This is a genomic window from Kitasatospora sp. NBC_01287 (assembly GCF_026340565.1).
GTDB lineage: Bacteria > Actinomycetota > Actinomycetes > Streptomycetales > Streptomycetaceae > Kitasatospora.
Genome location: NZ_JAPEPB010000002.1, coordinates 1 through 113,052 on the forward strand (window position 1 = coordinate 1; position 113,052 = coordinate 113,052).

The window sequence follows — 113,052 nt, forward strand, 5'->3', positions numbered from 1 at the left end:
GCTGACGCGGCGTCAGCCAGGGGGTGACGGCTGCGCCGTCACCGTGCGTGGTGTTGCCCGGCTGCGCCGGGCTGGGCGGTGCGTGGCTGGGGGAATTCGCCGGTGGCGAATTCGTGGGCGCGGCACGCGCCGTCGGGGCGGGCGTCGGGCGTCGCTGCGCTCCGCCATTTCCGTGGCATTGTCCCGGGCCTACGGCCCGTCAACCGGTCGGCTTTCCGGCTTTCTTGGGCTGGCCTTTTCACGGCCCTACGGGCCGGTTTGCTGACCGCGCTTTCCGGGCTGCGCCCGGGGGTGAGCGTTGACGATGTGACGCGGAATTCGGGTAGCGGCCCATCCCCCCGATCGGACGGGGTGCCGGCCCGGGCCTGCGGCCCTCGGTGTTGACGATGTGTCGCGGACTTCGGGTATCAGCCACAACCCCACCCCCCGGGGCCCCTCCCCCGGTCCCGGCCGACGGCCGGTCAGCCGCCTGCTTGCTGGGCTGACGGCCCTGCTTGCTGGGCTGACGGCCCATCCGCCGCCCTCCGAACGGGGCCTGCGGCCCTCGGCGGTCACCTCCGGGCACCGGTCCGGTCCGGTCCTCCCCGGCCTCCGTGGCGGGCCCTCACGGGCGCCCCGCACGGCGGCCCCTGACGGGCCCTCAACCACAGACTCGGGACCGGCATCCGAAGCGTATCCGGCGGCGTTTCCCCGGCTTCCGTACAGCTCTATCCTACCGGTTTCCGGATGGGCCCGAGACGCGAACAGCCAACCTCGCCGCAACCTTCCATCCCGGCTCTATCCGGGCGCGCTTCCAGTGAGAATGTGAATTCCCTTCCGCTCTCTTTCAGGGCAAAATCAGAAAGCCCCACGCGGCGCAGCGACAAGAAATCAAATTCAGGCACGCCGGAAAGGGGCCTACGGCCCTCGCCACCGACACCGCGACCGCCAATCCAGACCACCCGGAAAACAGCGCGCACCGCCAACCGGGCAATTCCCAGAGCAGCACCACCAAACCGAACACCGGGCCAGGACGGACCGGGGACGGCGGCCAGGGCGGGCACGGACACGGCGGGGCGAGACGACCAAGCCGGGCGCACCGGGACCGGCCTGGCGGCCGACCAGGACGCGCGGCCAGGGCGCAGCAGCAGGCGCGGCCAGGCGTCGAGGCCGGCGGCCAGGCGCAGCTGGTGCAACACGGCACCGCAACACGCCCGCCCCGGGCCCTCCCAGCCACATAACGCCTGGTCAGACCCGCAACAGGCCCCGTGTTGCACTCCGGCGCAACACCGTGTTGCACCCCCGCGTTGCACCTCGCACCCGCCGCCCGGCCGCCCGCCACCGGCCGCCGAGCACCACCACCAGGACCAGGCCGTCGAGAAGGCCGGCCTTCCCGACCGCCACCACCGAGCAGCAGCCGCGGCCCCGCCCCCGGCACCCTGTCGCACCCACCTGTCGCGCCCAGCCCACACAGGGGATCAGGGGTATCCGCCCACGTCACACCACACGACACCACCCCATCGCGACAGGCAACGCGACAAGGGGCGCGACAACCCGCCGACCACTCCCGAGCCGCCACCACAGCAGCCTCCACGGCGGCCTGACGGCCACCCAGCCACGGCGCGGCCGAGCCCCGGCGCAGCGGGACGGCGCGGCCGACCAGGACGACGGCCGCGCCCAGCAGCGGACGGGCAGGCAGGCAGGCAGGCGCCGGGGAAGCGGGAAGCCGCCGAGGCCGGCCACCCGACGGCGACCACCGAGCAGAGGGGCGCAGCAGGCCCGGACGACGCCGGGCCCGACCCCCACCAAACCGAACACCAACCCCCGCCACCACCGCACCACCGCAATTCCGACCCGAATTCACACCACCACCCGACGGCCAACCCGCCAAAACAACCACACGGAATTACCAGCGGAATTCACCCCCCAAAACAGCCCACACCACCCCACCCGCCCCCGAGACGGCGACGACGGCACCGGACGACAGCCACCACCACACACAGTCACCAAACCCCACCCCACACCCGACCCCGCCACCACCCCCAACAGGCACAACCAAAGGTCCAGACAACCCGCCCCCCAGGGCCAAAACACGGCCCACCACAACCAACAGGTCACACCCCACGGTGGGGTGAGCTACTTCTCTCCGTGGCTCGCACGCGCGGCTCCGCGCCGGGCATCCGCTGCTTCCGCGCGGGCCTGCTTCGCTGCCCGTTCGGCCAGGCGCACGGGGCAGAACTCCTCCTCCGTGCGGTGGTTCACCGCCTGGCGCAGCTTGCGGCCGGCGGGCCAACGGGAGCCGCGGGCGTGGCGACGTACGGCCCTAGGCCGCACGTCCAGGAGGGCCGCGAGCAGGCGGATCGCCCGGTGGGTGGTCTCGTCCGGGCTGAACTGGTAGTCCATGCCCAGCGGGCCGTCGGCGTACCGCTCCAGCAGCGCCAGGAGCCGTGTCTGGACGGTGCGCAGCTCTGCCACCGGGCAGTTGTCCCAGCCGCTGGCGGCGTGGGCCTGACAGGGCGCTGCGGTCTTCTTCGTCGTCGTCATGGCGCCACCCTGGCCCGGGCCAGCTGTGCACAGTGGGGCGCCGACGAAGCAGCGCAGCCCAGCCGGAGGGTCACACACGAGTGAGGGTGGATCTCCTCGTTCAGGCCCGGAGTCACCGGAACGGCACGTAGCGTGGCGGGGTATTGCTGCACTGGCAGATCGGAGATCGCACGTGTTCGACCAGGCCACCGAACTCCCGCTCCACGTCACGACCGAGGTTCTGCGCGAGGCCGCGTACCTGTCGCTGATCAGCCCGGGAACCACCAGGTTCCGCGAGAGGTGGGCCGACGGAGAGGCCACCCACGAGAGCGCACAGTACGCCGGCCTTCCCGACCCAACGCCATCGACGGCACACGCCCTGCGGTGGCTGCTGATCCGCGATGCGGAGCGCGCCACCCGTACCTACGGCCTGATCGCCCACCAGGCCCGTCACCGGTTCGACATCCCCGTGCCCTTCACAGCTGGCTGGTTGATCTCGGCCATCAAGTGGGGCGGCGGCGCGGCCGGCTCCCTGCCCATCGAGGTGGACGTCGACACCTTCGTCCTGGCCGCCACCACCGAGGCCGCGATGAAGCTGCTCTGACCCCCATCGTGTGGCATGCCGAAGGCGCCGACCATATGGGGGCCGGCGCCTTCGGCATGCCGTCGTCAGCTGGGTGTGGTGCCGCTCAGGCTGTCCTGTGGTGGGAAGTTCCGGTCGAGGATCTCGGTCCAGGTCGGCAGGGTGACGAAACGGCCGGTGTGGTCGGCCTGGGCCTGGACGAGTTCCAGGAGGGCCGTAACGAACGGCGCCGCGACGTTGTCGGCCGGGACAGCGGCTGCTGCTTCCTGAAGCCGCTGGTGGGCTATGGGGAATGCCTCCTTGGCCCTCGCGTCCTGTTCCTTGACCTTCGCGGCGCCGGCCTCCAGGAGGATCCGCTCGATTGTGTATGTGGGGCACTTGTCGGTGTGCCAGATCTCCGTGACGGCCATGTCCTGGCCGACAGAGAGAGTGCGGACGTCGCCGCTGTCCGGCCTGGCCTGGCAGTCCTGACAGTCAATAAGGCGGCGGGTGCTCGGCCGCTCGGCGTGGGAGTCGGTCACAGGGCATCGGTTCCTTCCTGTGCTGCGGGCCGGTGTGGGGCCTGGCCCGGAGCGCCTATCCAACGCCCGCTGAACAGCAAGGTCAACACCTTTCGCCAGGCACGGACCGTCAGGTCGCGCTTCGACCAGCGCCGTCCGCGACTGCGTGGTTCCGCCTGGGCAGAGGCCGAGCCCGCCGCCTGCTCGAGCGGCCGGCTACTCCGCCGAGAGCCACTTCCGATGCGCGGCGGTGGCAACGGCGAGGAGGATCCCGGTCAGCTCGACCGCTCGACGGCCCCTCGTCCTGATTGCATGGCAGTTCGGGCAGAGGGCGGCCATGTTCGAGGGGTGATCGCGGCCACCGCTTCCGATCGGGTCGATGTGGTCCACCTCCAGGATCGGCTCGCCGGCGGCAGTGACGTCATCGGGCTGCCCTGTGCACTCCGGGTTCTCGCACAACCCGCCGCAACGGAGCAGCACCGCCCGTACTGCCGCGTCGATGCGGACCGGACGGTCCGACCCCTTGCGCCGCTGTCCTCGCGTGCCCTCCTCCCGCTGTTCGACCATGGCGACCAGGCGCCGGTACTCGGCGTCGCCCGTCTCCGGCCCTGACTCGGCGACGGGCTCCTCGGGGCGCTTGGCCGAGCGCTCACAGCGCAGATGGCGCAGCCGTCCCGGGGGAAGGCCGCTCTTCTCGCACACCGGGCATACCCCCAGGCGCTGAGCCTCGGCGGGGCTCGGTTCCTCCACCACCTTCTGCGCGGGGATAGACGGTGCCGACCGTAGGGCCTGCGTTTCCTGTGCCGACGACGTGGCCGGCGGAGTCGCCATCGCTCCGGTCAGAATGGCTTCCAGCGGGGCCGTGATCGCCTGTTGGAGGTGGCGGATTCTGCGGACGGTGTCCCTCACCTCGTAGTCACCGAACCACGGGTCGTGCCCCCAGCTCTTGGTGGTTCCGTAGGACCGCACCACGCGCTCATTGCGGATCAGGAACGCGTCGTGCGGACCGAATAGGCCCATCCGCTCCCAGAGTTCTAGGAGGGCGGCCCACGCTGGCTCAGTCGGGGCCGCGAACTCGACGACCTGGTACACACGGCGGTGCCGCCCCACGCTCAACGTGCCGCCGGCGCCGCGCGACACCACGAGCCGCTCCCCCTCGATCTCCCCCGAGACCTGCTCTGCCACCGCGTGCAGAAACGCACTGACCGTTCTGTACACCACTGAGTCCCCCTCCTGGCCCCGGAGCCGACGTCGGCCTGAACCGCGTCCTCGTGCCGTCCCCACGCAACGGCCGCCTTCCGGGCCGCTGCCGCAGTAGTCCTGCCCCGATCCCCTGTATGACTCCCCCGCCGTGGCCGGGCGGTTCCTGGCCGTCGGGGGCCCGTCAGAACTGGCTTCGGCGCACCCTCGGACGGGCGGGCGAGGCCTGCTCTGTGCCGCGCAGGGCGAGGGCCGCGGTGCGGGTGCGCTCCAGCCAGCTCATGACCTGGCGCAGCGTGGCGGGGTCGAGGTTCTGGGTGAGGTTGCGGACGGCCTGGTGGTCGTCGTCGGTCAACGTGTAGAGGCCGGCGCGGTCCAGGGCGGTGTAGAGCGGTTCGGCGACTCGGCCGGCCAAGCGGCGGTGGGCAACATCGGTGGTTTGGCGGGCCTGGTGGGCGGCCTCGCGGGCGCAGGCGGCGACGTCCTGCTGGTGGCGCTCACGGCGCAGCGCGTGCTGGAGGGCGGTGTCGTGGTCGGGGTCGTAGCGCTCGGCCCGGGTTTCGGCGGTGTGGTCGCGCACGCGCTGCCACTCGGCGCAGACGATGGCCGCGGTGGCGAAGGCGGTCTCGTCCCCGGCGTCGGCGTGCCGGTCGGCGGCGCGCTCGTCGTCCCGGGCACGGTGCAGGGCCTGCTGGATGTTCTCCAGGGTCATCCCGGCCGCCCGGCGGCGGACCCGGCTGCGGACGGCGCCGAGCAGCCCGTGCTCCTGGTCGTCGGGCTCGTCCTCGTCCAGGCCGTGGTCGGTGTGGGCCGGGTGCTGGGCGAGGGCGGCGTGCAGCGTCGCGCCGGCCTCCCACGACTCGGCGTGCACCACGGGCTCCGGCACGGCGAGGCCCAGGCGGGCGCTGCGGACGATCCGGCCCTCGACCAGGGCCACCCAGCCGTCCAGGCCGTCCACGTCCTTCTCCACCCAGCCGCGGGCCAGGCTGGCGCCGTGGTGCAGAGTGCGGATGCCGTCATGCCGGGTCCAGCGCAGCCACATCGAGCCGCGCACCGACGGGGAGTCGAGGATCGGGCGGCCCAGGTCCCGGTCGCCGGGCGTGGGCCGGCTGCTGTACAGGGCCAGGTCCAGCCGATCGGGTGCGGCGGCGGGGTCGGGGCGGGTGGTGTCGGTCATCGCGCGGTGCCTCCGGAAGTCGGGAACGAGGTGCGACGGCCGTCCCGGCCTGGGTGGGCCGGGACGGCGGGATCTTGCGGGGAGGGTCAGCCGGTGACGGTCTCGGCGTGCCGGGTGAGCGCGTCCAGGAGCGCGGCCTGGTGGTCGGTCAGCTTGCCCTCGGTGCGGGCCTTGTCCTGCTTGCGCAGCCAGGTGCCGGGCCGGAAGGCCGGGTCGGCCCCGCCGCCGGTGCGGTTGGCCGGGCCGTCGAGGGTGCCGCCGGCGGCGAGGTAAGCGAGCAGGCGGCGGTAGGAGCGGTTCCAGTCGGGCTCCAGGCGCCACAGCTCGTCCAGCGAGTCGAGCTTGGCGACCTGGTCCGTGGTGAGGTTGTCGGCCTTGCGCTGGCGGCGCATCCAGGCGCCCACCGCGTAGTCGTCCAGCTTCGCGGTGGCGGGGATTGCCAGGTGACCGTGCTGGTGGTGGAAGGCTGCGGCGTAGGCGGCCCCACGTTCCCAGGCGTTGGCGTTCTTCGACCAGATCATGCCGAGGGCGTCCAGCTCGCTGATCCGGGCGGCGTCGAGGAGGCGCTGGCCGTGGAGGTGGCGCTGGCGGGTGAGCCAGGAGATCAGCTCGGCGTGCTTGGTCTTGTCGGTGGGGTCGAGGTGGCCGTGCTGGAGGTGGAAGACCGCCGCGACGGCGTGCATGCGCTGCCACTCGACCGCGCGCGGGTTGAACGCCCGCAGCTTGACGGTCTGGAGGATCCGCGCGGCGTGCTGCTTCGCGTTGATCCGCAGCCACTCGATCGGCGACTCCACCGGGGCCGGCTGCTGCTCGCCCTCCCCGGCCCCGGCAGCCTGGCTCTCGGCCGGCGTGGCCGCGGTGGTGTGCGCGGTGCCCTGCGAGCGGCTGGCGCGCAGCTCGGTGATGCGGCCGACCACCCGGGCGTCGTGCGCGGCCAGGGCGCGCAAGACTCGCCAGATCGTACGGAAAGAGGAGGCCTCGATCTCGGCGTCGGCCTCGGCCTTCACGGCCTCGCCCGCGTCGTGGACCTCGGCCGGGTGCGCGGTGGCGGTGTCGTCGCCGATCTCCGGCGTCGGCAGGTAGACCGGGATGATGACCCAGCTAACCTTGCCCTGGCGGTAGGACTGGCGCAGCGCCCGGCCGACGGCCTGGACGATGTCGATGACGCTCGACTTCGGGTCCGCGAAGCAGATGGCGTCCACGGCGGCGACGTCGATGCCCTCCGTCAGGAGCCGGCTGTTGCAGAGGATGCAGCACTCCTCGCCGTCCTCACCGGTGGCGGACTTGAACGTGGTGAAGGCGGCCCGGCGGTCCTTGAGCCGGTCGGTGCCGGCCACGGCGAGGGCGGTCAGTCGCTCCGGGCGCTCCGCGTCGGGCAGCAGTTCCGCGGTCTCCAGCAGGGTGCTCGCGAACTCCCGCGCCGTGGACACCCGGGAATGGAAGGTGATGACCCGGCGCAGGTCGAGGTCGGCGACGGCGCGCAGCACCGCGATCTGCAACGCGAGGCGCAGCAGCTCCTCGTTGCTGCGCTGGGAGCGCAGGTCGGCGACGGCCGGGAGGTTGAGCAGCTCGCGCAGATCCTCGTCCGTCACCACCGGCACGAGCACCCGGTAGTCGGCGAGGTAGCCGTGTTCGATGCCCTGGCCGAGCGTCCAGGTGAAACAGACCTTGCCGTAGATCTCCTCCGAGTCCATGGAGCACAGGACGGGCAGCTTCTCGGCGCCTTCGGTGTCGGCGAGGTCGGCCAGGCCGTCCTTCGCCCGCCGGTCGTCCGCGATCCGCGGGGTGGCGGTGAAGTACAGCCGGCGCTTCGCCGGGACCTGGGCGTCGTCGTGGACGGCCGCCCACGCCTTCCCTTCGGCGCCTGCCGTGCGGTGGGCCTCGTCGATGATCACGAGGTCCCACTGGGCCAAACCCCAGCCCTGGTGGGCCTGGACGATGCGCTCCAGCGAGGCGTAGGTGGCGTACACGGTGACCGGCTGGTTGTCCGGGGCGCCGTTGACCAGGTCGGTGATCCGGACGGCCTGTGTGGTCACCTGGGCGTGGACCCGCCCGCCGGCCTCCGCGCTCTCCAGCGCCTCCTCCCGCGAGCACGCCGCCACCGCCAAACCCCGACGCCCGCCCCGCAGCGACCACGCCTCGGCGGTCTGCTCCAGCAGCTCGATCGTCGGCACCAGCACCAGCACCCGGCCCCGAGCGGCCAGACGCCGGGCGCAGCCGGCCGCGATCAGGGTCTTGCCGGAGCCGGTCGCCGCGACCACCGTCGCCCGGCCGCCGTCCTTCACCTCGCGCACCGCGGCCGCGACGGCGTCCTTCTGGAACCAGTGCAGCGGCAACGGGTTCACGACAGTGCCGGACGGCTGCGCCGGGACCGGCTGAGCGGCTGCGGCGCGGAACGCGGCCGGCACGTCGGCCTCGGTGGCGGTGGTGGTCTCCACGGCAGTGCTTCTCCTTCGGATGCTGAGACGGCTCGGCGAGGCGCTCGGTGCTGTGGGAGGGTCGGGGCGGGCGGCCTCTCCCCGGGGCCAGGTCATGGATGGGGAGAGGCCGACCGGACTGTCTACTGCTGCTCGGGCGGCACCCACCCGCGGACTTCCAGGTAGGCGATGTCGGCTTCCTCGACAGCGCGGCCGGTCTCCACCAGCCAGGCCCGCATCGCCTCGGTGACGTCGCCGTGATGGTCCGCGACGCGCTGGGACCACTCGGCGGCGTCGAACCCGCCCGTGGAGGCGGAGCCGTAGGTGCGCTCCTCGGTGCCGTCCGCGCGCGGGATGAAGCCGCGGCGCAGACCCGGCGAGTCCTTCTCCGACCCGGCCGAGTACGTGTACTGGTTGGCCTTCATCCGAACCGTGAAGGCCAGGCGGCCGCCGGCCTGGCCGGTCTCGTGGACGACCGGCGCGAGGTGGGAGGCGCCGGACTTGATGGCCTGCTTCCCGGCGCGGCCGGCCATCGACCCGCCCGCCTCACCGACGACGTCCTTGCCGCGCACCCGGGCCTTCTGCCCGGTCTTGGTACGGCGGCGGCTGGTGTTCGCCTCCGCGATGCCGGACAGCGCCTCCTCGTCCCGCTCGCCACCGCGCACCGCGCGCACGACCTGGCGCAGCGCGCCGACGAACGCCTTGCCCTTGCCCTTGGTGAAGAACTGGGACACCAAGCTCGCGTCGCGGCCGAGCATCTTGGCAACCTGGCGCTTGGTGTAGCCCTGGTCGAGCAGCTCCTGCGTCAGGCGGGCGGCCTCGTTGGGGTTGTTCGGGTCGGCCGGGCTCACCGGTCAGCTCCCGTCTGCGTGAGTTCGGCGCGGCCCAGGCCGCGCAGCTTGAGGTACTGCTCCTGGCTGGTCGGGTGCTCGACCGGGCCGGTGAGGTGACCCTTGAGGAGGTAGTCGCCCGGCTCCCCTCGGTACGGCCACGGCTGGCGCTCGGTCAGGGCGATGCCGTCCGTGCCGAAGTAGACGACCGTGCCCGGCTTCGCGTGCAGCGCCCCGGCGTAGCCGATGACCTCCTTGCCCTGCCGGTACTTCATGTCCAGCAGCGCCGCCCGGGCCCCCGACCACACGTACGCCGCCCACTCCGGGTGCGCGTAGGGGTCGCGGGAGAAGCCGGCCTGCCGCTGCCAGGTCACCACCTCGCCGTCCTGGCCCAGGATCTCGACCCCGGCCGGGAGCGCCTCGCCCAGCGGGGTGGTGCCGGAGACCAGGCGCGGGCGCTGCGCGAAGCCGCCCAGGCCGAACAGCAGCACCGACCGGACCGCCCGGGAGGCGAGGTAGGCCGCCTGCCGCTGCCGCTCGTCCCCGTGGATGCGGGAGAGGTTGGTCAGGTCCGCCCAGGCGGCCTTCAACCGCTTGCCCCACTCGTCCAGCGGCTTGCCGTCCTCGAACAGCAGGCCACCGAGGATCTCGACCTTCCACGGCATCAGGTGGTTGGACAGCGCCAGGTGGACCTCCGCACCGCCCGCCCACGTGGTGAACGTGGCACCCGGCTCCGAGGGATAGACCCAGGCCCGGTCACCGGTCACCGGCGCGGGCAACAACCCAACGTGGTTCCACCCGGCCGGGACGGTCACCCGCACGTTCCAGTGCGAGCAGGACATCAGCGCCTTGACCTGCTCGGCCTCCGTCATCGCGGCGAACGCGGCGGCGGTGATGCGGCGCGGCACACCGACCGGGCTCTTCCACAGGTGCTTGGCGTAGGCGAAGGTGCGGTCGTACTCGACCAGCGCGGGCAGCTGCTCCGGCACCCGGGGAGGCAGGATCAGCTCGGTACGGCCCTGACCGCCGGTCGCGTGCAGCAGACCCCGCAGCTCCTCCGACAGCACCGGATAGCCACCCGCCCACTTGCCCGTGGTCGGGATGGTCCGCGACCACAGGTCCCGGCCCGTCTGGCTCGGGGAGCCCATCAAGACCGCGTCGTCCCAGTGCCGGCGCAGCGCCTGCCACAGCAGCGTGAACGCCTGGCGGCAGGTGACGACGTCGGCGCTGTCCGGGTCGAACCACTCCCCCATCGAACGGATCTCGGTGCTGCCGCTGTCGGGGGCGGCTGCGGGGGCGTAGCGGCCGACCGGCTGGCGCTGGTGGACGAAGTGCCCGGCGAGCTTGTCCCGGCCGGAGCCGACGGCGGTGGTCCACCGCTCGCTGGGGGTGTTGAGCCAGGCGGCGACGGCGTCCTTGAGAGTGGAGTAGCGTTCGGCGCCGTCGTGCCAGGGGGCGCCGGCGGTGATGTAGATGCGTTCGGTGCCGGGCGCGGTGGCCTGGACGGCGTCCAGGATCTCGCCCGGGGTGCGGGCGCCGAGGTCCAGGCGCACCACGCGGTCGCGCACCGCCAGGTCGCCGGTCGCCGCGTCCAGGAACACCGTGGAGCGGGCCTGCTGGACGAAGTTCGGGCGCTTGGACACCAGCCCGGTGGTCACGGCCTCGAACCGCGCGCCCGCCGGGCCTTCGGGAAGGGTCGGCAGCTCGCGCGGCCCAGCAGCGACCGGAGCGACCGGAGCCGCCGGGACGACCGGCTCAGCGGCGACGGGCGCGGCCGGGGCTGGCTGCTCGACGATGGCCTGGTCCTCGACCACGGTCGGCGCCTCGACGGCCGGGGCGATCGGGGTCGGCTGCTCGACGACGGCGGCAGGGCGAGTCAGCGCCGGGGCCACCGCGGCGGCGGGCTCGGCCTCGGCCACGGGCGCCGGGGCGGGCGCAGCGTCGGCGGCGGCCTGGTCGTCGGTCTTGGCGGTGCGGACGGCGGCCGGGGTCGGGTCCAGCAGCGGCGCGATCCGCACGACGTCGCCGACCGACAGCCCGGAGGCCTTCGCGATGGCCGGCGCCTGGGCGCCCTCGTACCCCGCCAGCCCGGCAACCCGGCGCGCACGCTGGGCGGTGAGCTTGTCCAGCTCCTTCTGCGCGGCAGCGACCTGCTTCTCGGCGGCCGTGATCTCGGTACGCAGCTCGCGCAGACCGGCGAGCTCGGCGGTGTACGTCTTGCGGTCCATCAGGCTTACTCCCCCTCGGCGGTGGTGTCGGTCGTCGGGTTGGTGGTGACGTAGGCGATCGGGCCACCGGACACCGATGCCAGGCGGGTGCCGAGCAGCAGGCCCGCCAGGCGGGCCTCCTCGGGGTCGGTGGGGTCGGCGGCGTTCGCGGGAGCGGTGAGGTCGGTCAGGTAGCCGGCCAGGCGCGCCTTCGGGAAGCGGAAACGGGCCGCGGTGCCGACGGTGCCGTCGGCCTCCCACTCGGCCAGGCCGGTCAGCACCGCGACCACGAACCCGGCCACCGTCACCGGCAGCACCCCGCCGGCCGCGACCCGGGCCGGGTCGCACCGCCACCAGCCCGACAGCGCGGCCAGCAGCTGCACCTGGTCCAGTGCGGTTCCGAAGCCGATCCACTCGCGGTCCGGCTCGTCCACCTTCGCGGGAGCGTCCGAGCGCAGTACCGCGACCTCGGGCGTGCCGAGCACGGTCAGGTCGGCGATGGGCCGAGCCTGGAGTGCCTGGAGGGCGGCCAGCGGGAACACCTGCCGGCCCTGCTCGCGCACACCGGGGACCACTCCGGTGGCCAGCAACTTCTTCACCGTCGGGATCGAACACCCCAACGCCGCACCGGCTTGACCCGTCGTCACGAACACACCCACAACCTCCACGCCTATTCATCTAACTTAAAACGCTAGGACGACCCTACGCCTCCCCGCCGACACTGTCCACGCCTTTTTAGTAAGTCGTAAAAGCATGCGGGGCGCGACGTCAACGCTCGGGCCTCGCTCGCCACCGGCCCTTCGGGAGACCATCCGCGCCGCCCCAACGACCCTGGTGTCCAGCGTGGAGCGGACCAAGCCGCAGGATCCACCGACAACGGCCGCGGCCGGTCGGGCGGCGGCCTGTCACCCTGCGGACATGGTCGAATCACCACACTCCCGGGCCGGGCCCTGCCAGGCGCAGCGCAGCGGCCCCACTGACCGTGAGCGCTGCCCCGAACCGGCGCGGTTCGTGATCCACCGGCACCTCGACTCGGAACAGGTCGTCTGCGTCGGCCATCTGGGCCCCGTCATCCTGCACGCGCCCAACGTCTACTGGCCGCCGCAGATCTCGCTGGTCGATGCGAACGAGCACCCCGAGCTCGCCGTCGTCACCGGCGCCGACAGCGACCAGCGGAAGCAGCGCGCGAAGGACTGGGCCGCCCATCTCCTGGAGGAGGACCTCGCGCCGATCTCCAACCCCGCACTGGACCTGACCTGACGGTCCTGGAGGACGCCAACCACCTCGTGTCGACCGTCCTGGCCGTCAGCCCCAGGCGGCGGTCCAACGAGGTCCTCGGCGCTCTCCTCGGTGCCGTCGAAGCGCAGCTCGCCACCAAGGGCCCGAGCACCGTGCCGGCGGTTCTGCGCGGCTACGCCGCAGCCAACAAGAGGGTCAACGGCGGAAAGGACTGGGCCACCGTCCTGCACCTGCGCCAGGCTCGGACCGCCGCCGAGATCGGCCGCGTCGTCAACTCGGACATCGGCCACACCGCCGAAGGCGCGGCCCGCATCGCCTCCGGGCTGCTGCGCCTGGCCGCCGCCCTCAACGGCCTCCAGGTCAAGGGCTCCGACGGTGCGGTCCCCGTCAAGGTGATGTACCAGCAGACCAAGCAGGTGCTCGCCAAGGTCCGCCAAGCCGTGGACCAGGACGTGCGCGGCGAGCTCGCCCGCGCCGGCCACCGCGTGTAGGGGCATGCGCTTGCCGCCTGGCCAGTGCCCGGCGGCCGCGGAGCCCGGGCACCGCGATGGTGTCCGGGCTCCAGCCCGTCCCCTACACGGAGCTGGTTGTGTGTCAGGCCTCGATGGTGAAGGCCGGCTCGTACCCCTCATCGACTTTGATGTCCTCGTACACCACGGTCTGGCACAGCCGGTTCCACCGGTGGCCGAGGAAGAGGGAGAGTCCCATCGGGCAGGCCAGGAAGAGGTGCATGCGCCGGACCGGGCGGGTCACGCCGCGGAGGTGGTCACGGATTCCGACAGTCAGGGCGTTGGCGGCCGTGCTGTCGGGGACAGAGCCATCCTTCGCTGGCCCGCCGGGCGGGGTGAGGACGATGAGCTTGGAGACGGGGACGTGCTGCTCGCGCAGGTACGTCATGACGTCCTTGATCGGGTCGGTGGCGACGGCGACGGCGACGGCGACGGCGAGCTCGTCGCCCTGGTCGACGGGGTGCTCCTCGGCGCCGGGGGCCAGAGCGGTGTCGAACGGGTCGCTGGTGGACCAGAGTTGCCCGCGCTGCATGACGGCGAGGTCGGCGCCGGTCACCATGCGGAAGGCGGTACCGACGAGGAAGGCCGGGGCCAGGCGGATGCTGCCGGTGACCGAGACGGCGGTGCTGCCAGCGGGAAGGCGGCCCGGGGTGGCCTCGATGTCCCTCTGGAGCTGCTCCCAGGTATTCGGAGGCAGGGGGCGGCGCTTGGTGTAGTCGGAGTCGCCGTCGAATCGGTCGACCCAGTCGAGGGCGTGGTCGGCGTCCGGGGCAAGTAGGGTAGTCCTGTACGGCGCGCAGCAGTCCCACTTGCATGGCTGCCAGGCGCAGTCCATCCAGGTGAGGGGTGGTCTCGGCCGTGGTGAGGATGTCGTGCAGGTCCTCCGCGCTGATCACGGGGACGACGACGCGGTAGTCGGCGAGGATGCCCTGGGCGATGGCTTCGGCCAGTTCGAGGCGGAAGACGACGGGTCCAAACAGTGCGGGGTTGTCCATCGATGCCAGTGGTTGCTTGTACGCGCCGGGTTTTCTGGACTTCGGGTGGCTCCAGCGGCGTGGCGTCGCCGTCATGTAGAGGCGGCGCTGCGCGGGGATCTGGGCATCATCGTGGATGTCACCCCAGCTCTTGTCGAGGCTGCCGGTGGTGTGATGGGCCTCGTCAGCGACGGCGAGGGCCCACTCCGGCAAGCCGTGGCGGCGGTGGGCCTCGACGATCGCGGGCAGGGACTGGTAGGTGGAGAAGACGATGGTCGGGCCGCTGTGGTCGGCGACACGGCGGGCGAGTTCGGCCGGGCTGGTGGTGAAGGGGATGCACAGGGCGCCTCGGCCGGACGGGGGCAAGGCGCAGACCGCGATGTGCTTCTCGTCCGGGCGGCCGCAGTCCCACTCGCGTGCTGTCTGCGCCACCAGTTCCTGGCTGGGGGCGAGCACGAGGATGTTGCCGTGGGGGGTGTAGGTGTCGGCGCTGGCCCGGGCGATGACGGTCTTGCCGGTGCCGCAGGCCGCGACCACGGTCACTCGTGGGTGGCGTTGGAGGCCTGCGGTGATGGCGCTGACGGCGCGTTGTTGGTGCGGGCGCAGTCGGATGGGCTGGTGGGGCACGTGAGGCGTCCTCGGCGACCGGCAACTGGATCGGCGGGGCGGTCGCCGTGCCTGCACGGCTCGTGCCCCGCTCCGGGACACCTATTCGATCGTCGTTCCGGTATCCCCTGTCAAGCAAAGCGTCGGTATTCTCGTCGATTTGACTGCCGGGGTGGCGCCTTCAGGACCGTGAATGTCATTCTGGTTTGTTCGGTTCGCCTTGATGCCGCTGTTCCGCGTGAATCGGCTGAGGTGCAGGCGCCGAGGAGCGCCTCGCCAGGTCACCGAGCCAGCACCCTCAGCCGGGTTTCAGCAGGCAGGACAGGAGTCGCCCCGCCAGGCGGCCGAAGGTGACGTGTCCCGCACCCCGCAGTGCGGTGGCCGACCGCTTCAGCCGCCTTCTGCGGCGGCAGCCCTTCGGACGCGAGGAAACGCTTCTCCCATTCGACCGGCAGAGCGTCTTTTCTCATATCCGGCAGATCGTTGTCAAGAATTGGTGCGCTCTGCCGGATTCTTTTCCCTCTTCCTGCTCCTCGTGCCGCTCGGCGTGGTAGCCATGGCCGCAGAGGTGAGGGAGGGTCATGGATTCGGTGACGGGCTCGGATCGGGTACGGGTGCGTGAGCTGCCGTTGCACGTCCGGTTCATGGCGGGCGAGTCGACCGGCTCCTACGTGACCCGCCTGGCCGGCCGAAACGGGCTCGAGGTCCAGCAGTTGCTGGACGAGGTCGGGCAGGGCAGCACGAGAGCCGTCGCGCCGCAACTGACCGAGCTCTACCTCAACCGTCCTGCCGCCGAGCGCCTGGCCGCCCTGGCCGGCCGTCCGCTGGAGGTGATGCGGCGGGCGCTCGCGAGCCTGGACGCGGCGTACCTGCTCGACGACGGTGACGGCACTCCCGCCTGGTCGTTCCCGTGGGCGGTGCGGGACGGCTATCTCGTGCGGGCCTGCGCGTTGTGCGCGGCCCGCCGCGGCATCGGCGAGCCGGCCTGGATGATGGTGGCGGACCCCTGGCACCTGTGCGCCCGGCACGCACGATGGTCGGACAACTCCCGTGATCCACAGACCCCTTGGATCGACGTGGCTGACTGGCCGCGGATCCTGGCGGCGGAACGCCAGCGGGTGGCCATGGAGCGGCCCCTGGGCCGCACCGCACGCGCGCTGTTCGCCGACGCGCGCACGATGAGCAGAACCGAATCGAGCGCGCCGGACAGACTCCGGTCGATGGCCGACCGGCTCGGGGAGGCGCGGGCCGCCTCCTTGTTGTCCTACCCGCACAGCGTGCGCATCGCCCGCGTCCTGGCGCAGGCCGAGCGTCGCCGGCTCGGCCGGGAACTGACGGCGGACTCCTACGAGGACTGGTTCACCCGCAGTTCACAGGAGTTGGGCCCCAGGTACCGGGAAGTGCTGAGGCGGTGGATGGAGTGCCACAAGCCGGTGCCGGGCCCGGGGTCAAAGCGCGGGGACGGATTGAGGCGGGCTGTGCTGGTCGCACCGCACACACGAATCGCGCCGCTGGATTCGGTGCAGCAGCTCAGCTGCCTGCCCTCCGGCCCGGTGGCCAGCCCGTTCGATCGGCCCTTCCTGTGACGGCCGTAGTCCGCGAGGAGCAGGGGCCGCCCTCGACGGGCGAGGCGCCCCTTTCATCCGCCAAAAGCAGATCAGGGACGAGTGGGATGCGGCACGGGAGAGGTGATCTTGTGCAGGTGCGGGTGCGTTACCGCGACGTGGACGGGCGGGTGCGTGAGGGGGGCCCGGACCAGGTGCGGGCAGTGCCGCTGGAACGGTGCGAGCCGTTGCGTGAACCGCACGCCTACAACGGCCGCACCTCGATCTTGACGCGGTACTGGTCGGCGACCACCGGCGCCATGGTGGTGTGCGGCAGTGAGCGGCTGATGCACGCGGCCATGCTGCTGGACTTCGACGCGGCCATCACCTGCTTCTCGGCCTGCGCGACCGAGATCGCCTGGGAGGACGGCAGCGCCCACGGGACGGCCAGCCCGGCGTTCTTCGCCCGCACCGCCGACGGGCGACGGCTGGCGATCGTGCACCCGGGCCGCGCGGAGCCGGACGGCGCGCGCGAACGCCAGGCGCTGGAGATGGCGGCGCAGGCCGCCGGGTGGACACTGACGAACCTGGACGTCCCCATCGGAGTGCGGCTCGCGTGGCTGAAGGTGGTGGCCAACTTCCGGTTCCCCGAACTGTTCGACGCAGCGACCCGTCCGGCCCTGCTGGACGCCTTCCGCCAGCCCCGCCCGCTAGTCCACGGAGTAGCCGAAGCCGGCCTGCCCGACACCGCCCTCGCCCACGCCTGGCACCTACTGTGGCGCGGCGACCTCCTCTTCGACCAGGAACGGCCCCTGATCCCTGTCTCTGCGGCGTGGACCGCCGACACAGCCCACCGGCAGGAAGCGTCGTGACGCCCGGCACGGCAACCGTGCAGGCACGGGCGACGTCCGTCCACGCGACGTGGGACCGACGTCGCGTGGACCTGACGCTGGGAGTGACAGTGCGCTGGCTGGGCGGCCTGTACGAGGTCGCCGCCCTCCAAGGACCCCGGGTGCACCTGCGTGCCTTGGACGTGAACGGCGAGGACGCCGTCGCGCTGGTATCCGCGGTGACCTGCGCCGCCGACTTCGCGCTGGTGGAGGCGCAGGGGCGGGAGCGGCCCGGCCCGCAGATCACGGACGTGAGCATCGTGGACGTGCTCGACCCCCTGGAGCGCGAGCGAATGCGCACCTGGGAGCGGCACCTGCACGAGGTTGTTCACGGACTGCCGCCTGGCGCGCCCTCGGGTACCCAGCCGCGCCCGCAGTACGACCCGGAAGAGACATCGCGGTGGAGCCGGCTGGACGCCAAGTCCCGCGAGCTCAAGGACCTGGGCTGGGCGAAGGTGTCGGTCGCAACGCTGCGGCGCCGCGCCCAGGACTACGAGGAGCGGGGCGTCGCCGGGCTCGTGAAGGTCGTCGCCGGGGACCTGTACGGCGACACCGACGAGCGGATCGTCCAGCTGCTGGAGGAACTCCGCGCCGGGACGGAGGAGTCCTCGGGGTGGGCCAACCGGCTGCGGGAGCGGGTCGAAGCCCGGCTGCGCGCCGAGTTCCCGAAAGAGGGCCTGAAGCTGTCGCGGACCGGGTTCTACCGGCTGCTGAAGAACCTGGGCGTGCGCGTGGAGACGCTGCGCGGGCCGGTGCGCCGCCGCGAGGAGCGGGCCAGCTCGCCCGAGCCGCCCTGCTCACCGACCCGGGCGACGATGCTGGGCGAGGCGGTGCAGATCGACTCCACCGGGCTGGACATCCTGGCTGTCGGCGACCACGGCTACCCGGTCCAAGTCGAGCTGACCGCAGCGATCGACGTGGCCTCGCGCAGCATCATCGCCGCGATGATCGTGCCCCGTGCTCCAGGCCGCAGCTACAAGGGCAAACGCCTCGGCGGGCGGGCGACCACCTCTTTCGACGCGACGCTGATGCTCGCCCAAGCGCTCGCGCCGATGCCCGGGCGGCCCGGCTGGTCACCGTCCGCAGCGGCCGACAGGGCCCGCCACCTGCCGTACGCGGACCTGGTGGCGTGCGACCCGCGGATGGCCGGCGCCGCCGCGCGTCCGGTGATCCGCCCGAAGATGGTGGTCGTCGACCAGGGCAGCATCTACCAGAGCGAGCACTTCACCGACGTGTGCACCTCGCTGAAGATCTCGGTGCGCTCGGCGCGCGACCGCACCGCCGACGACAAGGCCGTCATCGAGTCGACGTTCAGCGCGATCAAGAAGCTGTTCTGCCAGTACGTCGCCGGGTACACCGCGCGTGACCTGTCCCGGCGCGGGAAGTTCGTGACCGATCGCGTCATGTGGCGCATCAACGAGCTGCAGGACCTTCTGAACGAGTGGATCGCGCTGGGCTGGCAGCAGCACCGCCACGAGGGCCTGCGCGACCCGCACCTGCCCGGGGTCGTGCTGACCCCGAACCAGATGTACGCGGCGCTGGTGGCCTGCGAGGGCTACGTGCCGCTGCCGCTGTCGGAGTCGGAGAACCGCAAGCTGCTGCTGTGCCAGTGGCGGCAGGTCACCGACAAAGGTGTGCGGATCGGCAACCGCACCTACGACAGCCGGGCCCTGCAGGAGTACAACAAGGAGCCGTCCGGGGTACGTGGGAAGGGCATGAAGTGGCCCATCCGCTACGACCCCTACAGCCCGCGCTACGTGTGGCTGTTCGACCAGCGCAAGGAGCAGCGCGGCGAAGACCCGTGGGTGGAAGCGGAGTTCGTCCACCAGGACCTCATCGGGGACGACTGGTCGCTGTTCTTGTGGGAGACCGCCGAACGCCTGCGACTCGAGGCCGGCGGCAGCGAGGAGGACCGGCAGTGGGAGCGCGACATCGCACTGGAGGTGTCCGAGCTGCGCCGGCGCGCCCGGCAGGGCCCCGCCGACGAGCCGGCCACGCCGACGCGACGCGGCCGCGGGCGTACACGCTGGCGCCGCCCCGCGGCCCCGTACACCGGCCCCGGCCTCGCCGTGCGCGCACCTGCCGCTGACCGGTACGCGGGCATCCCCGCGCCCGACCCGGCCCGGGTGCGCCCTGCCAGGTCGCTGAACGTCCCGGCCCACTTGCTGTTCGCCAGCGCTGCCCTGGCCGACCCCGAACCGTCCCCGCCCGCTTCGCCCGCACCGCCGGGCGCGAACAGTGCTGGCACTCCGCCCCCGGGCGCGGACACCGACGCGGCCCTGCCGGGGCCGGCGAAGGTACCCGATCCGCGGCGGTGGCGTTCGCGCATGTTCTCCGGTCGCGCCAGTGACCTGTTCCTGCGCAACCTCGCCCCGCCCCCCGATGACAGCGAAAGCCCGGACCCGTCCAGCGACGAGGAGATCACATGAACAACCGCGTCCGCTCCCACGCCCGCCCGGAGGCCGCAGCCAACGCCGCCACGCACTCCTTGCACCTGGCCGATCCCGGGCCGCTGGCGACCAAGGAGGGCTTCCTCGCCCGGGCTCGACGCACCGTCACCCCGCCGAGCCTTCAAGACAGCGCGCCCCTGGGCACGAAGGTGCGGCTGACCGACCCGCGCCTGGCCTACCACGGCGCTCTGCTGCCTTTGGAGACCGACGACTTCGCCCGAGGAGTGCACCTCGCCCGGACCCTGCTGGTGAAGAACCTGTACGACTCCCCCGGCCGCAGCCCGAACTTCGCCGTCGACCGCCCGCGCCTTGCCGGCAAGTCGCTGCTCGCCGCCAGGATCGGGTTCGCCTTCCAGGGCTTGGTCGACCACCACTTCCCCGCGGACGCGGACCGGCACCCGGTGGTGTACGTCCACGTGCCGCACGACCGCGGCGACGCCCTGCACTGGTCCCTGCCGTTCGCGGAGTACTTCGGTCTGGAGCACTACCGCTCGCCCGAGACGATGAACCACCGCTCTGTCGACATGACCGGGCCCATCACCCGCGTCATGGAACGTGCCGGCACGCGCCTGGTCATCGTCGACGGCATCGAGTACATCAAGGACAACGAGCGGCAGACCGCGTTCGACTACCTGTTCCGACTCCAGGACGCCCTGCCGAGGATCACTTTCCTGTTCTGCGGCATCGGCGCGCAGGAGATCCTGCACCACGCCCTCGGCGACCACCGCAGCAAGGCCCCCGCAGCCGGCGTCGACAAGCCGGCACCGCTGGGTATCCCGACGCTGTGGGTCAGGCCCGTCCCCTACACCGCCGCCGAACCCGACCAGTGGTGCAACGTGCTCGACGACGCCGAAAAGAACCTGCGCCTGTACAAACACCAGCCCGGCACCCTGGTGCAGTTGGCCGCCTACCTGCATGCGCGCACCGACGGCTCCATGCACGCCCTGAACCAACTGCTGTGCCAAGCCGCGCAGACCAGCATCCTCCAGCAGACCGAAGCCATCGACCGCAAACTCCTGGAGACCATCCTCAGTGACTGTTGTCTTTCCGGCCTTGAGGGCGGCGTTTTCGCTGTTCAGGCATAGGGTCGGTGGTCTCGGGGAGTGGTGACATTGTTGAGTCGTCGCTCTGCTGGAGGTCGGGGATGCCGTCGGTCGTGGGGCTGCTGGAACAGCGTGAGCTGACCGCTCGCCGTCGCATGGACGAACTGCGGGAGGAGGCCGACCGAATCCAGGCCGAACTGGCCGTGGTCGAGCGGGAGTGGAACGAGTGGGTCATCGCCCGCTCGCGCGTCGGCGAGGTCCTGGCCCCGGGCGACGACGTTGCCGACCCCGATGCCCGCGAGGATCTGACGGATCGCAGTCAGCCGCCGACAACGCCCGGGTCTTCGGGGTCGGCGAAGCCGAAATCGATGGTTCCGATGTGGCGTGCGGGGCTGGCCTGGTCGGCACTGTCGGTGGACTACCAGCGGATCCTGCAGGCTCTCGCGGACCGGAACCGATTGGGTCAAGGGCCGCTGGCGTGCCAGGAGATGGCCGCCTGCTTCGGCCTGGACCCGGTGCCGGCGAAGATCGAGGCACTGCGCTCGAAGGCAAAGCGGCTGGTGGCGAGGGGTTGGCTGGTCGAGTCGTCGCCGGGCCGGTTCACGCTCGCGAAGGACGTGGCCGGGCAAGCCGGCGGGTCATGAGCGTCGTCATCGACCAGTAGACCATCGCCTCCGCGCTGCTGGCGGACCGTTCGAAGTCGCGCACGAGGCGGCGGCTTCGCATCAGGTGGGCGAAAAACCGCTCCACAATCCAGCGCTTGGGCAGCACGACGAAGCCCCGCATGTCGTCACTGCGCTTGACGATGGCCAGGACCAGCGCGAGGGCGGCGAGGCAGTACTCGACAAGGCTGCCGGTGTAGCCGCCGTCGGCCCAGACCAGGGCCAGCCGGTGATGCGCGGCGGCGACTTGGGCGAGCAGGACCAGGGCTGCCGCACGGTCGCCGACATCGGCGGAGGTGACCATCACCGCGAGCAGCAGGCCGAGCGTGTCGACGACCGCGTGTCGTTTGCGGCCGTTGATCAGCTTGCCGCCGTCGAAACCGCGACTGTCGGAGCCGACGACGGCGTCCGCCTTGACCGACTGGGAGTCGATCACCCCGGCGCTCGGCTCCGGATCCCGGCCCGCCTGCTCGCGGACCCGACGGCGGAGCCGGTCGTGGAACTCCTTGACCAGGCCGTGGTCGCGCCAGCGTCGGAAAAACGCGTAGACCCGGTCCCACGGCGGGAAGTCGACCGGGATGGCCCGCCACTTCGTGCCGTTGTCGACGAGGTAGCGGATCGCGTCCAGTATCGCTCGGTGGCAGTACGCCTCCGGTTGCCCGCCCCGGCCCCGCAGCCAGCCCGGCACCGGCAGCAACGGCCGGACCACTGCCCACTCGGCGTTCGACATGTCCGTCGGATAGCGGCGCTCGCGCACGCCGTGGTCGCCGGCGTTCCCGAACCTGTGGGCCAGGCAGTCACACGCAAGGGTGGCCGAAGTGGACCCCGCCTCGGAGATGCCGTAGAAATGCGACAACAGGGTCTCCTGGGCAGCTCGTTGGCGTAGACACCCACTGAGCTACCAAGAGGCCCTGCTTCCATGCACGGCAGCCGCCACGGTCACCCGATCGAGACTCCGCTTCGACCGCCACGCCTCAAGATTGAACGACAACAGCCACTCAGGTGTCTCAGAGGCGTGTTCAGTTGCGGGCCAAGGGTTCCGGTCCGCCCGCCTTGCAGCCGATGCGCTGTGGAAGACCCAGGCGTGTCGTGCGGGGAGCTCGTCACCTGGGTCTCACGCCGCGATACTCGGCCCAGTCCCGCGAGGCGGCACGCCAGCCAGCCTTTCATCACCACTCAAATACCCGTTCGAGTGAAGCAAGGAGCCGAAGCGACTGGTCCGACTGGGCTTGGTATGCGGCCGGGTGGCCGTCGGCCAGCCGACGGACGCAGGCGGTGGCCGAATTGAAGCAGAAGATGAGCGAAGCAGCGTAAAATCTGTCTTCGCACCGCATCGGTTTAGTCTGTGTCGGCCAGCCACTGGTCGATGAGCGCCTTGCCAATCGAATCGACCCGGTACGGGCCGCCGAGAGCAGCATCCGCCAGCCGCGCGCGCAGTTCCGCGGCCGTGAACCAGCGTGCCTCCACCACTTCCACGTTGTCCACATCGATCGCATCGGAAACGGCCTCGGCGCGAAACCCGATCATCACCCCGGCCGGGAACGGCCACCCCTGGGAACCCTGGTAGGTCACCGCACCTACGGTGACGCCGGCTTCCTCCCGCACCTCGCGGCGCACCGTGTCCTCGAAGCTCTCGCCAATCTCGACGAACCCGGCCAGGGTGCTGAAGCGGTTCGGGCCGGATGCCGCATGGCGGCCGAGCAGGCAGCGCCGGGGCGTGCCCGGAAGCTCGACTAGCACGATCACGGCCGGTTCGATCCGCGGGAACAGCAGCTTCCCACAGTTCTGGCAGGTCCGCAGGTGGCCACCATTGCAGGACCGGGCCGGGCCCCCGCAGGCGCCACAAAACCGCTGATTGCGGTTCCAGTGCAGAATTCCCCGCGCGTACGCCAGCAGACCCGCTTCGTCCGGCGTGATGGTGGGAACCATCGCCCGCACGTCCAGCATCCTGTCCGCGCCGGCCAGCTCGACGGCGCTCTCCCGTTCGAGCCCGGACACATCAGCCGCGAACACCGCCCTCTCGCCTTCGAGGCCGAGCAGCACCCGGTCGCCGGCCGCGACGAGGATGTCCCTCGCCTGGGCCAAGGGCAGCCGCAACGGCGTTTCGTTTCGCACCAGGCACTGGTCCTGCCACAGGGGAATGACCTGGGTACTGGCCCTGGTCAGCAGTGCCTCGATCCAGTCCGAGTCTCCCCGCCGATCAACGACACGGTCGAGCCCCAACCCGCTGTAGTACACCGCTCCTCCTGGATCACAGTGTCCGCCTGTCCTCGACACTAGCGGATACGTCCGCCGACACCCTCCGCAGCCAGAACTTGCCTAAGTGACTGTTGTCTTTCCGGCCTTGAGGGCGGCGTTTTCGCTGTTCAGGCATAGGGTCGGTGGTCTCGGGGAGTGGTGACATTGTTGAGTCGTCGCTCTGCTGGAGGTCGGGGATGCCGTCGGTCGTGGGGCTGCTGGAACAGCGTGAGCTGACCACTCGCCGTCGCATGGACGAACTGCGGGAGGAGGCCGACCGAATCCAGGCCGAACTGGCCGTGGTCGAGCGGGAGTGGAACGAGTGGGAGTGGAACGAGTGGGTCATCGCCCGCTCGCGCGTCGGCGAGGTCCTGGCCCCGGGCGACGACGTTGCCGACCCCGATGCCCGCGAGGATCTGACGGATCGCAGTCAGCCGCCGACAACGCCGCCACGGTCACCCGATCGAGACTCCGGTTCGACCGCCACGCCTCAAGATCGGAACGACAACAGCCACTCACCGGCTACAACGACCCGACATACAACTGCCTCCCCGCCCTGGCCGAACCAGCAACCACCGACCAGGACAACCACCAGCACACCAGCTCGCAGGACCAGGCGAGGCTGGACGACGCGGAACAGTCGGGCTCATAGCACGGCCCTCCAAAGCGCTGGGCGGGCTGGACCTGCCTGCCTTCGGCACGCCAGTTCCCCGCGCCTGGCAGGATCAGCGGGTGGCCTTCTCCTACCTGTCGCTGCAGTCCTTCGTCCGCCCTCCCAGGCTGCTGGTCCTCGCCCCCGAGAGCGAGGACTGGGTGGCGATGTCAGCGGCCGCGCTGGGCGCAGTCGGCAAGGTCTGGGGAGGCTGCGCGAGCGCTGTCGTCCCCGTCAGCGCCGCAAGCCATGCGGCCCTCGCGCCCTTCCTCGCCCGATACCAGCCCGACCACATCCTGGAATACCAGCCCACGTGGACGACGGCTGACCTGATTCATCCAGGCATCCTGGAGCGGGAGTTGAGGGGACTCAACCTGGATGAGCCGAGCTTGTCCTTCAACAAGGAGTTGCTGGCACGCGAGACCTGGCACGGTCACGCCGATGGAGCAGCCCTGCAGGCGGCCGCGGAGCGGCTGCGGGCGACGCACGGCGGCAACAGCTTCGACCGTTCCCAGCCTTGGTTGTCCCAGCTCACTGACGATCCCGACGAGAGCGGCTTCACCGCCCTCAAGGACGTCACCCCGCAGCCGACCGGCGGCGTGTCGATCGGGCAGATCCGCACGCCTGCAGCCCTGTCCGCCGCAGCACGGCTCGGTGTCCTCCTCGCGGCGGCCGGCGACGAGGCGCAGGCTCCCGAGTCCGAGACGGACTGGCTCGCGCAGGTCGCCGGAACCCCGTGGAACCCCGACGACACAGCAAGCCCCTTCGATGCGGCCGCCGCGCTGTGCGCCCGAATCCACCGCGGCTACGACACGGACCGGTCAAGCGATCTCGTCGTGCTCGGCGAGCGGCCCGAGGACTTCGCGCTGGCCCAACTCGCTCGCCAGGTTTACGGAGCCACGCGCTGGCTGCCCGGGGGCGCGCTGGCCTGGCGTCATCTGCCCCTCTCCCAGCGCCCAGAGCCGGTCACCGTGGTCAGCGCATCCCTGTCGGAAGAGGAAATCCGCGCTCATCTGACCGACCGCTGGAACACCCGCGGCATCCGGATGCACGGCGAGGACACCATGCCGGTCACGATCGTCTCCCCCAGCGAGCTCCGGCCGACCGGCCGCGACCAGGTCGCGCTACTCAACGCCTGGGACATGCCGCTGTCCCTCCCGATGGAGGAGACCTCGGACGGATCCCTGGTCTCGGCCGTGCGGATGCCCATCCAGGTACCCGCCCCACTCGACGCGGCCCGGCACCGCTGGCAGGTGGGGATGATCTCCACCAGCCACCCCGTCCCGCCCCTTTCCGACCTACTCGGCCCCAGCTTGGTCGCAGCCGGCGACGAGCGGGAGACTTTCGTGCGAGCCGCGGACGGCGGGATTACCTACGCCTCCAACCGGGTCGACTTCGTCCCGGCCGGTGCGTCGCTGGCTGGCTCCCTCGCCGGACCCAGACTCGTGTGGCCCTCGCTTGAGCGGATTCTGCGCCTCACCGCCGAGCCCGACGAGGTACGCCCCAGCCCCGCCGGGAAACGCGCCCGCGTCGCGAGGCGGCTGCTCGGGTCACGATCTGCCGTCGAAGCCCTGGCCGCACCAGCGCCGTGGGCGCTGCTGTCGCACTGGCTGCCCGGCCACAACCGCTCAGCCCTTCCAGCAGACAGTGCCTGGGAGCTCAAGTCCGGGGTGTTCCTGACGTGGGAAGCCATCGCCGCCGCCTCCGGCGACTGGGCCCAGGCAGAGCTACGGGCGCAGATCGACGCGTGGAGCGCCTGCGGGCTCCTGCGCCGCGGACTCGTACTCGGCTGCCACGACTGCCCACGGGTCGAGTTCTACCCCATCGCCGAAGTGGCACAGCAATACACCTGCCGGCGCTGCGGCAGCAGCAACACGCTGGAGCAACCGCGGTGGAAGCCGGCCCGCAACGAGCCCACCTGGTTCTACGAACTGCACCCGGCGATCACCGAGTTGATCGCCAACGACGGCAACTACGACCTGCTCGGCACCCAGTTCCTCCGTTCCAAGGCATGGGCCAGCGCCTGCCTGGTCACCGAGGAGTTCGAACTGGTCCAAAACGGCAAAGCCGTCGTGGAGTTCGACTTCGCCGCGGCGACCGTCGAGGGACTCTTCCTGGGCGAGTCCAAGAAGAACGACTACCTCGCCGACTCCGCGAAAGCGACCCTCACCGAACTCAACAAGCTCCTGAACGGATGCCGCACACTCGGCGCGACGCACCTGGTCCTGGCCACCCCCAAGAACGCCTGGAAGCAGGCGACCATCGACGCCATCGACAAGCAACTCCAAGGCGACGCAGCACACGGCGCCAGCAGCCCCCAAGTAGTCCTCCTGACAGGTCTGGGCACCGACCCGAAGATCCTGACCCTCGACGGCAAGCCGTTCACCATGGACTGAACCAGCCCTGATGACCACACAGGCCGAGTCGGCCGAACCAACGGCAGCCCGAGGACAAGCACACCAGCAGCCGACATGAGAAGGACTCCAGGTGATCGTCCTGCCGCATCAAGATCAACAGCGTTGAGGCGATACCATCCTCCATCTCTCGGTTTTCCCAACCGAACTGAACAGCAGTCCCAGATTCTGCAAAGCCACAGGCTGCAAGCCTTGAAGAGGCAATCACGGCAGCAAAACCGCAGGCCAGGCAGCCAAGATCTAAAGTCCCAGATCCTGCAAGTCCGATGGTCAACACATGATCAATTGCCAAGAGCTTTCAAAGCAGCCGGGACGGAGCACCCGAAAACGGCGTGGATCAACAACCCCGCCAAGCGCCGCGAGCCCGCACCACAAACCTCATAGCGTCACGACCGTCTCACTGGACTTGAAATCTTCCGGAGCCCCACGAACTGCCAACTCAGACTGGACGGGACACCCGAACCGCTCTGGCAGATCACGCCAGTGCACCCCGGTCCGCACCCGGTGCAAAATCCCGTCGATCACCTGACGATGGTCACGCCACCGCCCACACCGACCATTGCTCACCGGCAGGAACGGCCGCAGCCGTTCCCACTCGGCATCCGACAGCCAACCACGCTGATTCCCACCCATGACAAGAACAACGACCCGAAGAGCAGCCAGTCACATGATCGACCGGACAGCTCCTAGTTGGCGGGTGAGCGCTGTGCTTGGCGGATTGAGCATCGGTGATCGAGGGTGGCTGTGGTCGGGTGGCCGGGTCGCGTTGCCGTGACCCGGCCACGGAAACGGGAACCTCCGCCAATTACGTGGTGCTCGCATCGGGTGGGTCGGCACGCCGAAGACTGCCGTCCCCACTTCACTACGGTGATCAACCGCGTCAATGCCTGCGCCGGGCGCGGCGCCGTCCGCTCGATTGAGGTCCTGGCCACTGCCGACCCGGTGAGCGCCTCCGCGGACCGGGTCGGACCTACCGGCACAGCGGCCGTGGTGTCGGCGGGCGACGGGATCGAACGCCGGTCCTGGCATCCGGGGCAGGTGCTGTGCTGTGCCTGCAATCCTCCGCGCCGTCGAGGGTGGGTCCGGGCGACGGCTCGCAGTCCGTTGCCGTCCTGCCGCGCCAGCCCCTTAGGGTGATCTTCCCGGTTTGGCCGACCATACGGCTTATGTGCCGGTACGGTGTTCGTGCCAGGCAAGATCCTCAACTGCCGGAAGCGGAGAGTCACATGTCCAACTGGACCAACAGCGGTACTTCCTCTGACAGCTTCTCCGTCAGCAGCGTCAACTACACCCCGGACCCGCCGGTCAAGGGTCAAGACTTCACAGTGACACTGACCGGGACGCTCGCCGCCCCCATCACCGGCGGCACGATCACGACCACCCTGAAGTACGGGATCATCACAGTCGCAAAGCAATCGGCCCCTCTGGACGCTGCCGCAGCCGGGCAGTACTCCCCGCAGACGGCGATCAGCCTCACCCAGGACATGCCCAGCGGCAACTACGCGGGGAACGTGTTGCTCGCCGACCAAGACAGTACCGAGATCGCCAGCGTCAACATCACCTTCCGCGTCTGACCCCTGCTGCCCCGCCTCCGCCCAGACCGGCGAGACATCGGCTGTCCGCAGATGCGCTAACCAGTAGGCCGCCCGGTTTGGCATCACCCGACCCGACCGGACCGGGCGGGCCCGGAGGATACCTGTGCCGGGCCACGGGAGTTGGAACTGCGGGGGCCCGGCGACCTGCGCCTCTGCGGGCTGCGGGCCATCGCGGTTGGAACCGACGGGACATTCTTGTTGGCACCTGCGGCGATTTGCCACGCTTGTTGGCCCTGGTCTCGCGTCGCCCACCCGGGTCTGACCTGGCCAGGAAGCAACCGGCTGGGGTCGACCTCGTCGCGTAGCTGACGGTGGTTCCAGTCCTCGTGGCCAGGTTCCAACTACAGCGGCTCGGCTCAAGCGCGACACGCGCGCTTCCCTGTCGGTGACAACAAACCTGTCCAGGTGACAACTAACGTGTCCCGGCACAACGCCGCAGCCGGAAGATTTCAAGTCCAGTGAGACGGTCGTGACGCTATGAGGTTTGTGGTGCGGGCTCGCGGCGCTTGGCGGGGTTGTTGATCCACGCCGTTTTCGGGATCTCGGGTGGTCCGGGGCGGCGGCCGAAGCGTTCGGGGTGCCGCGCGTAGGCTTCGGCGAGGGTGATGGCCCGCTGGTCACGGACCTGGTCGGCGGTGCCGAAGTGGACGCTGGCGGGCGTGTGGTAGCCGATGCCCGAGTGTCTGTGCTCGTGGTTGTAGTACGAGATGAAGGCGTCGAACCATTCCCGGGCGTGGGCCAGGGAGTGGAACCGCTCGGGGTAGTCGGCCATGTACTTGGTGGTCTTGAACTGGGCCTCGCTGTACGGGTTGTCGTTGGAGACCTTGGGGCGCGAGTGACTTCGGGTGACGCCGAGGTCGATCAGCAGCTGGGAGACCTTCTTGGAGGTCATCGAGGTGCCGCGGTCGGCGTGCACGGTCTCGGGGACGATGCCGTTGCGCGCGATGGTCTCGCGGATCAACTCCTCGGCCCGCTACGCGGATTCGGCCGCCTCGACGGTGTGGCCGACGATGTAGCGGCTGAAGATGTCGATGATCACGTAGGCGTGGTACCAGATGCCCTTGCTGGGGCCGGCCGCTTTGGTGATGTCCCAGGTGAAGACCTGGGAGGGGCCGTCGGCGACCAGTTCGGGCACCGTCTTGGCCGGGTGGGTGGCCTGGCGGCGGCGCTCACCGGACTGCCCCCGCTCACGCAGGATCCGGTACATCGTGGAGACCGAGCAGTGGTAGCGGCCGGTGTCCAGCTCGCGGGCCCAGATCTGCGCGGGCGGCAGTTCGGCGTACTCGGGGCTGTTCATCAACTTCATTACCGTGGTGCGCTCTTCGGCTGTCAGGGCCGATGGCTGGACCTGCGGGGAACTGGGCTTGCGTGCGGGCGTCGGCTTCAGGCTGCGGTAGTGGGTGGCCCGGGAGCGGCCGGTCAGCCGGCACGCGGCTGTGACGCCCAACTCGTGTTCGACGGCGGCGAACGCCTCGTCCACGACCGGGTCGGCGGTGTGCCTCGGTCCGCGCTCTCGGAGATCATTTCCAAGAGCGCCGACGCTTTTCCCAGGACCTCCAACGCGGCCTTGTTCCGGGCGAGTTCCTTCTCCAGCCGTTCCACCTGGCGGCGCAGCCTCTCGTTCTCGACCTCGGCGGCGGACTTCTTCGGGCGGGCCGGGCTCGTGCGGTGGTCGACCAGGTTCTCCAGGGCCCCGGCGTCGCGCGCGGCCCGCCATTCGGTGACGTGCGAGTGGTACAGGCGCTCGCGGCGCAGGACCGCACCCTTCTCACCCTCGGGCGCGGCGTCGTACTCGGCCACGATCCGCAGCTTGTACTCGGGACTGAACGTGCGGCGCTTCGGCCGGGGAGCCGGGTCGGCAGTGGACGCATTGGTGCTGGTCATCAGGGGTGGAACTCCTACCCGGGCCCTCTAAGGCTAACCCGACAAAGCGGGACGTCTCACCCAAGGCTGACACAGAGGGTCGCGCCGGCGCGGCGGGCGAGCAGGGAACAGAGTGCCCGGGCGCGCTCCGGAACAGAGGGGTCGGCGAGGAGTCGCTGAAGTTGTTCGGCGGGACGCTCGGCGATGGACACGGGCCTCCAGAGATCGGGCCCGCTATTCGGCCGGCTTCCAGGGGCGGGCGAACTCGTGCAGCGCCGTCACCGCGGCCGGGGCGAGCGCGTGCTCGTTGACCGGCGTGCCGGCCGGGTGCAGGAAGTGGTCCACACCGTCCAGGGTGCGCAGGCCCGGGCCGCTCGTGTGCGCCCGGGCGAGGGCGCCGAGCAGCGGCGGCACGGTCGGGCAGGGCACGTTGGTGTCCGCGGTGCCGCAGGTGACGGTGACCCGGGTGCCGGGCCGGACCTGCCGGGCGAGGTCCGGCGGGTAGACGGCATCGTCGCTGCGGACGAAGCGGGCGTTGTTCGGGCCGAAGAGCGCGTTCAGCAGCTCGGCGATCGGCGGCAGCAAGGTACTGGTGCCGGCGGGGCGGCCGGCCCGGAAGTCCGCGACGGCGGCGGCGACACCCGCCTTGTTCGCCCGGGCCGTCTCCTCGGTGACCTGCCCGGCCGCGACCGCCTGGTCGAGCTGAGCGTCGAGCTGAGCGGCCAGGAGGTCCAGCAGGCGATCGTCCTGTGGGGCCAGCAGCGCCAGGCCGGCGGGCGTGGGCCGGACCGTACGGGCGACGAGCAGGGCCTGCAGCCCGCCCTCGCTGTGGCCGACCACCAGCATCGCGTGCCGGTCGGCCTCCGGTTGGTCGCGAAGAGTGGCGTAGGCCGCGGCGGCCTGGCGGGTGAAGGCCTCCAGGTCGATCCGGCCGGGGTCGCCCTGGAAGGCGCCGGCGCCGGTGCGGCCGGTGAAGTACTTGTCGAAGCGCAGCGTCATCACGCCGTCGTCGCCGAGGGTGTCGGCGATCGCCGCCAGGGTGCCCGGGGTGAGCTGGGGCGGCTCGTCGCCGTTGCGGTCGGTCGGGCCGCTGCCGGGCAGGAGCAGGGCAGCGGCAAGGTGGTGTCCGGCCCGGTGGGCGGGGACGTGCAGGGTGCCGTAGGCGGTGGTGCCGTCCATCGTGAACTGCACCGCACGGTCCGCGGCGGGGACGAGTGCGGTCGGCGTGGCCGCGTTCGCCGCGGTCGTGCCCAGTCCCGTCACGGTGACTGCGGCCAGTGCGGCGGCGGTCGTCAAGGCGCTCCAGCGCATCTGCTTCTCCTGTGAGGTGGGGTGAATGTGAGCTCGGGGAGCTCAGCGGACGATCAGTTGCAGGACGGTGAGGATGACGGCTGGCCCGACGAGCAGCAGCAGGCACCGCGGATTGCCGAAGTTGACGGTCCAGCCGATGCCGAACCGCTTGGCGACGAGGAGGGACGGGTCCTGCCGGTTGACGTAGAACAGCCCGCCGGCGCGCCAGTAGCGGTCATCGTCAGGGGCCACCACCCGCGGGTCCACCGGCTCTTCCGGCGCGCCGTCCGGCACCACTCACCGCCAGGCGGTGCCCGCCCCGCCCGGTGCGCAGCTCGACCGCGACGACCACGAGCAGGCCGGCCGCGACCGGCAGCAGCACGGGGCCGGGGGGAGAACGAAAGGTGACCGTGCCAGGTCTGCCAGGTCTGCCAGGTCTGCCAGGTCTGCCAGGCCGCGGCCAGGATGCCCAGGTTGACGCAGGCGCCCAGCAGCATCACCGAGCCCGTGGTCCGGGCGACGAATCGCCGGTGCCGCGCGGCGCCGGCCGCCGGCCGCGTCGGATCGAGCTGCGGGCGGGAACGGAGGACCAGCCAGGTCACCAGCAGGAGCAGCCCGGTGAGCGCGAGTTGGCTGAACACCGGTGTGAAGGCGGTGCCGATCGACTTGTCCGCCAGCCGGTCGGCCTGCCCGCGGGCGGCGTAGTGCATCGGCAGCCGGTCCGGCATCGACGGGTACTCCACCACCGCGAGTGCTGCGGAGAACACCGGGACGAGCAGCGCGGGCACGGCCCACCGCCAGGGGTAGCGCACCCGGTCGGTCCGCAGCGAGGTGTCCACGGCGACCACCTGACGCAGGCCGCCGTACCGGTCCCCGCGGTGCCCGGCCGCCAGGATCGCACGACGGGCGCGCAGGTACCCGACCACGGACACCACCGCGATCGCCGTCGACGCCGCTGCGAACAGCGGTGTGCTGGGGAACGCGAGGCAGCACACGAGCTCGGCCGCGAGCACCGCCCCGCCGACGCCGCCCACCCACCAGCGGTACGCACGCCGCTGCTCGGCGACCACGGGTGCGTCGGCGTGGGCGGGCGGGGTCCGCACCCCGAAGGGCAGGGTCGGCACCCCGAGGGGCAGGGTCGGCCCGGCGAGGGCGGGCATCAGCCACACCGTCAGCAGGACGACGAAGGGTATGACCAGATTCACCACAGCTGTCCGGACATCATGCCGGCTCTCCTCGGCCTCTCTGTTCCACGTCGAGCTCTCCATCGCGCAACTCGCCGGCCCGCCCGCCGAGTCGGGCTCCGAAGGAGCCGACGACCCGTCCGCACATCGCCGGCACGGCCGCCGCGTCCATCCCCTGCGCGGCCGCTTCGGCGAGCAGCATCCGCAGCTGGGACGACCACTCGTCCGCGAAGCCGGGAGGCGGCGGTCCGGAGAGCGGGTCCCGCCGCACCACGGCGCCGCTCTTGCGGTTCAGGCGCAGTAGTCCCTCCTGGCGCAACAGGTCGTAGGCCTTGTTGACGGTGTGGAAGTTGATGCCGAGGTCTCCGGCCAGTTGCCGGGTCGACGGCAGGGCGCTCCCCTCCACCAACTCGCCCACCGCGATGGCCGCCACAACCTGGTCCCGGACCTGCTGGTAGATCGCGACGGCGCTGCTCGGGTCGATGCTCAGGATCACGCGTGGCCCCCTGGGGTCTATCTGCTCTATTACTTATAGAACAGACCATCAGGTTCTCACAAGAAGTACCCGGTCCCCGGTTTCCGAGCGTCTGGGCTCAAGGCAGTCTCACCCGCGGGAGATGTCCGTGATGCGCCGCCTCAGGGCCGAGGGCTTCGATTCGGCAGGCGCCGAGGCGGTACTGCGCTGTCTGGCCCTGCGCGCATACGGCGGGCAGGGCGTGAGGCTACTGCTCCGGTGCCCGGACGGTCGTCCAGAGACACCAGCGGTGGCCTAGCTGGCGCGGTGGTGCCGTTGACGCGGAACGAGTTGGACGACCGCTTCTGCAGCCTCACGAGCGACCCCATCCAGGACGGGCACACCCGCACCGGGGAAAGCATGCGCCCGTTGCGGCCAGACCAAGCGGCTCAACACCCGATGGCCCATCGGACCGGCCTGTATGGTCTGCTGCACCGCCGTGCTCCGGTCACCGGTCGAGTGCCCCCGCTGCGGCACGGTCCAGCCGCTGATCGCGCTGGACGGCGACGGCACCGGGGTCCGTGGCCCCTGCGTCGACTTCGCCGCCGACCGCACCTGCCGCCAGTGCGGCCGGGCCGGCACCAACCGGGCCCCGAGGCCGGCCGGACGGCGGCCAGGAGCGCAGCGGTGGGCAGCGAGCACGAGGCCGTCGGACCGGACCGCGAGCGGCCGACTGGCCATCAGGGCCACCATTCGAGGCGCAGAACGTCGACTCCACAGGGCGGCCTGGCGGCCGCGAATGGGAGGTACGGCCTGCGGCCGACCTATGGATGGCCCGGGCCGGGGCCTGACGGCCCGGCAGTCGGTCCAGGAGCCGGGTCTGCGGCACCGGCTCGGCGGGTGGGGCAGGTGCTGACGAGCCGTCCGCGGGCCCTTGCTCCCCGGACGCCGGTTGGGCCGTAACCACCCCCGCACAGACCGGGAGGTCTGCCGTTCAGCCTCCAGTGCTGGACACTCCGGTACCCGCCCCACCCACACACCACCCTAGAAGCCCCCACCGGCACTCCCCCACCAGCAGCCCGCACTACACCCCGGCCACTAGACCGGCACTCGACTGGGCGCGCGCCGTGTCCGCCGCCCGCGCGTCCCGCCAGTCACCGAGCACCAGCACCGCCCCCGGCGACAGCACCAGCAGCCCCTAGGCAGGTCGATAGGCTGACGGTATGACAGGAGTACTGCAGTTCGGCGCACTGCTGACGCACCTGACGGGCCACCGGGCGCTCCACTGCACCACGCTCGCAGCAGCGGCCGGCACCACCCCGGCAGAGCTGCGGGCCGTACTCGACGGGCAGCCGCCGGCCGGACAACTGCTCAGGGGCCTCGGGCCGGTACTCGGGCTGCACGCCGCGGACCTGTTCGTCCTGGCCGGGCAGCCGGTGCCCGACGACCTGACACCGGTCACCCGCAACCCGAACTGGTCGGTCAGCCCCGTCGTCTACGACACGATGGTCATGCCCGCCGAGAACAGGCGCCCGCTGCTGGACGCGATCCGGGCACAGCCCCTGGTAGCGCGGGAGGGGCGGGGCGGGGTCGACCGGCCGTACCACCGCTACGAGCCGGGCTTCGGCGCGGTGCTCCTGGAGCTCACACACAACCGGAACCTCACCTGGCCATGCACAGCGCAGGCCCTGCACGCGGTCTCCGGCGGGCGGATCTACCTGTCGGCCTCCACCATCGGCGCAGTGGGCCGCGGCACCATCGAACCCACCCCCGAACTGGTGGCCGGCTTCGCGGGCCTGCTCGGCATCCCCGCCCCCGACCTCGCGGCACTCGGCGCCATCCACCTACCGAACGACCTGCCACCACTCCACCCACGGGCCACCGATGTGGCAGCCGTCATCTGGGAAACCCGACGCCTGACCACCACCCAACTCAAGGAAGTCCAACTCACCTCCCACCACCTCGCCAACCGCTAACCCGCGTCCCCACCAGGGCTCGGGGAGGCACGAGACCGCGAACCGAGCCGCGGCCGTGCCCACGACCTAACAGCAGCCAGGCGCAGCGCGGGGCGGGCACCCCACCACAGCCCGCCAAGGGACGCACCTCCCCACCGATCGAACCCCGACACGACCAACAGCGCCCGAAGCAGCGGACAGCGCCGGGGACCGCGACGGACAGCGTCAGGGGCGGCGGGCAGCGAGGCAAGGGGCTCTGCCGCCCGGCACGTCAGCGCCCCTTGCCTCGCCATGTCAACAGGCGGGAGAATCCAGCCCGCACAAGCAGAAACGGCCCGCCAGCCAAGCTGGCGAGCCGTCATACAAGATCGAGACCAGTCCGGAGACTAGCCCCATGCAATCGACTGCGTCGCGTTCGTGTAGCCGCTGGACTGGCCGAAGACCTCGATCGAGTGGCCATTCCCAGCGCCGACCGCGAAGCCAGTGCACGTTCCGGCTGCGACCCAGACATGAACCTTCCCCCACGTCTCAGTGCCAGAGCCGTCGATGAGGGCCGCGTAGCTACCCCATTGGTTGTCCCACACCCAGAAGTAGAAGTCGTTCGGCCCCGACTGGTAGTTGCAGATGTAGGCATACCGCCCGCCCGCGTTCTCCGGGTTGTTGTTCCCGATCACTTCGAAGTGATCGCCGGTGGCGCTTCCCGTTGCCGCGTCGGCGGTTCCGGCCATGCCGAACGCAACAGCCGCGGTCACTGCACTTGCTAGGCAGAGCTTGAGTGCCTTCCTGCGCATCGCTCTCTCCATTCTGTGGTGGCCGGCGCAAACCCCGGGCATCCGGGCATGGGCTCCGACTGATTCGCGGGCTCAGCGCAGGCCCCCTTGGGGGCATCGTGTCAGCCTCTTGCTCTACTGCTTGGGGCTGGCCTTGCGCGAGGCCGTGAGAGAAGCCTGCGGCGAGGGGCCCGGTGAAGTCGCGTATCCCGTACGAACCCGTACACCTGCTTCTAGAATCGGCTTGTCAGGGGCACAGCTACATGGGGGCATCGTGGGTGGGCTGCGGGGCGGTATGCCGGATCCGGACGGGGCCGGGGATCTGGCTGAGTTCATCGGTCTGCTGGGCGACTTGCGCACCTGGGCGGGGATGCCCTCGTACCGGGTGTTGGCGAAACGGGTCGGGTCGCTGGTGCGGCCCGCGCGCGAGATCCCGCTGAGCACCGTCGTGGACACGTTCAAGGCCGGTCGGCGGCGCTTGGATCTGGACCTCGTCGTGGCCGTTGTCCGAGCGCTGGGGACTGACGAGCCGACGGTCGATCGCTGGCGCGAGGCCTGTATCAAAGTGCACGGGCTGGCCAAGGTGGGCGGCCCAGCGGGGGTGTTCCGGCAGCTGCCTGCGAACCTGGCGACCTTCACAGGGCGTGATCACGAGCTGCGCACGCTGTTGGACGCGGTCAACACCTCGTCAGGCCCGGTGTCCACGGTGGTGATCTCGGCGATCGAGGGGATGGGCGGGGTGGGCAAGACTGCGCTAGCCGTCCACGTCGCTCACCGACTCGTCGCCTCCGGACGGTTCGCTGAGACCCAGTTGTACGTGAACCTGCGCGGGTTCGACGAGGAGCACGCGCCGGTGGACCCCGCCGACGCACTGGCTGCCTTCCTGCGGCAGTTGGGCGTCCCGGCGCAAAAAGTGCCGGACGGCGTCGACGAACGCGCGGCGATGTACCGCGACCGGATGGCCGGCCGGCAGGCCCTGGTCCTGCTGGACGACGCGGTCGACGAAAGGCAGGTCCGCGACCTCATCCCCGCCGGCCCGACCTGCTTAGTCCTGATCACCAGCCGGCGCAGCCTGGCCGCGCTCGACGGCGCGGCCCTGGTGCCGCTGGACGTGTTCACCCACGACGAGGCGACGGCGCTGCTGGCGCGGATCGTCGGAGTCGAGCGGGTCGCGGCCGAGCCGGAGGCCACCGCGGAGATCGTGGAGCTGTGCGGATGCCTGCCTCTGGCCGTGGCCCTGGCCGGAGGGCGGCTCCGCTCCCGGCCCGCGTGGGGCCTGGCACACCTGGCCGACCGGCTGCGCGGACACGTCGTGGACGCGAGCGAGTTGGGGAGCCGATCGCTCAGGCGGGTGTTCGGGGTGTCCTACCGAGGCCTGCCTGCGAAGGCGCAGCGTGTGTTCCGTCTGCTGGGCAGGCATCCCGGGGTTGACTACACCCTCCTGGCGGTCGCGGCCATGGCGGATCTCGCGGCCCGAGACACGGAGATGCTTCTGGAGCTGCTCCAGGACGAGTACCTGCTCCAACAGCGGACGCCCGGACGATACGAACTGCACGACCTGCTGCGCAGCTTCGCCGCGCAGGCCTCGGGTCCGGAGAACAACGCCGAAGGCGACGCGGCGGTGGAACGCCTCGGCTGGTGGTTCCTGCACTCGGCCTACAACGCGGCGAAGGCCATCGACACGCCGGACCTCCCGGCTCCCACGCGGCTTGCCGAGCACGCGCCGACGACCTTCGACTCTTATGACGAGGCTCTGGCGTGGTTCGGCCGGGAGTGGGAGAACCTGATCGCGGTTCAGCACGCGCTGCGGGACCTGGGGCTGCACGAGATCGTGTGGCAGCTGGGCGTCGCACAGAAGTTCGCCGCCGGGCTGCGCTACCGACTTGCCGACTCCGTCACTGCGCACGAGCTTGCCGTGGACGCCGCCCGGGCGCTGGGCGACCGTGCCGTGGAGGCCCGCGTGACCGGTGGCCTCGGCCTGGCCTGCTACAACGCTGGGCGCCCCGACGACGCCGAGCGCCACCTCCGCACGGCCCAGGCGATCCTGCGGGAGCTCGGGGACTGGGTGCGGATGGGTCCGCTGCTGCTCAACCTCGGGCTCGTGCACGAAGCCCGCAAGGACTACCAGCAGGCCATGGCGACGTTCCTGGAGTCCTTGGAGGTCTTCGAGAAGTCGGGCGCGATCGGAGGCCGCGGGGTGGCCCGTGCGAAGCTTGGCAACGTCTACCAGGAGTTGGGCGACCTCGATCGGGCCGAGCACTACTATCTGCTGTCGTTGGAGGACAGCCGGACCGTCAACGCCGCCGCCAGGGCCGACAGCACCAAGGTCGGCGACCGGCGGGGACAGGTCGAACGGCTCGGCAGCTTGGCATCGGTTTTCCTAGCACGAGGCGAAGCCGAACGAGCGGTCCAGGGCTACCGCGAGACGGCCGAGCTCGCACGTGTCGTCGGCGACAGGTATCTCCTCGCCGAGGCGGCCCACAGCTTGGGGGACGCTCTGCTGGCAGTCGGGGAGAAGGAGCAGGCGCGCGACGCCTGGACGGAGGCGCTGGCCCTGTTCGAGGACCTCGGACACGAGAGGGCGACCGCGGTGCGCCAACGGCTCCTCGGCATCGACGACCCCTGAATCCGGATTCACAGGGGGCCCGGACCCGACCACGCCCGACGAGGACGGCGGGCGGGTCGGCGGCAGTGCGGCGCCTTCGATCGGGCCCTGGTCCAGGGCGCGGCGCACGAGCAGGGCAGTATGGTCGACGGTGCTGCAGAGCAGCGGGCACTCGGGCCTGTCGACATCCTCGAGGAAGCCGCCGTCGACGAGCGGGGCCCAGCCGTCGGTGCCGCCCAGGCCGTGCTCGACCCAGCCGAGCGAGCAGCCACGGTGGCGGCCGTCGACCACGCCGGGTGTCGGCTCCAGCCGGCCAGGTCCCAGCCCGGCCCGAGCAGCACCGCGGCGTCGCGGACCAGGTCGTGGTCGCCCAGCCCCCGCAGGCCCGGGTGCAGCGGCGGGTGCAGCAGTTGGTCACCGTCGTAGGCCACACCGGGGCGGCCGGCGGATCGGCCTGGCCACCGGTGCGTGGCGTGGTTTCGCCCTGCGGGGCGGATCCCGGCCGGAGCCGGCCGTGGTCGGGCGGGCCGGTTTCGCCTCGCGGGGCAAATTCAGCTGGCTCTTCGTCGTGGATGTCGTCGACGCCGAGGCCGGGGCGGTGCCGGTAGGGGTGCTCGAAGTTGACGTACCAGCGCAGCGGGTCGCCGGTGGCGGCGTCCTGGAAGCAGTGCACGGAGAACCACTCGCCGGCCAGGAAGTACGAGAGCAGTGCGGTGCCGGTCCAGCGGTAGCGGCCAAGGGTCCAGGTGCCGGCTGCCAGGTCGTCCAGGCCCTGCTTGCGGGTGACGTCGTCTCCGGTGCGCGTCGCGGTGATCCAGGTCGTCGGGGCCATGCTCTCGATCCCCGGCGTGTGCCCGGTCGAGCCGCCCTCACCCCGTCGCCAGAACCGACCCGACGGCGGGCCCACGCGCGCGGCTCTCTACCGCGGTCCGGCCGTGGCGCGCAGGTCGACACCGAGCGTCCGGCCCGGGTTAGCGGCGACCTGGAGCAGGCCGATGCGCCTATGCGAAGAAGTACGCGTAGACGATTGCACCGGTGGCGAGCAGGAGGACCACGCTGAACACCTGCAGACCGATCCCGGTGGCTTGCTTTCGCGTTGGAGAGGCGAGGGTGGCGGTGCCCTCGGGGTTGCTGGGGTCGTAGTGGACAGCGATGGGTTGATTAGTCGCCAGCGCCTTGCCACCGAGATCCACGGTGAACGTCTGGCCGCCCTCTGCGGTGAACTCGATGCTATTGGTGTATGTCTTGCGGTCCGTTGTGGGATAGAAGGGCAGGGCACTGCCCTTCTGCACGTGCAACTTGCTGTGCTTCACCACTCCCGGGGCGCTCTTCCAGGTGAGCCGCTGCTTCCTTGCTTCCTCGGCTTCCACCGCGCCAGAGCCCAGTGATAGGAACGAGAAGAGAAGCAGGAGCAAACAGAGGATTATGATCCCGGCCGTCGTCGCCATGAGTTCAAGTATCGACTCGGAGCGTTACCGGGACAATCCCCCTGCTCCCGGCGAAAATGGTGCCCGACCAGTCGGTAGGGCCAGGCCATGCCATGGACACTGCCAGCAGGGCCCTGGGGCTGGGGTCCCCGCGGAGGCTGCATCGGCGCAGTGGTGCCTCCGGAGCCTCGGCTCTCTACGAACCGGTGCTTGGTAGCCGTGCAGCGACAGTTGCCACGAAGTGCTGCAGCACGGCGAACGGCAGCGTCTGCGTCCCGTCAAAGTAGACCTCTGCGGGCTTCTCCTCGTCGGGGGCGTAGACGACCACCGTCACGGCTGTCGGCCCGGGAGCGGGTGAGGCAGGCACCGAAGGGGGCCCGCTCGCGACGATGCGGGCCTCGCTGAGCTCGAAATGGGTGGTCCGGCCCTCGCTGGTACCGGTCTCGGTAGTGAGAACGCAGTACAGATCCCCGTCGTGGTTCCAGGTCAGCAGAGACATGGCGGTGATGCTGCCACACTCGCGGCCGCCGACGCCGGGTATATGGGCCGGCGGATCGTCAGCGAGCCAGGTCGAAGCTCAGGTGGCTACGTAGGTGACAACGGACAGCACTTGTCGACGAGTTTGGGCAGCAGATGCTGATCTGCAGGCTGCGAAATGTCGGTGAGAACTGACAGCACCGACGGCGGTGTCCGTGCGTGTCGGTGGTCTCATTCTGATAGGGCTCCCTGAAAACGGCCAGTGTCGCTCCAACTCCTCACTCTGTAGCAGGTTGAACGATGTGGAGAATCAGGTGAGCGGGAATGGGATGGGCGGCTGGTGAGCGGGTCAGTAGGCTGCGGCCATGTTCGAATACCACGGCTGGATCAACGTTCTGGAGAGCGCCAGCGCCGACGATGACGACGGCCGCCTGCGAGAGATCGTCGAGGGCATCGAGCGGCGCATTCGGGAGATCGACAGCCCGTATCTGCTGGACCTGCGATGGATGAACGGACAGGCGTTCGTCCACTTCGGAGGCTTCCCCAACCACCGGGACGCGGAGATCGTGCGGTTCTTCGGTGAGGTAGGCGAGTGGGCGCCGGGTTCGTATGGCCTGCTGCATGTGCGCGACGACGAGGACCCCGCTCGGGAGAACGAGGTCCTCGTCATCAGGATGGTTCGCGGGCGGGTGACCGAGCACTCGGAGCCGCTGCTGTCGCCCTGTATCCCTGTGCTGGAAGATCTGTTCGAGGGATAGGGGCCCGAGGGGCTCAGATTCGCCGCAGGGGGACGACGTCGGTGCTCGGTTGCGGGATGGTCGGGCGGGCGGCTTCGGGGGTGGCCAGCAGGGCGACGATGGTGATCGGCTGGTCGCAGTGCGGGCAGTTGCGGACCGCGGTGGGCGCGAGCGCGTCGGTGGTTCGCGACCGTGGGGACGGGGGCAGGACAGGAATCGCCGGTGCCGAGCCTGCGCGGGCCGGTGGCCGGTGGGGCAGGGGGTCGCCGAGGCGGAGTGCGCGTTGTTCGTCGCGTTCCCGGTCGCGGAGTTTCTCGGCGTCGCGGCGGCAGATCGTCGAGCAGTAGACCTGGCGGACTCTGGCCTGGTGGGTGAACTCGACGCCGCAGTGGGGGCAGTTCTTGACCACGGGCGGCGGGGGTGCGGGTCGGCGGGAGAGTTCGTAGCACCGTGGCGAGCAGTAGACCTGCCGGCTTCCCGGGAGTGCGGTGAACTCTCCGTTGCACTGGGGGCAGTAGACGGGCAGGCGACTGGCTTCGGCGGGGCGCTCGGCGTCAGGAGACACGGGAGTTCACTCCCTTGCGGAGGGTCTCGGCGTGGCTCTGGTGGGAGCGCATCCGGTAGGACGGGCCGTCGATGCCGACCACGGCGGCCTTGTGAAGCAGGCGGTCGAGCATGGCGGCTGCGACGGTGGCGTCACCGAAGGCGCCGGCCCAGTCAACTGGGGCTGGCACTTGTTCCTCGGGGAGAGTGTGCCCTGCGACCTGGGCGTTTCAGGGGTCCGAGTGTCTCTTTGATTGTCTTGCTGACAGCAGGGTTTTGTAGGCGCTACCTTCATTCGTCAGGTGCGAGGAAGGTGTGCCGGATGGTGGAGTCGCGTCTGCGGGTGATCGAGGGCCGGACGGTGCCCGAGGTGCCCGTTGCCTGGGATCCGTGGGAGTTCCAGGCGCTGTGTGTGGAGGCGTTCGTGGCCTCCTGGCGGGCCCGAGGGTTCAGCCCGGTAACGGTCGACAATGACATCGGCCTGTTGGAGCGGACGTTGAAGGCCCTGGGGCGGCCGGCGTGGGATGTCACGCCCGAGGACATCGACCGCGTGGTCGGCGGCCTGGCGGTGGAGGGGCGAGCGCCGTCCACCCGCCGCGGATACGTCCAGATCTTCAAGGGGTTCCACCGGTTCCTGCAGGCCCGTAAGGCCGTCGAGATCGAGGCCGCGTTCGGGGTCCGACTGGTCTGCCCGGTGGACGAGTTCAACGCCTCGCGGCATGTCGGCGACGACTCCCCGGCTTTGTTGCCGCCGCCGACCCCCGAGCGGGTCGAGGAGTTCTTCGACTTCCTGAAAGCCCGGATCGCCACCGCCCGCAAGTACGCGCCCGCCGCCCGCGACTACGCGCTCTTCCGGACGCTGTATCACGCCGGCCTGCGCTCGGAGGAGGCCTCGCTCCTGGACCGCCCCGACGTGCACTTCGGCCGCGGACCGTTCGGCAAGCTGCACGTGCGTTTCGGCAAGGGCGCCCACACCTCCGGGCCCCGTCCGCGCTGGGTGCCCATGCTCGACCAACTGGACCTGGTCCTGCGCTGGTTCCTCGACGACGTGCGCGGCAAGTTCCCCGACTCGCCCGCGCTGTTCGCCGACGAGTCGGGCGGCCACCTGCACCAAGGCACCGTCCGCAACCGCCTGCGCTATCTGATGGAGCTGGAGGGCCGTCCGGCCGCCGACCGGTTCAGCCCGCATGCCCTGCGGAGGGCCTGTGCGACCCACAACTACGAGCGCGGAGTGGATCTGGTGGCCATCCAGCAGCTACTTGGCCATTGGACAGTCAGTTCGACCATGAGATACGTCCGGCCCTCGGCCACGTTCATCGAGGACGCTTATCGACGGGCCGTGACCAGCACGCTCGGCGAGCTCACCGGAGAGGAACCCACGCCGTGAACATCAAGTGGAAGCTGCGGATGGCCGCCGCCCAGCGCGAGGTCTGGACCGGCGCCCAGTTGCGGCGGCTCCTGGCCGAGAAAGCGGGCCTGGAACTGTCCTCCGCCTCGGTGTCGGCCCTGTTCACCAAGGAACCCTCGCAGGTGAAGATGTCCACGCTCGCAGCGTTGTGCACCGCACTGGAGTGCACCCCCAACGACCTGATCGAGGTCGACACCACCCCCGTCGAACGCCCTGCGGCTCCTCCTCGACCGGCAGCAGATTTGCCCCGGGTCGCCTCGGCCCGGGGCCGGTCGATGCCGCCGATCTGACCGAAGGAGGTGCGGGCGAAGCATGGGCAAGAGGCAACGGGACTGCGTCGGTTGCGGGGCGCCGGTCGGCTTCATCGACCGGCGGCACTGCTGCCGCTGCACGGCCCGGATGAAAGAGGAAGCCGCCCGCGCGTCCTGCCCTGCCTGCGGGAGGTCACGCGTCCTGCAGGCCGACACCGGACGGTGCATCACCTGCTCACGGACCTGCGCAGGCTGCGGACGCCCGGTCCGCTCACCGATCGCCAGCCACTGCGGGATCTGCCGACGCGAGGCCGACCGGCAGGCCGCAAAGCGGCTCTGCCCACGCTGCCAGCGGCCCGGCTTTCTGCAGGACGGCACCGGATGGTGCGGCCACTGCTCGCGCCAGCGGCAGACCAAGCAGCCTCCGCGGCAGTGCGCCGACTGCGGCCAGGTGCGGCGCCATGCCGGGCTCGGACTCTGTTCGGCCTGCTGGCAGAAGCACCCCGACCGACCCTTCATCGCCGCCGAGAATCTGGCCGCACGGCTCGCCGAGCCCGTGCCCTGGCTGGGTGACTTCGCCGGCCATCTCGCCGACCGGCACTGCGCGAGTCGCGCCTGCACCATGATCAGCACTCTGGGCAGGCTCCTGGAGGACGAACAGCCCAACCATCCCCAGGCCCTGCTGGACCGCGCCCGCCGCCCCGGCCGGTCGATGGGCTCCCTCGCCCGCGCGCTCGAAGGCTTCTTCACCCAGCGCGGCCTCGCCCTTCCCACCGACCAGGCGCAACGGCTCGCCGCCGGACGCCGACGACGCCGCATCGACGCCACCCCACTTCCGCTGCGACCACAGGTCCAGGCGTTCGCCGAGTCCATGCTGCGAGCACGCGAGCGCGCCCTGAAGGCCGGCACCCTGCCTCGCACCGACAACACCATCGAGGCCGCCCTGGCCATCGTCCGCGACCTCGCCCGCTTCCTGACCGGCACGCGCAACAAGCAGGACTGGGCCCTGGCCGACGTCCACGACGTCGAGGCTTTCCTGGCGACCATGCCCAAGGCCCGGCAACGCCGACTGACCGTGCTGCGGCAGTACTTTCGCTTCGCCCGCTCCCGCAAGGTCGTGCTCATCGACCCCACCCGGGGAGTGAAGGCCAAAGGCCCGTCAGGGTTCAGCGGCACCACCGTCGCCGTCGACCGGCAGCGCCAGCTGTTCCGCCGCTGGACCACCGGCACCGACGCGCACCCGCACGAGGCACTGCTCGGAATCCTGGCCCTCCTCCACGCGGCCTCCAGCAGTGAGGTTCGGCTCCTGCGCGTGGACGACCTCGACCCCACCAGCCGCACCATCCGCCTGGGCAAACGGCCGCATCCGGTGCCCATGGACCCGGCCAGCTGGTCGGTGCTCCAACGCTGCCTGGCCCACCGCGCGGACCAGCGCACCGACAACCCTCATGTGATCGTCACCCGGATCACCAAGACCGGTCGGGCACCGGCCTCAACCGCCTATGTCAGCCACCTCCTGGACTCCTGCGGCGTCCCACCGCGGACCCTGCGGAGCACCCGTCTGGCGGACCTGGTAAACGCCCTCGATCCCAAGCTCGTCGCCGCAGCCCTCGGCATGGACCCTGAAGGCGTCATGATCTACCTCGCCGACCACGTCGATGCCATCCGCCTGGTGGAGCCGTGACCGCTTCAAAATCGCTGTTCAGAGCTGATCTGGGACCTGCAGAATCAGCAACATGCCGCGCTTCTTGTGTGACCGTTGCCGATGCCCGCTCACCACACCGGTCACCAAGATCAAAGTTCCGTTGCCAGTCCCACCCTCAGAGACTCCCGGCATCCGGACAAGGCCGCCCCGGATGCCGCGCGGCACCTATGCCCCGAACTTCCGGCTGAGCGAGTTCACCATCGACATCCCCGGCTTTGTGGTTCATCCCGACGACGTCGTCGGCACCGAATTGCACTCTGGTTGGGACCGATTGAGCGCCTGCTGCCAGGGACCCAGCGGCACCAACGGACCCAATGTCGTCTGCGGGAGCTGCGGTGCCGAGGTGGCTACCAAGCAGGCCGACTGCTTCACCCAAGACCAGGTGGTACTCGAGTCCACCGCAGTCTGCCTCTCCTTCACAGACGACTGATCACGCGACGAGTTTTCGAGCCGAACTCGTTGACATTCGGCGGCACCTCGCACGGGTTCGCCGGAACATGTGCGCTTTGGCGATGCCGACGTTCGTGGTCAAGATCGTGCTGGACTTGAGATACCGCTGGTTGATCACCTGGAACAGGGCGGAGGCGCCGTCGCCGGGCAGTGGCAGGTAGCCCAGTTCGTCGATCACGAGGAGCTTGGGGCCTGCGAAGAATCGCATGCAAGTTGCCCAGCGGCCCTCCAGTGCGGCTTTGTGGCACTTGGCAGCGAGCTCGGCGGCGGTGGTGAAGTAGACGCGGTGGCCCGAGTCGACGCCGGCTCTGGCCAGGGCGACGGCCAGCATGGTCTTGCCCACGCCCGGCGGTCCGACGAACAGGACGTTGGAGGCGTTGTCGAGGAATCGCAGGGTGGCCAGGTCCCGGATCAGCTTCTCGTCGACGCCGGGTTGGGCGGCGAAGTCGAAGTCGTTGAGTGTCCAGGGTTCGGGCAGGCAGGCGAACCGCATGCGGGAGACCAGTTTGCGGGCCTCGGTCGCATCGACCTCGATCTCCAGCAGCCGCTCCATCGCGGTGGTCAGCGACATGCGCTCGGCGCGGGCCTGGTCCAGGACCCTGGGCAGGGCCTCGACCGCGTCGTTCAGCTTCAGGTAGGACAGGTGGGCCCGCAGCTGCTGGTAGCGGCGGGCGTCGCTCATCTGGACCGGATCACTCAACTCTTCGACTCCTTCTCGTCGTTGCCGGGTGCCGTTCGCAGCCGGGCGGCCACGTCGGCATAGGTGGACAGGTCGATGACGACCCGGGCGGCGGGGTCGGCCGAGGTGGACCTTCCTCGCAGGGCGTCGGCTTCGGCCCGCGCCTGCTCGGAAGGCGGCTTGCGGACCTTGCTGCGGCAGGGCGGGGCGTCGGTGAAGGCCCTGAGCACCGCGCGCTCCAGGGCGACGACGTGGCCGTGGTCGCGCACGGTCTGCCCAGTGCCGCGCGGTGCCAGCTCGTGGCGGGCGATGACCGCGCCGCCGACGGTGGCGATGGAGATGAACGGCTCGTCCAGTCGCCAGCGCACCGAGACCACCGCCCCGGACAGGCCGGGCGGCACCGAGTAGAAGTTGCCGCGGAAGGGCACCAGGGCCTGCGCGGTGACGGTCCGCTCGGCGGACGCCTGGGCGGGATAGGCCAGGGCGGGAAGTGCCAGCAGCGGCTCCGCGTCGGCGAGCTCGCCGACGGTGCAGCGAAGGCCCGCGACCATGCGGCGCCGGCCGTCCATCCGGACGGCGAGCTTGTCGATTCCGCTCTGGGCCGCCTCGATGCTGATGCCGTCCGGCACCGTGCGCCACCAGCGTTGCGCCGCCGTGTGGTTGGCCTTCTCGACGACGCCTTTGCGGTTGCCCCTGCGCGGCGGGCAGATATCCACCCCGACGCCGTAGTACTTGGCCACCCCGGCGAAGCCCGGGGTCACCTTGCCGGTGGGCGGGTGGCAGACCGTGGACATCCGGTCGAACCGCCAGCGCCGAGCGGTGCCGCCCAGACGCCGCATCACCTGCTCGATGGCCTCGACGAGATGGGGAAACTGCTCGCTCTCGGCGAGCACTCCACGCCAGCGACCCGAGTGGGCCAGCGCGCCGACCAGCAGATGGGCGTGGCTGCCGCAGTTCCACCCGTCCGGCGGATCGGGCAGCTCCACCCAATCGAACTGGATCTCCTCGCCCGCCGGATGCTCAATGATCGCCCGGTCCCTGCCGGTGGTGCGGTCGCACGGTTCGCAGTGCGGCCTCACCCGGTGCTTGCGCAGGGCCCGCGTGAACGTCGAATAGCCGCCCTGATACCCGAGCCCGATGATCTCGTCGAACAACGTGGCCGCCCACAGGTGCGGGTCATCGGTCAGTCGCTGCCGGCAATAGGCCAGGAACGGCAGGAAGCCGTCGAGTGCGGGGCTGCGGACAGCCGCGACCCGCTCGCCGTTGAGGTGGGCCCTGATCGTCTTGCGGTCCCGGCCCAGGTGCCGCGCGATCGCCGAGATCGACCATCCCTGCCGACGCAGAGCGTGAGCATCCACGTCTTCCTCCCTGGTGAGCATCCGGCCTCCGAACAGGCCAATCCGATCGCACACGCAGGTTTTCCAGTGGACACCACCCCACCCAGACACGCCGGAAGAAATCACCCAAAGGGTGGGGAGATCAACTGAGCAGGTTTGGCCACTACTTGAGCACCGCCTGGGGAATTTCAGAGAGCGTCATCATCCCGGAATGATGCCCCTGTTCGACGTCAATGGAGAGGGGCTGTCATGGAAGACGAGCTGGGCGATCTGATCCACCTAGCCGATCCGCCGGGGACGAGCGGTCACGCCGTCTCTCTCCGCGTGCTGGAGCGGCCGGCCCCGGGCAGCGACTTCCTCGACTGCGAGTTCATCGTGTCGACCGGGACCATCAACGGCAGCTTCCCCGTCGGCATCACGTCCGATGACCTGGACAAGTGGGAGGAAGCCCTCGACAGGCTCGCCGGCAACCGGTTCGTCTCGTGGCTCAACTCCGGCCGGACGGTCCAGCTCGGGATCAAGCCGCTGGCGCCTGGAGTGATCGGAGTGTCACTTCCCTCTCTGTCAGCCTTGGGTGAGACGTCCCGCTTTGTCGGGTTAGCCTGAGAGGGCCCGAGTAGGAGTTCCATCCCTGATGACCAGCACCAATCCGTCCGCTGCCGACCCGGCTCCCAGGCCGAAGCGCCGCACGTTCAGTCCCGAGTACAAGCTGCGGATCGTCGCCGAGTACGACGCCGCGCCCAAGAACGAGAAGGGTGCGGTTCTGCGCCGCGAGCGCCTGTACCACTCGCACGTCACCGAGTGGCGGGCCGCGCGCGATGCCGGGGCCCTGGAGAACCTGGTCGACCACCGCACCAGCCCGGCCCGCCCGAAGAAGTCCGCCACCGAGGTCGAGAACGAGAAGCTGCGCCGGCAGGTGGAACGGCTGGAGAGGGAGCTCGCCCGGAACAAGGCAGCGTTGGAGGTCCTGGGAAAAGCGTCGGCGCTCTTGGAAATGATCTCCGAGAGCGCGGACTGAAGCACGCCGCGGACCCCGTCGTGGACGAGGCGTTCACCGCCGTCGAACACGAGCTCGGCACCACGGCCGCATGCCGGCTGACCGGCCGCTCCCGGGCCACCCACTACCGCAGGCTTCAGCCGACGCCCGCACGCAAGCCCAGGTCGCCCCAGGTCCAGCCATCGGCCCTGACAGCCGAAGAGCGCACTGCGGTACTGGAGTTGATGAACAGCCCCGAGTACGCCGAACTGGCGCCCGCGCAGATCTGGGCCCGTGAGCTGGACACCGGGCGCTACCACTGCTCGGTCTCCACGATGTACCGGATCCTGCGTGAGCGGGGGCAGTCCGGTGAGCGCCGCCGCCAGGCCACCCACCCGGCCAAGACGGTGCCCGAACTGGTCGCCGACGGCCCCTCCCAGGTGTTCACCTGGGACATCACCAAAGCTGCCGGCCCCAGGAAGGGCATCTGGTACCACGCCTACGTGATCATCGACATCTTCAGCCGCTACATCGTCGGCCACACCGTCGAACTGGCCGAATCAGCCGAGCGGGCGGAGGAGTTGATCCGCGAGACCATCGCGCGCAACGGCATCGTCCCCGAGACCGTGCACGCCGACCGGGGCACCTCGATGACCTCCAAGAAGGTCTCCCAGCTGCTGATCGACCTCGGCGTCACCCGGAGTCACTCGCGTCCGAAGGTCTCCAACGACAACCCTTACAGCGAGGCCCAGTTCAAGACCACCAAGTACATGTCCGACTACCCCGAGCGGTTCGACTCCCTGGCCCATGCCCGCGAATGGTTCGACGCCTTCATCTCGTACTACAACCACGAGCACAGGCACTCGGGTATCGGACTTCACACGCCCGCCAGCGTCCACTTCGGCACGGCGGAGGAGATCCGCGACCAGCGGTCCGTCACCCTCGCCGAGGCCTACGCGCGCCACCCCGAACGCTTCGGCCGCCGTCCCAGACCACCCGAGATCCCGAAGACGGCATGGATCAACGACCCCGCCAAGCGCAGGGAACCCGCACCACAAACCTCATAACGTCACGACCGTCTCACTGGACTTGAAATCTTCCGCTTCAGGACGCTCCTTCCTCGCAGGTGACGGTCAGCGTGCCTCTCTCGCCGTCGGCCGGCTGGATCGAGGACCAGCGTGCGCGCCTCGATCACGTGCGGCGGGCGTTTGCGGGCTGACTGTCCCGGCGGTGTTCGAAGGACGCTGCCAGATGGCGACATTCTCCGAACACCGGACTCAGGACGGCCCTCAGCCGACGGCTTGCTGTTCCGCACGGGCGCGGGTGGTGGCGAGGCGGTAGGAGTCGGTACTGGTCTCGATGATGTTGCCGCCGAAGGTGAGGCGATCCACGATGGCCGCGCAGAGGCGGGGGTCGGTGAAGGTCTTGGTCCAGCCAACTGGGGCTGGCACTTGTTCCTCGGGGAGAGTGTGCCCTGCGACCTGGCCGTTTCAGGGGTCCGCGTGCCCTGGGCGTCGGTGAGGTAGTGGTCGGTGCCGGCGGTGGTGGTCATACGAGTGAGGCTGCCCTCGGGGTCGCGGATGAATCGTGCGGTGGCGCTGGCAGTTTGGGTGGTCGTCAGGCCCATCGCGGTGTTGGAGAAGGTGGTCGAGCCGAGGGTGGTGCGCTCGCTGGCGTCGGTGCCGGAGTAGGTGGCGCTCAGCGCGGTGGAACCGGTGGTGAGGGAGGAGGGCTGGAACAGGTCGGTGTAGGTCTCCGCGGTGCGGGCGGGGGTCGAGGCGGCGGTGCTCCCGTTGCCGGCGGCGTCGTAGGACCAGCCGGTGGTGGAACCGCCTGTGCTGGTGAGCTGGTTGGCGGCGTTGTAGCCGTAGGTGGTCTTCGCGCCGGTGGTCTCGGTGAGTTGGGTGAGGTGGTTGGCGTTGTCGTAGTTGTGGGCGACGGTACCGATCATCGGAGAAGCGGCGCGGCGCGGGTGCGGACAGCGCAACCGGCCCAACCGGCCATGCGTCAGCCGGCGGTGAAGACCTCGCAGCCGGCGGCGCCCGGCTCGGGGCTTACGGAACCGAATCCGCCTGCCGGCTTGTCGTCCCGCCCCTGGCCACGGTGGCGGCGTCGGCGTCGGGGTGGATGGTGAAGACCTGGTCCAGGCCGACGATGCGCAGGATCCGGGCGGGGTTGGCGGGGACCGCGGCCAGGGCGATGTCGGCGCCGCGCTCGGCGGCGATGTTGCGGGCGGCCAGCAGGGCGGTGATGCCGCTGGAGTCGCAGAAGTCCAGGCCGCCGAGGTCCAGGACCAGCAGCCGGCTCCCGGTGAGGGTGAGGGCGTCGACGGCCTGGCGCAGTTGGGGGGCGGTGTGGTGGTCGAGGTCGCCGGTGATCTCCAGTACGGGACCGGTTGCGGCGTCTCGGGCGGTGATCGTCAGCGGGCTCATGTCGGGTCTTCACTCGCAGGGGTGGGCAGGGGTGCAGGGATGCCGAGGGCGAGCAGGGCGGTGTCGTCGTCCAGGCCGTCGCCGAAGCCGTCGAGGAGTCCGGTCAGGGCGGTGACCAGGGCCTGGGGGCCGGCGGGTGGTTGGGCGGTGGCGAAGGCGCGCAGGGCGTCCTCGCCGTACAGCTCTCGCTTGGGGCCGATCCGGGCCTCGGTGAGGCCGTCGGTGTAGAGCAGCAGCGTGTCCCCCCGGTGGAGGACGGTGTGGGCGCGGGCGAAGCGGGCCTCGGGCAGGATGCCGATGAGCATGCCGCCCGGGGTCGGCAGGAACTCGGCGGTGCCGTCGGCGCGCTGGATGAGGGCGGAGGGGTGGCCGCCGGCGGCGATCTGTACCGCGCACTGCTCGCCCCGGGGCTCCAGGATGCCGAAGACGGCGGTGCAGTAGCGGGTGTCGCCGCTGGTGTACCGCTGGTTCAGCACGGTGTTCAGGGTGGTGAGCACCGTGACGGGGTCGGGGTCGTGCAGGGCGGCCGCGCGCAGGGTGTGGCGGGTCAGGGAGGTCACCGCGGCGGCCTTGGGGCCCTTTCCGCACACGTCGCCGAGGAAGAACGCCCACCGCGTGCCGTCCAGGGGGAACAGGTCGTAGAAGTCTCCGCCCAGCAGGTCCGGGGAGGCGGTGTGGTAGTGCGAGGCCGCCTCCAGCCCAGGCACCTGGGGCAGAGCGGAGGGCAGCAGGCTCTGCTGCAGGACCGCCAGTGCTTCCTGCAGGCGTTCGCGGTCCGCTTCGGCCTGCCGGCGGGCCTCCTCGGCCGCCTTACGGGCGCGCAGCAGCTCGGCCTCGTAGGCGCGGCGGTCGCGGGCGTCGAAGACGGTGGTGCGGATCAGCACCGGCTCGCCGTCGGTGCTGGTCTTCAGCCTGGAGGTGACCAGCACCGGCAGCCGCGCGCCGCCGGCCGCCTTGATGTCCAGGGCGATCCCGTTGACCTCGCCGCTCATGCGCAACAGCGGCGCGAAGTGGGTCTCGTGGTAGAGCTTGCCGCCGACGGTGAGCAGGTCGGTGAAGCGCATGCGGCCCACGACCTGCCGGCGGTTCAGGCCCAGCCAGTCGAGAAGCGTGGTGTTGATCTTCGCGATGGTGCCGTCCATCATCGTGGACAGGTAGCCGCACGGCGCCTGCTCGTAGAGTTCCTCGGCGCTGTCCTCCAGGAGGGCGGTGAACGCCGCGGCGGTGGCGTCCACGTCGTCCTCGTCCTCCTCGGGGTCCTGAGGCTCCTGGGCGGTGCGGCACATCACCGGGGCGTCCCGAGGAAGGCGAGGATCGCCTCGGCGGTGGCTTCGGGTGCGCTCAGCTGCGGGCAGTGCCCGGTGGCGTCCAGGGTCACCAGGCGGCTGCCGGGGATCGCGGCGTGGACGTAGGCGCCCACCTCGCGCGGGGCGATCACGTCCTGCGTGCACTCCAGCACCAGCGTCGGATGCGTCACCGCCTTCAGATCCGCACGGCTGTCGGACAGGAACGTGGTGCGGGCGAAGACCCGCGCCATGTCCGGGTCGGTGGCGCAGAACGAGGCGGTCAGCTCCTCCCCGAGTTCCGGCCGGTCCTCGTTGCCCATGATCACCGGCGCCATCGCCGCCGACCAGCCCAGGTAGTTCGACTCCAGCGACTCCAGCAGCTCATCGATGTCCTCGGCGCTGAACCCGCCCCGGTAGCCCTCGTCGTCGATGTACCGGGGAGAGGGGGCCACCATCACCAGCCGGGAGAACCGCTCCGGGTCGGCAGCCGCTGCCAGCACCCCCACCATGGCACTGACCGAATGGCCCACGAAGGCCACATCCCGCAGGTCCAACTCCTCGCACACCTCCACCACATCCCGGGCGTACCCGTCCAGCGAGCTGTAGCGACCCTCGCTCCACGCCGATGCGTCCGAGCGGCCGGAGCCCACATAGTCGAACAGCACCACCCGGTGCTCCCGCGCCAGTGCCGGGACGACCAGGCGCCACATGTTCTGGTCACAACCGAACCCGTGCGCCAGCAGCACCACCGGCCCGTCCACCCGACCGGTCACCATGACGTTGTTCCTGCGCAAGACATCCATGCCTCCATCCTCCCATCTCGCCCAGCCACCCCTCCGCGAGACCGTCCACCGGCCGGCAGTTCGGCGGTCGCGGGGGCACGGAGCAGGCGGCTGACGGGTCACTTGAGGATCCTCAAGGGGTGCCCCGGCAGGAACATCGTCTTCGTCCGTCCGCCGACAGGTGGTCAGCAACCCTTCGGGTGACTGGGGTTCCACTGGAAAGTGCCGTCAACCGTCTGGGCGTGCGAGGGGGTGTCCGACGTGACCACCCGCCACGCGCAGATGTCGGAGCCCGCCGTGAACGTCAGGGTGTCGCCGGAGGCGGGGACCCGCTGGTACCGGCCGCATCCCAGGTTGTTGGAGTGCCAGCTACCCCACACCGCACGGTGGTCGGCCTCGAAGACCTCCAGCGCGATCCTCGATCCGCCCGGTCCTGTTGTGCACCACCGCAGCACCGACAAGGCGCCGTCGGTCAGCTTCCGGTTTCCGGACAGCGTGAAGGTTCCGCTGCCGCACGTAATGGTGCCGGTGTGGCAGGCGACACTTCGGCCGGTGGTCGCTGCGGCGGCGGGAGAGGCGCCCGCCAGGCCCAGCGTGGTGGCGAGTGCGGCAGCGGCCAGGACGGTTACTCCTCGTGTTGGCTTCATAACAAAAACCCTCGCAGCTTGACGGTGCGTTGGACAAGGGGCCCCCGAGCATGTCGTCGGATGGGGACGGGCAGGTCGACGCGGTCCATTCGGCAGTCCTCTCACCGGACACGGGGCACTGATCACGCCATCCAGCCGGGGTCAGCCCACGCCGCGCCGAGGAGGAGGCGGTGGCATCCGCGCTCCCGGCCCGGACCCACCGGCTTCCTCAGTCCCCGTCCCAGTGGTCGAGGACGAGCCGGCGGATGTGGGCCGGATAGGCCTCGGCGAACGAGCTGTGCGGTGTGCGTCCCTGGCCGGGGGCGGGCTGGAGTCCGTCGTGGAGGACGACCGGCCCGGTCACAGTGGCCCTCTCACGGTGGTGGTAGCAGTTCCTTGGTGCCGTTCGCGGTGTAGTAGCGCATCCTCTCCAAGACGGAAGGCGGGTCGGACTTCGCAAATCGCGCGGCCTCCTCAGCGGTAGCCACAACGGGGAACAACGGGGCCGAGTCGGTCAGTTCGAGGACCCGGCGCACCGTACGGCTCGGGCCACCTACCGGCGGCGTACCCTGCACGGGAGCGCGAAGGCGCAGGTCGAGCAGCACGTTGAGGCCGTCGCAGGTGAACAGGCCGACGTGGGCCAGGTCCAGAGCCAGCACAGCGGGCTTCTGGCCGCAGGCGGCGTCCAGGGCCGCTTCGGACTCTGGGAGGTTGTCCAGCAGCACATCACCCGCGAGCGAGCGCACGACCATCTCGCCGATCCGGATCGACGTGGTCTCCAGCGAGGCCGGCGCCATGGGCATGACCGGCGTCACACCGCCGACCCGGCACCGCCTCGGACGGCCCGGGCTGTGCAGTCACTGCCCAGCCCGGGCCCAAGGGGCGGCGAGTCCGGCCAGGTCGCGGCGATCCGCACCAGGCTCCCCCACAGGTCCGCGGCTTGCCCATGATGGCCCTGACCCGGCGGCATGCGGTGACCCTGCCCGGCCCGATCGGCACCCACACACCTTCGAAGGTCATCCTCGTGCGTCTCGCCGACGGCCTCGCCCCAGGCGACGGGGCGGTGTGAACGGACGCCAGCGGCGAGTTCCGTCTGCGGATCGAGGGCCAGGTGGCGAAGGTGCTGGCAACGCCCGCCGGTTACGTCAGCACCCACCCGTGCCTGCAAGCCGTCGAGGTAACGCCGGTCACTGCGTGAGCGGGGTGCAAGCAGGCCTCGCGTCGCATCGCCGATCTGCTCGGCCTGTGCCGGGCCGAGCACCGCGATGACCACGCGGCGACCGTCCTCCAGCTGGGCCAGGAGCCGCTGTGGAGCGTGGGCCGGGCCGTACAGGCCCACCACGACGCCCGCTGGCTCGTCACCGCTCATCCGGTGCGGCGCCTCTCCACCGCGGGTTCCCTGTGAGCGCGGCGTTCACCGCGCGGCCCGGATCGGGCAGGTGGGCGCGTGCCGGGTGAAGACGATCACGTCACCGCTGGCGAAGAACGCACGCTGGCGGGTGGCCGAGCAGCAACTTGGAGAAGCACCCGCCAACTCCCGGGCAGGCGACTGAGGTTCCCTTGAAGACGGCCGCCTCGGCCCAGTTGTAGCTCTGGAACCCGGTTGTCTCACATCTTCCGGCTGGGCAGCGGGGAAGGCTGCTTCGCTGACGGGTTCGCCCGTCAGCAGGCCAAGGGCACGGCACGTGAGCGGCGGCGGTTGCGACGTTCAGACATGACGACACCCTGCCCCGTTGCGGACGCCGAACACAGAGAGTCGGCGACGACATGCCGACAGCAACAGCAGCGGCAAGTGGCCCTCTTCTGCGGGAGAGCGGCACGCAGGACTCGGGCCGTACGCACGGGTGGGCGCCCCACGCCTGGCCCGCGGCATTGCCTGGATGCACCCAGCAATGCATCCAGCCCGTGTGTCCGTGGCGGGCCAAGATGCCGGGAGGCACCCGGTCAGGGGTGCCTCCCGGCATCTCGGCCCGCTCCCGCGCTGGTTCACCATCGGTACCAGCGGCCACGCGAACCGCCGGACCCGGCGCTGCGGAACACGAAGCCCAACAGCCACAGCACCAGTACGACGATCGCCACCCACCAAAGGATGTGGATCGCGAACCCCACACCAGCCAGAATCACGGCCAGCAGCAGAACCAACAGCAGAGCACCCATGGTCATCAACCTCCTGACCAGCGTGTACCCCCCTTCGCCGATCCCATACGCGCGGTCCGCACAGCCGGTTCGACCGACCACCCACGTCGACCGCCGAAGGCTCCTGCGCGGGGGCTCGCCCTCTCGAGCGGCCTTACCGCGGGCCGCCGTGCCGGACGCCAGGCCGTGCCGGGGCCGCCGCCGGGCGGCCACCAGGTCGCCGCTCGGCGCGTTCGCCAATTCGAACCCGGCAGCACCGCGCCGTCCCGCTCGACCCGGTAGTCGACACGCACGGCGATCACCCCGCGGTCGCGAGTGCGGGTCAGCCGGGCGCTGTACTGGTCGGGGCCCAGGCGCGCCGACGGCAGCCGGCGGCTCTCGTGGACGGTGATGCGGGCCCGCAGGTCGGCGCCGAGCCAGGCCGGGCGGGCCAGCAGCGCGGTGCGCGTGGCCGCGGACGGCTCGACCGCGTGGACAGGGGCGGCGGCGGCATTGGCCAGGACCTCCGTCACGACGACGGTTCCCGCTCCCACGTCGATGACACCAACTGTCGACGTTCGTGGACGCGGTGCGCGCCTTCACCGACGCCGGGTTCACCGAGGTCGCCCTGGTGCAGATCGGCGGGGAGGCGCAGCGGCCGTTCCTCGACTGGGCCGAGAAGGCCCTGCTGCCCGCCCTGCGGGAGCTCTGAAGCCGGCACACCCTCCAGTCGGCGCACCCGTGGTCGGGGCCGGCCGGCCGCGGCTCGGACGCAGGGCGCTGTTCCGCCCCGGACGGTCGTACTCCTCCAGCCGACCACCCGTACGTGAGGAGCCGGAAATGCCACGCGGATCGAGTCCCAAGCGCGAGCGCCAGTACGAGCACATCAAGGAGAGCGAGCTCGACACCGGCAAGAGCACCAAGCGGGCGGAGGAAATCGCCGCCCGGACCGTCAACAAGGAGCCAGCCCGCCACGGCGAGTCCAGGACCGCCAGCCGCTCCTCCACCCACGACATGTCCTCCAGCCGCCGCGGTGGACAGCACTCGCACTCGGGTTCCACCGGACCCACCTACGATCAGCTGTACAACGAGGCGAAGCACCGCAACATCGAGGGCCGCTCCAAGATGAACAAGAAGCAGCTCTCCAGCGCGCTGGGGCACTGACCCGACGCACAGCGAAGAAGTGACGCGCGGAGCAAACGCTCTGCGTGGCAACGGCCCTTCTCGGCGCCACCAGGACCGGGACCCTCGTCGCCCCGATTTCCTTTCACCGCTTCTTCGCGGGGCACCGTCTGATGCCCGAACTCCCGCGGGGGCGGTGGTGCTGCGCCTGGCAGAGCACCACCGACGGTGAGGCCTCCATGAGGTCTCGCCTCCCGTGCCCGCTGCTCCAGATCGAGCACACCGCCGCGGTGGGTCCGCCGGCATCGGCTGATCCCACCGGGGCCGTCATGATGCCCAGCCCGGCGGCCTCAGCCCGGCGGCCTCTGACGCTCTCCTCTCCCGGCACCCCTAGGAGCTCGGCTGGGGGCATGCGGGCGGGCCGCCACCAGTCGCGGTGCCGGCCCGCCCGCATGCCCCCAGGTTCTCGTCACACGGCGGGGCCGCCGTAGAACGGGCCGTAGTAGGAGCCGTAACGCTCCGTGTAACCGGTGTCCGCGTCGTGGGTGCCCGGGTCGAACTCCGGTCCGCACAGCGGCAGCATGTGGTCGGTCCGCCAGATCTCCTCGACCCCGCCGGGCAGCACCCCGGCCGCCGAGCGACGTTCCGGTCCAGCCCGGCCGGGGCTGCTGTCCCGTCCCGCGTTTCGTCGCGACCCGCTATGGCGCCGCCGCTGACTGCCCGGGACGAAAATGCCTGTGAATGCGCTTGGTCAGGCCGATCTCAGCGCCCTTTCACACTCTTGGCACCGACGGTCTGCCAGCTGCGGCGGGTACCAGGGTTCGGCCGGCCGGGCCGGCCGGTAGTGGGCGTGCTCCATGGGCTCGGTGTCGAGGCCGCAGAGGGTGCGCGGGAGCGGGTCTTCGGGCACGTCGGGGTCAGCGCCCGCCGCGTGCACCGCGAGGACCACCGGCTCGACGCCATCGGGCCCGAGAGCCTGGTCCTGCTCCAGCTCGAACAGGATGATGATCGTTGCCATGGTTCGAGGCTCGATGAGGCTGACGCCACTCACACTCTGGGTGGGCCTTCCGTGGCGCGGCCGCACAACGCCCGCACGGAAATGCCTTCATCATCATTCCTCGCTGGGCGGACTGACGCTCATCTCTCCCGAGCGTCTCTCCACGTCCCTGGTCGTGACACGGGCGATCCGACCGGGCTCCCCGCAGCGGCTGTGGGAGGAGGGGGCTCAGCGTGCTGCGGCGGGGAAGCGTTCCCAGACCCGGTGCGTGCCGAGCTGCTCCGCCAGGGCCGACACGGCCGTGGCGCCGTCGGTCTCGCTGAAGACACCGGGCGCCTGTGGGTCGATCCCCGCGGCCGCCCACAGGGCACGGGTGTCCGCCAGGCCGGCGATCGGCTGCGCATGCCGGTAGGCCTCGTTGACCAGCAGGACGATCCGTGAGTCGAGAGTCGGCTGCCCGCCTGCGACGGCGCCGGGCTTGGCATCCCGCACCCCGCGGTCGTCGGCGCCGGGGCGCCGGGCGCCAGGAGGGCGTCGAACTCGACGGACCGGGCAGCGCCGAATGTCCGCTGCACGGCGAGGTTGCCCGCCTCGATGGAGTCGGCGAGGTCGCGCCGGTGGAAGTCGGGGTCCATGCCGCTGATCAGCTGGGCCTCCGCCCAGACCAGCGAGTGCACGCCCGCCTTCGGCTTCCAGTGGGGGCGCGGAGCTCGGCGAGGATCGCGACGGCGTCGGTATGGCCCTCGGCGAGCCGGGCCAGGGACAGATCCCACTGAGCCCAGCGAGTGAGTGCCGCCCAGCGGGCCCGGGTCCGGCCGCCGCCAGGCAGCGGCAGATCCAGTTCGCCGCAGGCCGCCATCCGCGTGAACTCCTGGGCGATGCAGCGGCGGTGCTGCCGGGGATCGGCGCCGGGGACCGACGGCCCGCCGCTGTCACTCAGCGTGCCGACCTGATCCGCGCCAGTGCTCATCGGGCGTCCTCGCGCGGATCCGGCTGGCGCGGCAGGCGCACGGGCCACGGCGGCAGGGTGGACGGTCGGAAGGACGGCACTGCGGTCATGACGGACTCCTCGACATCGGGCCGGGCACGTGCAGAGCAGGCGCCCGCCAACGCTCCGACTCTGCACCTCGCGCCCACCATCCGCCCGCCCAACACCGGAGCCACCCCCACGCCACCGGGCGCGGCGGCGGTCAGCGAGTCGGAATCCGGACTCAGCGTCGAGCATCCATTTGCTTCCCGCCCGGCGCTCTGCTCAGGCTGCCCTGAGCGCAGTGACGTGACGGCCGGCCGACACTGCAGCTCCCTCTCGCGGCGGCTGCCAGCGTGCCGGCCACGCAGCCGGACCGCTGTTGCCCTTTGCCAGGGAGCTCACAGGGCTGTCGAGTGGGCTGTCGAGCCGGTGCTCGCGCCGGACGTGGCGCCCTTGCCGCTGAGGATCTCGGCGCTGATCGCCTGATGCCAGCCGTTCAGTGTGCGCGCCTGCTCGGCCGCACGCTGGATGAGCCGGTCCAGCTCCTCCGCGCTCAGTCGCGGGTCGGTTTCGGCGATGGAGCGCAGCGCCCGCCACAGCGCGGTCTTGCCTTCGACGCCGGTGCGCATCGCTTCCAGTTCGATCAGGTCGCTGAGTGGGGAGCGGCGTGCCAGTGTCCCGTTGGGCTTGAGGCGGCCTATTCGTTCTCCCGCGAGGCCGAGCCAGGTGCGGTAGTGGCGCACGGGCACGGCGAGACTGTTCATGATCCTCACGAGGTCGTCGCGGTCCTGCTCCACGTCGCGGGCCAACTGGCGCAGGTCGGCCGCGCGGCGGCTGTCCGGGTGGGTGTCGGCCATGCGGTGGGCGAGCGCGGTGCCGCCGAACGCGCCGGTCAGATGGTCGTTCAGGTAGATACTCAGGGGCTCCGCCAGGAGCTGGAGAGACATCGGGTTTCCTCCGAAGGCTGGCCGATCGGGAGGGCCGCGCGCCCAGGCGGGCACAGGTCCGGGGCGCGACGGGGGGATGTTCTTCCATCGTGCCCCGCACCGCTCGCGGGTGCTTGCCCGGCGCGGTTGCCGCGGCGGTGGGTGGACACGCGTTGTCAGGTGACGCCACTGCGCGGCCGGGAGGCAGCCGACGACCGACGGACGTAGGTTTCCGACATGACGACGGATGATGCGACGATCCCCGCGGTGGGCGCGCGCGGGCTGGACGAGGTGCTCGATGCGACCAGGGCGGCCAGCCGGCACACCTCACCGTGCACCGGGTTCGAGCACGGCGTGCTGGCGTCATACCAGTGGGCCACCGGAGCCCGGCCGGAAGCTCCCGTGACGGCTCTCGGGAGCGGGGGGCCTTGCCGTGATCAGCTCTTCGCCGAGTGCCGCAACGCCGCCGTGAAACTGCGCGCTGCCCTGCACGACGGCGCCGACGCCGGCTATGCCCTCGGCGCCTACCAGGCGCTGGCGTGGCTCTGCGGTCTCCACGACGACCTTCCGTGACCCGGCAGGCCCCTGTGACCCGCACCTGACACTGGTTTCGAAGGGACAGCTGAGCCGTTGTCGGCAACGGACGCCGCCGCTCCTGTACTCGGCGTCGATGGCGACCCCGTGCCCGTTGTCCCGTTGGTGGACGGGATTCGAAGACGTGGCCTTGGCTCCCGGATCCGAGGGAAGGAGCAGCAGCGTGGAGCAATTCGATTCGTTCAGCTCGTTGTTGGACTACCCGGTCTACGTCGTCACCGCGGCGGTCGGCGAGGAGCGCGCGGGGTGCCTGGTGGGCTTCGCTGGTCAGTGCTCGCTCCAGCCGCCCCGGTTCACTGTGTGGATCTCCAAGGCGAACCGCACCTACGCCGTCGCGTCACGCTCGCGGGTATTGGCGGTCCACCTTCTCCCGGCCCGCCGCCACGATCTCGCCGAGCTCTTCGGCGGTCGCACCGGCGACGAGGTCGACAAGTTCGCGGCCACCGCGTGGGAGCCCGGTCCGGGCGGAGTGCCGGTACTGGCAGGCGCCATGGCCTGGTTCGTCGGCCGTGTTCTCGACCGGGCCGACTGGGGCGACCATGTGGGTTTCCTCCTCGATCCGCTCGATACCGTGACCACGCTGCACGGCAGAGCGCTGACCTTTCACGACGTCAAGGACATCGACGCCGGACACGCCGCATAGCCGGAGACAGGCTGCCGTACAGAGAGTGGGGCACGGAGGCGACCGGTGACGACGAACAGGGCTGAAAGCGCGGCTGCGGGAGGCCGCGACGAGAGCCTCTACGACGTCACCGTCGTCCTTGGCGCCGTCGTCCGGTGGCGTCGTTGTGCCGGATCGCGGCGGTCAGCGCGAGGATGCGTTGCATGACGCGGGCTATGACACCTCCGGAACTGCTGCGGCAGCAACCCGAGGTGGACCCCGACCGGATCCATCTGCTCGGCCACAGCATGGGCGGCACGGTGGCGCCTCGGATCGCCGCCGTCGATCCGTCGATCGCAGGCCTCGTGCTGCTCGCCGCGGACGCGCAGCCGATGCACCATGCGGCCCTCCGGGTGGCCCGCCACTTCGCCGCCCTCACCCCCCGCCCCGGTACCGACCAGGCGATACGTGCGCGAGCTCCACCAGCGGCTACGTCGCCTGCAGCGCGAGCGGGAGGGGCGGGCGGCCGAGCCGAGCGCGGGCATCATGGACGCGCAGTCGGTGGACGGCTCGGAGACCAGGACCGCCCAGGCGGTGGCTTTCTCGGCCCGGCTCCGCCGGCCCCCCGGCATCGGACGCGGGATCAGGTCCCGGGCCCGGTGTCTGCCAGGATCCAGCCCCTTCTGTCCGGCGCCGTGAGGCCGACGGTGACGCGGGCGGCCTGGGTGAGGCCCCGCACCACGCTCAGGACGTGGGGTCGCTGCCGAGGCCGTGGACCGTCGTGAGTTGCGCCAGGCCGGAGATGACGAGCAGGGGCGCCAGGAGTGGGCCGGTGATGAGGTGGATCTGGTGCGCGCGGGCGAACAGGACGGTCAGGCCGGCGCTGTCGAGGTAGTCGACCGCGCTGAGGTCGACGACGAGCGGGGTGGAGGTGGTGGTCTGTTCGTCGATGGCGGCGGCGAGTGAGTCGACGTTGCTCATGTCGATCTCGCCGACGGCACGCAGCACGGTCGAGCCGTCGGGGTGCTGGCCGGGCGTGAGGGTGAGTGCGGTGGTCATCAGGCGATCCTCGTGTGCATGTCGACGATGGTGCCGGCCGTGCCTGGGGTGATGGTGACCTGCTGCATCAGGGCGTTCATCAGGGCGACGCCGCGCCCGCGGTGAGCGTTGGCCTCGGGCTGGGGCACCTTCCAGTTGCCGCTGTCGGCGACGGTCAGTCGTAGATCGGCGGCGGTGGCGGCGGCACGCAGGCGGATCTGGGCGCCAGGAGCGTGGCGATGACCGTGCTCGATGGCGTTGGCGCACGCCTCGCCGGCCGCGACCAGGACGTTCTGGACGGTCTGGGTGGGGAGCCCGCACTGGTCCAGCCACGCGCGGAGCGCCTTGCGTACGGGGGCGAGCTGCTCGGACTCGGCCGGGAAGGAGACCTCCAGGGGGGCCGGATGCCGGTACAGGAGCAGAGCGACGTCGTCGTCGAATCCGCCGACGGGGGCGAGGCTGACCATGATGGCGGTGGCGAGGTCCTCCACCGGGGTGGCCCGGCCCTCCTGGACGGCGGTGCTCGCCTCGTCGATGCCCTCGTTCAGGGGGCGGCGGCGGCGCTCCACCAGGCCGTCGGTGTAGAGCAGCAGGGTGGAGCGGGGTGGAATGGCGCAGTCGGCTTCGGGCCGGTCATGGCCGACCCGGACGGCCAGTGGCAGGGCGCGGCCGTCCTGCAGGAGTCGGGTGGTGCCGTCGGGGTGGGTGAGGATGCCGGGCGGGTGGCCGGCGCTGGAGTAGACCAGGTGGCCGGTGGCGGGGTCGAGGACGCCGCAGAAGACGGTGGTGCAGATCGCGCCGGGGATGTCGGCGGCGAAGCGGTCCAGGGCGGTGAGGGTCCGTGCGGGTGAGGTGTCCTGGAGGAGCAGAGCGCGGCAGGCGCTGCGGAGTTGGCCCATGACAGTGGCGGCCTTCAGCCCGCGGCCGACGCAGTCGCCGACCACGATGCCGATGCGGCCCTGCGGGAGGGCGACGGTGTCGTACCAGTCGCCGCCGACCTCCAGGGGGCGAGCGGCGGGCTCGTAGCGTACGGCGAAGCCCTCGGGCAGGCGGGAGGGACCGAGGATGGAGCGTTGCAGGGCGATCGCGGTCTCACGCTGCTGGTCGATCTGGTGGGCCCGGGTGAGTCCCTGGGCGAGGCGACCGGCCAGCAGGGAGAGCAGGAGCTGGTCCTGCTCGGTGAAGGACTGGTGTTCGCCCCGGTCGATCCACAGCGCGAGCGGGCCCTGCGGGTGTTCGAGGACGATCCCGACACCTCCCGCCCGGTCGGCGGTCGGGACGAGCGGAAGCTGCTCGCGAAGTGCGGCGAGTGCGTCGCGGCGTGCGGCCGGCAGGTCGTTCCACTCCAGTTGCGGGTCGTTGGTGGTCAGGACCGGGTCGCTGCCGTCGGGGAAGACCGCGGCGAGGACTGCGTCGGCCTGCCACACGTGCTGCAGTTCGGCCAGCGCCGCGCTGAGGGCATCGGGCAGGCTGGCGGCTTCCGCCAGGCGCGTGCTGAGTGCGCCGAGGGCCATCTCCCGCTGGACGGCATCGCGCTCGGAGGTGACGTCGCGGAAGGTGCCGACGATGACGCGGCGGCCGGTGTCGGGATCCTGGACCTGGTTGAAGGCGGCCGCCACCCACAGCCGATGGCCGTCACGGTGGGTGACGGGGATGGTGTAGGTGCCGCGCTCCTGGCCGAGCAGTTCGGCGAACGCGTCGCCCACCTGCCGGTGCCCCTCGGGGTCGCTGCCGGGGTCGGGCCACCAGGGGTGGCGATAGCGATAGGGCAGCCCCTCGGGGCCGTAGCCGAGAATGCCGGTGAACGCGGAGTTGATCTCGATGACGTCGCCCTGCTCGTCGCAGACGAAGAACGCCTCCTGAAGGGAGTCGATCAGGGCCGTACGCCAGCGCGCGTGGCGGTTGCGCAGCCTGGCCAGGTCGATGTTGCTGCGGACCCGGGCCAGCAGCTGCGCCGCGGTGAACGGCTTGACCAGGTAGTCGTCGGCTCCGGCGTCGAGGCCTTCGATGGAGGACTCCTGGCCGGCGCGGGCCGAGAGCAGCAGGATGGGGACTGCGGCCGTGCGCGCGTCGGCGCGCAGTGCTCCGACGAGTTGAAGGCCGTCCAGACGGGGCATCATGACGTCGCTGATGAGGAGGTCGGGTGCCTCGGCGCGGATCGCCTCCAGGGCGGCCTGGCCGTCCGGGACGGCATCGACGCGGTAGCCGGCGCCCCTGAGGAGCCGCCCGAGGTAGTCGCGCATGTCGGCGTTGTCGTCGGCCACCAGGACCCGCGCGGAGGCGGCTTGGACGGACGGCCGTTCGCCCCTCGTGGCGGCCACCTGCTCGGCGGCGCCGGTCGGGTCGTCCCCGGGCAGCCAGCGCAGTGCCTCCTCGATGTACGGGTCGGCGGTGGTCGGCCCGGCGGCGGCCCCGGCAGGGGCGAGGGCGTCGGCAGGCAGGTGGGCGTGGCCGAGGGGCAGGCGGATGGTGAACTCCGTGCCCTGGCCTTCGCTGCTGCGGGCGGTGATGGTGCCCCCGTGCAGCTGGACGAGTTCCTGGACGAGGGCCAGCCCGATGCCGCTGCCCTCGTTGGAGCGCGAACGCGCGTTCTCGATGCGGTGGAACCGCTCGAAGAGTCGCGGCATCTCGTCCGCGGGCACTCCGGTGCCGGTGTCGGCGATCGTGACGACCGCCTGCTGCCCCTCGCGGCGCAGCTCGACGCGGATCGAGCCTTCGAAGGTGAACTTGAGGGCGTTGCTGAGCAGGTTGAGGACGATCTTCTCCCACATGCCCCGGTCGATGCGGACCGGCTCCTCCAGGGGCGGGCAGTCCACCTCGAAGGTCAGGCCGGCCTTGGTGACGGCGGAGCGGAAGACGCTGGCCAGCTCGGCGGTCACGGCGGCGAGGTCGACGGGCTCGTAGGTGGCCTGCATGCGGCCGGCCTCGATGCGGGAGAAGTCCAGCAGCGTGTTGACGAGTTTGCCCAGGCGCAGGCCGTTGCGGTGCATCGCGTCGAGCTCGGCCCGCAGCTGGGGGTCCGCTGTCGCGAGTCGGGTCCGCAGTTCCTCCACCGGGCCCATCATCAGGGTCAGCGGGGTGCGGAACTCGTGGCTGATGTTGGAGAAGAACGCGGTCTTGGCCCGGTCGAGCTCGGCGAGTTCGTCGGCGCGCTTCTGCTGGGCCTGGTAGTTGCGGGCGCTGCCGATTCCGGCCGCCACGTGGCCGGCGGCGAGTTCGACGAATCCGCGGTATCCCTCGTCCAGCGCCCGGTAGCGGTTGAGTGCGGCCACCAGGAAGCCGTACGGCGCACCGCCCTGCTGCAGCAGGGGCAGGACAAGTGCCCGGGTGGGTGGCTCCGTCCAGCTGCCGGGGGGCAGATCGGCGTGTGCGGGGCCGTCCAGCGCCACCAGGACCGGCTCCCCGCGACGTGCCGCCGCCGAGGGCCATACTGCCGCCGGGTCGTCAGCCCGCAGGACCGCGGGGGCGGCACGGTGCCCTGCGGGGACACCTGTGGTGCTCGACAGACGGGCGGAGCCGTCGCCCTGGGACAGGTAGGTCAGGGTGAAGGGGAGGTCGTGCGGGTTGCGCCCCAGCTGCTGGGCGGTGAAGGCCAGCATCTGTTGCTCGGTGCGCACCACACTGGGGTCGGAGCCGAGGTCGCGCAGGGTGGCCATGCGCCGCTCGCCGATGACGCGCTCGGTGTCCTCGCTGACGACGCACAGCATGCCGACCACGCGGTCGCCGTCGTTGCGGAGCGGACTGTAGGAGAAGGTGTGGTAGCTCTCCTCCGTGTATCCGGAGCGTTCCAGGAACAGCAGCAGCGCCTCGTCCCAGGTCGCCTGTCCCGTGGTCAGCACGGCGTCGATGCGCGGACCGATGTCGCTCCAGATCTCCGCCCACACCTCACTGGCCGGCCGACCCAGCGCCCAAGGGTACTTGTGGCCCAGGGTGTCGCGCCGGTAGGCGCTGTTGCAGAAGAACGTCAGCTCCTCTCCCCATGCCATCCACATCGGGAACCGTGAGGAGAGCAGGATGCTCACGGCCGTCCGCAGGCTCTGCGGCCAGCCGGACGGGACGCCGAGGGGAGTCGCAGCCCACTCCACCCTGGCGAGATCACGGCCGACCTCGTGGTCGCCGTCGAACACGTCGAGCCCGGCCACAGCCGGTGCCTCGCGCTCCGCACCTCCGGGCTGCCCCATCCGGCCCCGTCCTCTCGCTCAAGCGGCCACCTGCCTGCGGGCACCCGACGTGCACCCGTTCCGTTCGGCCCGTGCGTCGCCGGCTTCGGATGCCCCACGAGTCCTGTGCCGGCTGTCTCGGTGAATCGTAGGATAGGGCAGCCGCGGGGCCCGGTGGCCGACCGCCTTCGGTGGCCGCCTCGGCCGAGCAGGCGTCGACGACGTTCCGGTCACTCGGCGGTGATGACGAGGACGGCCTGGTCGTCGTCCTCGGCCGCGGTGTCGGTGAAGGCCCGGACCGCCGAGACCAGGCTGTCCAGGACGGCGTCGGCTCCGGCACCGGGGCGGGCAGCGGCGACTGCTTCGGCGAGGCGTTGCTCACCGAAGAGCACCCCGTACTCGGAGCGGGCCTCGGTGATCCCGTCGGTGACCAGCACGAGGCTCTCGCCCGGCTGGAGGCGCAGGTGCGCGGCCTTGAACCGGACGCCGGCGTCGACTCCGAGGAGCATCCCGTCGACCTGGACCTCGTCGACCTGGGCGTCGACGGCCAGATGAAGGGGCGCGACGTGGCCGGCCCGGACGAAGCTGACCGCGAGGCCGTCACCGGCGCGCCGCAGTTCGCCGTAGACCAGGGTGACGAAGCCGGTGCCGTGGCTGCGGGGACGCTCCAGGAGGGCGGTGTTCACCGCCGACACCACGGCCGGTGGGTCCGGGACGAGGCGGGCGACCGCACGGGCGGTGTGGCGAACCAGGGCCGTCGTGGTGGCCGCCAGCGCCCCGCGTCCACAGACGTCGCCGATCAGGAAGGCCCACCGGCCGTCGGCGATCGGGAAGACGTCGTAGAAGTCGCCACCCACTTCGAGGCCCTCACCGGCGGGACGGTAGTGGGTGACGATCCGGGCGCCCGGTACGTCCGGCGGGTCCGGGAGCAGGAGTCCGGCCTGGAGGTCGCGCGACAGCTGCACGCGGGCGGTGTACTGGCGGGCGTTGCGGGCCGCCAGGGAGGCGCGGCGGGTGAGCTCCTCGGCGAGGGCGACCGTGTGCCCGTCGATGGGATTGCGGCCGTTCGTCAGGAGGGTGAGGGTGCCGAAGGGGCGTCCGCGGTCCAGGAGCGGGACGCACAGGTAGCCGGTGACCGCGAGATCGCTCCACGGCCCGGGGCCGGTCGGGGCGCGCCGGGCGACCTCGGTGGTGCCCGAGGCCAGCACCCGGGCCACGACGTCGTCGGCGTCGTCGTACACCGTGCTGTGCGAGGCGAGGAGCTGTTCACCGGTGGCATCGACGCCCGCGGTGGCGATCCGCCGCAGGCGTCCCTCGTGGACGACGTCGATCGCGCAGAGCGGGGCGAGAGCTGGTACGCACAGGCGTGCCAGCCGCTGGAGGCTCTGGGTGAAGTCGAGGTCCTGGGAGACGGCGGTGCCGGCGTCGAGCAGGAACGCGAGGCCGTCGCGGGCCGCCTTCTCACTGGCCTCCGCCGCCGAGCGGGCCACCTCGGCGCGATGGCGCTCCACCGCCAGGGCGGCGGTGCCGGCGAACACGGCGCTGAGCGCGAGGTCCGCCTCCTGCGGGGCGCGCGGCGAGCGGTGGTACATGGCGAAGGTGCCGAGCAGCTCGCCGTCGCGCGCCATGATCGGGGTCGACCAGCAGGCCGCGAGGGAGGCCTTGGCGGCCAGGTCCCGGAAGTCGTCCCAGTACGGGTGGGTGGCGATGTCGGTCACGATGACCGGCTCCCGCCGGTGTGCGGCCGTTCCGCACGATCCGACACCCTCACCGGTGGCGATCCCGTCGATGGCGTCGTTGTAGAACGCCGGCAGGCTGGGCGCCGCGCCGTGCCGAAGATGGCGTCCGTCCGTGTCCGCCAGCAGGACGGAGACCAGGACCCCGGGGGACAGCTCCTCGATCGCCCGGGCCATACCGTCCAGGACCTGGTGCACGGGGGCGTCCCGGGCGATCTGCTCCAGGAGAGCACGGTGCTCGGCGGCCAGCCTCTGCGCGTGCTTGACCTGGGTGAGGTCCACGCCCACGACGGTGACTCCGGTGACGTTGCCGCCGCTGTCGCGGCGCGGCTCGTAGGTGAAGTCGAAGTACCGTTCCCGGACGTCTCCCGCGGGCCCCAGGAGGATGCGGGCGTCGCGCTCGGTGTGGGCTCTGCCGGTGCGGTAGACGGAGTCGAGCAGGGCGATCAGGCCCTGCTCGGTGAGTTCCGGCACCAGGTCGGCGATGGCGATGCCGGTACGCCTGCGCGCGTCGCCTCCGATCGCGTCGAAGAAGGCGGAGTTCGCGCTCTCCAGGACGTGGGCCGGACCGGCGAGGGAGGCGAACGCGGCGATCGACTCGCCGAACAGCCTTCGGAGGTCTCCCCGGTCTTCGGAGCCCCGATGGCGGTCGCCGGTTGACCGGTCGGGCGCCTCGTTGCTCGTGGTCATCAGCCCTGCTCCTCGTCGGCAGGGCCGAGCAGCACAACGGCGCCGCCCTCGTCCGGCCTGTCCCCGGCGTTCGGGGCGAGGTCCTTCAGTGCGGCGGCGACGGTGTCGTGGCAGGTGAAGACCGTGTTCAGGCCGGTGATCTCGAACACCCGGGCCAGGGCTTCGGGGACCTCCGCGATGCAGAACGATCCACCGACCTCCTGGACGGCCGCATAGCAGCGGAGCAGGGCCGAGACGCCGGTGGAGTCACAGTAGTCCAGCGCGCTGCAGTCGACGACGAGCGCGCTGACCGGGCCGCCCCCCTTCACCGCGACCAGGGCCTCGTCGACCTGCACGGCACTGTGGTAGTCCAACTCGCCCTCCATCGCCAGCACGACGACACCCGGCGCAACCCTGCCCACCTGCGCGTTGAACACGACTCTCCCCTCTCGTTCCACGACCGGCCGCGGGGCGGCTCGCACTCATCGTAGGAGCACCGATGACCTCCGTGTGCCCGTCGGCCCCAGCACGCTGAAGGGCCGACGGTTGAAGGGCCGGGCGGGGGAGGTCGCCCGTGCAGGGAACTGCCCCACCGCCCGAGTAGTCCACCAGCTGTACCGGCGGCCCCTGCTGCCGGAGGCGCCGGTGCAGCGGGCGACCTCGAGGCAGGTGTGGACACCAATGTCCAGATGCCGGCGGAGGAGAGCCGCGAGGCAACCGCAGAAGTGAACGCCCTGGTGCTCTCGCTGGCCTGTTCTACGCCTTCTGCCACTCCGACGACCGCGCGCTCCTCGGCTCCCCCTCCCGGAGGTCGAGCCGCTCCTGCGCGTCGGAGGGGCCAAGGACGAGCACGAAGCGGTCGTGGCCGCCGTTCCGCAGCAACTCCAGCAGGTGCACGGCCGCTGCCCCTTCCAGCGGTCGGCGCTCTCCTCGCCGGATCGGGCCGGGTCGTTGTCGCGGGCCTTGACGCGGAACAGCTCACGGTAGGCGGTGAACTTCGCCGCGGCCCGGGCCGGGGCCATGGTGGAGCGGTCCACCTCGGCCCTACAAGCTCCCGGGCAACGACGACGCGATCCGCTCCGTCACCCTCAACCCGGCAACCCGGGCAGGACACCCAGCCAAAACACCGGCAACCGACACTCAACCCGAGCCCCCAGCCGTCCTCAGAGGGGCTTGCGGTAGACGACGACGCGGTGCTTGACGACGAAGCCGGCCTTCTCGTAGACGCTGGATGCGCCCGTGCTGCTGTCAGCGTCGGTCTCGAGTGCGGCTTCGGCGTAACCGGATCGGCCGGCCGCATCCAGCACGTCGGTGAGCAGCGCACCCGCCACGCCCCGGCGGCGCCAGGAGGTGGCGGTGCCGACCTCGCCGATGTAGAGCGCCTGGGGTGCGTCGGCGTACGGCAGCACGTAGCCGACGACCTCGTCACCGGCGAGCGCCAATCGGGCCACCTCGGGGAGGAAGGTCTGCGACCGCACGGTGACCGCGGCCCAGGATTCGAAGGAACGCTCCTGGTGGCCCCAGGTGGCGCGGAACGCCGCGCTGTGAACGGCGTGCAGCTCGCGCTCCCGGTCCGGAGCGTACGGAACGATCCGCAGGCCATCGACAGGTGGTGCGACGGGCGGCGAAGAGGTGGGCGCGGCCATCTCCAGGAAGAACCGCTCGCGGGCGAACCCCAGCCGCTCGTACAGCCGGATCGCTGCCGCGTCGGGGACGCCGGCGTCGACCTCGGCCAGCCACTCCGCATCCGGCGCGGCCTCGCCGTGTCGTTCAGCTGCCCGGTCGAGCTGCCAGGCCAGCAACTCCCGCCCCATCCCCAGACCTCGCCGGTCGGGATGCACGCCGCCGGTCAGGCTGACCCGGAACCCGCCCTCGGGCGGCAGGCGCACCAACGCGGCGGCGAGCAGCCGCCCCTGCGCATCGGTGATCACCCGTGTGTCCCTTGCCAGATCCTTGACCTGAGCCCTCACCACGTTCTCGATCGCGGCGGCGGGGAGCTCCAGATGCCCGCCGCCGGCCTTGGCAACAGCGTTGAGCAGATCAGCGACCGCCGCTGCGTCCTCGGTGCGGTAAGCGCGGGCACGGAAGTCATTCATCCACACACCATAGGGCGCCAGGAACAGCCAGGGTGAGCAGTCCCATGATCTCGATCAAGATCGGGCCCGCAGTTCCAGGATCGACTGATGACTCACCGGACACACCCCGGGTCCTGGCCGGTCGATCCTGTCGGATCAGCGCGCGGCGCCGGGCACCCGGACCGCGCGCAGCACCGCCCGGCGGCGTGGCGTGCCTGGCGGATAATGGTCGAGGCCGCGGGCGGCAGGGCCGGCGGCACCGATCATGGGAAAGGCGGAGGACGGATGACCTTGGCGGAAGGACGGCGCGTCAGGTTGGCCGAGGACCTCACGATCGGTGAGGCGCTCGCCGGGCAGCCCGAGGCCGTCGTCGGGTTCCTCTCGCTGGGAGCGGGGATCGAGGGCACCATCGAGCGGGTGGACGGGGAACTGCCGCAGAGCCATGCGGTTCTCGAATACCAGCGGCTCAAAGCGCTGTTCGGGGCCTACGGGCACACCATGCCGGTGGCGAGCCGGAAGCGGCTGGAGGCGGAGATCGCCGTGCTGGAACCGCAGTGGGCCGCGTACCAGGAGCAGGGGGACCTGGTGACGGTCCGCGTCCGCTGGGACAACGGCTTCGTAGTCGACAACGCACACCAGGCGATCCTCACGCCACTGTGACACAGAACCTCCCACTCCGGCGGGGACAGGCCAGGGCCGGGCGCGCCGGAGTCCTCGAGAACGAGCGGCGCAGGGCGGTGGAAGCAGGCTCCGACGCGGTCGAGCCAGAAGCCCTGTCGGTGGGGTGGACGCGATCTCGGCGCTGTTCGTCCCGGCCCGGTCGGCGACCCACCGGCCCCGGCAGCGGGTGGTCAGCGCTCGAGGGCCGCGGCGTGGTGGACCTCGCGGGGTGCGGCTCGGCAGGGGCAGCAGGCGAGTTCGCCTGCTGCCCCTGCCGAGCCGCTGCATTAGCATTCCGGGATGACAGCGAGCATCGAGGCCCTGTTCCCCAGAGACGGACGAGACGACCTGGTCGCTCTGCGCGCGGTCGACGCGGACGAACTCGCGCGGTACGTGGCCGATCCGGCCAACCCGTGGTGGCAGCGCAGGCCCTGTGCCACCGCCCTGGCCGGACGGGTGCCGGAGCAGCGCGTGCCCGAACTGCTCGCGCGGGTGCGAGATCCGCAGGAGGTGGGCGAGGTGCGCAAGGCACTCCTCGACGCCCTCGCGGAGCAGGCCGGCACCGGCCTGCTGCCCTGGCTGCAGCACGAGGACCAGCGGCACTCGCGGTCGATCGGGATGCCCGAGGCCTTCCTCAAAGCACGCGGTGTCCTCGGCGACCGCACAGCGACAGCCGAACTGGCGACGCTGGCGAACGATCCGTGGCGGCACCAGCACGTCGTCGGCGCGGCAGGGCTGGACGCGCTCATCGCCCGGTACGGGCTCGCAGCACTCCTGGCCGACCTCGGCGACCTGCAACGACCCGAGGACCGCGTCCTGCGCACCCGCGTCCGCCACCTCACCGGCGAGGACGTCACCGACATGCTCGCGGACCCCGACCGGGCAGTCGCACACCACGCCCAGTCGCTCCTGTCCGACGCGGACCGCCTGCGTGAGTACCTCGGCGGGGCGCCAACGACCGAGGCGAAGCTCTGGGCCGCATACGCGCTGCACCGCCTGACCGGCGACACGGCCCGCACCCGGGCGATCTACGACACGCTGGGCCGTCCCCGGGTCGAAGTCGCCGGTGTGGACGAGGAACTCCGCAAGGCGATCGTGCACCAGTACGGACACCGGTGCCAGCGCCAGAGCGATCCACGGTGGCGGATCGAGGCCCTGTGCACCGAGCAGCCCGAGCCCACCGACCAGGACGAACAACTCCGTCGGGCGACAACCGCACTGCTCGCGGCGGACCAGGCCCCGCAACCCCCTCTCTCCTGCGGCCAGTACCACCAACAGGGCGACGGGACCTACCACATCATCAGGTTCGGTGGGGCCAGGCCACTCCTCGTCAGCACACTCGGACGGTTCGTCACCGCGCAGGACGCCGATCCCGCCATCCGCCGGGCCCTGGAATCGGCGGGCTTCCGCTGGATCGATGCGACCACCGGCGCGATCCAGGTCACCGGACTCTGCGTCTACCACTTCGGGGCACGCGAAGCCCTCGACGTCCGTACCCTGCTGTTCTACTGGCAGGACTAGGCCGTGTCTGACAATTCGCGTCGGACAGGCCCGCGGCACAGCTCCGGAGCACAACCACTCGCCACCGCACGGGCGCTGAGCCGCCAGGACCCCGACGCCCGAACGTGGACGACGCGGCTCAGCCGTCCAGGCTGCCGAGTGCGAGTTCGGCGAAACGAGGCCAGGCACCGGCATGGGCCACGGGGATCGCGACCCAGTCCCTGAACGGGCGCTGCTTGCCGGAGGGATCGAAAAGCTCGGCTCCGGGCAGAGCGAGGGCCTCGGCGTGCGCAGGGGTGCCATTGCCCAGCCGGAAGGCCAACAGGTCACCCTTGAGGCAGACGAAGGCCTTGCCGTGGGCCTTGAGACCGCGTTTGCCGAACATCGCTCCGGCCGAGGCACCACGCGGGGCAAGGTCGGTGGCGAGTTCGTCGAACAGGGCATCAGAGGTCATGTGGCGGTTCCTCGTTCCTTCGAGTTGAAACGTCTCACGACATCCAACCGGCACACCTCCCGCCAGGGCCAATCCGGTGGACCTTCACGGTCACGGCACCAAGCTGAGGGCGGCTCAAAGCTGAGGACGGCTCAAAGCAGCACTGTGACTGTACTGTTACAAGCTGTAGAACATATTCTTACTCTTTCCCAAGTGTGGGACCGTACGGTCGGCGCCATGGTGTCGAGACCTCCCTCCCGTGCTCCCCGTCCGCTGGTACTGCTCTCCTCGGGCATCCGCCTGATCGCCGCGAGCGGGGTGGCCGGTGTCCTGCTCGCCGGTATCGCCCTTCCGTTCGTAGGCGGAGTGGGCCTGGGCGCGAAGGCCTCGGTCGACAGCTTCAACAGTCTGCCGAGCGACTTCACGACGCCGCCGCTCTCGCAGTCCTCCACGATCTACGACGCGAACAACAGCGTGATCGCCACCGTCTACGACCGCGACCGCACGGTGGTGCCCAGCGACCAGATAGCCCCGCTGATGAAATCGGCGCTGGTCGACATCGAGGACAACCGGTTCTACCAGCACGGCGCCATCGACCCGAAGGGCCTGCTGCGGGCGCTGGACAGCAACGCGAGCGGCGGTGGCACCCAGGGCGCGTCCACGCTGACCCAGCAGTACGTCAAGAACGTCTTCGTCGACGAGGCCGGCGACAACGCGGCGGCCGTGCAGCAGGCGCAGCGCCAGACCCTGGCGCGCAAGATCCAGGAGATGAAGTACGCGATCAAGGTCGAGCAGACCTTGACCAAGGACCAGATCCTGACCAACTACCTCAACATCACCTTCTTCGGCGAGGGCGCCTACGGAGTCCAGGCGGCCGCTCAGCGCTACTTCAGCACCGACGCGAAGAGCCTGACGCTCCCGCAGGCCGCCCTGCTGGCCGGCATCGAGCAGTCGCCCACCGACTACGACCCGATCGCGCACCCGACCAACGCCAAGACGCGGCGCGACACGGTGCTGAAGAAGATGGCCCAGTACGGGACCATCACCAAGGCCGCGGCCGACCAGGCGATCGCCACGCCGATCCAGCTCCGCGTCACCGCACCGCAGCAGGGGTGCATCACCGCCAAGGCGGGCGAGGGCTTCTTCTGCGACTACGTGAAGAAGATCATGCTCTCCGATCCGGCGTTCGGTGCCAGCGACGCGGCGCGCCAGGCGCTGTGGGACCGGGGCGGGCTGCAGATCCGCACCACCATCGACCCGAAGGCGCAGAACGCGGTGAACACGTCGATGGCGGACAACACCAGGGCCTCCGACCAGCCGGTGGCCGTGATGAGCGTGGTGCAGCCCGGTACCGGCAAGATCCTGGCGATGGGACAGAGCCGTCCCTACGGCCTGGGCAGCGACCAGACCACCATCAACCTGAACGTCAGCAAGGCGATGGGCGGCGGCCAGGGCTTCCCCACCGGTTCGACCTTCAAGGCGATCGTGGCGGCCGCCGCGATGGAGAACGGCCTGGGCGACGACACGAACCTCGACGTGCCGTACAGCGAGCCGTGGCCCACGATGACGGACTGCCAGGGCAACGTCGACAAGGCGCACGGCCAGACGGTGCACAACGACTCCACCTCGGAGGCCGGCACCATCGGGATGCCGCAGGCACTGGCCGAATCGATCAACACCTACTTCGCCGAGCTGGAAGGCCGGACCGGCCTGTGCACGGTGGACCAGATGGCCAACAAGCTCGGCATCACCCAGCAGTCCGGCGGCCTGCCGCTCCAGGTGGTCCCCGCGATGACCCTGGGCACCAACTCCCTGACCCCGCTGCAGATGGCCGGCGTGTACGCCACCTTCGCCGCCCACGGCACCTTCTGCACACCGATCGCGATCAGCTCGGTCACCGGCCCGGACGGCCGCAACCTGGCCGTCCCCTCGGCGAACTGCTCCCAGGCCATGTCCCCCAACACCGCCGACACGCTCACCGCGATGCTGCAGGGCGTGGTGCAGGACGGCGGCACCGCCAGCGGCCAGGGTCTGACCGGCCGCCCGTCCGCCGGTAAGACCGGCACCACCAACCAGGCCTTGCAGGCCTGGTTCATCGGCTACACCCCGGACGTGGTCGGCGCCACCGTGGTCGCCGACACCGGCACCCAGAAGCCCCTGCAGGGACAGGACTTCGGCCGCGGCCCGATCGAGACCGCCTTCGGCGCCCAGGTGGCGGGTCCGGTCTGGCACGAGGCGATGCAGGCCATCGTGGCCGGCACCCCGGTCAATGCCTTCCCCGACATCCAGTTGCCCACCCCGCCCCCGCAGAACAACACCAGCGACCCGACCGACGGCGCCAGCCCCTCCGGCGGGGCCACCCCGAACGGCCAAGCCGGCCCGTCGGGCGGGGCCACCCCGACCGACGGGGCCGCCGCCGGCCATTGACGCGGTCCCCAACGCCGTCCCATCCGTGGCCAGGGGACCCGCCGTCAGCACACCACGACCATCGGCGGTCCGCGGCCCGCGGCCTGAGATCGCCCCGTCATCGCCGAACCGGGCCTGTCGCCGGGGGAAGGGCGCCGCACCCGACGGAACGCGCGCGTTCCGTCGGGTGCGGTCAGCCACGGCCGGCGGAGCGCACGGAGCCGCTCAGGTGTTGCTGTACCAGCGGGGCGCGCCGTTGCACGGCGTCGTGTTCGGCAGCGGTGCGTAGACCACGAGGTTGCCGTCGGTCTGGAAACACAGGTAGTAGTAGGAGCCGGTGTTGCCCCCCGTCCCGGAGTTCCACAGCGGCTGATTGTTCTTCTGCACGACGAAGTTGCCGTCGTTCTGCATGATCGCCCCGGCGCCGGGGTGGCCCTCGGTCTGCGTGTTCCACAGCGGGTTGCCGTTGACGTCGTAGATCACCAGATTGCCGTCGTTCTGCATGGTGAGCTGGTACTCGCCCACGCACCAGCGGACCCCGGGGGCGAGGTTGCTGCCGGGTGCCCAGGCCTTGTCGGCCGTCAGGCCGACCTGGCAGGGCACCCAGGCATCGTTGGGGGCCACGGTCGCGGCAGAGGCTGGAGTGGAGCCGAACGCCGCCGCGGCGGCGAAGGCGACGGCGGCAAGCCGCAGGGCTGCCAGATGGGATCGCATAGGGGGCTGAACCTTCCTGGTCGATGAGTCAACGCTCTGGAAGTGCTCGAAGCCGTGCATGCCCCCGCCCAGCGGGAGCGCGGATCATCGTATCCAAGACTGGCATAGGCATGCCATATGCCATGGGCAGGCACCCTGCCGTGCGAGCAGCGCGGGAAGCCGTCCGCCCGCGCCACCGCCGGAGGCCAACCGCCCTGGGCGGTGATGGCGCGGTACGGGCGGTGATGGCGCGGCGCGGGCGGTGATGGCGCGGTACGGGCGGTGATGGGCGGCGCGGACGGTCGGCGCGGGTGAGAACGCTATCGACGATCGGCGCGTGCGCGCGTGCGCCGAGCCAGGATCACCCCCGTTTCACCTCGATCCGGCGCCCGCCCCCCGCGTGGCGCCGAAACCGGTCTCGTGGTCCCAGACGTGGGTGCAGCCCGGGCATTGGAGGTGCAGCACGCTGCCGGTGTTGGAGATCAGGTAGCGCCAGTGGTCACCGCAGGAGCGCCGCTCCCCGCAGGGGGCGCAGTCGCGGGCGTCGTCGCAGCGGGGGCAGGGCACCCAGGCGCGGCGGCCGATGTCGGCCTGCGGGTCAATGGGCAGCACGGCTCGGCCCCTCCCCCGGCGCCCCCGGCGCCCCGGGCAGCACGCCGGCCGCCACGAGCTCGGCGTACACCCGCTGCTGCTCGGCGTCGAGCCCGGAGTACAGCAGCGCGTACGCCGCCTCCTCCTCACGCAGCACCGCCACCGGGTCCCAGTCCGGCCCGAGCGCGGCCACGACCTCGGCCCGGCGGCGCATCTCGCCGGCGGTCAGGTCGATGTCGAAGGCCGTGAGCCCGGAGGCCGGGTCGGTCGGTGGAGTGGTGTTCGGAGCCATGCCCGCCATGGTTAGGCAAGCCTTACTTCGATGTCAACGTGTTCCCGGCCACTCCGCCGGGCCCGGATCCCGTCCCTCAGGCCGCGTCGCCGGGGCCTTGCGGGTACACCGCGTCCAGCAGGCCGCGGACGAAGCGGTCCAGGTCGTCCAGGCCTGCGGCGGCCAAGGTGGCGGGGCCGGCGTCCAGCAGGTGCGGGATGGCGGCGTGCAGGGCGAGGGTGACGGTGGCGGCCCGCCGCGGGGTGACGGGCAGGCCGGCGGCCCGCTGGGCCCATTCGAAACCGGCGAAGTCGGCGGCGGCGATCGGGTCGAGGATGGCCGACAGCCAGCTGCGGCGGCCCGCCTCGGCCCGCAGTTCGAGGTAGGCCAGCATGCGGGGACGCCCCGGCCCGGCAACGTTCTCCAGCAGCCCCCGGAGCACGGCGACCAGGCCTTCGCGGTCACCGGGGCCCGCTCCGGCGGCACCCAGTCGCGCCGCGACCGCGCGGTACTGCTCCTCACACCGCTCGGCCGCCGCACCGAGCAGGGCATCCCGGGTCGGGAAGTAGTTCTTCGCGGTGCCCAGCGGCACCCCGGCCACCGCGTCGACGGCCCGGTGCGTCAAGCCACGCCCGCCCGCCTCGGCCAGTACCTCGATGGCCGCGTCGCGCAACTGATCCCGGCGTTCCCGATTCACCGTCAGCACTCCTCACCTGCTTGGTACTTGTCCACAATACCCCAACCGTGGTACCACATCTGTGGTGGTCCGCTTGAGGAGCGGGCGGGCGGGCGGACGGGACGAATCGGGGAGGCGTGATGACCGGAACAGCGGTTGTCGTCGGGGCGGGGATCAGCGGGCTGGCGACGGCGATCGGGCTGCGCCGCGCGGGCTGGAGGGTCTCGATCCTGGAGCGCCGCACCGAACTGGAGCGGTACGGCGCCGCGTTCGCCCTCCACCCCGCGGCGCAAGCCGCCCTGGACCGGCTCGCGGTGGGCGAGGCGGTCCGAGGCATGGCCGTGCCCTACCGGGGCGCCCGGATCCGCGCCCCGCACGGGCAGGTGCTGGCGAGCCTCCCGCTGGAGCGCATCGAGCGCAAAGCCGGCCGCCCCGAACTCCTGATCTGCCGGCCCTACCTGATCGACATCCTGCTGGCCGAGCTGGACACCTTCGACGATGTGCCCCTCCGGTTCGGCGAGCAGGTCTCGGACGTCGCGGCGCTGGTGGCCGGCCACGACCTGGTGATCGGCGCCGACGGCATCCGCAGCGCCGTGCGCACGGCCTGCTTCGGGGCGCGCAGCGGTCCACGACAGGTGGGGAGCGCCGCCTGGATCGGCATCGCGGACTTCGAGACCGGCGTGTACGGCGAGACCTGGGGCAGAGGCCGGTTCTTCGGCATGACCCCGGTGGAGCCGGGACGCACCAACTGGTACGCCAGCGTGCCCGCGGCCACCACCGCCGCCCAACTGCGCGGATACTTCGAGGGCTGGCACGACCCCATCCCACGGATCCTCGCCGATACCGATCGCGCCGGCTGGATCCGCTACGACATGCGGCACCTCTCCCCCGCCCTGCCGACCTTCGTCCAGCACGGCAAGGTCGCGCTGGTCGGCGACGCGGCGCATGCCATGACGCCCAACCTCGGGCAGGGCGCGTGCACGGCACTCCTGGACGCCGAGGCGCTGACCCGGGCCGTCGCCGAGCGACCCACCGACCTGGACGCCGCCCTGCGCGCCTACGACAGGCAGCGCCGCCGCAGCGCCCAGCGGGTCGCCTTCGCCTCCCGGAGCCTGCACCGCTTCATGTCCACCGAGCGCACCCGGCTCCGCGACACGGTGATCCGGCTGCTGCCGAGCTAGGCCGTGTCTGACAGTTCCCGCCGGGCCGCGAATTGCCAGACACGGCCTAGTGCCGCGGAAGTTGTGCACCCCTGCACCCCGTCGGCGTCACCTACCGCCGGCAGCGGGGCAGGCCTCCGCGGCTCGGCGCCCGCACGGCACTGTGAGCGGAATCATGCCTCTCACTTCCGCACCGCATGATGCCTCCTCAAGTGGCCTTCGAGAGGCTCTCCCTCGGACTCCCGGCAAGCGGGAGCCGGAAACGGGGATTCTCCATGTTCATGAAGCGACTCACGGCCGGCGCTGCCACCGCGTGCCTGGCCGCCGCCGCGATGGTGGGGCTGGGCGCAGGCACGGCGCAGGCCGCCGGCGGCTGCTCCACCACGGCGCGGAGCAACTACGGTGCGACCTACCAGGTCTGCCTGTACATCAGCGGCTCCCAGGCCACTGTCAGCTGGACCGTGAACGCCTCCGGCGCCAGCACCGACGAGCGCGTCTGGGTCAGCCTGACCAGCTTCTGCCCGACACAGAGCTGGAACTGGAACGACTGGAGCGACGGCGCTCGCGACAACAACGGTGGCGCGACCACCAGTTGCTCGGCCGGAGGCTTCCACGCCACGATGATGCCCACGGAGTCCGGCCGCCAGTCCGGCGCCATCGTCCACTTCTAGGACACGGACCGCCGCCGACGTGCCAGGTGCCAGTGCTCCAGCGCCCTGGCATGTCGGCGGCCGGCCAGGACGCGCTCACCACCGGCCCGCACCGCCTCGCCGGCCAGGGTGTCGGCGGACAGCTCCTAGAGGAGGACGAGCAGCTTGGTGCCCGGCACCAGCTTCCGGTTGACGGAGGTCGATTGGACGAACACGGTGTACGACGGGTTGTCGCCCGGCTTCACCGTGGCCTCCGACGTCGGCAGGCCGAGGAGCCGGCGGGCCGCCGGGCCCGAGAACACCCTGCCTGTCGTCCGGCCGGTGGCCGGATCCTTCTCCGCCACGGCGAGTTGCTTGCTGCCCTGGATCTTCTCGCGCTTGGACAGCTCGTAGAAGGCGCAGCCGGTCTTGTACGGGTGCCCGGCGCTGGTGACGAAGTCGCGGATCGGAGTCTGCTGGTCGACCGGGATCAGGATGTACTTCCCGGCGTCCAGGGCGTCGAGGTTGGCCTTGACGTCGGCGGTGCTCAGGTCCTGGCCCATGGCGAAGAGGTTCCTGGTGCCGCGCACGCCCTTTTCGCGGCCTCGCAGGAAGCTGGTCGCGGCGGTCTTGACGGTGCCGATGGCCTCCTCGACACCCTTGCTGGAGTCCGCATCCCAGATCGCTATGTTGCCCGCGGGAAAGCCGTACTCCTGGGCGGTGCGCTTGGCCAGGGAGTTCGGGACGAGGATCGCCGAAGTCCAGTGGTCGGGGAGGTCGTCCATGGCGCTGCGAATGCGGTCCATCCACGTACGCAGGACGGCGGCACCCTGGCCGGCGCCCATGCGGATGTGCATCTTGCCGGTCCGCGAGCAGCCGGAGGCGTTCTCCTCGCCGTCGGTGACGAGGACCTGGAGGAAGGAGTGCTCCCCGTACCCTTCCCAGATGTTCTTCAGGTCGTCGATGGATTTCACGGCGGCCTCGATCAGCGCTGTCGCACCGTTGTCGACCTTGTAAAGGCCTTGCAGGGACGGCAGGTGCTTGACGTCCATGTCCCAGACAAGATTGTGCACTTCGTGGTCGAAGGCGTAGAGGCTGATGCGGGTCTCGTGGCCGAGCCGGTCGGACTCCTCTTGCAGGCCTTTCACGAACTCATCCACCACGCGGACGAGTTGCGTCTCGTGCTGGCGCATCGAACCGGACTTGTCGACGACGAGCGAGACATGGTTGACCTTGTGGTCGATCCTTTTCGCGGACATGGTTCTTCCCCTTTTCCGGCGCTCTTTTTCGACGCTCTTTCTGGCGCCTTTCCGGCGTCCCCTCCAGCGTTGTTCCCACAATAGAGCGGGGCACTGACAGCCGTTCCGGTCCGCGGTGCCACGGGCGCCGACCGCTCAGGCCCAAGGGGGTGAACGGGCTCGGCAAGGTTCGTCCATCCAGCTGCGCAGAGCCTCGCGGACCGTTCCCACCGTGCTCGCCGTGCTCGCCGTGCTCGCCGTGCTCGCCGTGCTCGCCGTGCTCGTCGTCACAGCTTCGGCGGCGCTCGCACTGAGCCCGGCCGCCGGGATCTCATGGTGCGTCAGACCTCGGGCGGGCAGCGGGAGAAGCGTCTCATCGCCATCGGGAAGCCGCCGCTGCCGCTCGCGGACCAGCTACGGCTCGGAGTGCGATCAGGCACGATGGAGCACCAGGAAGTCATCAGTTGCCCGGGAGACCACGAGACCGGCCTTGGCTGTCTCGCTTCCACCACGCCCGGAGCCACCGGCTCCACCTTGTCAGTAGGACCACGAACTCCACAACAGGCAAGGCACGCGCCGGAAATGATCGGATTTCGGTCTCCAGAAGGCCTGCTCGGCCCCAGCGCCGGCCCCGGGAGGCGGAACAGCCCGGGGCCGGCCCTGCGGAGCGGTCACTTCCGCCAGAACAGGTGGTGCGTCACCCCGCTCGGGCTGGGAACGACCTCCAGGTGGAACCGGTCGAGCAGCTCGTCGGGGGACTCCCAGAGTCGCACTCCGGACCCGAGCTTCACCGGCGAGACCGCCACGTGCATGGTGTCGACGAGGTCGGCGTCGAGGAACTGCCGGATGGTGCCGGCCCCGCCGCCGAGCCGGACGTCCTTGCCCCGCGCCGCCTCCCGGGCCTGCTCCAGGACCGTGGCGGGGTCCCCGTCGACGAAGTGGAACGTGGTGTCGGACAGCGTGAAGGAAGGGCGCTTGTGGTGGGTCAGGACGAACACCGGCGTGTGGAACGGGGGCTCGTCGCCCCACCAGCCCTGCCACTCATGGTCCTGCCAGGGCCCGCGCTGGGGACCGAACTTGTTGCGGCCCATGATCTCGGCGCCGATGTTGCGCGCGTAGTCCCGCGTGAGGTAGTCGTCCAGGCCCCGGCTCCCCCCGGGGTCCGTGCGCATGGGCCAGCTCGCCGTCGCGCCGGCCCAGGAGAACAGCCTCCCGGGATCGACATGGCCGAACGGCCGCTCAAGGCTCTGATCCTCCCCGGCACCGATCCCATCACTCGAGACGTTGAAGTTCTGGACCCTCAACAGCTGAGCCACGTGTTCCTCCTGAGTTGTCGACAACGGTGGTAAGGCTCGCCGGGCCAGGACGACCCGTCGCCGCGTCCGCGACCGGTCGGAAACAGGGCTGCCCAGCGTCCCGACCCGTGAGGTCCGCACGGAGGCGGCCGGGTCGGCAGGCCTGCGACCACCGTGAGACGGGTAGCAGTGTCCATGCGACGGAGTAGACCTCATCACACTGACACCGCTCCGGGGGTGCGACGACGCCGGAGCCGGACGGGTTCGCCTCGGCCCCGGTCGCCCGCAGGCGTCAGTCGGCGAAGTCCTGGGTCATCCACACCGTTCCCGAGGAGTCGCGCCACAGCTCGACACCGACGTGGTGGAACGACGGGTCGAGGATGTTGCGGCGATGGCCGTCGTTCGGCGCCTGCTCGGCCAGCATGCTGTTGGTCAGCCCGACGGCCATGCCGGCTATCGCGGCCGTGGTGTCGGCGACCGGACCGCCCTCGCCGATGTTCTCCCCCGCCGCCGTCCACTGCACGCCCGCGGCGTTCTCGCGCGCGCCGAAGGCGGGCTCACCCGGGCACTGGTGCTCCAGACCGCAGCCACCCGCCATGGTGTGGTTGTGGGCGTCCGCACTGGTCTGCAGGCCTGCGAGCATCTGCAGCGGTGCCAGGCCCTGGGCGGCGCGGGCCTGGTTGAGGACGGCCAGCACCTGGGCAGCCGCCGCGTCCAGCGCGGGGTCCGCACCGGCGGCGGGAGTGGAACTCGGCGCGGGGACGGGCACGGCGCCGGTGGTCGAGCTCGGGGTAGGGGCCGGGGCGGGCGCGGGGGCGGTGCCGGCAGGGGCGGTGGAGCTCGCGGCGGGCAGCGGGGTGCTGCCGGCGCCGGCCGGCGCCGGGGAGGCAGCGGCGGGCGGCGGGCTGAGCGGTGCGGCCCCCTTCGACGACGGCACGGCGACCGGAGAGCTCACCGCCACCGTGCTCGCGCCCGCGCCGGGCAGCCGAGCCGGCCCCGTGGTCGGCGCGGTCGCCGCCGCCGTGGTGCCGGCGGTCGCGCTCGGGGAACCGGACGCGGTGGTGGCCGGGGCGCCCGCCCCCGACTGCGGTTCCGGAGCCGAGAGCGGCGTCCCGTCCTGCGGGCCCGGCGACAGGACCCTGCCCCCCACCACCACGGTGGTCGCCGTCGCCGCCAACGCGACCGCGGCCAGCAGCGGCTTGGCACCGGGCACCCCTCGCCTCCCCCGGTGCCGGCCGCTGCCGGCCGCCCGGCGATGGGCCCCACCACCAGGCCTGCGGGGCACCGGACCCGGCCCGTACCCAGCTGTCGGCCCTTCACTCTCCCAGGGCTGCGCAACCAGCTCGGCGTCGGCGACGTACCGCGTCATCAGCACTCCTCCTGTCAAGGGCTCAACGGCCTTCCATGGCAGGAGACCCCCAGGACATCGACGGATAACGGAAAACCCGGAACGAATCAGTGATCGGGCGCCGCCCGACCGCTCTCACCTCCCGGTCGGGCAGTCGTGCCCGTCGCCCGGCAGGCCCACGACGTTCAGCACGGGGCCGCTGCCCTGGAGGATCTCGAAGGTGAACGTCGTGGCGGAGGGCGTCGCCACGAGTGAGCACTGATCGCCGAAGGTCAGCGATGGGTGGGGCTGCCAGGGACAGCCGGCCTGCTCCAGGGCGGACACCACGTCCGCGAAGCCGATGGCCGCGGGGAAGGTGCCGCTCCCGCCGGCGAGCGACGGGGGGAGTTCGACGACATCACGCCAGGTCTGGATGCAGACCAGGTTGACCCTGCGGCAGCGGCAGACGCTCAACTCAAGGTCGCCGTAGCCGAAGAGGCGCGGCCATTGCCTGCGCCGGCTCATCGATCCGGCATCCCACGGCTCACCGGCGACCGCGGTCACCTCGCTCAGGTCCGCTCCGATGAACACCGGGCCCAGCCGGCCTGTTCTTGCCACTTCGGTCAGGACATCGAGGATCGCCACGGGACGGAGCCTGGCAGACGCGCCCACCGGAGGTCCCGCCGGGGCGGTCCGCGCACCGCGTTGGCCCCCGGGGCAGGACCGCGATCCCGCCCCGGGGGCCAACGCCGAACGAGCGCCTGTGCGCCCGTGCGCCCGCGCGCCCGACGCGCCCGTGCGCCCGCCCCCGCAGTGCCGGCCCCCGGTTCGGCGCGCTCCTGGCCGGTGCGGGCGGCCGGCACGGCGGCGGGCCTCGCCTACTCAAACGGTCGTAGCTTCACGCAAGTTCACGGAGGACGGATTGAGCGGAGCGCCTCGTCGATGCACAGTCAAATCCCGTACCACCCAACGCCCGTCCGTCCCCCAGGAGATCCGATGAACAGCTCCGCACCACGCCCGTCGGCCCGCCGCCTGGCACTGCTCGCGGCCCCGTTGCTACTCGGCCTGGCCACCTTCGCCACCACTACTCCCGCCCAGGCCGCCCCCGCCACCCCCGCCGCCCCCGCCGCCCCCGCCGCCCCCGCCGCCCCCGCCGCCCCCGCCCGCGCCAACACCGCGCTCACCGTCGGCGGCATCGACTGCACGGACGACGGCGTGATGCCGGGACGGGTGAACGTCGACCAGTTCGACTGCGACGCGGCGGTCGACGGAGGGACCGGCTCCTACACCTACACCTGGACGAGCATCGCCAACAGCAGCCTCTTCGGCTCGACCAACACCGACGACCCCTGGGGCCAGTGCGTCGTGGGCCTGCGCTCCAGCATCAAGGTCACCGTCCAGGACAGCTCCGGCGCCACCGCCGGCGGACAGGCGGGCTTCCTCTGCTCCGACGCGTAGCGGTCACCCCGGTCGCCGCCAGGCAGTGAAGGCACCCGCGGCCCAGGCCGGGAGCCCCGCTACGGGGCCTCCCGGCCCACGGCCCGGCACGGCCGGTCACGCCGCTGGGGCGGCCCCGTCGTGGGTCGGCCCGGCCGCGGACATGATGGCCTGCCAGGGAGCGGAGTCGAAGATGAGCGCGATCGAGGTGATCCGGCCCTCGTGGAGCCGGAAGTGCTCGGCCGTGTGCTGGGTGATGCCCACCGCCGGGGCGGTGTGGAGGTCGTAGACCAGGGTGGCCTCGGTCGCACCGTACGCCTCGCTGATCAGCTCGACGCCGGTGACGATGCTCAGGAGCCCGTCCAGGCCGTCGAGGTGGCCGGCGGCTGGTCGCCCCGGCCCGCTGTCGGGTGCCGCTCGATGCGTTGCTGGTTCTCGACCAGGCGCAGGCACAGGTCGCGGAACCTGCTGAGTTCGTCCTCGGTGAAGCCCTGGAAGACGGCGGACATGGCGCGCTGCGTCGGCTGCCGGAAGGCATCCAGCCAGTCGCGGCCGGCCGGTGTGATCCTGGCCCGCACCGACCGGCGGTCACGCTGGTCCTGGACCCGTTGCGCCAGTCCGTCGTGTTCGAGCGTGTCGACCAGGCCGGTCACGTTGCGGGAGCTCACCCCCGCCGCGAGCGCCAGTTCGCCGATGCTGATCCCCTCGTCCGCGGCCGTACTCAGCCGCGCGAGGACGTCGAGCGCCCCCGCGCTGAGCCCACGCCCTCCCGCACCGTGCGAGCGCAGCCGGTCGACCGCCTGCGAGGCGGACCGGACGGCTGCGGCCGCCTCCAGCGCGCGGGTGTCGCCGCCCGCCGCGAACGCCCGCATGGGCTCCCGGACACCAGGGTCGTAGCGGAAGCCGTCAGGGTCACGGGGCAGACCAGATTTATGTACGTGCTTCATAATGAAGCCACACTCTACCCTGCCGCTGCCGACGCCACCAGGGACCGACGCCGGCGGGGAGCACCGCCGCGCGTGACGCATATTCGGTTGCCCCGCGCCGAGGAGAACTGATCAACTGCCCGCAAGTAGTCCCCACCGAGGAGCAACTGATCATGCGTCCTGCCTTCATGTCCCCCCGGAAGACCTCTTCTCCCTCTTCGAAGGACATGACTGCTCGTGCGTATTCTCAACCTCGGCATCCTGGCGCACATCGACGCCGGTAAGACCAGCCTGACCGAACGGCTCCTGCACACCGCCGGTGTCATCGACACGCTCGGCAGCGTCGACGACGGGAGCACGCAGAGCGACTCCATGGCCCTGGAGCGCCAACGCGGCATCACCATCAAGTCGGCCGTGGTCTCCTTCACCCTCGACGACCTCCTCGTCAACCTGATCGACACGCCCGGCCACCCGGACTTCATCGCCGAGGTCGAGCGGGTGCTCGGGGTGCTCGACGGAGCCGTGCTGGTCGTCTCGGCCGTGGAAGGCGTGCAGGCGCAGACCCGCGTCCTGATGCGCACACTGCGACGACTCGGCATCCCCACCCTGGTGTTCGTCAACAAGATCGACCGCCGCGGCGCACGCGAAGCGTCACTCCTGCACGAGCTCGGCACCAGGCTGTCGGCCCCGATGGTGGCGATGGGCCGGGTGCGCGGCGCGGGTGGCGCGCAGGCCGGGTTCGAGCCGTTCGCCGAGTGCGACGCGGGATTCACCGCCCGGCTCGCGGAGCTGCTGACCCGTCAGGACGACTCACTGCTCGCCTCCTTCGTCGCCGACGAGGCGGCACTGACGCCGACCCGCCTGCGTGGGGCCCTGGCCGAGCAGACGAGGCAGGCGCGGGTGCATCCCGTCTACTTCGGCTCCGCGGTCACCGGCGCGGGACTCGGCCCCTTGGCCGCGGGGCTGCGCGCCTTCCTGACCACGGGATCGACCACGGGATCGACCACGGGCACAGACGTCGACGGCGGCGCCGGCCCGGACCACGAAGCGGGCGAGGCGGTGAGCGGCACGGTCTTCAAGGTCGAGCGCGGGCCCGCCGGGGAGAAGATCGCCTACGTCCGCCTCTTCGCGGGGACGCTGCGGGCCCGCCAGCGGGTACGGTTCGGCTCACCGCAGGCCGGCGGGCGTCGGGACGAGGGCAAGGTCACCGCGACCGGCGTCTTCGAGCAGGGCACCGCGCTGCGGGACACGGCCCTGACCGCCGGCCGCATCGGCAAGGTGTGGGGGCTGGGCGCGGTCCGGGTCGGCGACACGCTCGGGGCGCCGAACCCCCGCAGGACGCGAGCGCACTTCGCTCCGCCCACCCTGGAGAGCGTGGTCCGGCCCGACCGGCCCTCGGACGGCGCCGCGCTGCACACGGCGCTGACCCAGCTCGCGGAGCAGGACCCGCTGATCGACCTGCGCCAGGACCGCGAGAACAACGAACTCCGCCTGTCGCTCTACGGCGAGGTGCAGAAGGAGGTCATCGCCGCCACGCTCGCCCAGGACTACGGCCTCACGGTGGCCTTCCACGAGTCGACGACGCTCTACGTCGAGCGACCGGCGGGCACCGGAGCGGCTGTGGAGACCATGCGCCAGGAGCCCAACCCGTTCCTCGCGACCATCGGACTGCGCGTCGAGCCGGCACCGCCGGGCAGCGGCTCGCGGTTCCTGCTGGGGGTGGAGCCCGGGGCGATGCCGGCCGCGTTCTTCAAGGCCGTCGAGGAGACGGTCCACGAGACGCTGGAACAGGGGCTGTACGGATGGCAGGTGCTCGACTGCACCATCACCATGACGCACAGCGGATACGCCCCGCGGCAGAGCCACTCCCACGCCGTCTTCGACAAGAGCATGTCCAGCACCGCCCGGGACTTCCGCCAACTGACGCCGCTGGTACTGATGGACGCGCTACGGCGGGCGGGGACACGCGTCCACGAGCCACTGCAGCGGTTCCGCCTGGACCTGCCCGCCGACCTGGTCCCCACCGTGCTCCCCGAGCTCTCCCGCCTCGGCGCCGCAACCGGCGACTCCACCCACCAGGGCGCCTCGGCCGTGCTGGAGGGCACCATCACCGCAGCCGCCGTACCCGCGCTGCGGCAGCGCCTGCCCACCCTCACCAGCGGTGAAGGCACCCTGGAGTGCGTCTTCGACAGCTACCAACCGGTCCGCGCCGCGGCACCCGAACGCCAACGCACCGGCCACAACCCCCTGGACCGCGACAGCTACCTGCTGCGCGTGCTGCGCCGCACGACCCTGACCAAGTGACCGAAGCGCGCGGAAGCGGCGCACCTGCCCACCAAGACGACGGGCGGGCCGGGCAGACCTGGCCGGGCGGTTCTCCGCACCCGTCCGCCCGTCGCCCGTCCACCCGTCCACCCGGCCACCCGGCCACCCGGCCTACCGGCCGGCCGTGAGGTGGGCGGAGACCACGGTGTTGGACTGGTAGCCGGAGCGCTTGTCGTAGCTGCCGCCGCAGGTGATGAGGTGCAACTCCGAGCGTCGGGTGGGGCCGTAGACGGCGGTGTCGGGGAACGCGCTCTTCGGGTAGACCCGCACGGCGTCGATGGTGAAGACCGCGATCCGGTGGTCTCGCCGGGTCACCTCGACCAGGTCTCCCGGATGCAGCAGCCCCAGGAGGTAGAAGACCGCCGGGCCGGTCATCGTGTCGACGTGTCCGATCGCGATCGCGTTGCCGACCGCACCGGGGCTGGCGCCGTCCCGGTACCAGCCGACCAGGTTCTTGACGGCCACCGGTGGTGTGCTGAGGTGGCGGTCCGGGTCCAGGCCGAGTCCGGTGACCGGGGCGTCGACCCGGATCGAGGGGATCCTGATCCGGACGGGGTCCGAGGGCGGCATCGGTGCCGCGTCCGGTTGCGGCGATCGGGCCGCCGCGGTGGCCCGGGCCCCGTCGCCACCGCCCTGGGGCTGACCGGCGGCGGTCGGCGGCAGCGGCTGGGGCGGCCCGGTGACCCGGATGCCCTCGTGAAGCAGCCAGAGGCCACTCGCCACCGCCGCGGCCGTGGCGCCCGACACCATCCGGTGGGCGCCACGGCCACGGCGACGCGGGGGCCGTGCGTCAGGACTCCGCATCGCGGCTGGCTCGGCGGCGCAGGGCGCGGATGCCGAACGCAGCCGCGGCGGCCGCCAGCAGGGCCGAGCCGGCGATGATCTCCTGCTGGTCCGGTCCGTGCGAGCTGCCTCCGGCACCGGCGCCGATCGGACCCACCGGTCCTACACCGCCGGGACGGCCGGGCCCGCCACCACCGGGGCCACCACCGCCACCCGGGCCACCGCCGCCAGGTCCACCGCCGCTCCCCGGCCCGCCACCGCCGGGCCTGCCGCCACCGCCGGGGCCACCACCGCTACCCGGTCCCCCGCCACCGGGCCTGCCGCCACCGCCACCGGGCGGGGTCGCGGTCGGCGTCGGAGTCGGGGTCGGCGTGGGGCCGGCGGTCGGCGTGGGGGTGGGTCCGGTGGCGCACCGGGCCCTGGTGATGGTGTTGGTGTCCAGCGTGACGGCTCCGTTGCGCGCCAGGGTCCGGCCTTCGATCACCGTGCCGGTCTGCGCCGCGATGGACGTCAGCGCCAGAATGTTGCCCTTGAACGAGGAGTGCGTCCCCAGGGTGGCCGAACTACCCACCTGCCAGAAGACGTTGCACGCCTGCGCACCGCCGATGAGGGCCACGTCGCTGGCCGAACCGGTGATCAGCGTCGAGGCGACCTGGAAGATGAACACCGCGTTGGGGTCCCCCTGCGCGTCCAGCGTCACGGTCCCGGTCAGTCCCAGCGGGCCGGTGGACTTGTAGACCCCCGGCGTCAGGGTCCGCCCGACGAGGTCCCCCGCGACGCTGGCCGTCGGGGCCCGCCCGGCCGCGTCGTTGTAGGCGATCACCAGGTCCGACTGCGCCTGCAGGGCCGCGGCGTCGGCCACGTGGCGTGCCCCGTGGACCACACCGGGCGGAAAGCCGGTGACCGAGGAGCCGGGGCTCAGGCCCAGGTCGCCGGTGATGTCGCTGGGGCCGGTGTTGGTGACCGTCGACCCACCCAGGACCGCGTAACTGCTGTCGGTCCCCAGCGCGACCGGCGCGTCCGCGGCGTACGCCGCCCCCGGCAGCAAGGCCGCCGTCGCCGTCAGGAGCGCCACCCCGGGGATCAGGACGACTCCGCCGTGGAGGCGGGCGCGTCTGCGCCGTCCGGTCGGCTGGGTGAGCGGGATGGGGACGTCAACTGCCATGGGAGAGGACCTTCCTGGTCGTGGACAGGCCAGAGCGCCCCGGAACGGGGAGCACCGGGCAACCGATGGTGCGCGGGGCGGGCACCACCGGCCAGCCACGCGCGCCGAGCCTTCGCGATCACTCCGGCGGGACCGTGCAACGCCCCGCGTCAACGGCAGTGACGCGCCGCAAGTAGCTCGCATACGTCCCAATAGCACCACACGCCCACCACTTTTCCGAGCAACCAAACGTGTGAGGTTCCGATGGCGAACGAGTGCTTCATTGCCGACTTTTGACGCAGCGTCGAGTTGCGGTACGGCCGCGCGGCGGAGCGGCCGCCGCCCGGCGGAGCCCGGCCGGACCGCTGCGCCTTCAGCCCCGCCTGCGCCGCTTGCCCCCGGGGCGCCGCGAGCGGGCGAGCCCGTCGAGTTCGCCGACCGCCGCGCTCAGGTGTCCCGCCCCGGACCGGGTCCGTCCACCAGCGCACCACCAGAACAGCCGGCCCTGCTCCGCGCGCGGATGCATGCCGAGATCGTGCTCGACGCAGGGCGGCCACGCCTGCCAGAGCCGCTCGGTGACGGTCTCCTGCGCGGCATCGACGACCGCCGCGAGCGCCAGGGCGAGGCTCTGCGCCGACTCCGGGCGCAAGGGGTTCCCGTGCCACTCACCGTCGGCCAGGGCGACAGTGACGTCCTCACGCCCGCCGTCACCCTCACCCTCACCCTCGCCCTCGCCCTCGCCCTCGCCCTCGCCCCAGGAACGGTGAGCGAGCAGCCGCAGCGGCTCCCGCTCCGGCAGCGTGGCCGCCAGGTCGCGGTTGACCATGGCCAACGCCTCGTCCCAGAAGGGGAATTCACCCGGCGGAACCGGGCGGGCCGCAGGGGGATCGAGGCGGTCGAAGGGAGCGCTCATGGTGGACATCCTGCCCGGTCGGGCACCGGGGCCACCCGGGTACCCGCGCACCCCGGCTCTCAGGACCGAGGCCGGCGCCGCCGATCGGCCGGCCGCCCGGTTTCAATCGCGCAATAAAGTGATATCACTATGCTAGATTCATGCCATCAGGTGGGACAGGAGAACCCGGCCGACGAGCCGCTCCCTCACCCCGGACGGAAGAAGGCGCACCATGAGCGAGATCCAGCCGCCGGCGGTTCCCGACCTCCCGGCCATGCCCGCGCCCAGCACGCAGGAGCGCACCATCGGCGGCGCTCCCGGGCTGCTGATGCTGGGCCTGTGCGTGCTGTTCCTGCTGGGCGGCATCGCGCTGTTCGTCGTCGGCGCGGCCCTCGGGCACGGCGCCGCCAAACCCGCGCTGCTCAGCGCCGGCGCGCTGGTCGTCGTCGCCGGCGTGATCTGCACCCGCGGGCTCACGGCGGTCGCGCCCGGTCAGGCCCGGGTGGTCCAGTTGCTCGGCCGCTACCGCGGCACCCTGCGCTCCCCCGGGCTGACCTGGGTCAACCCGTTCACCACCCGCCGGACGGTGTCGACCAGGATCCGCAACAAGGAGACCGAGACGGTCAAGGTCAACGACGCCGACGGCAACCCGATCGAGATGGCGGCGGTGGTCGTCTGGCAGGTCGAGGACACCGCGAAGGCCCTCTTCGAGGTGGACGACTTCCGCCAGTTCGTCGCCATCCAGGCGGAGACCGCGGTGCGGCACATCGCCAACAGCTACCCGTACGACGCCCGCGAGGCCGGCCAGGTCTCGCTGCGGGACAGCGCCGAGGAGATCACCCGCACGCTCTCCGCGGAGATCTCCGCCCGGGTCGCCTCGGCCGGGGTCCGGGTGGTCGAGTCCCGGATCACCCGCCTCGCCTACGCCCCGGAGATCGCCCAGGTCATGCTGCAGCGCCAGCAGGCCGGCGCCGTGGTCGCCGCCCGCCGGCGGATCGTCGAAGGAGCGGTCGGCATGGTCGAACTCGCCCTCGCCCGACTCGCCGAGAACGACATCGTGGAACTCGACGAGGAGCGCAAGGCCGCCATGGTGAGCAATCTGCTGGTGGTGCTCTGCGGCGACCGCGGCACGCAGCCGGTGGTCAACACCGGCTCCCTCTACCAGTAAGAGCGCCAGGTGGCGACCGAACGGAAGAAGATCCTGCTGCGGCTCGACCCCGCGGTGCACGACGCGCTGGCCCGCTGGGCGGGCGACGAACTGCGCAGCACCAACGCGCAGATCGAGTTCGTGCTCCGGCGGGCCCTGGGCGATGCCGGCCGCATGCCCAAGGACGCCGCCGGCATCGCCCGCCGCGGACGCCCGCGCAGGTCGGACGAGCCGCAGGACGGGCCGAATGAACCGGACGAGCCGCAGGACGGGCCGGACGGGCCGCAGGGCCAACCGGACGAGCAGCGGGGATAGCGCAGCCGGGACAGGGGACGGGATCCGCCCCCACCGAGTACCGGCCGGCCGCCCACCGAGCGAGAGGAGCACATCCATGGACCTGCCCGACACCCTGGCGGGCCGGCTCTACCTGCTGGCCCACCGGCCCGGGAGCCACCGCCTCACCCGCCGCTCCGACCTGGGCGTGATGCTGCGGGCAGCGGCCCTGACCGACCTGCTCCAGCAGGGCCTGCTGGTGGACCAGGGCGGCCACCCGCGCCCCGGCCGCCCGGCCCCGGCCCGGCTCGACCCGCTGCTCGCCGACACGCTCGACCGGATCACCGCCGCGCCCCGGCTGCGCAGTTGGCGCCACTGGACCGCGGCGGACCCCACCGGCGCCCTCCGCACGGTGCGCGGGCGCCTCGTCGAGCAGGGCCTGCTCGACCTCACCGAGCACCGCGTACTCGGCCTCTTCCCGACCCTGCGCCCCCAGCCGCGCGACCCGCGGACCCACGAGCGACTCACCGCCGCGATCGAGCAGGCACTCACCGACCCGCTCCCCCGGGTGGCGCCCTGGCAGGCCGCGCTGGTCTCGCTGGCGGCGGCCGGCGACCTGCGCACCGCGCTGAGCGGCCCGCAACGCCGCGCACACCGCGAACGGCTCGCCGAACTCACCGCGCTCACCGGCGCCCCCGCACCCGCCCTGCGCCACGTCGTCCGCTCACGCCGAGCCGCGCGCTCGGGCTGACCACCCGTCAGACGTGATCCACGCCCTCCGTCGATACTCCTCAAGTACCTTTTTCCACAGTCGAGTTCTCGACCTCCGGGACTACGGCACCAGCCGCCGCGGAGGATGCGGGCGCACCACCGCGATCCCTAGCCTGGGCGCAACGCATCGACGGAGCATCTGGAGCCACCCATGGCGGCCCGACCCCGCACCCGCACGCCGGTCAACGTCAACTCCCTTGCCAGCTCCAACTCCAGCTCCAACGACCGCGCCGACGCCGACGCCCGCACCAGTGCCCGCGCCACCACCCGCCCCCGCCCGGCCAGAGCCGCCGCGGCCCTGGCAGCGGCGGTGGCGGGCGTGCTGGCCGCGACGGTGAGCGCCGCACCTGCCGCGCCGGCCGCACCCGCGACCAACCGGCTGGACGGCACCTGGCAGACCGACGGCTACGGCATGGTCATCACCATCGAGGACGGCCAACTGACGGTCTACGACCGCACCCGCGCCGACTGCCTGCCCGACCAGCTCAGCGCCGCGCAGCTCGCGGCCCCGGGCCGGAACGGCACCACCCGCTACGGCAGCGGCGGGGTGCCCCTGCTGACGGTCACTCCCCAGGGCCGGCAGCACGCCATCGCCCGGAGCGACGGCTCGGTCGGCCACATCCGGCTGGACCGGCTGGCCGCCCTGCCCGCGCTCTGCGCCGCGCCACCACCGACCACGCCGCTCACCGTCTTCGACGACTTCTGGGCGAGCTTCGCGGAGAACTACCCGTTCTTCACCGCCAAGGGCATCGACTGGCAGGCCCTGCGGGACCGCTACCGGCCCCTGATCGGCCCGGGTACCACCGACGCCCAGCTGGGGCAGATCATGACCGACATGCTCGCCCCGCTGCACGACGCGCACACGGCGCTGGCCTACCAGGGCGGCACGGTGTACTCAGGGCTGCGGTCGGGCACCCGGTCGCAGACCCCGCAGTTGCGGGCCCAGGCGCAGGCGGCCGTCGACGCGCAACTGGTGGGCCCCGAGCAGACCTGGGCCCAGGGCAAGGTGGGCGTTGGCGAACTACCCGGCCGGATCGGCTACCTGCGGATCTGGTCCTTCGACGACTACGTCGACGGCGGTGGCTACCAGCAGCAGGCGGCCGTCCTGGACCAGGCGCTCGACGCGCTGCTCAGCACCGCGAACACCACCGGACCCGACGCGCTGCGCGGCCTGGTGATCGACGTGCGGCTCAATGCCGGCGGCTCCGACGCGCTCGGGCTGCGCGTCGCTTCCCGGCTGACCGACCAGGCCTACACCGCCTACCGCAAGCGCGCCCGCAACGACCCCGACGACGCCACCCGCTTCACCCGCCCCGAGCCGATCACCGTGGACCCCGCCGCCACGCCCCGCTGGACCGGGCCGGTCGCGCTGCTCACCAGCAGCTACACCGGCAGCGCCGGTGAGACGTTCACCCAGGCGCTGATGGGCCGCGGCCCCCAGGTGACCCGGATCGGCGACAACACCCAGGGCGTCTTCTCCGACGTGCTGCTGCGGACGCTGTCCGCGGACTGGCTGACCGCGCTGCCCAACGAGGAGTACCTCGACGCGCGCGGGCACACCTTCGACGGCGCCGGCATCCCGCCCGACCTGCGCACTCCCGTCTTCACCGCGCCGGAACTCGCCGCCCGCCAGGACTCCGCCCTGAGCGCCGCCCGCCGGCTGCTCGACCCGACCGGCCGGCACTGAGATCCGTCCGGCGTCCCGCGCGGGATCACTCCACCGCGGCCGGCCCCTCCAGTCGGCGAGGGCGGCTACCGGACGTGACGGCACCGGACGTGACGGCGAGGATGTCGCGGACCGCCTCACGCAGGCTCCCGAAGTGGCGGTGCACGCCATCCACCGCCACGGGCGCGTTGACGCCCCACACCGTCATCCCCGCGCGCAGACCGGATTCCACCCCGGAAGGGGCGTCCTCGATGACCAGGCAGTGCGCCGGTTCGACGCCGAGCCGCGCGGCGGCCCGCAGATAGGGCACGGGTGACGGCTTGCCCTCCGCGACGGCCGCCGCGTCCACCAGGACCTCCGGCACCGGCAGGCCGGTCCGGGCGAAGCGGCCGCGTACCCGGTGCTCGTAGTTCGAGGTCACCAGCGCCCAGGAGCCCGGCGGCAGGGCGCCCAGCAGTTCCGAAGCGCCGTCGAAGGCCGCGTAGACACCGGATCGGACGTCCTCGTCCTCCAGCGCGTGCAGCACCGCCAGGCACTCGCTCGGGTCCTGGTCCGGAGCGACCTGCGCGAAAGTCTCCAACGGTCTCGTCCGCAGCGCCGTCCGGTAGACCTGGTCAGGGTCCAGCCCGTACCGCTCCGCCCACGTCCGCCAGACCTGGCGCTGATTGTCGACGGCATCGATCAACGTGCCGTCGACATCGAACAGGACACACTTCACGGCCCCGGGCCCGGGCGGTTCGCTGATCACACCCCGATCATGCCATCGGCGCCCGAGCAGGCGGTTCACGGGACGGCCTCGGCACGCCCCCGGGACCGGTCACGGCGCCAGGGGCAGGCGGACCGAGAGCTGGGCGCCGCGTCCGGAGTCCGGGGGCTCGGCGATCACGGTGCCGCCCAGGGAGCGCGCGATGCCGCGGGCCAGGGCCAGGCCCAGGCCCGCGCCGCCGGTGCTCCGGGCGCGGGCGCTGTCCAGCCGCACGAAACGCTCGAAGACCCGCTGCCGGTCCGCGACGGGTATGCCGGGGCCGTCGTCCGCCACGGTCAGCACGGCCCAGCCGTCGGTGGTCCGCAGGGAGACGTCGACCTGGCTGGTCGCGTACCGGGCGGCGTTGTCCAGCAGGTTGCGCAGCACCCGGCCGACCAGCGGGTCACGGCCGGGCACCCGCGCCGCCTCCACTGTGCCCCGCCATTGCAGACCCGGGTCGGTGTGCCCCCGCTCGGCCAGCTGCTCCTCGACCAGGTCGTGCAGGTCGACGCTGTGCTGCGAGGCCTCGGCCGCCTCGTCCGTCCTGGCCAGCAGCAGCAGGTCCTCGGCCAGGTGCTGCAGCCGCTCCGTGCCGGCCAGCGCGTCCGCCACCACCACCGGCCAGTCGGCGCCCTGCGGCCCGGGCCGCAGCAGCGGCACCTCCAGGGTGGTGCGCAGCACGGCCAGCGGACTGCGCAGCTCGTGCGAGGCGTCCGCGACCAGCCGGCGCTGCTCCGCCAGCGCGTGCTCCAGCTTGTCGAGCGTCTCGTTGGTGGTGACCACCAGGCGGGCGATGCCGTCCCGCGACGGCAGCAGCGGCACCCGCTCGCCGAAGGCGCCGTTGCCGATCCGCGCCATCCGGCGGCGGATCGACTCCACCGGACGCAGTGCCAGGCCGGCGGTCAACCAGGTCGTCGCGGCCGCCAGGAGCGCCCCGCCGGGGAGCAGGGACCAGCAGAGCATCTCGGTGACCTGCGTCGTCGCCTGGTCGACCGTGCTCTCGTCGACCAGCACGTAGCCGGTGACCCGCTGGGCGGGGAGGCCGCTCTGCCCGGAGTAGCCGGCCAGCTCCGCACTGGTGAGGTCGCGCACGCTGGCGAACGTGAGGAAGTGGTACGTGCGGAGGGTGTCGGGCTTCAGGCCGATCGGGGCGTCCTGCATCCAGGTGGGCAGCCGGACCGGGGTCATCGGGAAGCCCCAGCTGGACACCATGTCGCGCGGGTCGGCCGGCGGGAAGAGCGCCGCCCACTGGTCGTCGGACCGCTGCGGGAGCGCGGCGAGCTCGCCGGCGCGGTGCAGCATCCGGCCGTCCTGCGACATCATCAGGTAATCGGCGCCCTGGTAGACCGGGGCGGGGGGCGCCGGGAGGTTCTCGCTGATGTTCTGCATCGCGCTGAAGGCCTGGTCCTGGGCTTTCAGCAGCAGTTCCTCGTGCAGCGAGTCGCGGACCCAGAGGGTGACCGTGCCGAAGCCGAGCAACCCCACCACCGCGCCGATCAGCGCGGCCCTGGTCCGCAGCGCCAGCCGCCGCCAGCCCGCCCGGGTCGGCCGCAGCACCCGCCGTCCGGCCCCCCGCAGCGCCCGCCCGCCGCCCGCGAGCGCGCCGACCCCGGCACGGGCGGGGCGGGCGGTACGGGTCAGGGCGGTACGGGTCAGGGCGGTACGGGTCAGGGCGGTACGGGTCAGGGCAGTGCGGGTCGGGACGGTGCGGCTGCGCGGCTGTTCTGGACTGGTCACCGGGTCATTCTCCAGACCCCGGTGCCGGCCGCCGCAGGGCGGCTCCCCCGCGCGCCGCCAGCGTGGCCGTGGCGGCGCGCGAACACGGGTGCGGGCAGCCCGGACCCTGAAGCGCGGCGGCACCGAGGAACTCGGCGGGCGGATCACTCCCAACTGCGGCGGCCCACCGCGTAGCCGATGGCGAGGTAGAGGACGGCCGGCAGGCCGTAGTCGAGGAGGATCTGAGCGGACCGCTCGCCGGTGGAGAAGATGCCGCGCGCCCAGCCCGAAAGCCAGTCGGCGGCCTGCTGGAACCAGTGGACGACCGGGGTGCCCGTGTTGGCGTGGGCGAGGTCCAGCAGGATCCACAGCACCAGGATGAACCCGGCTATGGCCGCGGCCGCCCGGATCAGGACGCTGAGCGTTCTCACGAGGAGCTCCCTTCGGTGCCCGCGGACGGCAAGCCCGCGCGGGCGTTGACGGTTCGCGGGCCGCCCGCTCCCGGTCGGGCACGGCCGGGCGCCGCGAATCCGCTCCTGCCATCGGGTGCCCCGGGCGGCCGCGCGCATGCCTGGCCGTGCGGGAGCGTGCGGCAGCGGGCCGGCGGGCGGGCGGGCAGTGTCGCCAGGGCGAGCGAGGCTGAGGGCTCGCGAGGGCTCGCGAGGCAGAGGGTTAGCGAGGCGAAGGGCCGGGGCAGGCGGGACCTTGGTCCCGGAAGGTCGTGCCGTTCGGCCCCGCTCGCACCGCCCGGAACGCGGAAACAGTGGACGGTCGCCCGGATCGATCCCCGGCGACCGCGACGGCGCGCCTGTGCGCCGCCGTACCCGTCCGACCTCGACAACCCGCGCCGCCACCCACCCGCGGCGGCGCTCGGAGGACCCGACCATGTCCCGCACCATCGACAACGCGCCGTATACCGGCTTCCACCGGAGGCTGGCGCTCGCCTGCTCCGGCGGCCCCCTGCTCGACGGCTACATCCTCAGCATCGTCGGCGTGGCCCTGATCGGCATGCGCCCCGACCTCGGCCTGAGCACCGCGGCGGTGAGCCTGATCGGCGCCTCCGCACTGGTCGGCATGTTCGTCGGCGGCGCGCTCTTCGGCGTGCTGACCGACCGGATCGGCCGCGAGGTGATGTACACCGCCGACCTGCTCGTGATGGCCGTCTGCTCGGTGCTGTCGTTCTGGGTGGACGGCGTGTGGGCCCTGGCGCTGCTGCGCTTCGTGCTCGGGATGGCCGTCGCCGCGGACTACCCGATCGCCACCTCGCTGCTGGCCGAGTGGCTGCCGACCAAGCACCGCGGGCGCCTGCTGGGCAAGCAGATCATCGCCTGGTACGCCGGCTCGGTCCTGGCGTACGTGGTCGGCTACCTCTTCCTCGAACTCGCCGGGCCCGGCAGCTGGCGCTGGATGCTGGCCAGCTCCACGGCGCTCTGCGCGGTCTTCCTGGTGATCCGGCGCGGCTCCCCCGAATCGCCCCGCTGGCTGGCCGCCAACGGCCGGGTCGGCGAGGCGGTGGCCCTCGTGGAGAAGCACCTGGGCGTGCGGGTCGACGGGCGGGAACTGCTGCCGCGGCGCACGGACCAGGTACGGACCAGCCCGCTGCGCCAGTTGCTCGGCCCGCGCTACCGGCGCCGGACCCTCTTCTGCGGGCTGTTCTTCTTCTGCCAGGTGGGACCGCTGTTCGCGATGCTGACCTTCGGTCCGCAGATCCTGAACTCCTTCGGCATGGGCGGCGGCAACCTCGTGGACACGCTCGGCACCGGCGTGATCAGCCTGGTCTTCCTGATCGGCTGCTACCCGGCGCTGCGGCTGATCGACACCAAGGGGCGCCGCCCGACCATCATCTGGTCCTTCGCCCTGATGATCATCCCGCTCACCCTGCTCGGCGTCTGGCCGACCGCCCCGGCCGTGATCGCGGTCCTGGCGCTCTGCGCGTACGCCTTCCTCTGCGGCGGGCCGAACGTGCTGGACTGGACGTATCCGAACGAGCTCTTCCCCACCGAGATCCGCGCGACCGCCGTGGGCCTTGCCACCTCGGTGAGCCGGATCGGCGCGGCGGTCGGCACGTATCTGCTGCCACTCTCGCTCACCGGCCTGGGCACCGGGCCGACCATGCTGATCGCCGCCGGGGTCACCGCGCTGGGGCTGGTGGTCTGCGTGCTCTGGGCCGAGGAGACCAGGGGCATGGCGCTGGGCACGACCACCGAGCCCCGGGCCGCCACCGCCGAGCCCCGGGCCACCGCCGCCGAGACGGCGCTGGTCCGCTGACCCGGACCACCTGAAGGGCGGCGGCCCGCACGGAGCACCTGCCTCCGCGCGGGCCGCCGCCGTCAGCGGCGGAACAGCCCGGCCAGCGTGCTCCACCAGCCGCGGCGCTGCCGGGGCACGGCGGCGGGCGCGAGGAGCGGCGCCTGGGCGGCGGGCGGCGCGGACGGCATGGGCGGCACGGGCAGACCGGGCAGACCGGGCGGGGCGGAAGCCGCGAGCACGGCGGGAGCGGCGGGCGCCGCACTGTCCGCCTCCGCCTCCGCCTGCGCGGTCCGCGCGGCGAAACTCACCGGAAGCTCGACCAGGTGCCGCGAGAGCCAGGGCGCCACCCAGGCCAACTCTTCCTCCTCAACGGCGAGTTGCAGGTCGGGCAGGCGGGTCAGCAGGATGTCGATGCCGGTCTCCGCGATGGCCCGGCCGATGTCCTGGCCGGGGCACTCGTGGGGGCCGCCGCCGAAGGAGAGGTGGGAGCGGTTGCCGTGCAGCGGCTTCGCCAGGTCGGGGCGGACGGCCGGGTCGGTGTTGCCGGCCGCCAGCCCGAGCAGCAGCATGTCGCCGGCCTTGATCCGCCGGCCGCCGAGCTCGGTGTCACCGGTGGCCCAGCGGCCCGCGACCAGCGACATCGGCGGGGAGTCCCAGAGGACCTGGTCCAGCGCGTCGGGCAGCGTCATGTGGCCGCCGGACAGGTGGGCGCGGAACCGGGGGTCGGTCAGGACGAGCTTCAGGGTGTCCGCGATCAGGTTGACGGTCGTCTCGTTCGCGGCGAGCAGCACCACCCGCAGGTGTTCCAGCACCTCGTCGTCGGTGAGCCCGGCGCCGTGCTGCATCAGCCAGGAGACCAGGTCGGCGCCGGGCGACACCCGCTTGCGGTCCATCATCCGGCGCAGCGTCGCCACCACGTAGTCGTTGCTCGCGATCGCCGTCTCGGTGCCCTTCATCAGGTCGCGGGCGGCGTCGACCAGTTGGGGCCCGTACTCCTCGGGCATCCCGACCACCTGCGTCATCACGAGCATCGGCAGGCGTTCGGCGAACTGGGCCACCAGGTCGGCCCGGCCGGTCGGGCCGAACTCCTGGATCAGCTGGTCGGCGAAGCGGGTGACGTGGCGGCGGATCCCGCGCCGGTCGAAGCGGTTCAGGCTGTCGGTGACCGCTCCGCGCAGACGCTTGTGCTCCTCCCCGTCCGCGAAGACGCAGAGCGGCTGCCAGGCGATCACCGGCATGAGCGGGGAGTCGGCGGCGACCTTGCCCTGCTGGAAGGCCGACCAGCGGCGCGAGTCGCGGGAGAACCGGGAGGGGGTGCGCATGGCGGTCAGGTTCGCGCTGTGGCCGAGGATCAGCCAGGCCGGCAGGTCGCCGTGCAGCAGGACCGGCGCGACCTCGCCGTGCTCGGCGCGCAGCTTCTCGTACAGGCCCACCGGGTCGGCCTCGGCCTCCGGTCCGTAGAGGCGGCGCAGGCCGGCGGCGTCGAGACCGTGCGGGTCGAGGCCGGCTGCGTCGAGGCCGGTTGCGTCGAGCCCGGCACCTCCGAGGCCTTGTGTGTCGAGGCCGTGGGCCGGACAACCGGGCGGCGGGGTGCGGGAGGTGTCGTCAGCGAACGGGGTGGTCACGGTGTCTCCGGGGTCGGCGCGATGCGGTCATCGAGGGGAGGCCGTCGGGAACGGCCGTCGGGAACGGTCGACGGGGCGCGGTCACGGCGCGGGCGGGGCCGAGAGGTCGTACAGGTAGCGCATCAGGGCCATCAGGACGTCCCGGCCGGACTCCCGGGCCCTGGCGTCGCAGGCGACGATCGGCACCTGCGGGGGCAGGTCCAGGGCGGTCCGCAGCTCCTCGATCGGGTAGGCGGGGGACTCGGGGAAGCTGTTGACGGCGACGACGAACGGCACGCCGCGGTCCTCCAGCCGCCCGATCACCTCGAAGCTGACCTCCAGCCGGCGGGTGTCGACCAGCACGACCGCGCCGAGCGCTCCCTCGAACAGGCCGTTCCACAGGAACCAGAACCGCTCCTGGCCCGGGGTCCCGAAGACGTACAGCACCAGTTCGTCGCTGATGCTGATCCGGCCGAAGTCCATCGCGACCGTGGTGGAGGTCTTGCGCTCGACCCCGGCGAGGTCGTCGACGCCCGCGCCGGCCTGGGTCATCGTCTCCTCGGTGGTCAGCGGGCGGATCTCGCTCACCGAGCCGACCAGGGTCGTCTTGCCGACGCCGAAGCCGCCCACGATCACCACCTTGACCGCCATCGCGGCCGAATCCGGCAGCAGGTCCGCGCGGCTGGGTCCCAGCACGGTCTCAGAGTCGCTGGAGTCCATGGATCACCGCCTCCAAGAGGGCGCGCTCGGGCAGGACGGCCGCCGGGACGGCGGCGCGGGCCTCGATCCGCCCCTCGGCGAGGAGGTCCGCCAGCAGCACGGTGACCACGCTGGCCGGCAGCCGCAGGTAGGCGGAGACCTCCGCCACCGAGAGCGGCGAACCGCAGATGCGCAGGATCGCCGCCTGCTCGGGCTGCATGGTCGGCGTCGGCTCGGCGCGCGAGACGATCAGGGTGACCAGGTCGAAGGCGGTCGGCCCGGCCAGGCCGCTGCGGCCGCGCGTGATCACGTAGAGCCGCGCGGGGCCGCCCGCGACCCGGTCCTCCTGGTCGGCTGCGCTCATCCGGCCGCCTCTTCCCCGACCGCTGCTTCCCGGTCCGCTGCTTCCCTGGCCGCTGCTTTCCTGGCCGCTGCTTCCCCAACTGCCTCGCGCCCGGCTGCCCCTTGCTCGGCCGCCCGTCGCTCGGCTGCCACCTGCTCGGCCAACAGCCCGGGGCGGCCCCGGCGCTCGCTCACGCGACCTGCTCGCCGCTGCGCGGAGGCGTGCTGAGGTGTTCACCGATCCGCGCGACCAGGTCGCGCATCCGCTGGCCCATCAGCCCGGCGTCCACCCCCTCGTCGGCCAGCACCGCGAGGTAGGCCCGGGCGCCGGCCGCCATCAGGTAGAAGAAGCCGCCGCTCATCTCGATCACCACCAGCCGCATCCGGCCGTCGCCGTGCGGGAACTCCTGTCCCACCGCACCGGCCAGGCTCTGCAGGCCGGCGCAGGCGGCGGCCAGGCGGTCGGCGGTGTCGGCGTCGGTGCCGTGCTGGGCCATCCGCAGGCCGTCGGCGGAGAGGACGATGACATGGCGGGCGTACGGGACGCCGTCCGCCAGCTCCTTGAGCATCCAGTCCATGTTGGTCCGCTGCTGAATCACTGCTCGCCCTTCCCTGACGACTCTTCGGTGGTGTCGCCGCCCGCGCCGGCGGACGGCGTGCGGCCGTTCACCCCGTCGGTGAACGCGGTCAGCCAGATACCGGGCTGGACCGGCGCCTGGGCCGGCGCCTGGGCCGGCTCGGCGGCCTTCGCGGCCGCGGGGGCGCCCGTCCGCAGGGGCGCGGCATGGCGGCGGCGCTGCGGCAGGCCGTTGGGGGTCCGCTCGGTCACCAGCGGGATCCCGCCCTCGTCCCGGCCCGGCCCCGAGAGGCCCGTCGGGGCGGAGCCGGCGGCGGACGCGAGGGAGGACCCCCCGAACGAACCGCCGAACGAACCGCCGAACGAACCGCTGGACGCCCCGGTGGCCGACCCGCCGAAGGACCCGAAGGACGCCCGCGTGGGGACGGCGGACACCGTCGCCGGCCCCCGCCGCGCGCTGTCCGTCGACCGGGGCCCGGAGGCGACGCCGATGCCGTGCGCCAGGCCGGTGGCGGGCACCGTGGTGATGTACTGCTGCGGCACGATCAGCACGGCGCGCACGCCGCCGTAGGCGGAGGGTCGCAGCGAGACCTGGAACCCGTACGCCTGCGAGAGGCGGCCGACCACGGCGAGGCCGAGCCTGGGTGTCTCGCCGAGGTCGTTGAGGTCGATGCCGGCCTGCGCCTCCCGGAGCATCCGCTCGGCGCGGGCGCGGCCCTCCTCGCTGAGGCTGAGGCCGCCGTCCTCGATCTCGATCGCTATGCCGGTCTGCACCTCGACGGCGGTCAGGTGCACCAGGGTGTGCGGCGGCGAGTAGCGGGTGGCGTTGTCGAGGAGTTCGGCGAGGGCGTGGATGAGCGGCTCGACGGCGGGTCCGACCACGGCCACCTCGGAGACCGGGTGCAGCTCGACCCGCTGGTAGTCCAGGATCCGCGACATGCCGCCGCGCAGCACGCTGTACAGCGGCACCGACCTGCTCCACTGCCGCCCCGGGCGGGCGCCGCCGAGGACCGCGATGCTGTCGGCGAGACGGCCGATCAGCGCGTTGCCGTGGTCCAGGCTCAACAGGTCGCCGAAGACGGCCGGATCGTTGCCGTGCCGGTCCTCCATCTCGCGCAGGTCCTGGGCCTGGCGGTGCACGATCGCCTGCACGCGGCGGGCGATGTTGACGAAGGCCCGCTGGGCGGACTCGCGCATGCCCTCCTCGTTGTCGACGGCCTCCAGGACGGTGCGCAGCACGGCCAGCAGGGCCGCCTCGAACTCCGGTTCCACCAGCGCGTCGTGGGGCTCGTACGCCCTGAGCACGTCCTCGGTGGACTGGCCGCGCTGCAGCCGGGCGACCGCCTCGGGCAGCGCGATCCGCGCCAGTCGGACCGTCGCGGCCTCCTGCCGGGCCAGCCGGCGGCGCAGCTCGTTCTCCTGCTGGTCGCACCACACGCGCAGGGCCGCCAGCGCACGCCCCCGGCGCGCCGCCTCGGCGGCCACCGCCGCGGTGGCCACCACCCCGCACCAGGCGACTCCGGCGCGGGCACCGGTGGAGGCCACCGCCGAGGCGAGGACGGCGGCGGCCGCCGTCACGACCACCGGCAGGAGCCACCCGAGAACGGGAGCGGAGCCCCGGCCCGCGAGGGGCGTTCCAGCACGAAGCATCAGCATCCTCAAACGATCGAAGGAGTAAAGAAGTAGGGGAACGGACGGGTGAGCGCCGGCTCCGGCGGCGCTGGGGCTGTTCGGCAGGCCGCAGCATAGCCGGTTTCCGGATCTGTCTGACGGAACATCAAAAACCTTGCCACGAAGGTGGTTTGGTACCTTCCTATCGAACATCTCAAGCATCCCGCACGCCGGTGGGGCACGCCGTCGAGCGGGGCGGCGGGCAACCGCGTGGCGACCGGGCGGCAGCCGCCGTCCGCCCGTCGGAGGTGGCGCTGGCACCAGGTTTGCCCCGCCCGGACTTGTCGTACCGGCCGGGCGGGGCGAGTTCGCTCATGAGAGGGGTCTGCCGGGGAAACCGCGGCGTGGTGCGGCGGGTCCGTGCTAAGCGGGGCGGCGCGGCACCGCCGCGGCGGCTGGGCGGCGGGCGAGCGGGCGGGTGCCTGCTAGGGTCCCGCGCGGGGACGTGGGAGGGACGTGGCAGGGACGTGGCAGGGAGGCGCGGTGGCGGTGGCGGTCGGCAGCGAGGGGGCGAACTCCGCCGAGGTGATGGCCCGGCGGTTCGATCTCGGCTGCCTGGTGGCACTGCTCCCCCTTGCTCACCGGGCCGCCGCGCTCACCGAACTCCTCGACGCCGACCCCGGCTTCTTCCGCATCGGCCACGCCCACCCCGCCGCCGTCAGCCGCGGCGCGATCGCCGACGGAACGCCCCGGGTGCGCGCCGCCCTCGCGCGCACGGTCGACGCCGCCTGGGCGCAGGAGGCGCTGCTGGACCTGGCGGACCCGGAGATCGACGCCGCGCTCGCCGACAACTCCCGTCTGGGCTACCCGGTCGAGTGCCGGCTGCGCAGGCGCCGGCCCGCCGTGGTGGCCGCCGGCAGCGGCTACCAGGTCGAGCACCACCGCAGGGCGCCGCGGTCCCAGGACGCCGAGCTGGCCGCGGCGGCGCTGCTCGACCGGCGCACCGCCCGCTGGGGCCCGGCGGTCCAGGCCACCACCTGGGCCGCCGCCTGGCGGAGCGTCAGGCTCGCCGGAGGCGCGGCGGCGGTGTGCGAGGTGCTGGCCGCCCTGCCGTCCGACCGGCCCCTGGACGAGGCGACGGTACTGATCGGTCAGGCCTGCGCCGAAGCCGCTGCCGGCCCGGACAGCGCTCCCGCTGATCCGCGCCTTCCCCGCTCCCCTGCCCGAGCTGCTGGCCACCGCCGCCGACCGCGCGGCGCGGCGCTGAACGCACCGCTGATCGCCGCCCGGCCGCCGGTCAGCCGCGCGGTGGCGCGCTCGGTCCGGTCGGCGTGGCCGGCGTGGCCGCGCGGTCGCCGGGGCGGGCCTCCGGGAGCGGTCGGGCCTCCGGGAGCGGTCGGGCCTCCGGGAGCGGACGGGCCTCCGGGAGCGGGCGGGCCCCGGGGTCGGGCCGGACGTCGGGGTCGGGTCGGGCGTCAGAGTCGCCCGCGCGGGCGGGCGACTGGTGGAACTCGACGCTGATCTCCTCGTACGGCTTGTAGGCCGCGGCGGCCGCGTAGGAGGCGTAGGCCCGGCGGTCGGCGCTGGTCAGCTCGGCGTCGTCGGTGAACGAGGCGGCGACGCTGCGGGGCCACAGCTGCCGGCTCCGTACCGCCGCGCTCTGCGCGCAGACGACCAGGGTCACGGCGCCCAGGTAGATCCAGGCGAGCAGGCCCAGGACGATGCCGAAGAGCCCGTAGGTGGCCGTGGCGCCGCGCAGTTGGTGCCCTATGTAGTAGGTGCTCACCGCCAGCAGTACCTGCCAGACCAGGGCCCCGCCCAGTGCCTCGGGCCAGAGCAGCCGGACCCGCAGGTGGCGGTCGGTCAGCACCTTGAAGGTGAGCAGCAGCAGGCCCGCGTCGACCGCCACCGAGACCGGCACGGCGGCCGCGCGCACCCCCAGGTCGAGCGAGGTGCCCCAGGCGTGCGCGGAGGCGGTCAGCGCGGCCAGCCCGCTGGAGAGCACGATGCCGGTCGCGAGGATGGCCAGCAGCAGCAGGCCGCGCAGCCTGGCGGCGAGCGCGGTCGGCCGGCGGTGCTGCGGGACGGCCCAGATGGTGTTGAACGCGTTCTGGATCGCCGACGCCACCCCGAGGGCGCCGTACAGGCTGCCCCCGATGCCCACCGCCAGCGCGACCCCGCTGCCGTGGAAGGAGCGGATGTTCTGGCCCAACTGGTCTCCGATGACCGGGAACTGCCGGAGCGCGGAGTGCAGGACCTGCTGCTGCAGGTGGGGGTCGCCGTGCAGCGCGAAGCCCAGCGCGGTGACCAGGAGCAGCAGCATCGGGAAGAGGGACAGGAAGCCGTAGTAGGCGATCAGAGCGGCGAGGTAGCTGCTCCGGTCATCGGCGAACTTGTAGCCGACGGCGATGGCCTTGCCGAGCCAGGGGCGCCGCCGCTGGTAGCTGTCGAGTCGGGTCAGCACACTCATGGCCGCTGCAATCTGTGGGACGGGTGCCGACCGCACGGGCCGACCTGACGACCGGATGACCGGATGACCGGGCAACTGGGTTGGGCGGACGAGCGGGATCGCCGGACGGGCTGATCAGCCCTTGCGACGGCGGAGCAGGAGCACCGCGAGGATCCCCGCCGCCAGCCCCGCGGCACCGGCGGCGCCCGCCGTGCCCGTCCGCTCCTTCCCCGCACGGCGCAGCGCGGGCAGCAGCCGGGCTCGCGCGACGGCGCCGCCCTTGGTGACCGAGCGCCGCGCACCGTGCGTGCAGGCCGCCAGCCACGCGCGTGCCCGCTCCGCTTCCGCGCCTCGCTCCAGCTCCTGGGAGCGTGCGCGGATCACGTCGGCCGCCTCGTGGACGGCGGCACCGACGCTCGCCATCGCGCTCGCGCTCGCGGAACCGTTGGCGGAACTGTGAAGGGATTTCATCACTCGACCTGCTCTCCTTCTCGACGTCTCGACCTGCAGCGCACGCCTGTCCGCTCGCCGTCGCGGCAAACCTCGGCGGCGGCGAGGGGCGGGCCCCGCCTGACAGTGGATCAGCCACGGCCGGTCGGCTGTCGGCTACGCCCGGCGCGCGAGCACCAGCGCGCAGCGCGGGCTGCCGTCCTCGCGGCGCCCGAACCCGTCCAGCGGTGCGAGCGTGACCGCGAAGCCGGCCGCCACCAGGTCCGCGCGCACCGCCCGCAGCGGGCAACTGCGGTAGTACATGACGAAGGGCGGGCGCCACACCGCGTTCCGCACCCGCATCGCGGCGTCGAACCCGGTCAGCGCCCAGTACCAGGGCGAGCTGACGCGCGGGGGCGCGGCGACCGGGAAGGCGAGGAGGCCGCCGGGGCGCAGCGCGCGGTGCACCCCGCTGAAGAGCGCGGCCCGCTCGGCGGGCAGGAAGTGGCCGAGGGCTCCGAAGCTGACCGCCAGGTCGAAGGCCCCGGCGAAGGGCAGCGCTCGCGCGTCGGCCCGCACCAGGTCCGCGCCCGGGTGGGCCTCGCGGGCCAGGGCGAGCATCCCGGCACTGAAGTCGACGCCCGTGGCGCGTCCCCCGCACAGGGGCTGCAGGACCCGCAGGCCGGCACCGGTGCCGCAGCAGACGTCCAGTCCGTCGCCGAACGGCCCGAGCGGGCGCAGCACTTCGGCCGTCGCGTCGAGGATGCCGTCGGGGGTGCGGAAGGGCGTCCGGTCGAAGGTGGGGGCGAGCAGGTCGTAGCCGTGCTCGACCGAGGAGAGCGCCTGGACCAGGAGGTCGCGCAGGGAGGGGCCTTGGGAGGAGAACACCGGCCCAGCCTAGGCCGTGTCTGACAATTCGCGGCCCGGCGGGAATTGTCAGACACGGCCCGGGGCTGCCGGGCCGCCGCTGTCCGACCGCACCCGGTGCCCGACCGGGCGAGCCCCCGGGCGGCTATCGGACGCTCGCCGCCCGGGGCTCGCCGGGGCCGCGGAACGGCAGGGTCCGGCTGAGGACGAGGTTGGTGGTCGTGCTCCCGAACTGGGCCAGCGCGTCGACGATCTCCTCCAGGTGGCCCATCGAGGTGGCCGCCACCTTCAGGACGTAGCAGTCGTCGCCGGTGGTGCGCAGGCACTCCAGGATCTCCGGCCGCTCCCCGAGCAGCCGGCGCAGCGGTTCGTGCCGGTTCCCCGGGTACTTGAGGCGGACCACCGCCAGCACCACGTGCCCGGTGCGCTCCAGGTCCACCTCGGCCCGGTACCCGGTGATCACCCCGGCCGCCTCCAGCCGCCGCACCCGCTCCGTCGTCGCCGACGCGCTCAGGTTCACCTGCCGAGCCAGCTCGGTGAACGCGATCCGGCCGTCCAGCTGAAGCTTGGCCAGGATCGCCCAGTCCGTCACATCAAGATTCTCGGTCATCAGCCAAGATTACCGGCGGATCCACCGGCGAACCGCCCCTGAACAGGCAGGAATCCCTTCTGGCGGCCCGTGTCGCCTGGCTAGGCTCGACGGTGTGAAGATCGGAGTCAACGTCCTCAATTTCGGCCCCGGCACCGACCCGGGAGTCCTGCGGAGCTGGGCCCAGACCGTGGAAGGCCTGGGTTTCGACCTGCTGATGGTGTCGGACCACATCGCCATCACGCCCGACCTCGCCGCGCGGTACCCGGCGCCCTTCTACGAACCGTTCACCACCCTGTCCTGGCTGGCCGGCCTCACCACCCGGATCCAGTTGGGCACGACGGTCCTCATCATCCCCTACCGGCACCCGCTGCTCACCGCGCGGATGGCGGCCAACCTGGACCAGCTCAGCGGCGGCCGGCTGGTCCTCGGTGTGGGGGTGGGCTGGGCGCGGCAGGAGTTCGCCGCGCTCGGGATCCCGTTCGAACGGCGTGGCCGACTGACCGACGAGCACCTGCGGGACATGCGGGCGGCCTGGGCGGACACCGCCGACTACGGCACCCGGAGGATCCCGGTGTGGGTCGGCGGCAACAGCGACCCGGGGCTGCGTCGGGCCGTGCGGTTCGGCGACGCCTGGCACCCGCTGCGCTGGACCATGCCGCGGTTGCGCGAAGGCGTGGTGCGACTGAAGGCCATCGCGGACGAGCAGCACCTCCCCGTGCCCGCCCTGGCCCCCCGGATCGCGCTCAAGCCCACCGCGACGCCGGTCAGCGGCCCGGACCGGCTCGCCGGGGAGGGCACGATCGAGCAGATCCTGGACGACCTCGACCAACTACGGCTGCTGGGTGCCGACACGGTCGTCCTCGACCCTTACGACGGCGATCCCCGCCTGACATGCCACCCGCACGCGCCTTGGCAGGCACTCGCCACGGTGGCCGCCCACCTCCACCCGCCCCGCGGCTGAACGGAGCCATCATGATCACCCCCGACGACCACACCCTCCTGCGGCGCGCCATCGCGCTGGCGGCCAAGGCCCGCCAGGGCGGTGACCCGCCGTTCGGGTCGCTGCTGGCGGCGCCCGACGGGACGGTCCTGGCGGAGGAGCACAACACGACGCTCACCGACCGGGACATCACGGCGCACCCGGAACTGAAGCTCGCACGGTGGGCCGCGCGGGAGTTGGACGCGGCCACCGCGGCGAGCACCACGATGTACACCAGCTGCGAACCGTGCGGCATGTGCGAGGCGGTGATCCAGCAGGCGGGGCTGCGGCGGGTGGTGTTCGCGCTCTCCGGCGAGCAGCTGCTGGACATCAGGCCCGGCAGCGGCCGGCCGCCCGTGCCGCAGGAGGGCCCCGCGCTGCTCCAGGAGGTGCGGGCCGTCGTCGAGGGGTACTACCGCTGACGGACCGTCGGGCCCGCGCACCGACGGCGGCCGACAACCCGCGCCCCGCCTCCGCGGGGCGCGGGTGCGCGCCGTCCGCGACCTTCAGGGAACGGAGCGGCGGCGGAGCGCGGCGGTGCTTGGCCGGAAGCATGCGCACATCCGACCGGATCCGCGCGCCCACCGGAGCACTCCCCCGCCGCCCGGCCACCCGGCGCGAGGCGCCACCCGCCGAACGCCGCGCGGCGGCGGCACCGCTCCGCGCGGGACGGTGCGAGCCTTCGCGCCGCAGCTGGGGATCGGGGCGACGGCAGCGGGCCGACGGGACCAAGTCCGTGGAACGGGTTGGCAAACCGGTGACCAAGCGAGGCCACTGAGCAGGTGACGGGATGTCAATCCCCCGAATCCTGAAAGAATTCTTATTGGCCAACCCTTGACGCGCATCTGTCACTCGATGCCCGGCGGCTGCCACCATTCCTGCAACCGCACCGGCAGGGGCCCCACCCCCCGGGGCGGACCGGCCCGCGCCACCGGCCGGGCGGCGGCGTCTGGCCGTACCGGGCGATCCACCGCGTTCCGCGCGCCACCCCCACCACGTTCCGCGCGCTGCGCCGCGAACCCGCGGCCGGCCTCGCACCACCGGTGCGCCACCGCGCCGCCGGTCGGTAAAGGAGTGCGACTTGCCACGCCATACCCGTGTCCGCACCGCCCTGGCCGCGCTCGCCGCGACCACCGCCCTGCTCGCCGCAGGCGTCCCCGTCGCCGCCCAGGCGGCCACCCCCGGGCCGGCGGGCCAGAACACCGCCGGCCCCGGCACGGCCGGGCCGAGCGCGACAAGCCCGCAGGCCACCGCCGCACGCGCCCGGTTACTGGCCGACGCGAGCGGCCAGGCCGCCTCGCTGGCCAGGTCGATAGGCCTCGGCGACCAGGAGCAGCTGGTCGTCAAGGACGCCGTGGCCGACGCCAACGGCACCCGCCACCTGCGGTACAACCGCACCTACGCCGGACTCCCGGTGCTGGGAGGCGATCTGGTGGTCCATCAGAGCGCGGCCGGCACCACCCTGGGGGTCGACCGCGCCAGCACGGCGAACCTGACCGGGCTGGGCACCACGCCGGCCGTCGCCGCGCCCAAGGCACAGGCCGCCGCGCTGGCCACCGAAGCGGGCGCGAGCGTGGACGCGGCGCCCCAACTCGTCGTCTGGGCCGTCGGCGACCAGCCGAAGCTGGCCTGGCAGACCCTGATCGGCGGCAAGCAGGCCGACGGCACCCCCAGCCGCCTGCAGGTCGTCACCGACGCCGCCACCGGCGCGGTCCTCAGCCGCACCGAGACGTTGGAGACCGGCACCGGCACCGGCGTCTTCGTCGGCCAGGTCCCGCTGACCACCACCCAGTCCGGCAGCAGCTACCAGCTGAAGGACGCCACCCGCGGCGGCCAGTACACCACCGACATGGCCAACGGCACCTCCGGCAACGGCACCGTGTTCACCAAGTCCTCCGACACCTGGGGCAACGGCTCGGCGAGCAACCGCGAGTCGGCCGCGGTGGACGCCCAGTACGGCGCGGCGGCCACCTGGGACTACTACAAGAACACCTTCGGCCGCAACGGCATCCGCAACGACGGCCAGGGCGCGTACAGCAGGGTGCACTACGACAGCGACTACACCAACGCCTTCTGGGACGACAGCTGCTTCTGCATGACCTACGGCGACGGGTCGGGCAACACCCACCCGCTGACCGAGATCGACGTCTCCGGGCACGAGATGAGCCACGGCGTCACCGCCGCCACCGCCGGCCTGGACTACTCGGGCGAGTCCGGCGGCCTCAACGAGGCCACCTCCGACATCATGGGCACCGGCGTCGAGTGGTACGCCAACCTCGCCGTCAACCCGCCGAACTACGACCTCGGCGAGCTGATCAACCTGAACGGCGACGGCACCCCGCTGCGCTACATGGACAAGCCCTCCAAGGACGGCAATTCGGCCGACTTCTGGTCCTCCAGCGTCGGCAACCTGGACGTGCACTACTCCTCGGGCGTGGCCAACCACCTCTTCTACCTGCTCGCCGAGGGCAGCACGCCGAAGACGATCAACGGCTTCAGCTACAACAGCCCGACCGAGAACGGCATCTCGGTCACCGGGGTCGGCCGGGACAAGGCGCTGCACATCTGGTACCAGGCGCTGACCGCCCACATGACCTCCACCACCAACTACGCCGCCGCGCGCACCGCCACCCTCGCCGCGGCCACCGACCTCTACGGCGCGAACAGCGCCGAGTACAACCAGGTCGCCACCGCCTGGGCCGCCGTCAACGTCGGCTCGCTGCCCACCGGCGGCGTCACCGTCACCAGCCCGGGCAACCAGAGCACGGCGGTCGGCACGGCGGTGAGCCTGCAGGTCGCGACGAGCGGCGGCACCGCACCGCTCAGCTACGCGGCCACCGGTCTGCCGGCCGGCCTGTCGATCAACTCCGGCAGCGGCCTGATCACCGGCACCCCGACCACCGCGGGCACCTCGAACGTGACCGTCACGGTCACCGACAGCGCCGGCAAGTCCGGCTCCGCGTCGTTCACCTGGACCGTGGGCGGCGGTGGCGGCGGCTGTGCCGGCGCCGGCACCCAACTGCTCGGCAACGCCGGCTTCGAGACCGGCACCGCCTCGCCCTGGACCGCCTCCTCCGGCGTCGTCGACAACTCCTCCTCCGAGCCGGCCCACGCGGGCAGTTGGAAGGCGTGGCTGGACGGCTACGGCAGCACGCACACCGACACGCTGAGCCAGAGCGTGACCATCCCGGCCGGCTGCAAGGCCACCCTCAGCTTCTGGCTGCACGTCGACACCGCCGAGACCGGCACCACGGCCTACGACAAGCTGGCGGTCACCGCCAACGGCACCAGCCTGGCCAGCTACTCCAACGTGAACGCGAACACCGGCTACGCGCAGAAGTCCTTCGACCTCTCCTCCTACGCCGGCAGCTCGGTGACGGTGAAGTTCAGCGGCGTGGAGGACTCCTCGCTGCAGACCAGCTTCGTCATCGACGACACCGCGCTCACCACCGGCTGACCCGCACCCCGCACTCCTCG

At 71.7% G+C, this 113,052-nt stretch carries 107 protein-coding genes and 9 pseudogenes; 42 read left to right on the plus strand and 74 right to left on the minus strand.

Annotation, left to right across the window (positions count from 1 at the left end; genetic code table 11):
- Positions 1–2,115: 2,115 nt before the first annotated feature.
- Entirely contained in the window at positions 2,116–2,523 is a 408-nt protein-coding gene (locus tag OG455_RS36705) for a hypothetical protein (protein ID WP_266288770.1), read from the minus strand.
- Between the two features lie 172 nt (positions 2,524–2,695).
- Between OG455_RS36705 and OG455_RS36710 the strand changes: the two genes are divergently transcribed.
- A complete protein-coding gene (locus OG455_RS36710) occupies positions 2,696–3,106 on the plus strand; it encodes a hypothetical protein (RefSeq protein WP_266288772.1) in 411 nt (136 codons plus the stop codon).
- Between the two features lie 65 nt (positions 3,107–3,171).
- On the opposite strand, the gene OG455_RS36715 is transcribed toward OG455_RS36710, so the two are convergent.
- From OG455_RS36715 to OG455_RS36745, 7 genes are all read right to left on the minus strand, one after another.
- Positions 3,172–3,606: a hypothetical protein gene (locus tag OG455_RS36715; RefSeq protein ID WP_266288774.1), complete on the minus strand. Its 435-nt coding sequence runs from the start codon at positions 3,604–3,606 to the stop codon at positions 3,172–3,174.
- Between the two features lie 195 nt (positions 3,607–3,801).
- The gene (locus OG455_RS36720) at positions 3,802–4,806 is read right to left on the minus strand and encodes an HNH endonuclease signature motif containing protein (protein ID WP_266288776.1); all 1,005 of its coding nucleotides are present in this window, start codon (positions 4,804–4,806) and stop codon (positions 3,802–3,804) included.
- A 163-nt stretch (positions 4,807–4,969) separates the two neighbouring features.
- Positions 4,970–5,962, minus strand: a complete 993-nt coding sequence (locus OG455_RS36725; protein WP_266288778.1) for a hypothetical protein — start codon at positions 5,960–5,962, stop codon at positions 4,970–4,972.
- 86 nt (positions 5,963–6,048) lie between these two features.
- Complete coding sequence (locus tag OG455_RS36730; RefSeq protein WP_266288780.1) at positions 6,049–8,400, minus strand: DEAD/DEAH box helicase; 2,352 nt, start codon at positions 8,398–8,400, stop codon at positions 6,049–6,051.
- A 122-nt stretch (positions 8,401–8,522) separates the two neighbouring features.
- Entirely contained in the window at positions 8,523–9,230 is a 708-nt protein-coding gene (locus tag OG455_RS36735) for a helix-turn-helix domain containing protein (RefSeq protein WP_266288782.1), read from the minus strand.
- The gene (locus OG455_RS36740; RefSeq protein ID WP_266288784.1) at positions 9,227–11,437 is read right to left on the minus strand and encodes a hypothetical protein; all 2,211 of its coding nucleotides are present in this window, start codon (positions 11,435–11,437) and stop codon (positions 9,227–9,229) included. The genes OG455_RS36735 and OG455_RS36740 overlap by 4 nt, the downstream gene beginning before the upstream one ends.
- Positions 11,438–11,442: 5 nt before the next feature.
- Positions 11,443–12,015, minus strand: coding sequence for a DNA-binding protein (locus OG455_RS36745; RefSeq protein WP_266288786.1), 573 nt, complete (start codon positions 12,013–12,015; stop codon positions 11,443–11,445).
- A gap of 319 nt (positions 12,016–12,334) precedes the next feature.
- On the opposite strand from OG455_RS36745, the gene OG455_RS36750 reads away from it, so the two are divergent.
- Together OG455_RS36750 and OG455_RS36755 are read left to right on the plus strand one after the other, a co-directional pair.
- Entirely contained in the window at positions 12,335–12,676 is a 342-nt protein-coding gene (locus tag OG455_RS36750) for a hypothetical protein (protein WP_266288788.1), read from the plus strand.
- A gap of 26 nt (positions 12,677–12,702) precedes the next feature.
- Complete coding sequence (locus OG455_RS36755; RefSeq protein WP_266288790.1) at positions 12,703–13,146, plus strand: hypothetical protein; 444 nt, start codon at positions 12,703–12,705, stop codon at positions 13,144–13,146.
- Between the two features lie 103 nt (positions 13,147–13,249).
- Here OG455_RS36755 and OG455_RS36760 read toward each other — a convergent pair whose 3' ends face one another.
- A complete protein-coding gene (locus tag OG455_RS36760; protein ID WP_266288792.1) occupies positions 13,250–13,999 on the minus strand; it encodes an SAVED domain-containing protein in 750 nt (249 codons plus the stop codon).
- Between the two features lie 226 nt (positions 14,000–14,225).
- Positions 14,226–14,846: pseudogene (locus OG455_RS42290) on the minus strand (DEAD/DEAH box helicase family protein); the annotation flags it as partial.
- A gap of 479 nt (positions 14,847–15,325) precedes the next feature.
- On the opposite strand from OG455_RS42290, the gene OG455_RS36765 reads away from it, so the two are divergent.
- The 5 genes from OG455_RS36765 to OG455_RS36785 all read left to right on the plus strand — a co-directional run bounded on the left by OG455_RS36765 (position 15,326) and on the right by OG455_RS36785 (position 21,315).
- A complete protein-coding gene (locus OG455_RS36765; protein WP_266288794.1) occupies positions 15,326–16,330 on the plus strand; it encodes a TniQ family protein in 1,005 nt (334 codons plus the stop codon).
- A gap of 116 nt (positions 16,331–16,446) precedes the next feature.
- Complete coding sequence (locus OG455_RS36770) at positions 16,447–17,160, plus strand: TnsA-like heteromeric transposase endonuclease subunit (protein ID WP_266301107.1); 714 nt, start codon at positions 16,447–16,449, stop codon at positions 17,158–17,160.
- Positions 17,161–17,225: 65 nt separating this feature from the next.
- Positions 17,226–19,607, plus strand: a complete 2,382-nt coding sequence (locus OG455_RS36775) for a Mu transposase C-terminal domain-containing protein (protein WP_266301108.1) — start codon at positions 17,226–17,228, stop codon at positions 19,605–19,607.
- Entirely contained in the window at positions 19,604–20,713 is a 1,110-nt protein-coding gene (locus OG455_RS36780) for a hypothetical protein (RefSeq protein ID WP_266301109.1), read from the plus strand. Before OG455_RS36775 ends, OG455_RS36780 begins: the two co-directional genes overlap by 4 nt.
- 59 nt (positions 20,714–20,772) lie before the next feature.
- Positions 20,773–21,315, plus strand: coding sequence for a hypothetical protein (locus OG455_RS36785; RefSeq protein ID WP_266301110.1), 543 nt, complete (start codon positions 20,773–20,775; stop codon positions 21,313–21,315).
- On the opposite strand, the gene OG455_RS36790 is transcribed toward OG455_RS36785, so the two are convergent.
- Both OG455_RS36790 and nudC read right to left on the minus strand, forming a co-directional pair.
- Positions 21,272–22,090: an IS5 family transposase gene (locus OG455_RS36790; protein ID WP_266301111.1), complete on the minus strand. Its 819-nt coding sequence runs from the start codon at positions 22,088–22,090 to the stop codon at positions 21,272–21,274. The genes OG455_RS36785 and OG455_RS36790 overlap by 44 nt on opposite strands.
- 581 nt (positions 22,091–22,671) lie before the next feature.
- Positions 22,672–23,571, minus strand: coding sequence for an NAD(+) diphosphatase (nudC, locus tag OG455_RS36795; RefSeq protein WP_266301112.1), 900 nt, complete (start codon positions 23,569–23,571; stop codon positions 22,672–22,674).
- A 197-nt stretch (positions 23,572–23,768) separates the two neighbouring features.
- Here nudC and OG455_RS36800 point away from each other — a divergent pair.
- Positions 23,769–23,960 (plus strand): annotated as a pseudogene (locus tag OG455_RS36800) (hypothetical protein); the annotation flags it as partial.
- A 343-nt stretch (positions 23,961–24,303) separates the two neighbouring features.
- The gene (locus OG455_RS36805) at positions 24,304–26,619 is read left to right on the plus strand and encodes a hypothetical protein (protein WP_266301854.1); all 2,316 of its coding nucleotides are present in this window, start codon (positions 24,304–24,306) and stop codon (positions 26,617–26,619) included.
- Positions 26,620–27,093: 474 nt separating this feature from the next.
- Here the strand turns inward: OG455_RS36805 and OG455_RS36810 are convergent.
- Positions 27,094–27,270, minus strand: a pseudogene (locus OG455_RS36810) (transposase); the annotation flags it as partial.
- Between the two features lie 593 nt (positions 27,271–27,863).
- On the opposite strand from OG455_RS36810, the gene OG455_RS36815 reads away from it, so the two are divergent.
- Positions 27,864–28,211, plus strand: a complete 348-nt coding sequence (locus tag OG455_RS36815) for an ML domain-containing protein (protein WP_266301113.1) — start codon at positions 27,864–27,866, stop codon at positions 28,209–28,211.
- A gap of 496 nt (positions 28,212–28,707) precedes the next feature.
- On the opposite strand, the gene OG455_RS36820 is transcribed toward OG455_RS36815, so the two are convergent.
- From OG455_RS36820 to OG455_RS36850, 7 genes and pseudogenes are all read right to left on the minus strand, one after another.
- Complete coding sequence (locus OG455_RS36820) at positions 28,708–29,193, minus strand: integrase core domain-containing protein (protein WP_266301114.1); 486 nt, start codon at positions 29,191–29,193, stop codon at positions 28,708–28,710.
- Between the two features lie 12 nt (positions 29,194–29,205).
- Complete coding sequence (locus OG455_RS36825; RefSeq protein ID WP_266301115.1) at positions 29,206–29,529, minus strand: hypothetical protein; 324 nt, start codon at positions 29,527–29,529, stop codon at positions 29,206–29,208.
- 122 nt (positions 29,530–29,651) lie between these two features.
- Positions 29,652–30,116 carry a hypothetical protein gene (locus OG455_RS36830; protein WP_266301116.1) on the minus strand — a complete coding sequence of 155 codons (465 nt, stop codon included), beginning with the start codon at positions 30,114–30,116 and terminating at the stop codon, positions 29,652–29,654.
- Positions 30,117–30,329: 213 nt separating this feature from the next.
- Complete coding sequence (locus OG455_RS36835) at positions 30,330–31,406, minus strand: alpha/beta hydrolase (RefSeq protein WP_266301117.1); 1,077 nt, start codon at positions 31,404–31,406, stop codon at positions 30,330–30,332.
- Positions 31,407–31,448: 42 nt separating this feature from the next.
- Positions 31,449–31,682 (minus strand): DUF5808 domain-containing protein, encoded by a 234-nt coding sequence (locus OG455_RS36840; RefSeq protein WP_323185661.1) that lies wholly within the window; start codon positions 31,680–31,682, stop codon positions 31,449–31,451.
- Between the two features lie 350 nt (positions 31,683–32,032).
- Positions 32,033–32,653, minus strand: a pseudogene (locus tag OG455_RS36845) (DUF1648 domain-containing protein); the annotation flags it as partial.
- Entirely contained in the window at positions 32,607–33,065 is a 459-nt protein-coding gene (locus tag OG455_RS36850) for a GntR family transcriptional regulator (RefSeq protein WP_266301119.1), read from the minus strand. The pseudogene OG455_RS36845 and the gene OG455_RS36850, both read right to left, overlap by 47 nt.
- 1,181 nt (positions 33,066–34,246) lie before the next feature.
- Here OG455_RS36850 and OG455_RS36855 point away from each other — a divergent pair.
- The gene (locus tag OG455_RS36855; protein WP_266301120.1) at positions 34,247–34,999 is read left to right on the plus strand and encodes a hypothetical protein; all 753 of its coding nucleotides are present in this window, start codon (positions 34,247–34,249) and stop codon (positions 34,997–34,999) included.
- A 365-nt stretch (positions 35,000–35,364) separates the two neighbouring features.
- On the opposite strand, the gene OG455_RS36860 is transcribed toward OG455_RS36855, so the two are convergent.
- Positions 35,365–35,769, minus strand: coding sequence for a hypothetical protein (locus OG455_RS36860; RefSeq protein WP_266301121.1), 405 nt, complete (start codon positions 35,767–35,769; stop codon positions 35,365–35,367).
- Positions 35,770–36,043: 274 nt separating this feature from the next.
- On the opposite strand from OG455_RS36860, the gene OG455_RS36865 reads away from it, so the two are divergent.
- Positions 36,044–38,374, plus strand: coding sequence for a tetratricopeptide repeat protein (locus OG455_RS36865; RefSeq protein WP_266301122.1), 2,331 nt, complete (start codon positions 36,044–36,046; stop codon positions 38,372–38,374).
- Positions 38,375–39,354: 980 nt separating this feature from the next.
- On the opposite strand, the gene OG455_RS36870 is transcribed toward OG455_RS36865, so the two are convergent.
- Together OG455_RS36870 and OG455_RS36875 are read right to left on the minus strand one after the other, a co-directional pair.
- Complete coding sequence (locus OG455_RS36870) at positions 39,355–39,801, minus strand: DUF3592 domain-containing protein (RefSeq protein ID WP_266301123.1); 447 nt, start codon at positions 39,799–39,801, stop codon at positions 39,355–39,357.
- Positions 39,802–39,976: 175 nt separating this feature from the next.
- Complete coding sequence (locus OG455_RS36875) at positions 39,977–40,279, minus strand: hypothetical protein (RefSeq protein WP_266301124.1); 303 nt, start codon at positions 40,277–40,279, stop codon at positions 39,977–39,979.
- A gap of 343 nt (positions 40,280–40,622) precedes the next feature.
- Here OG455_RS36875 and OG455_RS36880 point away from each other — a divergent pair, with 343 nt between their 5' ends.
- The gene (locus tag OG455_RS36880) at positions 40,623–41,015 is read left to right on the plus strand and encodes an Imm7 family immunity protein (protein ID WP_266301125.1); all 393 of its coding nucleotides are present in this window, start codon (positions 40,623–40,625) and stop codon (positions 41,013–41,015) included.
- A 13-nt stretch (positions 41,016–41,028) separates the two neighbouring features.
- On the opposite strand, the gene OG455_RS36885 is transcribed toward OG455_RS36880, so the two are convergent.
- Positions 41,029–41,559: a hypothetical protein gene (locus OG455_RS36885; RefSeq protein WP_266301126.1), complete on the minus strand. Its 531-nt coding sequence runs from the start codon at positions 41,557–41,559 to the stop codon at positions 41,029–41,031.
- Positions 41,549–41,728, minus strand: coding sequence for an ATP-binding protein (locus tag OG455_RS36890; protein ID WP_323185662.1), 180 nt, complete (start codon positions 41,726–41,728; stop codon positions 41,549–41,551). Before OG455_RS36890 ends, OG455_RS36885 begins: the two co-directional genes overlap by 11 nt.
- Before the next feature lie 131 nt (positions 41,729–41,859).
- On the opposite strand from OG455_RS36890, the gene OG455_RS36895 reads away from it, so the two are divergent.
- The 4 genes from OG455_RS36895 (at position 41,860) to OG455_RS36910 (ending at position 45,331) form a co-directional block, all read left to right on the plus strand.
- The gene (locus OG455_RS36895; protein WP_266301127.1) at positions 41,860–42,924 is read left to right on the plus strand and encodes a tyrosine-type recombinase/integrase; all 1,065 of its coding nucleotides are present in this window, start codon (positions 41,860–41,862) and stop codon (positions 42,922–42,924) included.
- Positions 42,921–43,235, plus strand: coding sequence for a helix-turn-helix transcriptional regulator (locus OG455_RS36900; RefSeq protein WP_266301128.1), 315 nt, complete (start codon positions 42,921–42,923; stop codon positions 43,233–43,235). The genes OG455_RS36895 and OG455_RS36900 overlap by 4 nt, the downstream gene beginning before the upstream one ends.
- Before the next feature lie 412 nt (positions 43,236–43,647).
- Entirely contained in the window at positions 43,648–44,880 is a 1,233-nt protein-coding gene (locus OG455_RS36905) for an integrase (protein ID WP_266301129.1), read from the plus strand.
- Between the two features lie 172 nt (positions 44,881–45,052).
- Positions 45,053–45,331 carry a hypothetical protein gene (locus tag OG455_RS36910; RefSeq protein ID WP_266301130.1) on the plus strand — a complete coding sequence of 93 codons (279 nt, stop codon included), beginning with the start codon at positions 45,053–45,055 and terminating at the stop codon, positions 45,329–45,331.
- Here the strand turns inward: OG455_RS36910 and OG455_RS36915 are convergent, their stop codons facing one another.
- The gene (locus OG455_RS36915) at positions 45,332–46,051 is read right to left on the minus strand and encodes an ATP-binding protein (protein ID WP_266301131.1); all 720 of its coding nucleotides are present in this window, start codon (positions 46,049–46,051) and stop codon (positions 45,332–45,334) included.
- A complete protein-coding gene (locus tag OG455_RS36920; protein ID WP_266301132.1) occupies positions 46,048–47,388 on the minus strand; it encodes an IS21 family transposase in 1,341 nt (446 codons plus the stop codon). Before OG455_RS36920 ends, OG455_RS36915 begins: the two co-directional genes overlap by 4 nt.
- Before the next feature lie 228 nt (positions 47,389–47,616).
- Here OG455_RS36920 and OG455_RS36925 point away from each other — a divergent pair, with 228 nt between their 5' ends.
- The 4 genes and pseudogenes from OG455_RS36925 to OG455_RS42295 all read left to right on the plus strand — a co-directional run.
- The gene (locus tag OG455_RS36925; protein WP_266301133.1) at positions 47,617–47,973 is read left to right on the plus strand and encodes a DUF5959 family protein; all 357 of its coding nucleotides are present in this window, start codon (positions 47,617–47,619) and stop codon (positions 47,971–47,973) included.
- Between the two features lie 28 nt (positions 47,974–48,001).
- Positions 48,002–48,385, plus strand: a complete 384-nt coding sequence (locus tag OG455_RS36930; RefSeq protein WP_266288802.1) for a hypothetical protein — start codon at positions 48,002–48,004, stop codon at positions 48,383–48,385.
- Between the two features lie 20 nt (positions 48,386–48,405).
- Positions 48,406–49,410: an IS3 family transposase gene (locus OG455_RS36935; RefSeq protein ID WP_266288800.1), complete on the plus strand. Its 1,005-nt coding sequence runs from the start codon at positions 48,406–48,408 to the stop codon at positions 49,408–49,410.
- A gap of 47 nt (positions 49,411–49,457) precedes the next feature.
- Positions 49,458–49,562, plus strand: a pseudogene (locus OG455_RS42295) (DUF5959 family protein); the annotation flags it as partial.
- 70 nt (positions 49,563–49,632) lie between these two features.
- On the opposite strand, the pseudogene OG455_RS36940 reads toward OG455_RS42295, so the two are convergent.
- The 10 genes and pseudogenes from OG455_RS36940 to OG455_RS36980 all read right to left on the minus strand — a co-directional run.
- Positions 49,633–49,779: pseudogene (locus tag OG455_RS36940) on the minus strand (ATP-binding protein); the annotation flags it as partial.
- A 410-nt stretch (positions 49,780–50,189) separates the two neighbouring features.
- Positions 50,190–50,294 (minus strand): annotated as a pseudogene (locus OG455_RS42300) (hypothetical protein); the annotation flags it as partial.
- 103 nt (positions 50,295–50,397) lie between these two features.
- Positions 50,398–50,775 carry an STAS domain-containing protein gene (locus OG455_RS36945; RefSeq protein WP_266301134.1) on the minus strand — a complete coding sequence of 126 codons (378 nt, stop codon included), beginning with the start codon at positions 50,773–50,775 and terminating at the stop codon, positions 50,398–50,400.
- Positions 50,772–52,061: a PP2C family protein-serine/threonine phosphatase gene (locus OG455_RS36950; protein ID WP_266301135.1), complete on the minus strand. Its 1,290-nt coding sequence runs from the start codon at positions 52,059–52,061 to the stop codon at positions 50,772–50,774. Before OG455_RS36950 ends, OG455_RS36945 begins: the two co-directional genes overlap by 4 nt.
- Positions 52,061–52,864, minus strand: a complete 804-nt coding sequence (locus tag OG455_RS36955; RefSeq protein WP_266301136.1) for an alpha/beta fold hydrolase — start codon at positions 52,862–52,864, stop codon at positions 52,061–52,063. The genes OG455_RS36950 and OG455_RS36955 overlap by 1 nt, the downstream gene beginning before the upstream one ends.
- Positions 52,865–53,028: 164 nt before the next feature.
- Positions 53,029–53,490 (minus strand): hypothetical protein, encoded by a 462-nt coding sequence (locus OG455_RS36960; RefSeq protein WP_266301137.1) that lies wholly within the window; start codon positions 53,488–53,490, stop codon positions 53,029–53,031.
- A 208-nt stretch (positions 53,491–53,698) separates the two neighbouring features.
- Entirely contained in the window at positions 53,699–53,833 is a 135-nt protein-coding gene (locus OG455_RS36965) for a hypothetical protein (RefSeq protein ID WP_266301138.1), read from the minus strand.
- Positions 53,834–53,843: 10 nt separating this feature from the next.
- Entirely contained in the window at positions 53,844–54,272 is a 429-nt protein-coding gene (locus OG455_RS36970) for an STAS domain-containing protein (protein ID WP_266301139.1), read from the minus strand.
- Between the two features lie 8 nt (positions 54,273–54,280).
- On the minus strand, positions 54,281–54,838 hold the full coding sequence (locus tag OG455_RS36975) for a hypothetical protein (protein ID WP_266301140.1): 558 nt from the start codon (positions 54,836–54,838) through the stop codon (positions 54,281–54,283).
- A gap of 617 nt (positions 54,839–55,455) precedes the next feature.
- Entirely contained in the window at positions 55,456–55,626 is a 171-nt protein-coding gene (locus tag OG455_RS36980) for a DUF5670 family protein (protein WP_266301141.1), read from the minus strand.
- 535 nt (positions 55,627–56,161) lie between these two features.
- Between OG455_RS36980 and OG455_RS36985 the strand changes: the two are divergent.
- Together OG455_RS36985 and OG455_RS36990 are read left to right on the plus strand one after the other, a co-directional pair.
- Positions 56,162–56,296 (plus strand): annotated as a pseudogene (locus OG455_RS36985) (LLM class F420-dependent oxidoreductase); the annotation flags it as partial.
- A gap of 128 nt (positions 56,297–56,424) precedes the next feature.
- On the plus strand, positions 56,425–56,748 hold the full coding sequence (locus tag OG455_RS36990) for a plasmid stabilization protein (RefSeq protein WP_266301142.1): 324 nt from the start codon (positions 56,425–56,427) through the stop codon (positions 56,746–56,748).
- A 427-nt stretch (positions 56,749–57,175) separates the two neighbouring features.
- On the opposite strand, the gene OG455_RS36995 is transcribed toward OG455_RS36990, so the two are convergent.
- From OG455_RS36995 to OG455_RS37015, 5 genes and pseudogenes are all read right to left on the minus strand, one after another.
- Positions 57,176–57,331, minus strand: a complete 156-nt coding sequence (locus tag OG455_RS36995; RefSeq protein ID WP_266301143.1) for a hypothetical protein — start codon at positions 57,329–57,331, stop codon at positions 57,176–57,178.
- A gap of 126 nt (positions 57,332–57,457) precedes the next feature.
- On the minus strand, positions 57,458–57,724 hold the full coding sequence (locus OG455_RS37000; RefSeq protein ID WP_266301144.1) for a hypothetical protein: 267 nt from the start codon (positions 57,722–57,724) through the stop codon (positions 57,458–57,460).
- Positions 57,725–57,931: 207 nt separating this feature from the next.
- Positions 57,932–58,195, minus strand: a complete 264-nt coding sequence (locus tag OG455_RS37005) for a hypothetical protein (RefSeq protein ID WP_266301145.1) — start codon at positions 58,193–58,195, stop codon at positions 57,932–57,934.
- Positions 58,196–58,409: 214 nt separating this feature from the next.
- Positions 58,410–58,541, minus strand: a pseudogene (locus tag OG455_RS37010) (acyl-CoA dehydrogenase); the annotation flags it as partial.
- Positions 58,542–59,071: 530 nt separating this feature from the next.
- Positions 59,072–59,620, minus strand: a complete 549-nt coding sequence (locus OG455_RS37015) for a hypothetical protein (RefSeq protein ID WP_266301146.1) — start codon at positions 59,618–59,620, stop codon at positions 59,072–59,074.
- Positions 59,621–59,836: 216 nt separating this feature from the next.
- Between OG455_RS37015 and OG455_RS37020 the strand changes: the two genes are divergently transcribed.
- From OG455_RS37020 to OG455_RS37030, 3 genes are all read left to right on the plus strand, one after another.
- A complete protein-coding gene (locus OG455_RS37020) occupies positions 59,837–60,172 on the plus strand; it encodes a hypothetical protein (RefSeq protein ID WP_266301147.1) in 336 nt (111 codons plus the stop codon).
- Between the two features lie 184 nt (positions 60,173–60,356).
- Positions 60,357–60,836, plus strand: coding sequence for a flavin reductase family protein (locus OG455_RS37025; RefSeq protein WP_266301148.1), 480 nt, complete (start codon positions 60,357–60,359; stop codon positions 60,834–60,836).
- 266 nt (positions 60,837–61,102) lie between these two features.
- Complete coding sequence (locus OG455_RS37030) at positions 61,103–61,579, plus strand: hypothetical protein (RefSeq protein ID WP_323185689.1); 477 nt, start codon at positions 61,103–61,105, stop codon at positions 61,577–61,579.
- On the opposite strand, the gene OG455_RS37035 is transcribed toward OG455_RS37030, so the two are convergent.
- The 6 genes from OG455_RS37035 to OG455_RS37060 form a co-directional block, all read right to left on the minus strand.
- Positions 61,539–61,853 carry an STAS domain-containing protein gene (locus tag OG455_RS37035; RefSeq protein ID WP_266301149.1) on the minus strand — a complete coding sequence of 105 codons (315 nt, stop codon included), beginning with the start codon at positions 61,851–61,853 and terminating at the stop codon, positions 61,539–61,541. The two genes, OG455_RS37030 and OG455_RS37035, sit on opposite strands and share 41 nt — an antisense overlap.
- Complete coding sequence (locus OG455_RS37040; protein ID WP_266301150.1) at positions 61,853–66,013, minus strand: SpoIIE family protein phosphatase; 4,161 nt, start codon at positions 66,011–66,013, stop codon at positions 61,853–61,855. The genes OG455_RS37035 and OG455_RS37040 overlap by 1 nt, the downstream gene beginning before the upstream one ends.
- A gap of 209 nt (positions 66,014–66,222) precedes the next feature.
- Positions 66,223–68,418, minus strand: a complete 2,196-nt coding sequence (locus tag OG455_RS37045; RefSeq protein ID WP_266301151.1) for a GAF domain-containing SpoIIE family protein phosphatase — start codon at positions 68,416–68,418, stop codon at positions 66,223–66,225.
- Positions 68,418–68,834 (minus strand): STAS domain-containing protein, encoded by a 417-nt coding sequence (locus tag OG455_RS37050; RefSeq protein ID WP_266301152.1) that lies wholly within the window; start codon positions 68,832–68,834, stop codon positions 68,418–68,420. The genes OG455_RS37045 and OG455_RS37050 overlap by 1 nt, the downstream gene beginning before the upstream one ends.
- Positions 68,835–69,153: 319 nt before the next feature.
- On the minus strand, positions 69,154–69,294 hold the full coding sequence (locus OG455_RS37055; RefSeq protein ID WP_266301153.1) for a hypothetical protein: 141 nt from the start codon (positions 69,292–69,294) through the stop codon (positions 69,154–69,156).
- A gap of 266 nt (positions 69,295–69,560) precedes the next feature.
- On the minus strand, positions 69,561–70,493 hold the full coding sequence (locus OG455_RS37060; RefSeq protein WP_266301154.1) for a GNAT family N-acetyltransferase: 933 nt from the start codon (positions 70,491–70,493) through the stop codon (positions 69,561–69,563).
- Positions 70,494–70,787: 294 nt separating this feature from the next.
- Here OG455_RS37060 and OG455_RS37065 point away from each other — a divergent pair, with 294 nt between their 5' ends.
- On the plus strand, positions 70,788–71,132 hold the full coding sequence (locus tag OG455_RS37065; RefSeq protein ID WP_266301155.1) for a hypothetical protein: 345 nt from the start codon (positions 70,788–70,790) through the stop codon (positions 71,130–71,132).
- Between the two features lie 300 nt (positions 71,133–71,432).
- Entirely contained in the window at positions 71,433–72,653 is a 1,221-nt protein-coding gene (locus OG455_RS37070; RefSeq protein WP_266301156.1) for a hypothetical protein, read from the plus strand.
- A 118-nt stretch (positions 72,654–72,771) separates the two neighbouring features.
- Here the strand turns inward: OG455_RS37070 and OG455_RS37075 are convergent, their stop codons facing one another.
- Positions 72,772–73,086 carry a hypothetical protein gene (locus OG455_RS37075; protein ID WP_266301157.1) on the minus strand — a complete coding sequence of 105 codons (315 nt, stop codon included), beginning with the start codon at positions 73,084–73,086 and terminating at the stop codon, positions 72,772–72,774.
- A 216-nt stretch (positions 73,087–73,302) separates the two neighbouring features.
- Here OG455_RS37075 and OG455_RS37080 point away from each other — a divergent pair, with 216 nt between their 5' ends.
- A complete protein-coding gene (locus OG455_RS37080) occupies positions 73,303–75,492 on the plus strand; it encodes a transglycosylase domain-containing protein (protein ID WP_266301158.1) in 2,190 nt (729 codons plus the stop codon).
- Between the two features lie 204 nt (positions 75,493–75,696).
- On the opposite strand, the gene OG455_RS37085 is transcribed toward OG455_RS37080, so the two are convergent.
- The 4 genes from OG455_RS37085 to OG455_RS37100 all read right to left on the minus strand — a co-directional run bounded on the left by OG455_RS37085 (position 75,697) and on the right by OG455_RS37100 (position 77,723).
- Positions 75,697–76,185, minus strand: a complete 489-nt coding sequence (locus OG455_RS37085; RefSeq protein WP_266301159.1) for a hypothetical protein — start codon at positions 76,183–76,185, stop codon at positions 75,697–75,699.
- A gap of 351 nt (positions 76,186–76,536) precedes the next feature.
- Positions 76,537–76,776, minus strand: coding sequence for a hypothetical protein (locus OG455_RS37090; RefSeq protein ID WP_266301160.1), 240 nt, complete (start codon positions 76,774–76,776; stop codon positions 76,537–76,539).
- Positions 76,763–77,047, minus strand: coding sequence for a DUF6400 family protein (locus tag OG455_RS37095; protein WP_266301161.1), 285 nt, complete (start codon positions 77,045–77,047; stop codon positions 76,763–76,765). Before OG455_RS37095 ends, OG455_RS37090 begins: the two co-directional genes overlap by 14 nt.
- Positions 77,048–77,123: 76 nt before the next feature.
- Positions 77,124–77,723, minus strand: coding sequence for a TetR/AcrR family transcriptional regulator (locus tag OG455_RS37100; RefSeq protein WP_266301162.1), 600 nt, complete (start codon positions 77,721–77,723; stop codon positions 77,124–77,126).
- A gap of 119 nt (positions 77,724–77,842) precedes the next feature.
- Between OG455_RS37100 and OG455_RS37105 the strand changes: the two genes are divergently transcribed.
- Positions 77,843–78,883 carry an FAD-dependent oxidoreductase gene (locus OG455_RS37105; RefSeq protein ID WP_266301163.1) on the plus strand — a complete coding sequence of 347 codons (1,041 nt, stop codon included), beginning with the start codon at positions 77,843–77,845 and terminating at the stop codon, positions 78,881–78,883.
- Positions 78,884–79,143: 260 nt separating this feature from the next.
- On the plus strand, positions 79,144–79,533 hold the full coding sequence (locus tag OG455_RS37110) for a hypothetical protein (RefSeq protein WP_266301164.1): 390 nt from the start codon (positions 79,144–79,146) through the stop codon (positions 79,531–79,533).
- 125 nt (positions 79,534–79,658) lie between these two features.
- On the opposite strand, the gene OG455_RS37115 is transcribed toward OG455_RS37110, so the two are convergent.
- From OG455_RS37115 to OG455_RS37130, 4 genes are all read right to left on the minus strand, one after another.
- Positions 79,659–80,750 (minus strand): vWA domain-containing protein, encoded by a 1,092-nt coding sequence (locus tag OG455_RS37115; protein ID WP_266301165.1) that lies wholly within the window; start codon positions 80,748–80,750, stop codon positions 79,659–79,661.
- Positions 80,751–81,400: 650 nt separating this feature from the next.
- The gene (locus tag OG455_RS37120) at positions 81,401–82,045 is read right to left on the minus strand and encodes a dihydrofolate reductase family protein (RefSeq protein ID WP_266301166.1); all 645 of its coding nucleotides are present in this window, start codon (positions 82,043–82,045) and stop codon (positions 81,401–81,403) included.
- A gap of 271 nt (positions 82,046–82,316) precedes the next feature.
- A complete protein-coding gene (locus tag OG455_RS37125; protein ID WP_266301167.1) occupies positions 82,317–83,237 on the minus strand; it encodes a CAP domain-containing protein in 921 nt (306 codons plus the stop codon).
- Positions 83,238–83,507: 270 nt separating this feature from the next.
- A complete protein-coding gene (locus tag OG455_RS37130; RefSeq protein WP_266301168.1) occupies positions 83,508–83,996 on the minus strand; it encodes a hypothetical protein in 489 nt (162 codons plus the stop codon).
- 351 nt (positions 83,997–84,347) lie between these two features.
- On the opposite strand from OG455_RS37130, the gene OG455_RS37135 reads away from it, so the two are divergent.
- Positions 84,348–84,809 (plus strand): hypothetical protein, encoded by a 462-nt coding sequence (locus tag OG455_RS37135; RefSeq protein WP_266301169.1) that lies wholly within the window; start codon positions 84,348–84,350, stop codon positions 84,807–84,809.
- A gap of 96 nt (positions 84,810–84,905) precedes the next feature.
- Here the strand turns inward: OG455_RS37135 and OG455_RS37140 are convergent, their stop codons facing one another.
- Both OG455_RS37140 and OG455_RS37145 read right to left on the minus strand, forming a co-directional pair.
- Positions 84,906–85,241, minus strand: a complete 336-nt coding sequence (locus OG455_RS37140) for a hypothetical protein (protein ID WP_266301855.1) — start codon at positions 85,239–85,241, stop codon at positions 84,906–84,908.
- Positions 85,139–85,660, minus strand: coding sequence for a MarR family winged helix-turn-helix transcriptional regulator (locus OG455_RS37145; protein ID WP_266301170.1), 522 nt, complete (start codon positions 85,658–85,660; stop codon positions 85,139–85,141). The genes OG455_RS37140 and OG455_RS37145 overlap by 103 nt, the downstream gene beginning before the upstream one ends.
- A gap of 291 nt (positions 85,661–85,951) precedes the next feature.
- On the opposite strand from OG455_RS37145, the gene OG455_RS37150 reads away from it, so the two are divergent.
- Positions 85,952–88,018: a translation factor GTPase family protein gene (locus OG455_RS37150; RefSeq protein ID WP_266301171.1), complete on the plus strand. Its 2,067-nt coding sequence runs from the start codon at positions 85,952–85,954 to the stop codon at positions 88,016–88,018.
- Positions 88,019–88,150: 132 nt separating this feature from the next.
- On the opposite strand, the gene OG455_RS37155 is transcribed toward OG455_RS37150, so the two are convergent.
- From OG455_RS37155 to OG455_RS37165, 3 genes are all read right to left on the minus strand, one after another.
- Positions 88,151–88,789 (minus strand): class F sortase, encoded by a 639-nt coding sequence (locus OG455_RS37155; protein ID WP_266301172.1) that lies wholly within the window; start codon positions 88,787–88,789, stop codon positions 88,151–88,153.
- A 40-nt stretch (positions 88,790–88,829) separates the two neighbouring features.
- Complete coding sequence (locus OG455_RS37160) at positions 88,830–89,987, minus strand: ice-binding family protein (protein WP_266301173.1); 1,158 nt, start codon at positions 89,985–89,987, stop codon at positions 88,830–88,832.
- Positions 89,988–90,339: 352 nt separating this feature from the next.
- Positions 90,340–90,879, minus strand: a complete 540-nt coding sequence (locus tag OG455_RS37165; protein ID WP_266301174.1) for a hypothetical protein — start codon at positions 90,877–90,879, stop codon at positions 90,340–90,342.
- 211 nt (positions 90,880–91,090) lie between these two features.
- On the opposite strand from OG455_RS37165, the gene OG455_RS37170 reads away from it, so the two are divergent.
- The 4 genes from OG455_RS37170 to OG455_RS37185 all read left to right on the plus strand — a co-directional run bounded on the left by OG455_RS37170 (position 91,091) and on the right by OG455_RS37185 (position 94,736).
- Positions 91,091–92,026 carry an SPFH domain-containing protein gene (locus OG455_RS37170; RefSeq protein ID WP_266301175.1) on the plus strand — a complete coding sequence of 312 codons (936 nt, stop codon included), beginning with the start codon at positions 91,091–91,093 and terminating at the stop codon, positions 92,024–92,026.
- Positions 92,027–92,035: 9 nt separating this feature from the next.
- Entirely contained in the window at positions 92,036–92,320 is a 285-nt protein-coding gene (locus OG455_RS37175) for a hypothetical protein (protein ID WP_266301176.1), read from the plus strand.
- Between the two features lie 76 nt (positions 92,321–92,396).
- A complete protein-coding gene (locus tag OG455_RS37180) occupies positions 92,397–93,029 on the plus strand; it encodes a GPP34 family phosphoprotein (RefSeq protein ID WP_266301177.1) in 633 nt (210 codons plus the stop codon).
- 171 nt (positions 93,030–93,200) lie between these two features.
- On the plus strand, positions 93,201–94,736 hold the full coding sequence (locus tag OG455_RS37185) for a S41 family peptidase (protein WP_266301178.1): 1,536 nt from the start codon (positions 93,201–93,203) through the stop codon (positions 94,734–94,736).
- A gap of 25 nt (positions 94,737–94,761) precedes the next feature.
- Here OG455_RS37185 and OG455_RS37190 read toward each other — a convergent pair whose 3' ends face one another.
- The 3 genes from OG455_RS37190 to OG455_RS37200 form a co-directional block, all read right to left on the minus strand.
- Positions 94,762–95,463: an HAD family phosphatase gene (locus OG455_RS37190; RefSeq protein ID WP_266301179.1), complete on the minus strand. Its 702-nt coding sequence runs from the start codon at positions 95,461–95,463 to the stop codon at positions 94,762–94,764.
- A gap of 69 nt (positions 95,464–95,532) precedes the next feature.
- Positions 95,533–97,197, minus strand: coding sequence for a HAMP domain-containing sensor histidine kinase (locus OG455_RS37195; protein ID WP_266301180.1), 1,665 nt, complete (start codon positions 97,195–97,197; stop codon positions 95,533–95,535).
- 143 nt (positions 97,198–97,340) lie between these two features.
- Entirely contained in the window at positions 97,341–97,607 is a 267-nt protein-coding gene (locus OG455_RS37200; protein WP_266301181.1) for a hypothetical protein, read from the minus strand.
- A 454-nt stretch (positions 97,608–98,061) separates the two neighbouring features.
- On the opposite strand from OG455_RS37200, the gene OG455_RS37205 reads away from it, so the two are divergent.
- Positions 98,062–99,444, plus strand: a complete 1,383-nt coding sequence (locus tag OG455_RS37205) for an MFS transporter (RefSeq protein WP_266301182.1) — start codon at positions 98,062–98,064, stop codon at positions 99,442–99,444.
- Positions 99,445–99,506: 62 nt separating this feature from the next.
- Here OG455_RS37205 and OG455_RS37210 read toward each other — a convergent pair whose 3' ends face one another.
- From OG455_RS37210 to OG455_RS37250, 9 genes are all read right to left on the minus strand, one after another.
- Entirely contained in the window at positions 99,507–101,051 is a 1,545-nt protein-coding gene (locus OG455_RS37210; RefSeq protein WP_266301183.1) for a cytochrome P450, read from the minus strand.
- An 81-nt stretch (positions 101,052–101,132) separates the two neighbouring features.
- Positions 101,133–101,750 (minus strand): ATP/GTP-binding protein, encoded by a 618-nt coding sequence (locus OG455_RS37215; RefSeq protein ID WP_266301184.1) that lies wholly within the window; start codon positions 101,748–101,750, stop codon positions 101,133–101,135.
- On the minus strand, positions 101,731–102,093 hold the full coding sequence (locus tag OG455_RS37220; protein ID WP_266301185.1) for a DUF742 domain-containing protein: 363 nt from the start codon (positions 102,091–102,093) through the stop codon (positions 101,731–101,733). Before OG455_RS37220 ends, OG455_RS37215 begins: the two co-directional genes overlap by 20 nt.
- Positions 102,094–102,262: 169 nt before the next feature.
- The gene (locus OG455_RS37225) at positions 102,263–102,670 is read right to left on the minus strand and encodes a roadblock/LC7 domain-containing protein (protein WP_266301186.1); all 408 of its coding nucleotides are present in this window, start codon (positions 102,668–102,670) and stop codon (positions 102,263–102,265) included.
- On the minus strand, positions 102,667–104,298 hold the full coding sequence (locus tag OG455_RS37230; RefSeq protein WP_266301187.1) for an ATP-binding protein: 1,632 nt from the start codon (positions 104,296–104,298) through the stop codon (positions 102,667–102,669). The genes OG455_RS37225 and OG455_RS37230 overlap by 4 nt, the downstream gene beginning before the upstream one ends.
- A gap of 1,258 nt (positions 104,299–105,556) precedes the next feature.
- Entirely contained in the window at positions 105,557–106,729 is a 1,173-nt protein-coding gene (locus OG455_RS37235) for a YihY/virulence factor BrkB family protein (protein WP_266301188.1), read from the minus strand.
- 114 nt (positions 106,730–106,843) lie between these two features.
- On the minus strand, positions 106,844–107,179 hold the full coding sequence (locus OG455_RS37240) for a hypothetical protein (protein ID WP_266301189.1): 336 nt from the start codon (positions 107,177–107,179) through the stop codon (positions 106,844–106,846).
- A 135-nt stretch (positions 107,180–107,314) separates the two neighbouring features.
- A complete protein-coding gene (locus tag OG455_RS37245; RefSeq protein WP_266301190.1) occupies positions 107,315–108,025 on the minus strand; it encodes a class I SAM-dependent methyltransferase in 711 nt (236 codons plus the stop codon).
- A 124-nt stretch (positions 108,026–108,149) separates the two neighbouring features.
- Positions 108,150–108,614 carry an Lrp/AsnC family transcriptional regulator gene (locus OG455_RS37250; RefSeq protein WP_266301191.1) on the minus strand — a complete coding sequence of 155 codons (465 nt, stop codon included), beginning with the start codon at positions 108,612–108,614 and terminating at the stop codon, positions 108,150–108,152.
- Between the two features lie 94 nt (positions 108,615–108,708).
- On the opposite strand from OG455_RS37250, the gene OG455_RS37255 reads away from it, so the two are divergent.
- The 3 genes from OG455_RS37255 to OG455_RS37265 all read left to right on the plus strand — a co-directional run bounded on the left by OG455_RS37255 (position 108,709) and on the right by OG455_RS37265 (position 113,032).
- The gene (locus tag OG455_RS37255) at positions 108,709–109,557 is read left to right on the plus strand and encodes a TIGR03619 family F420-dependent LLM class oxidoreductase (RefSeq protein ID WP_266301192.1); all 849 of its coding nucleotides are present in this window, start codon (positions 108,709–108,711) and stop codon (positions 109,555–109,557) included.
- 11 nt (positions 109,558–109,568) lie between these two features.
- Positions 109,569–109,997 (plus strand): nucleoside deaminase, encoded by a 429-nt coding sequence (locus tag OG455_RS37260; RefSeq protein WP_266301193.1) that lies wholly within the window; start codon positions 109,569–109,571, stop codon positions 109,995–109,997.
- A 659-nt stretch (positions 109,998–110,656) separates the two neighbouring features.
- Positions 110,657–113,032, plus strand: coding sequence for a M4 family metallopeptidase (locus tag OG455_RS37265; RefSeq protein WP_266301194.1), 2,376 nt, complete (start codon positions 110,657–110,659; stop codon positions 113,030–113,032).
- Positions 113,033–113,052: the final 20 nt, after the last annotated feature.

Bases quoted from the DNA above. Each gene is read 5' to 3' on its own strand.
- OG455_RS36705 (WP_266288770.1), bottom strand. From the start codon at position 2,523: ATGACGACGACGAAGAAGACCGCAGCGCCCTGTCAGGCCCACGCCGCC.
- OG455_RS36725 (WP_266288778.1), bottom strand. From the start codon at position 5,962: ATGACCGACACCACCCGCCCCGACCCCGCCGCCGCACCCGATCGGCTG.
- OG455_RS36740 (WP_266288784.1), bottom strand. From the start codon at position 11,437: ATGGACCGCAAGACGTACACCGCCGAGCTCGCCGGTCTGCGCGAGCTG.
- OG455_RS36750 (WP_266288788.1), top strand. From the start codon at position 12,335: ATGGTCGAATCACCACACTCCCGGGCCGGGCCCTGCCAGGCGCAGCGC.
- OG455_RS36760 (WP_266288792.1), bottom strand. From the start codon at position 13,999: ATGGACTGCGCCTGGCAGCCATGCAAGTGGGACTGCTGCGCGCCGTAC.
- OG455_RS36765 (WP_266288794.1), top strand. From the start codon at position 15,326: ATGGATTCGGTGACGGGCTCGGATCGGGTACGGGTGCGTGAGCTGCCG.
- OG455_RS36780 (WP_266301109.1), top strand. From the start codon at position 19,604: ATGAACAACCGCGTCCGCTCCCACGCCCGCCCGGAGGCCGCAGCCAAC.
- OG455_RS36785 (WP_266301110.1), top strand. From the start codon at position 20,773: ATGCCGTCGGTCGTGGGGCTGCTGGAACAGCGTGAGCTGACCGCTCGC.
- OG455_RS36815 (WP_266301113.1), top strand. From the start codon at position 27,864: ATGTCCAACTGGACCAACAGCGGTACTTCCTCTGACAGCTTCTCCGTC.
- OG455_RS36825 (WP_266301115.1), bottom strand. From the start codon at position 29,529: ATGAACAGCCCCGAGTACGCCGAACTGCCGCCCGCGCAGATCTGGGCC.
- OG455_RS36830 (WP_266301116.1), bottom strand. From the start codon at position 30,116: ATGACCAGCACCAATGCGTCCACTGCCGACCCGGCTCCCCGGCCGAAG.
- OG455_RS36835 (WP_266301117.1), bottom strand. From the start codon at position 31,406: ATGCGCTGGAGCGCCTTGACGACCGCCGCCGCACTGGCCGCAGTCACC.
- OG455_RS36855 (WP_266301120.1), top strand. From the start codon at position 34,247: ATGACAGGAGTACTGCAGTTCGGCGCACTGCTGACGCACCTGACGGGC.
- OG455_RS36860 (WP_266301121.1), bottom strand. From the start codon at position 35,769: ATGCGCAGGAAGGCACTCAAGCTCTGCCTAGCAAGTGCAGTGACCGCG.
- OG455_RS36865 (WP_266301122.1), top strand. From the start codon at position 36,044: ATGCCGGATCCGGACGGGGCCGGGGATCTGGCTGAGTTCATCGGTCTG.
- OG455_RS36870 (WP_266301123.1), bottom strand. From the start codon at position 39,801: ATGGCGACGACGGCCGGGATCATAATCCTCTGTTTGCTCCTGCTTCTC.
- OG455_RS36875 (WP_266301124.1), bottom strand. From the start codon at position 40,279: ATGTCTCTGCTGACCTGGAACCACGACGGGGATCTGTACTGCGTTCTC.
- OG455_RS36880 (WP_266301125.1), top strand. From the start codon at position 40,623: ATGTTCGAATACCACGGCTGGATCAACGTTCTGGAGAGCGCCAGCGCC.
- OG455_RS36895 (WP_266301127.1), top strand. From the start codon at position 41,860: ATGGTGGAGTCGCGTCTGCGGGTGATCGAGGGCCGGACGGTGCCCGAG.
- OG455_RS36910 (WP_266301130.1), top strand. From the start codon at position 45,053: ATGCCGCGCGGCACCTATGCCCCGAACTTCCGGCTGAGCGAGTTCACC.
- OG455_RS36925 (WP_266301133.1), top strand. From the start codon at position 47,617: ATGGAAGACGAGCTGGGCGATCTGATCCACCTAGCCGATCCGCCGGGG.
- OG455_RS36930 (WP_266288802.1), top strand. From the start codon at position 48,002: ATGACCAGCACCAATCCGTCCGCTGCCGACCCGGCTCCCAGGCCGAAG.
- OG455_RS36945 (WP_266301134.1), bottom strand. From the start codon at position 50,775: ATGAGCCCGCTGACGATCACCGCCCGAGACGCCGCAACCGGTCCCGTA.
- OG455_RS36950 (WP_266301135.1), bottom strand. From the start codon at position 52,061: ATGTGCCGCACCGCCCAGGAGCCTCAGGACCCCGAGGAGGACGAGGAC.
- OG455_RS36955 (WP_266301136.1), bottom strand. From the start codon at position 52,864: ATGGATGTCTTGCGCAGGAACAACGTCATGGTGACCGGTCGGGTGGAC.
- OG455_RS36960 (WP_266301137.1), bottom strand. From the start codon at position 53,490: ATGAAGCCAACACGAGGAGTAACCGTCCTGGCCGCTGCCGCACTCGCC.
- OG455_RS36970 (WP_266301139.1), bottom strand. From the start codon at position 54,272: ATGCCCATGGCGCCGGCCTCGCTGGAGACCACGTCGATCCGGATCGGC.
- OG455_RS36975 (WP_266301140.1), bottom strand. From the start codon at position 54,838: ATGAGCGGTGACGAGCCAGCGGGCGTCGTGGTGGGCCTGTACGGCCCG.
- OG455_RS36980 (WP_266301141.1), bottom strand. From the start codon at position 55,626: ATGGGTGCTCTGCTGTTGGTTCTGCTGCTGGCCGTGATTCTGGCTGGT.
- OG455_RS36990 (WP_266301142.1), top strand. From the start codon at position 56,425: ATGCCACGCGGATCGAGTCCCAAGCGCGAGCGCCAGTACGAGCACATC.
- OG455_RS37000 (WP_266301144.1), bottom strand. From the start codon at position 57,724: ATGGCAACGATCATCATCCTGTTCGAGCTGGAGCAGGACCAGGCTCTC.
- OG455_RS37015 (WP_266301146.1), bottom strand. From the start codon at position 59,620: ATGTCTCTCCAGCTCCTGGCGGAGCCCCTGAGTATCTACCTGAACGAC.
- OG455_RS37020 (WP_266301147.1), top strand. From the start codon at position 59,837: ATGACGACGGATGATGCGACGATCCCCGCGGTGGGCGCGCGCGGGCTG.
- OG455_RS37030 (WP_323185689.1), top strand. From the start codon at position 61,103: ATGGGCGGCACGGTGGCGCCTCGGATCGCCGCCGTCGATCCGTCGATC.
- OG455_RS37035 (WP_266301149.1), bottom strand. From the start codon at position 61,853: ATGACCACCGCACTCACCCTCACGCCCGGCCAGCACCCCGACGGCTCG.
- OG455_RS37040 (WP_266301150.1), bottom strand. From the start codon at position 66,013: ATGGGGCAGCCCGGAGGTGCGGAGCGCGAGGCACCGGCTGTGGCCGGG.
- OG455_RS37045 (WP_266301151.1), bottom strand. From the start codon at position 68,418: ATGACCACGAGCAACGAGGCGCCCGACCGGTCAACCGGCGACCGCCAT.
- OG455_RS37060 (WP_266301154.1), bottom strand. From the start codon at position 70,493: ATGAATGACTTCCGTGCCCGCGCTTACCGCACCGAGGACGCAGCGGCG.
- OG455_RS37070 (WP_266301156.1), top strand. From the start codon at position 71,433: ATGACAGCGAGCATCGAGGCCCTGTTCCCCAGAGACGGACGAGACGAC.
- OG455_RS37075 (WP_266301157.1), bottom strand. From the start codon at position 73,086: ATGACCTCTGATGCCCTGTTCGACGAACTCGCCACCGACCTTGCCCCG.
- OG455_RS37080 (WP_266301158.1), top strand. From the start codon at position 73,303: ATGGTGTCGAGACCTCCCTCCCGTGCTCCCCGTCCGCTGGTACTGCTC.
- OG455_RS37085 (WP_266301159.1), bottom strand. From the start codon at position 76,185: ATGCGATCCCATCTGGCAGCCCTGCGGCTTGCCGCCGTCGCCTTCGCC.
- OG455_RS37095 (WP_266301161.1), bottom strand. From the start codon at position 77,047: ATGGCTCCGAACACCACTCCACCGACCGACCCGGCCTCCGGGCTCACG.
- OG455_RS37105 (WP_266301163.1), top strand. From the start codon at position 77,843: ATGACCGGAACAGCGGTTGTCGTCGGGGCGGGGATCAGCGGGCTGGCG.
- OG455_RS37110 (WP_266301164.1), top strand. From the start codon at position 79,144: ATGAAGCGACTCACGGCCGGCGCTGCCACCGCGTGCCTGGCCGCCGCC.
- OG455_RS37115 (WP_266301165.1), bottom strand. From the start codon at position 80,750: ATGTCCGCGAAAAGGATCGACCACAAGGTCAACCATGTCTCGCTCGTC.
- OG455_RS37135 (WP_266301169.1), top strand. From the start codon at position 84,348: ATGAACAGCTCCGCACCACGCCCGTCGGCCCGCCGCCTGGCACTGCTC.
- OG455_RS37145 (WP_266301170.1), bottom strand. From the start codon at position 85,660: ATGCGGGCGTTCGCGGCGGGCGGCGACACCCGCGCGCTGGAGGCGGCC.
- OG455_RS37155 (WP_266301172.1), bottom strand. From the start codon at position 88,789: ATGGTGTCGGGCGCCACGGCCGCGGCGGTGGCGAGTGGCCTCTGGCTG.
- OG455_RS37160 (WP_266301173.1), bottom strand. From the start codon at position 89,987: ATGGCAGTTGACGTCCCCATCCCGCTCACCCAGCCGACCGGACGGCGC.
- OG455_RS37165 (WP_266301174.1), bottom strand. From the start codon at position 90,879: ATGAGCGCTCCCTTCGACCGCCTCGATCCCCCTGCGGCCCGCCCGGTT.
- OG455_RS37170 (WP_266301175.1), top strand. From the start codon at position 91,091: ATGAGCGAGATCCAGCCGCCGGCGGTTCCCGACCTCCCGGCCATGCCC.
- OG455_RS37180 (WP_266301177.1), top strand. From the start codon at position 92,397: ATGGACCTGCCCGACACCCTGGCGGGCCGGCTCTACCTGCTGGCCCAC.
- OG455_RS37185 (WP_266301178.1), top strand. From the start codon at position 93,201: ATGGCGGCCCGACCCCGCACCCGCACGCCGGTCAACGTCAACTCCCTT.
- OG455_RS37205 (WP_266301182.1), top strand. From the start codon at position 98,062: ATGTCCCGCACCATCGACAACGCGCCGTATACCGGCTTCCACCGGAGG.
- OG455_RS37215 (WP_266301184.1), bottom strand. From the start codon at position 101,750: ATGGACTCCAGCGACTCTGAGACCGTGCTGGGACCCAGCCGCGCGGAC.
- OG455_RS37220 (WP_266301185.1), bottom strand. From the start codon at position 102,093: ATGAGCGCAGCCGACCAGGAGGACCGGGTCGCGGGCGGCCCCGCGCGG.
- OG455_RS37230 (WP_266301187.1), bottom strand. From the start codon at position 104,298: ATGCTTCGTGCTGGAACGCCCCTCGCGGGCCGGGGCTCCGCTCCCGTT.
- OG455_RS37235 (WP_266301188.1), bottom strand. From the start codon at position 106,729: ATGAGTGTGCTGACCCGACTCGACAGCTACCAGCGGCGGCGCCCCTGG.
- OG455_RS37240 (WP_266301189.1), bottom strand. From the start codon at position 107,179: ATGAAATCCCTTCACAGTTCCGCCAACGGTTCCGCGAGCGCGAGCGCG.
- OG455_RS37250 (WP_266301191.1), bottom strand. From the start codon at position 108,614: ATGACCGAGAATCTTGATGTGACGGACTGGGCGATCCTGGCCAAGCTT.
- OG455_RS37260 (WP_266301193.1), top strand. From the start codon at position 109,569: ATGATCACCCCCGACGACCACACCCTCCTGCGGCGCGCCATCGCGCTG.